This is a genomic window from Leifsonia sp. NPDC058248 (assembly GCF_042881905.1).
Taxonomy (GTDB): Bacteria; Actinomycetota; Actinomycetes; order Actinomycetales; family Microbacteriaceae; genus Leifsonia.
Genome location: NZ_JBHVXB010000007.1, coordinates 164,706 through 276,679 on the forward strand (window position 1 = coordinate 164,706; position 111,974 = coordinate 276,679).

112 protein-coding genes and 1 other RNA gene (2 of these 113 cut by a window edge) are annotated in these 111,974 nt (G+C 68.3%); 70 read left to right on the plus strand and 43 right to left on the minus strand.

Going from position 1 to position 111,974, the window contains the following annotated elements; translation table 11 throughout:
- Both ACFVV5_RS13245 and ACFVV5_RS13250 read left to right on the plus strand, forming a co-directional pair.
- A protein-coding gene (locus ACFVV5_RS13245) for a J domain-containing protein (RefSeq protein ID WP_387244615.1) crosses the window boundary here: on the plus strand, positions 1-453 show its 3' end. It extends 498 nt beyond the left edge of the window; only the last 453 of its 951 coding nucleotides appear in the window; its start codon lies off the left edge, out of view; the stop codon is at positions 451-453.
- Between the two features lie 33 nt (positions 454-486).
- Positions 487-876, plus strand: coding sequence for a VOC family protein (locus ACFVV5_RS13250; RefSeq protein WP_387244618.1), 390 nt, complete (start codon positions 487-489; stop codon positions 874-876).
- Here ACFVV5_RS13250 and ACFVV5_RS13255 read toward each other — a convergent pair.
- The 3 genes from ACFVV5_RS13255 to ACFVV5_RS13265 are packed head-to-tail and all read right to left on the minus strand — an operon-like array spanning position 873 to position 2,496.
- A complete protein-coding gene (locus ACFVV5_RS13255; protein ID WP_387244621.1) occupies positions 873-1,718 on the minus strand; it encodes a DUF72 domain-containing protein in 846 nt (281 codons plus the stop codon). The two genes, ACFVV5_RS13250 and ACFVV5_RS13255, sit on opposite strands and share 4 nt — an antisense overlap.
- Entirely contained in the window at positions 1,715-2,122 is a 408-nt protein-coding gene (locus ACFVV5_RS13260) for an RNA-binding S4 domain-containing protein (protein WP_387244624.1), read from the minus strand. Before ACFVV5_RS13260 ends, ACFVV5_RS13255 begins: the two co-directional genes overlap by 4 nt.
- Positions 2,092-2,496: a hypothetical protein gene (locus tag ACFVV5_RS13265; RefSeq protein ID WP_387244627.1), complete on the minus strand. Its 405-nt coding sequence runs from the start codon at positions 2,494-2,496 to the stop codon at positions 2,092-2,094. The genes ACFVV5_RS13260 and ACFVV5_RS13265 overlap by 31 nt, the downstream gene beginning before the upstream one ends.
- Before the next feature lie 114 nt (positions 2,497-2,610).
- Between ACFVV5_RS13265 and ACFVV5_RS13270 the strand changes: the two genes are divergently transcribed.
- On the plus strand, positions 2,611-3,123 hold the full coding sequence (locus tag ACFVV5_RS13270; protein ID WP_387244630.1) for a hypothetical protein: 513 nt from the start codon (positions 2,611-2,613) through the stop codon (positions 3,121-3,123).
- Between the two features lie 4 nt (positions 3,124-3,127).
- Here the strand turns inward: ACFVV5_RS13270 and ACFVV5_RS13275 are convergent, their stop codons facing one another.
- Positions 3,128-3,958 (minus strand): DUF1295 domain-containing protein, encoded by an 831-nt coding sequence (locus ACFVV5_RS13275; protein WP_387244633.1) that lies wholly within the window; start codon positions 3,956-3,958, stop codon positions 3,128-3,130.
- Between the two features lie 44 nt (positions 3,959-4,002).
- Here ACFVV5_RS13275 and ACFVV5_RS13280 point away from each other — a divergent pair, with 44 nt between their 5' ends.
- The 4 genes from ACFVV5_RS13280 (at position 4,003) to ACFVV5_RS13295 (ending at position 6,511) form a co-directional block, all read left to right on the plus strand.
- Positions 4,003-4,638, plus strand: coding sequence for a CDP-alcohol phosphatidyltransferase family protein (locus ACFVV5_RS13280; protein WP_387244636.1), 636 nt, complete (start codon positions 4,003-4,005; stop codon positions 4,636-4,638).
- 1 nt (position 4,639) lies between these two features.
- Positions 4,640-5,137, plus strand: coding sequence for an FHA domain-containing protein (locus tag ACFVV5_RS13285; protein WP_387244639.1), 498 nt, complete (start codon positions 4,640-4,642; stop codon positions 5,135-5,137).
- Positions 5,137-5,832, plus strand: a complete 696-nt coding sequence (locus tag ACFVV5_RS13290) for a MerR family transcriptional regulator (protein ID WP_387244642.1) — start codon at positions 5,137-5,139, stop codon at positions 5,830-5,832. The genes ACFVV5_RS13285 and ACFVV5_RS13290 overlap by 1 nt, the downstream gene beginning before the upstream one ends.
- Before the next feature lie 130 nt (positions 5,833-5,962).
- Positions 5,963-6,511, plus strand: a complete 549-nt coding sequence (locus tag ACFVV5_RS13295; protein ID WP_387244645.1) for a MerR family transcriptional regulator — start codon at positions 5,963-5,965, stop codon at positions 6,509-6,511.
- Positions 6,512-6,778: 267 nt separating this feature from the next.
- Here the strand turns inward: ACFVV5_RS13295 and ACFVV5_RS13300 are convergent, their stop codons facing one another.
- The gene (locus tag ACFVV5_RS13300; protein WP_387244648.1) at positions 6,779-7,585 is read right to left on the minus strand and encodes a ParA family protein; all 807 of its coding nucleotides are present in this window, start codon (positions 7,583-7,585) and stop codon (positions 6,779-6,781) included.
- An 80-nt stretch (positions 7,586-7,665) separates the two neighbouring features.
- Between ACFVV5_RS13300 and ACFVV5_RS13305 the strand changes: the two genes are divergently transcribed.
- The 4 genes from ACFVV5_RS13305 (at position 7,666) to ACFVV5_RS13320 (ending at position 13,894) form a co-directional block, all read left to right on the plus strand.
- A complete protein-coding gene (locus tag ACFVV5_RS13305) occupies positions 7,666-11,073 on the plus strand; it encodes a pyruvate carboxylase (RefSeq protein WP_387244651.1) in 3,408 nt (1,135 codons plus the stop codon).
- Between the two features lie 73 nt (positions 11,074-11,146).
- Positions 11,147-12,499, plus strand: coding sequence for an AAA family ATPase (locus ACFVV5_RS13310; protein WP_387244654.1), 1,353 nt, complete (start codon positions 11,147-11,149; stop codon positions 12,497-12,499).
- Between the two features lie 37 nt (positions 12,500-12,536).
- A complete protein-coding gene (gene def / locus ACFVV5_RS13315) occupies positions 12,537-13,028 on the plus strand; it encodes a peptide deformylase (protein ID WP_387244657.1) in 492 nt (163 codons plus the stop codon).
- Positions 13,029-13,048: 20 nt separating this feature from the next.
- Positions 13,049-13,894 carry an NAD-dependent epimerase/dehydratase family protein gene (locus ACFVV5_RS13320; RefSeq protein WP_387244660.1) on the plus strand — a complete coding sequence of 282 codons (846 nt, stop codon included), beginning with the start codon at positions 13,049-13,051 and terminating at the stop codon, positions 13,892-13,894.
- A 64-nt stretch (positions 13,895-13,958) separates the two neighbouring features.
- On the opposite strand, the gene ACFVV5_RS13325 is transcribed toward ACFVV5_RS13320, so the two are convergent.
- Positions 13,959-15,788, minus strand: coding sequence for an AMP-dependent synthetase/ligase (locus tag ACFVV5_RS13325; protein WP_387244663.1), 1,830 nt, complete (start codon positions 15,786-15,788; stop codon positions 13,959-13,961).
- Between the two features lie 152 nt (positions 15,789-15,940).
- On the opposite strand from ACFVV5_RS13325, the gene ACFVV5_RS13330 reads away from it, so the two are divergent.
- From ACFVV5_RS13330 to ACFVV5_RS13340, 3 genes are all read left to right on the plus strand, one after another.
- Positions 15,941-16,891, plus strand: coding sequence for an ROK family glucokinase (locus ACFVV5_RS13330; protein ID WP_387244666.1), 951 nt, complete (start codon positions 15,941-15,943; stop codon positions 16,889-16,891).
- A 9-nt stretch (positions 16,892-16,900) separates the two neighbouring features.
- Positions 16,901-17,590 (plus strand): lysophospholipid acyltransferase family protein, encoded by a 690-nt coding sequence (locus ACFVV5_RS13335; RefSeq protein WP_387244669.1) that lies wholly within the window; start codon positions 16,901-16,903, stop codon positions 17,588-17,590.
- A 135-nt stretch (positions 17,591-17,725) separates the two neighbouring features.
- Positions 17,726-19,060 (plus strand): class II 3-deoxy-7-phosphoheptulonate synthase, encoded by a 1,335-nt coding sequence (locus ACFVV5_RS13340; protein WP_387244980.1) that lies wholly within the window; start codon positions 17,726-17,728, stop codon positions 19,058-19,060.
- Between the two features lie 7 nt (positions 19,061-19,067).
- Here the strand turns inward: ACFVV5_RS13340 and pknB are convergent, their stop codons facing one another.
- Positions 19,068-20,972, minus strand: a complete 1,905-nt coding sequence (gene pknB / locus ACFVV5_RS13345; RefSeq protein WP_387244672.1) for a Stk1 family PASTA domain-containing Ser/Thr kinase — start codon at positions 20,970-20,972, stop codon at positions 19,068-19,070.
- A gap of 93 nt (positions 20,973-21,065) precedes the next feature.
- Positions 21,066-22,196: a LysM peptidoglycan-binding domain-containing protein gene (locus tag ACFVV5_RS13350; RefSeq protein ID WP_387244675.1), complete on the minus strand. Its 1,131-nt coding sequence runs from the start codon at positions 22,194-22,196 to the stop codon at positions 21,066-21,068.
- 149 nt (positions 22,197-22,345) lie between these two features.
- Between ACFVV5_RS13350 and ACFVV5_RS13355 the strand changes: the two genes are divergently transcribed.
- The gene (locus ACFVV5_RS13355; RefSeq protein WP_387244678.1) at positions 22,346-22,687 is read left to right on the plus strand and encodes an Rv2175c family DNA-binding protein; all 342 of its coding nucleotides are present in this window, start codon (positions 22,346-22,348) and stop codon (positions 22,685-22,687) included.
- Positions 22,688-22,699: 12 nt separating this feature from the next.
- Here ACFVV5_RS13355 and ACFVV5_RS13360 read toward each other — a convergent pair whose 3' ends face one another.
- Positions 22,700-23,818: a polyprenyl synthetase family protein gene (locus ACFVV5_RS13360; RefSeq protein WP_387244681.1), complete on the minus strand. Its 1,119-nt coding sequence runs from the start codon at positions 23,816-23,818 to the stop codon at positions 22,700-22,702.
- Between the two features lie 76 nt (positions 23,819-23,894).
- On the opposite strand from ACFVV5_RS13360, the gene ACFVV5_RS13365 reads away from it, so the two are divergent.
- The 21 genes from ACFVV5_RS13365 to dnaE all read left to right on the plus strand — a co-directional run bounded on the left by ACFVV5_RS13365 (position 23,895) and on the right by dnaE (position 47,982).
- A complete protein-coding gene (locus ACFVV5_RS13365; RefSeq protein ID WP_387244684.1) occupies positions 23,895-24,287 on the plus strand; it encodes a DUF3040 domain-containing protein in 393 nt (130 codons plus the stop codon).
- A gap of 243 nt (positions 24,288-24,530) precedes the next feature.
- Positions 24,531-24,962: a division/cell wall cluster transcriptional repressor MraZ gene (mraZ, locus tag ACFVV5_RS13370; RefSeq protein ID WP_387244687.1), complete on the plus strand. Its 432-nt coding sequence runs from the start codon at positions 24,531-24,533 to the stop codon at positions 24,960-24,962.
- A 103-nt stretch (positions 24,963-25,065) separates the two neighbouring features.
- Entirely contained in the window at positions 25,066-26,019 is a 954-nt protein-coding gene (gene rsmH, locus ACFVV5_RS13375; protein ID WP_387244983.1) for a 16S rRNA (cytosine(1402)-N(4))-methyltransferase RsmH, read from the plus strand.
- Positions 26,016-26,705 carry a hypothetical protein gene (locus tag ACFVV5_RS13380; RefSeq protein ID WP_387244690.1) on the plus strand — a complete coding sequence of 230 codons (690 nt, stop codon included), beginning with the start codon at positions 26,016-26,018 and terminating at the stop codon, positions 26,703-26,705. Before rsmH ends, ACFVV5_RS13380 begins: the two co-directional genes overlap by 4 nt.
- Positions 26,706-26,724: 19 nt before the next feature.
- Positions 26,725-28,479, plus strand: coding sequence for a peptidoglycan D,D-transpeptidase FtsI family protein (locus ACFVV5_RS13385; RefSeq protein WP_387244693.1), 1,755 nt, complete (start codon positions 26,725-26,727; stop codon positions 28,477-28,479).
- An 11-nt stretch (positions 28,480-28,490) separates the two neighbouring features.
- The gene (locus tag ACFVV5_RS13390; RefSeq protein ID WP_387244695.1) at positions 28,491-30,035 is read left to right on the plus strand and encodes a Mur ligase family protein; all 1,545 of its coding nucleotides are present in this window, start codon (positions 28,491-28,493) and stop codon (positions 30,033-30,035) included.
- On the plus strand, positions 30,035-31,462 hold the full coding sequence (murF, locus tag ACFVV5_RS13395) for a UDP-N-acetylmuramoyl-tripeptide--D-alanyl-D-alanine ligase (protein WP_387244698.1): 1,428 nt from the start codon (positions 30,035-30,037) through the stop codon (positions 31,460-31,462). The genes ACFVV5_RS13390 and murF overlap by 1 nt, the downstream gene beginning before the upstream one ends.
- Positions 31,459-32,571, plus strand: a complete 1,113-nt coding sequence (mraY, locus tag ACFVV5_RS13400) for a phospho-N-acetylmuramoyl-pentapeptide-transferase (RefSeq protein WP_387244700.1) — start codon at positions 31,459-31,461, stop codon at positions 32,569-32,571. Before murF ends, mraY begins: the two co-directional genes overlap by 4 nt.
- Positions 32,568-34,100 (plus strand): UDP-N-acetylmuramoyl-L-alanine--D-glutamate ligase, encoded by a 1,533-nt coding sequence (murD, locus tag ACFVV5_RS13405; RefSeq protein ID WP_387244703.1) that lies wholly within the window; start codon positions 32,568-32,570, stop codon positions 34,098-34,100. Before mraY ends, murD begins: the two co-directional genes overlap by 4 nt.
- The gene (ftsW, locus tag ACFVV5_RS13410; RefSeq protein WP_387244706.1) at positions 34,066-35,328 is read left to right on the plus strand and encodes a putative lipid II flippase FtsW; all 1,263 of its coding nucleotides are present in this window, start codon (positions 34,066-34,068) and stop codon (positions 35,326-35,328) included. The genes murD and ftsW overlap by 35 nt, the downstream gene beginning before the upstream one ends.
- On the plus strand, positions 35,325-36,392 hold the full coding sequence (locus ACFVV5_RS13415; RefSeq protein ID WP_387244709.1) for a glycosyltransferase: 1,068 nt from the start codon (positions 35,325-35,327) through the stop codon (positions 36,390-36,392). Before ftsW ends, ACFVV5_RS13415 begins: the two co-directional genes overlap by 4 nt.
- 55 nt (positions 36,393-36,447) lie before the next feature.
- Entirely contained in the window at positions 36,448-37,857 is a 1,410-nt protein-coding gene (murC, locus tag ACFVV5_RS13420) for a UDP-N-acetylmuramate--L-alanine ligase (RefSeq protein WP_387244712.1), read from the plus strand.
- 15 nt (positions 37,858-37,872) lie between these two features.
- Entirely contained in the window at positions 37,873-38,931 is a 1,059-nt protein-coding gene (locus ACFVV5_RS13425; protein WP_387244715.1) for an FtsQ-type POTRA domain-containing protein, read from the plus strand.
- Between the two features lie 132 nt (positions 38,932-39,063).
- A complete protein-coding gene (gene ftsZ, locus ACFVV5_RS13430; RefSeq protein WP_387244718.1) occupies positions 39,064-40,239 on the plus strand; it encodes a cell division protein FtsZ in 1,176 nt (391 codons plus the stop codon).
- Positions 40,205-40,906 (plus strand): YggS family pyridoxal phosphate-dependent enzyme, encoded by a 702-nt coding sequence (locus ACFVV5_RS13435; RefSeq protein WP_387244721.1) that lies wholly within the window; start codon positions 40,205-40,207, stop codon positions 40,904-40,906. Before ftsZ ends, ACFVV5_RS13435 begins: the two co-directional genes overlap by 35 nt.
- Before the next feature lie 65 nt (positions 40,907-40,971).
- The gene (locus ACFVV5_RS13440; RefSeq protein WP_387244724.1) at positions 40,972-41,484 is read left to right on the plus strand and encodes a cell division protein SepF; all 513 of its coding nucleotides are present in this window, start codon (positions 40,972-40,974) and stop codon (positions 41,482-41,484) included.
- A gap of 69 nt (positions 41,485-41,553) precedes the next feature.
- Positions 41,554-41,847 carry a YggT family protein gene (locus ACFVV5_RS13445; protein WP_387244727.1) on the plus strand — a complete coding sequence of 98 codons (294 nt, stop codon included), beginning with the start codon at positions 41,554-41,556 and terminating at the stop codon, positions 41,845-41,847.
- Positions 41,848-42,000: 153 nt separating this feature from the next.
- Positions 42,001-42,846: a DivIVA domain-containing protein gene (locus ACFVV5_RS13450; protein ID WP_387244730.1), complete on the plus strand. Its 846-nt coding sequence runs from the start codon at positions 42,001-42,003 to the stop codon at positions 42,844-42,846.
- The gene (gene lspA, locus ACFVV5_RS13455) at positions 42,836-43,486 is read left to right on the plus strand and encodes a signal peptidase II (RefSeq protein WP_387244733.1); all 651 of its coding nucleotides are present in this window, start codon (positions 42,836-42,838) and stop codon (positions 43,484-43,486) included. Before ACFVV5_RS13450 ends, lspA begins: the two co-directional genes overlap by 11 nt.
- Positions 43,487-43,488: 2 nt before the next feature.
- Positions 43,489-44,409, plus strand: a complete 921-nt coding sequence (locus ACFVV5_RS13460) for an RluA family pseudouridine synthase (RefSeq protein WP_387244736.1) — start codon at positions 43,489-43,491, stop codon at positions 44,407-44,409.
- Positions 44,410-44,511: 102 nt separating this feature from the next.
- Entirely contained in the window at positions 44,512-47,982 is a 3,471-nt protein-coding gene (gene dnaE, locus ACFVV5_RS13465; RefSeq protein WP_387244985.1) for a DNA polymerase III subunit alpha, read from the plus strand.
- Between the two features lie 38 nt (positions 47,983-48,020).
- Here the strand turns inward: dnaE and ACFVV5_RS13470 are convergent, their stop codons facing one another.
- The gene (locus ACFVV5_RS13470) at positions 48,021-48,563 is read right to left on the minus strand and encodes a flavin reductase family protein (protein WP_387244739.1); all 543 of its coding nucleotides are present in this window, start codon (positions 48,561-48,563) and stop codon (positions 48,021-48,023) included.
- Between the two features lie 63 nt (positions 48,564-48,626).
- Here ACFVV5_RS13470 and hisD point away from each other — a divergent pair, with 63 nt between their 5' ends.
- The 3 genes from hisD to ACFVV5_RS13485 all read left to right on the plus strand — a co-directional run bounded on the left by hisD (position 48,627) and on the right by ACFVV5_RS13485 (position 51,577).
- Entirely contained in the window at positions 48,627-49,934 is a 1,308-nt protein-coding gene (gene hisD, locus ACFVV5_RS13475) for a histidinol dehydrogenase (RefSeq protein ID WP_387244742.1), read from the plus strand.
- 102 nt (positions 49,935-50,036) lie between these two features.
- Positions 50,037-50,510 carry a transcriptional regulator NrdR gene (gene nrdR / locus ACFVV5_RS13480; RefSeq protein WP_387244744.1) on the plus strand — a complete coding sequence of 158 codons (474 nt, stop codon included), beginning with the start codon at positions 50,037-50,039 and terminating at the stop codon, positions 50,508-50,510.
- A gap of 41 nt (positions 50,511-50,551) precedes the next feature.
- Complete coding sequence (locus tag ACFVV5_RS13485; protein ID WP_387244747.1) at positions 50,552-51,577, plus strand: quinone-dependent dihydroorotate dehydrogenase; 1,026 nt, start codon at positions 50,552-50,554, stop codon at positions 51,575-51,577.
- A gap of 39 nt (positions 51,578-51,616) precedes the next feature.
- Here ACFVV5_RS13485 and ACFVV5_RS13490 read toward each other — a convergent pair whose 3' ends face one another.
- Together ACFVV5_RS13490 and ACFVV5_RS13495 are read right to left on the minus strand one after the other, a co-directional pair.
- On the minus strand, positions 51,617-52,564 hold the full coding sequence (locus ACFVV5_RS13490) for an RNase H family protein (RefSeq protein ID WP_387244750.1): 948 nt from the start codon (positions 52,562-52,564) through the stop codon (positions 51,617-51,619).
- 2 nt (positions 52,565-52,566) lie between these two features.
- Positions 52,567-53,163, minus strand: a complete 597-nt coding sequence (locus ACFVV5_RS13495; RefSeq protein WP_387244753.1) for a DUF3043 domain-containing protein — start codon at positions 53,161-53,163, stop codon at positions 52,567-52,569.
- Positions 53,164-53,203: 40 nt separating this feature from the next.
- On the opposite strand from ACFVV5_RS13495, the gene ACFVV5_RS13500 reads away from it, so the two are divergent.
- The 5 genes from ACFVV5_RS13500 to ACFVV5_RS13520 all read left to right on the plus strand — a co-directional run bounded on the left by ACFVV5_RS13500 (position 53,204) and on the right by ACFVV5_RS13520 (position 58,294).
- Positions 53,204-54,628, plus strand: coding sequence for a dipeptidase (locus ACFVV5_RS13500; protein ID WP_387244756.1), 1,425 nt, complete (start codon positions 53,204-53,206; stop codon positions 54,626-54,628).
- 82 nt (positions 54,629-54,710) lie between these two features.
- The gene (gene erpA / locus ACFVV5_RS13505) at positions 54,711-55,067 is read left to right on the plus strand and encodes an iron-sulfur cluster insertion protein ErpA (RefSeq protein ID WP_387244759.1); all 357 of its coding nucleotides are present in this window, start codon (positions 54,711-54,713) and stop codon (positions 55,065-55,067) included.
- Positions 55,068-55,222: 155 nt separating this feature from the next.
- A complete protein-coding gene (gene coxB, locus ACFVV5_RS13510; RefSeq protein ID WP_387244762.1) occupies positions 55,223-56,110 on the plus strand; it encodes a cytochrome c oxidase subunit II in 888 nt (295 codons plus the stop codon).
- A gap of 10 nt (positions 56,111-56,120) precedes the next feature.
- Complete coding sequence (gene ctaD, locus ACFVV5_RS13515) at positions 56,121-57,869, plus strand: cytochrome c oxidase subunit I (protein ID WP_387244766.1); 1,749 nt, start codon at positions 56,121-56,123, stop codon at positions 57,867-57,869.
- A 2-nt stretch (positions 57,870-57,871) separates the two neighbouring features.
- Positions 57,872-58,294, plus strand: coding sequence for a cytochrome c oxidase subunit 4 (locus ACFVV5_RS13520; protein WP_387244769.1), 423 nt, complete (start codon positions 57,872-57,874; stop codon positions 58,292-58,294).
- A gap of 104 nt (positions 58,295-58,398) precedes the next feature.
- Here ACFVV5_RS13520 and ACFVV5_RS13525 read toward each other — a convergent pair whose 3' ends face one another.
- The 5 genes from ACFVV5_RS13525 to ACFVV5_RS13545 form a co-directional block, all read right to left on the minus strand.
- Positions 58,399-59,277, minus strand: a complete 879-nt coding sequence (locus ACFVV5_RS13525; RefSeq protein ID WP_387244772.1) for a putative RNA methyltransferase — start codon at positions 59,275-59,277, stop codon at positions 58,399-58,401.
- A 69-nt stretch (positions 59,278-59,346) separates the two neighbouring features.
- Positions 59,347-60,966 (minus strand): cytochrome bc complex cytochrome b subunit, encoded by a 1,620-nt coding sequence (locus tag ACFVV5_RS13530; protein ID WP_387244775.1) that lies wholly within the window; start codon positions 60,964-60,966, stop codon positions 59,347-59,349.
- Positions 60,963-62,036 (minus strand): Rieske 2Fe-2S domain-containing protein, encoded by a 1,074-nt coding sequence (locus tag ACFVV5_RS13535; protein WP_387244778.1) that lies wholly within the window; start codon positions 62,034-62,036, stop codon positions 60,963-60,965. The genes ACFVV5_RS13530 and ACFVV5_RS13535 overlap by 4 nt, the downstream gene beginning before the upstream one ends.
- A gap of 37 nt (positions 62,037-62,073) precedes the next feature.
- On the minus strand, positions 62,074-62,892 hold the full coding sequence (locus tag ACFVV5_RS13540) for a c-type cytochrome (protein WP_387244781.1): 819 nt from the start codon (positions 62,890-62,892) through the stop codon (positions 62,074-62,076).
- A gap of 24 nt (positions 62,893-62,916) precedes the next feature.
- Entirely contained in the window at positions 62,917-63,555 is a 639-nt protein-coding gene (locus ACFVV5_RS13545) for a heme-copper oxidase subunit III (RefSeq protein WP_387244784.1), read from the minus strand.
- A gap of 131 nt (positions 63,556-63,686) precedes the next feature.
- Here ACFVV5_RS13545 and trpD point away from each other — a divergent pair, with 131 nt between their 5' ends.
- From trpD to ACFVV5_RS13570, 5 genes are read left to right on the plus strand one after another with little or no spacing between them, the layout of a single operon-like run.
- Positions 63,687-64,736 (plus strand): anthranilate phosphoribosyltransferase, encoded by a 1,050-nt coding sequence (trpD, locus tag ACFVV5_RS13550; RefSeq protein WP_387244787.1) that lies wholly within the window; start codon positions 63,687-63,689, stop codon positions 64,734-64,736.
- A gap of 23 nt (positions 64,737-64,759) precedes the next feature.
- On the plus strand, positions 64,760-65,761 hold the full coding sequence (gene dhaK / locus ACFVV5_RS13555) for a dihydroxyacetone kinase subunit DhaK (RefSeq protein ID WP_387244790.1): 1,002 nt from the start codon (positions 64,760-64,762) through the stop codon (positions 65,759-65,761).
- A gap of 39 nt (positions 65,762-65,800) precedes the next feature.
- Complete coding sequence (dhaL, locus tag ACFVV5_RS13560) at positions 65,801-66,445, plus strand: dihydroxyacetone kinase subunit DhaL (protein WP_387244793.1); 645 nt, start codon at positions 65,801-65,803, stop codon at positions 66,443-66,445.
- Positions 66,438-67,196, plus strand: coding sequence for a dihydroxyacetone kinase phosphoryl donor subunit DhaM (gene dhaM / locus ACFVV5_RS13565; RefSeq protein ID WP_387244796.1), 759 nt, complete (start codon positions 66,438-66,440; stop codon positions 67,194-67,196). Before dhaL ends, dhaM begins: the two co-directional genes overlap by 8 nt.
- Before the next feature lie 2 nt (positions 67,197-67,198).
- Positions 67,199-67,645 carry a YdeI/OmpD-associated family protein gene (locus ACFVV5_RS13570; RefSeq protein ID WP_387244800.1) on the plus strand — a complete coding sequence of 149 codons (447 nt, stop codon included), beginning with the start codon at positions 67,199-67,201 and terminating at the stop codon, positions 67,643-67,645.
- Here ACFVV5_RS13570 and ACFVV5_RS13575 read toward each other — a convergent pair.
- Positions 67,642-68,163 (minus strand): GNAT family N-acetyltransferase, encoded by a 522-nt coding sequence (locus ACFVV5_RS13575; RefSeq protein ID WP_387244803.1) that lies wholly within the window; start codon positions 68,161-68,163, stop codon positions 67,642-67,644. The two genes, ACFVV5_RS13570 and ACFVV5_RS13575, sit on opposite strands and share 4 nt — an antisense overlap.
- Positions 68,160-69,473, minus strand: a complete 1,314-nt coding sequence (locus tag ACFVV5_RS13580; protein ID WP_387244806.1) for an aminotransferase class I/II-fold pyridoxal phosphate-dependent enzyme — start codon at positions 69,471-69,473, stop codon at positions 68,160-68,162. Before ACFVV5_RS13580 ends, ACFVV5_RS13575 begins: the two co-directional genes overlap by 4 nt.
- A 67-nt stretch (positions 69,474-69,540) precedes the next feature.
- Here ACFVV5_RS13580 and ACFVV5_RS13585 point away from each other — a divergent pair, with 67 nt between their 5' ends.
- Positions 69,541-70,188 carry a DUF1345 domain-containing protein gene (locus tag ACFVV5_RS13585; RefSeq protein WP_387244809.1) on the plus strand — a complete coding sequence of 216 codons (648 nt, stop codon included), beginning with the start codon at positions 69,541-69,543 and terminating at the stop codon, positions 70,186-70,188.
- Positions 70,189-70,197: 9 nt separating this feature from the next.
- On the opposite strand, the gene ACFVV5_RS13590 is transcribed toward ACFVV5_RS13585, so the two are convergent.
- Positions 70,198-70,698 carry a dihydrofolate reductase gene (locus tag ACFVV5_RS13590; RefSeq protein ID WP_387244813.1) on the minus strand — a complete coding sequence of 167 codons (501 nt, stop codon included), beginning with the start codon at positions 70,696-70,698 and terminating at the stop codon, positions 70,198-70,200.
- Positions 70,695-71,504: a thymidylate synthase gene (locus ACFVV5_RS13595; RefSeq protein WP_387244815.1), complete on the minus strand. Its 810-nt coding sequence runs from the start codon at positions 71,502-71,504 to the stop codon at positions 70,695-70,697. Before ACFVV5_RS13595 ends, ACFVV5_RS13590 begins: the two co-directional genes overlap by 4 nt.
- A gap of 113 nt (positions 71,505-71,617) precedes the next feature.
- Here ACFVV5_RS13595 and ACFVV5_RS13600 point away from each other — a divergent pair, with 113 nt between their 5' ends.
- From ACFVV5_RS13600 to rnpB, 4 genes are all read left to right on the plus strand, one after another.
- Positions 71,618-74,125, plus strand: coding sequence for a cytosine permease (locus ACFVV5_RS13600; protein ID WP_387244818.1), 2,508 nt, complete (start codon positions 71,618-71,620; stop codon positions 74,123-74,125).
- Positions 74,126-74,164: 39 nt separating this feature from the next.
- A complete protein-coding gene (locus ACFVV5_RS13605; RefSeq protein ID WP_387244821.1) occupies positions 74,165-74,983 on the plus strand; it encodes a Nif3-like dinuclear metal center hexameric protein in 819 nt (272 codons plus the stop codon).
- A gap of 46 nt (positions 74,984-75,029) precedes the next feature.
- On the plus strand, positions 75,030-75,764 hold the full coding sequence (locus ACFVV5_RS13610) for a zinc ribbon domain-containing protein (protein WP_387244824.1): 735 nt from the start codon (positions 75,030-75,032) through the stop codon (positions 75,762-75,764).
- A gap of 57 nt (positions 75,765-75,821) precedes the next feature.
- Positions 75,822-76,207, plus strand: an RNA gene (gene rnpB / locus ACFVV5_RS13615) — RNase P RNA component class A.
- A 3-nt stretch (positions 76,208-76,210) separates the two neighbouring features.
- Here rnpB and ACFVV5_RS13620 read toward each other — a convergent pair.
- The 4 genes from ACFVV5_RS13620 to map are packed head-to-tail and all read right to left on the minus strand — an operon-like array spanning position 76,211 to position 81,095.
- Positions 76,211-76,903, minus strand: coding sequence for a response regulator (locus ACFVV5_RS13620; protein WP_387244827.1), 693 nt, complete (start codon positions 76,901-76,903; stop codon positions 76,211-76,213).
- Positions 76,900-79,392, minus strand: coding sequence for a DUF4118 domain-containing protein (locus ACFVV5_RS13625; protein WP_387244830.1), 2,493 nt, complete (start codon positions 79,390-79,392; stop codon positions 76,900-76,902). Before ACFVV5_RS13625 ends, ACFVV5_RS13620 begins: the two co-directional genes overlap by 4 nt.
- Positions 79,393-79,423: 31 nt before the next feature.
- Positions 79,424-80,185 (minus strand): polyphosphate--glucose phosphotransferase, encoded by a 762-nt coding sequence (gene ppgK / locus ACFVV5_RS13630; protein WP_387244833.1) that lies wholly within the window; start codon positions 80,183-80,185, stop codon positions 79,424-79,426.
- 43 nt (positions 80,186-80,228) lie between these two features.
- A complete protein-coding gene (map, locus tag ACFVV5_RS13635) occupies positions 80,229-81,095 on the minus strand; it encodes a type I methionyl aminopeptidase (protein WP_387244836.1) in 867 nt (288 codons plus the stop codon).
- Between the two features lie 12 nt (positions 81,096-81,107).
- Here map and ACFVV5_RS13640 point away from each other — a divergent pair, with 12 nt between their 5' ends.
- Positions 81,108-81,320: an SPOR domain-containing protein gene (locus tag ACFVV5_RS13640; protein WP_387244839.1), complete on the plus strand. Its 213-nt coding sequence runs from the start codon at positions 81,108-81,110 to the stop codon at positions 81,318-81,320.
- Between the two features lie 27 nt (positions 81,321-81,347).
- On the opposite strand, the gene panB is transcribed toward ACFVV5_RS13640, so the two are convergent.
- Positions 81,348-82,196: a 3-methyl-2-oxobutanoate hydroxymethyltransferase gene (gene panB / locus ACFVV5_RS13645; RefSeq protein ID WP_387244842.1), complete on the minus strand. Its 849-nt coding sequence runs from the start codon at positions 82,194-82,196 to the stop codon at positions 81,348-81,350.
- A gap of 90 nt (positions 82,197-82,286) precedes the next feature.
- Here panB and glnA (ACFVV5_RS13650) point away from each other — a divergent pair, with 90 nt between their 5' ends.
- From glnA (ACFVV5_RS13650) to ACFVV5_RS13670, 5 genes are all read left to right on the plus strand, one after another.
- A complete protein-coding gene (gene glnA / locus ACFVV5_RS13650; RefSeq protein ID WP_387244844.1) occupies positions 82,287-83,624 on the plus strand; it encodes a type I glutamate--ammonia ligase in 1,338 nt (445 codons plus the stop codon).
- A 5-nt stretch (positions 83,625-83,629) separates the two neighbouring features.
- On the plus strand, positions 83,630-86,656 hold the full coding sequence (locus ACFVV5_RS13655; RefSeq protein ID WP_387244847.1) for a bifunctional [glutamine synthetase] adenylyltransferase/[glutamine synthetase]-adenylyl-L-tyrosine phosphorylase: 3,027 nt from the start codon (positions 83,630-83,632) through the stop codon (positions 86,654-86,656).
- Between the two features lie 191 nt (positions 86,657-86,847).
- Positions 86,848-87,168: a type II toxin-antitoxin system RelE/ParE family toxin gene (locus tag ACFVV5_RS13660; RefSeq protein WP_387244987.1), complete on the plus strand. Its 321-nt coding sequence runs from the start codon at positions 86,848-86,850 to the stop codon at positions 87,166-87,168.
- Between the two features lie 34 nt (positions 87,169-87,202).
- Entirely contained in the window at positions 87,203-87,490 is a 288-nt protein-coding gene (locus ACFVV5_RS13665; RefSeq protein ID WP_387244850.1) for a HigA family addiction module antitoxin, read from the plus strand.
- A gap of 70 nt (positions 87,491-87,560) precedes the next feature.
- Positions 87,561-87,701, plus strand: a complete 141-nt coding sequence (locus ACFVV5_RS13670; RefSeq protein WP_387244853.1) for a hypothetical protein — start codon at positions 87,561-87,563, stop codon at positions 87,699-87,701.
- A 143-nt stretch (positions 87,702-87,844) separates the two neighbouring features.
- Here the strand turns inward: ACFVV5_RS13670 and glnA (ACFVV5_RS13675) are convergent, their stop codons facing one another.
- Positions 87,845-89,269, minus strand: a complete 1,425-nt coding sequence (gene glnA / locus ACFVV5_RS13675) for a type I glutamate--ammonia ligase (protein WP_387244856.1) — start codon at positions 89,267-89,269, stop codon at positions 87,845-87,847.
- A 139-nt stretch (positions 89,270-89,408) separates the two neighbouring features.
- On the opposite strand from glnA (ACFVV5_RS13675), the gene ACFVV5_RS13680 reads away from it, so the two are divergent.
- Positions 89,409-89,846: an RDD family protein gene (locus ACFVV5_RS13680; protein ID WP_387244859.1), complete on the plus strand. Its 438-nt coding sequence runs from the start codon at positions 89,409-89,411 to the stop codon at positions 89,844-89,846.
- Between the two features lie 21 nt (positions 89,847-89,867).
- On the opposite strand, the gene ACFVV5_RS13685 is transcribed toward ACFVV5_RS13680, so the two are convergent.
- The 4 genes from ACFVV5_RS13685 to ACFVV5_RS13700 all read right to left on the minus strand — a co-directional run bounded on the left by ACFVV5_RS13685 (position 89,868) and on the right by ACFVV5_RS13700 (position 93,733).
- Positions 89,868-90,566 (minus strand): DUF4191 domain-containing protein, encoded by a 699-nt coding sequence (locus ACFVV5_RS13685; RefSeq protein ID WP_387244862.1) that lies wholly within the window; start codon positions 90,564-90,566, stop codon positions 89,868-89,870.
- 49 nt (positions 90,567-90,615) lie between these two features.
- A complete protein-coding gene (lipA, locus tag ACFVV5_RS13690) occupies positions 90,616-91,605 on the minus strand; it encodes a lipoyl synthase (protein ID WP_387244865.1) in 990 nt (329 codons plus the stop codon).
- The gene (gene lipB, locus ACFVV5_RS13695; RefSeq protein ID WP_387244868.1) at positions 91,602-92,270 is read right to left on the minus strand and encodes a lipoyl(octanoyl) transferase LipB; all 669 of its coding nucleotides are present in this window, start codon (positions 92,268-92,270) and stop codon (positions 91,602-91,604) included. Before lipB ends, lipA begins: the two co-directional genes overlap by 4 nt.
- Positions 92,271-93,523: 1,253 nt before the next feature.
- Complete coding sequence (locus tag ACFVV5_RS13700) at positions 93,524-93,733, minus strand: hypothetical protein (protein ID WP_387244870.1); 210 nt, start codon at positions 93,731-93,733, stop codon at positions 93,524-93,526.
- 727 nt (positions 93,734-94,460) lie between these two features.
- On the opposite strand from ACFVV5_RS13700, the gene ACFVV5_RS13705 reads away from it, so the two are divergent.
- Positions 94,461-95,063 carry a hypothetical protein gene (locus ACFVV5_RS13705; RefSeq protein ID WP_387244873.1) on the plus strand — a complete coding sequence of 201 codons (603 nt, stop codon included), beginning with the start codon at positions 94,461-94,463 and terminating at the stop codon, positions 95,061-95,063.
- Between the two features lie 703 nt (positions 95,064-95,766).
- Complete coding sequence (locus ACFVV5_RS13710) at positions 95,767-96,474, plus strand: DUF6338 family protein (protein ID WP_387244876.1); 708 nt, start codon at positions 95,767-95,769, stop codon at positions 96,472-96,474.
- A gap of 190 nt (positions 96,475-96,664) precedes the next feature.
- Here the strand turns inward: ACFVV5_RS13710 and ACFVV5_RS13715 are convergent, their stop codons facing one another.
- Positions 96,665-96,946, minus strand: coding sequence for a hypothetical protein (locus ACFVV5_RS13715; RefSeq protein WP_387244879.1), 282 nt, complete (start codon positions 96,944-96,946; stop codon positions 96,665-96,667).
- 44 nt (positions 96,947-96,990) lie between these two features.
- Entirely contained in the window at positions 96,991-97,350 is a 360-nt protein-coding gene (locus tag ACFVV5_RS13720) for a hypothetical protein (RefSeq protein WP_387244882.1), read from the minus strand.
- Between the two features lie 60 nt (positions 97,351-97,410).
- On the opposite strand from ACFVV5_RS13720, the gene ACFVV5_RS13725 reads away from it, so the two are divergent.
- Entirely contained in the window at positions 97,411-97,887 is a 477-nt protein-coding gene (locus tag ACFVV5_RS13725) for a hypothetical protein (protein ID WP_387244885.1), read from the plus strand.
- Positions 97,888-98,078: 191 nt separating this feature from the next.
- The gene (locus tag ACFVV5_RS13730) at positions 98,079-98,309 is read left to right on the plus strand and encodes a hypothetical protein (protein ID WP_387244888.1); all 231 of its coding nucleotides are present in this window, start codon (positions 98,079-98,081) and stop codon (positions 98,307-98,309) included.
- Positions 98,310-98,348: 39 nt separating this feature from the next.
- Here the strand turns inward: ACFVV5_RS13730 and ACFVV5_RS13735 are convergent, their stop codons facing one another.
- The 6 genes from ACFVV5_RS13735 to ACFVV5_RS13760 form a co-directional block, all read right to left on the minus strand.
- Complete coding sequence (locus tag ACFVV5_RS13735; RefSeq protein WP_387244891.1) at positions 98,349-98,768, minus strand: hypothetical protein; 420 nt, start codon at positions 98,766-98,768, stop codon at positions 98,349-98,351.
- A 78-nt stretch (positions 98,769-98,846) separates the two neighbouring features.
- Positions 98,847-99,041, minus strand: coding sequence for a hypothetical protein (locus ACFVV5_RS13740; protein ID WP_387244894.1), 195 nt, complete (start codon positions 99,039-99,041; stop codon positions 98,847-98,849).
- Entirely contained in the window at positions 99,035-99,166 is a 132-nt protein-coding gene (locus ACFVV5_RS13745) for a hypothetical protein (RefSeq protein ID WP_387244897.1), read from the minus strand. Before ACFVV5_RS13745 ends, ACFVV5_RS13740 begins: the two co-directional genes overlap by 7 nt.
- Entirely contained in the window at positions 99,163-99,393 is a 231-nt protein-coding gene (locus ACFVV5_RS13750; RefSeq protein WP_387244900.1) for a hypothetical protein, read from the minus strand. The genes ACFVV5_RS13745 and ACFVV5_RS13750 overlap by 4 nt, the downstream gene beginning before the upstream one ends.
- A 2-nt stretch (positions 99,394-99,395) precedes the next feature.
- Entirely contained in the window at positions 99,396-100,034 is a 639-nt protein-coding gene (locus ACFVV5_RS13755; protein WP_387244903.1) for a hypothetical protein, read from the minus strand.
- 59 nt (positions 100,035-100,093) lie between these two features.
- Positions 100,094-100,342 carry a hypothetical protein gene (locus ACFVV5_RS13760; RefSeq protein WP_387244906.1) on the minus strand — a complete coding sequence of 83 codons (249 nt, stop codon included), beginning with the start codon at positions 100,340-100,342 and terminating at the stop codon, positions 100,094-100,096.
- A gap of 387 nt (positions 100,343-100,729) precedes the next feature.
- Between ACFVV5_RS13760 and ACFVV5_RS13765 the strand changes: the two genes are divergently transcribed.
- Positions 100,730-100,870, plus strand: a complete 141-nt coding sequence (locus ACFVV5_RS13765) for a hypothetical protein (protein WP_387244909.1) — start codon at positions 100,730-100,732, stop codon at positions 100,868-100,870.
- A 259-nt stretch (positions 100,871-101,129) separates the two neighbouring features.
- Here the strand turns inward: ACFVV5_RS13765 and ACFVV5_RS13770 are convergent, their stop codons facing one another.
- Positions 101,130-102,647, minus strand: coding sequence for a recombinase family protein (locus tag ACFVV5_RS13770; protein ID WP_387244912.1), 1,518 nt, complete (start codon positions 102,645-102,647; stop codon positions 101,130-101,132).
- A gap of 163 nt (positions 102,648-102,810) precedes the next feature.
- Between ACFVV5_RS13770 and ACFVV5_RS13775 the strand changes: the two genes are divergently transcribed.
- The gene (locus ACFVV5_RS13775; RefSeq protein WP_387244915.1) at positions 102,811-104,298 is read left to right on the plus strand and encodes a hypothetical protein; all 1,488 of its coding nucleotides are present in this window, start codon (positions 102,811-102,813) and stop codon (positions 104,296-104,298) included.
- On the opposite strand, the gene sucB is transcribed toward ACFVV5_RS13775, so the two are convergent.
- The 3 genes from sucB to ACFVV5_RS13790 form a co-directional block, all read right to left on the minus strand.
- A complete protein-coding gene (gene sucB / locus ACFVV5_RS13780) occupies positions 104,295-105,848 on the minus strand; it encodes a 2-oxoglutarate dehydrogenase, E2 component, dihydrolipoamide succinyltransferase (RefSeq protein WP_387244918.1) in 1,554 nt (517 codons plus the stop codon). The genes ACFVV5_RS13775 and sucB overlap by 4 nt on opposite strands.
- Before the next feature lie 65 nt (positions 105,849-105,913).
- Entirely contained in the window at positions 105,914-107,287 is a 1,374-nt protein-coding gene (lpdA, locus tag ACFVV5_RS13785) for a dihydrolipoyl dehydrogenase (protein ID WP_387244921.1), read from the minus strand.
- Between the two features lie 104 nt (positions 107,288-107,391).
- Positions 107,392-108,879, minus strand: a complete 1,488-nt coding sequence (locus ACFVV5_RS13790; protein ID WP_387244924.1) for a leucyl aminopeptidase — start codon at positions 108,877-108,879, stop codon at positions 107,392-107,394.
- Between the two features lie 107 nt (positions 108,880-108,986).
- On the opposite strand from ACFVV5_RS13790, the gene ACFVV5_RS13795 reads away from it, so the two are divergent.
- The 3 genes from ACFVV5_RS13795 to ACFVV5_RS13805 form a co-directional block, all read left to right on the plus strand.
- Entirely contained in the window at positions 108,987-109,919 is a 933-nt protein-coding gene (locus tag ACFVV5_RS13795) for a proteasome assembly chaperone family protein (RefSeq protein WP_387244927.1), read from the plus strand.
- Between the two features lie 61 nt (positions 109,920-109,980).
- Positions 109,981-111,321 carry a nitrate/nitrite transporter gene (locus ACFVV5_RS13800; RefSeq protein ID WP_387244930.1) on the plus strand — a complete coding sequence of 447 codons (1,341 nt, stop codon included), beginning with the start codon at positions 109,981-109,983 and terminating at the stop codon, positions 111,319-111,321.
- A gap of 217 nt (positions 111,322-111,538) precedes the next feature.
- On the plus strand, positions 111,539-111,974 hold the start of the coding sequence (locus ACFVV5_RS13805; RefSeq protein WP_387244933.1) for an RNA polymerase sigma factor. Its footprint extends 908 nt past the window's final position; the window shows 436 of its 1,344 coding nt (coding positions 1-436); it begins with the start codon at positions 111,539-111,541; its stop codon lies off the right edge, out of view.

Genomic DNA, 111,974 nt, shown 5'->3' on the forward strand with positions numbered 1-111,974 from the left:
ACCGGCCTCGGGATGGGCTTCACGATCTGGAACGACGTGTCCGTGCATCCCCGCTCGGACGCCAAGCTCGATCACGTCGTGCTCGGCCCGGCCGGACTGTTCGCGATCCGGTCCGCCGACTGGGGAGGCGAGGTCAAACTCTCCAAGGGTGACGTGGTCGGCGCGTCGATCGACCACGACGACGAGCCGTTCCACGACCTGCTGCGCGACTCGAAGACGTTCTCGCGACAGGTGGGCGTGCGGTTCACCGGGCTGATCATCGTGGTTCCGGATGACGCGCTCGCCGTCCCGTACGAGCGCATCGAGCGCGGCCGGCTGGCCGGCGCGCTGCTGGTGCGCCGTTCGCTGCTGCCGCTGGTGCTGCGGAACGGCGCGGACGCGGCAGGGCGCGAGAGCGTGGACCGCGCGTTCGAGCTGCGCAGCCGGCTGCAGGAGAGCATCCGGTTCGTCTAGACGCCACGGCGTTCGGGGGAGCACAGTGGAGTCATGTTCACACCACTCGATGTTTTCAGCGGTTTCAGCGTCAACGACATCCCCGACGCCAAGGCGTTCTACGGTGACACTCTCGGACTGCAGGTCAGCGACGGCGCGATGGGCAACCTCGACCTGGTCCTCCCGACCGGTAGTCACGTGTTCATCTACCCCAAGCCGGATCACGAGCCGGCGACCTTCACGATCCTGAATCTGGTCGTCGACGACATCGACGCCGCGGTCGACGATCTGAACGCCCGAGGAGTCGACACGCGCATCTACGACAGCCCCGACTTCCCTTCCGACGCGAAGGGCATCGCGCGCGGCAAGGCGGCCGGCCAGGGGCCTGACATCGCCTGGTTCCGCGACCCGGCCGGCAACGTGCTGTCGGTGCTGCAGAACTAGCCGGCGAGCGGGTCGCCGCTCGGGCTCCCGGATGCCGTGAGCAGCTCGCGCAGGGCCATCGCGTCGTACGGCGACCGCACCTTCACGTCGTTGTCGAAGTAGGCGTAGACGTCGAGCCCGTCGGCGAGCCGTCCGCGCAGCTCCGTCGCCCAGCGTTCGAGCGCCTCGGCGGTGTATCCGCTGGTGTAGAGCTCCTCGTCGCCGTGCAGCCGCACGTACACGAAGTCCGCGGTCCGCTCCCGGATGACCGGATAGCGTCCCGCCGTGTCGGCCACCACGATCGCCACGCCCTCCGATCGGGCGAGGTCGGCGAACGACGGGACGTCGAAGCTCGCGTGGCGGACCTCGACGGCGTGCCGTAGCGGGCGATCCTGCCCGCCGGCCGTGTCGGTCCGGTCGGAGTCCAGGGTCGTGTCCCTCGCCAGTGCCGCCGCGTCCGCCGTACTGCGCGGCAGCAGCCGCAGGAAGGCGCGGACGGACTCCTCGTCGTACTGCAGCGTCGGCGGCAGTTGCCACAGCAGGGGGCCGAGCTTCGGGCCGAGTGTGAGGACCCCGGACGCGAAGAAGTTGGCCAGGGCCTCACGACAGTCGCGCAGCCGGAGGATGTGCGTGATGTAGCGGCCCCCTTTCACGGCGAAGACGAAGTCGTCGGGGGTCTCCTCCGCCCAGCGCCGGTAGCTCGTCGGACGCTGCAGCGCGTAGAACGAGCCGTTGATCTCGATCGAGTCGAGCCGGTCGGCTGCGTAGGGAAGCTCCTTGCGGTGCGGGAGCCCCTTCGGGTAGAACGTCCCGCGCCACGGCGCATACGTCCATCCGGAGATGCCGATGCGCGCACGCGTCATCCGCGTCCCCGCAGCTGGTCCATGATGCGCCGATCGCGCTTGGTCGGGCGCCCCGCGCCCCGCTCGCGGACGATCGCAGACGGAGCCTCGGCCTTGGGCGGCGGGGGAGGGGTGAGGTCGTCGAAGCACTCGGCGGCGACCGTCGCGCCGACCCGCTTCACGATCAGCCGCTTGGCGATCAGAATGCGCTCGGTCTCGCCGACGCGCGCCCGCACTTCGTCACCGATCCGCACCGCCTGCGCGGGCTTCGCCTTCTCGCCGTTCACGCGGATGTGCCCGGCTTTGCACGCAACGGCGGCGGCCGATCGCGTCTTGTAGAGGCGGACGGCCCACGACCAGGAGTCGACCCGCACGGTCGCCGGCTCGGCCACGATCAGACCGCTTCGACCAGCTGCGACTTCCACTTCACCAGGCTGCGGACGGTCCTGCTCGCGTCACCGACGAGCTTCTCCATCACGTCGGCCGGCACGAAGTAGTTGACCGCCACCCAGCCGCGCACCGTCTCGGAGCGGTCGTCGGCGAGCATCCGGAGGATGTCGCACGGCGTCGCCTCGTTCTTGGCCACGCAGCCGCGCACGCCGGCATCGGGGTCGTTCGCCAGCTTCATGAAGAGGTCGTCGGGGGTGTTGTAGCTGCTGGCCACACTCTCGCGGATCTTGGGGTTCTCGTGTTCGGCGAGCAGACGCAGTCGCTGGAGCTTGCTCTCGGTCACCGGCGGCGACGGGTGCAGTGCGGCCGCCTCCTCCGCGGTGAGCATCGCCGGGCGGTGCTCCCTCATCGCCTGACGCTGGGCGGGGGTGTTGAACCGGATGCACGACATCCTCCAACGGTACGCGCTCCCGTCGTCCGAAAGGTGGAAGAAGACGCGCGTCGGCCGGGTTACCGTAAGGGGATGGAGTCATCTCTCGTCGCGTCCGGGCTCCGGATGCTCGATCGGGTCGCCGGCGGACGGCACGCCGACTACACGATCCCGCCGGAGGCCCGCGACGATCCCCGCACCCGGCGCGCGTTCGTCGTGATCACCTGGCTGCTGGTCGCCGAGTTCGTGCTGGGGGTCGCCGCCCTCGTGGTCGCCGTCGTCCTGCAGGCCGGCGGCGCCGACGTGCACTGGGCCGTGTGGATGCGCTGCGCCGTCGTCCTGGCCATGACCGCGACCCTCTTCTATTTCGCCTGGCGCGCCCAGAAGGGGTACTACTGGGCGTATTCGCGCCTGCGCCTGTTCTCGAAGGTGTTCCCGGTCGTCACGCTCGTGATCGCCGCGATCCCGGGCCTCTACCCGCTCTGGATGGTCACCGAGCAGATCCTGTTCAGCCTCATCCTGATCGGCGTGGCCGACTACCTCGACTCCGACCACATGCGTGCTGCGTTCCCGCGGCCGGCGAGGCGCGCGGCCGCCGCATCCTGACCTCTTACTGGGACGCCGGGAGCGCGTCGTGCCCGCCGCGACGGGGGAACCACGGCACGATCGGCGACGTGCGGCGCTGATAGCCCGCGTACTCCGGGTAGCGCGAGAGCGTGATGCTCTCGGTGAACACCGTCGACCCGATGAACAGGCCGGTGAGCAGCACCGGGCCGATCACGGTCCACTGCAGCACGGAGCCGGCGGCCACGGCGCCGAAGAAGAACACCATCCACCACTGCGCCTGCTCGAAGAAGAAGTTGGGGTGCCGCGAGAACCGGAACAGACCGCTCTGCAAAAACCGGGGCTGCGGCTGCCGACCGGCGGCCCTCTCCGCCTTCTTCCACTGCTGGAACGTCCACTGCTGCTGGTCGGCGACGGTCTCGCCGACCAGGAACGCCAGGAAGACGACGGCGCAGAGGAGGTCGAGCCCGTTCAGGGGCGTCCGGCGCTGGAACGCGGTCCAGGCCGGAAGGGTGATGAGGAGCAGCAGCACGTTCTGGTAGATCACGATGAAGAACAGGTTGAACAACGCGAACCGCCAGGCGGGCATCCGGGTGCGCAGCACCGACCACCGGTAGTCCTCTCCGCCCGGCGCGTAGCCGCCCTTGCGCGCGAAGTTGAAGGTCAGCCGGATGCCCCACAGCGTCACCAGCGCCGCCATCAGATCCAGCCGCGCGTCCTGCAGCCCCGCGGACCCGGCGAAGACCCACACGTAGACGACCGGGATGACCGACCAGATGCGGTCGACCCAGGAGTGCTCCCCGGTGATCATGGACAGCACCCAGGTGACGACGCAGACCCCCGCGAGGATCCAGAGACAGACGATGAAAGGCTCCACGTGCTCATCCTAGGCATCGGGCCGGGTCACTAGACTCGTTTCCCGTGGATGGAATCGGCGGGCGCGAGGTCAGTTCGCGGGTCCTGACGATCCCGAACATCCTCAGCTTCTTCCGGCTCGCACTCGTGCCGGTGTTCCTGGTGTTCGTCATCATCGGGGAGGACGCGCTCGCCCTGCTGGTGCTCGTCGTCTCCAGCATCACCGACTTCCTCGACGGGTATCTCGCCCGCAGGCTCGACCAGATCTCCCGGCTCGGCCAGCTGCTCGACCCGGCCGCCGACAGGCTCTACATCTTCGCGGCGCTCATCGGTCTGGCCTGGCGCGAGGTCATCCCGTGGTGGCTCGTGGCGGTGATCGTGGCGCGGGATGTGATGCTCGCCATCCTCGGCGTCATCCTCGCCAACCACGGCTTCGGCCCCCTTCCCGTGCACCATCTCGGCAAGGTCGCCACCTTCTGCCTGTTCTGCGCGCTCCCGCTCCTGATGCTCGGCGAGGCCTTCGACGCGCTGGCGCCGATCTCGCTCCCGCTCGGATGGGCGTTCGCATTGTGGGGCGCTTTCCTCTACTGGTGGGCAGGTTTCGTGTATATAGGTGAGACGGCCCGCGTAATCCGTCTTGAGGGCGACGACGGACCCGGCCGATCAGATACGCTGGATGAAGAGGAGGTTGACGGTGCCTGACATGACATTTCCCAATGGGCCGGCCGATGACGACGCCGAGAACAACCCCCTGCGTAATTCAGCCGCGGGGAACGAAGACACGACCGCTCGCTTCGGCGAGGAGTTCGTCTCGAAGATGTACCCGGTCGACGGAGAGATCTCGGCCGAAGAGCAGGAGGCCATCGCGGCTCTGCCCTCCGGTTCGGCACTCCTCATCGTCCGGCGTGGCCCCAATACAGGGGCACGTTTCCTGCTCGACGCCGATGTGACCAGCGCCGGCCGGCACCCGAACGCCGACATCTTCCTCGACGACGTCACGGTGTCGCGGCGGCATGCCGAGTTCACCCGGCGCGGAACGGCGTTCGAAGTGCGCGACCTCGGGTCGCTCAACGGCACCTACTACGACGGAGTCCGCATCGAGAGCGCGCTGCTCTCCGATTCCGCCGAGGTGCAGATCGGCAAGTTCCGCCTCACCTTCTACGCGTCCCGTTACGACCTCGCCGCTCCGGCGCAGAGCTAGTGGCCCGGCAAGCGGCGAGAGTCCGGTCGGCCTCGCCTGCCCTGCTGAGCATCGGACAAGTGCTCGCCCGGCTGACGCCGGAGTTCCCCGACCTCTCGTCGTCGAAGCTGCGCTTTCTCGAAGAGCGCGGCCTCATCTCGCCGTCGCGCACCGCATCCGGTTATCGCAAGTTCTCGTCCGGCGACCTCGAGCGTCTGCGCGTCGTCCTCGGCATGCAGCGCGACCACTATCTGCCGCTCAAAGTCATCAAGGCCTACCTCGCCGATCTCGACGCCGGGCTCAACCCTCAGGTCCCCGGCGCGACCGCCGCAGGGCCATCGATGCTGCCGAGCGGGCGCCGCTTCAAGCGCGCTGAGCTCCTGCGCGAGGCGGGGGCCAGCGCCGAGCTGCTGCACGACGCCGTTGCGGCGTCGGTGCTCACGCCGGCCGAGGTGTACGGCGAAGAGTCACTCACCGTGCTCAAAGCACTCGTCGAACTGGGCAACCACGGAATCGAGCCGCGCCACCTGCGCGGCTTCCGGGCCGCCGCCGAACGCGAGATCGGCCTGATCGAGACCGCCCTCGTGCCGATCGCACGTCGCAACGAGGTCTCGAGCCGGGCCCAGACCGTCGAACTCGCCCGCGAGATCGCCGGACAACTCGACGTCGTGCGCGGCAGCATCATCCGGTCGGCGCTGTCTCGACTCCAGCCGTGAACGGCCGTAACGCTTTCGACACGCCGGCGGCGAAACTGCGAATGTCGTTGCTCGCGACCTCCGGCATGGGTACCGTTGTTGAAGCGCCGTTGTACGAGCGCTATTCACTATCGGGGCGAGAGGCAAACGCATGAGTGAACTGAGTCGTGACAACGACACGCCCCGATACGATCTGGGCCTGCTGTTCACAGACGGCCTGCCCGAGATGGACGATGCGAGCGGTTACCGCGGGGCCATCGCGGCTCGCGCGGCCGGCATCAGCTACCGCCAGCTCGACTACTGGGCCCGCACGGGGCTCGTCGAGCCCACGGTCCGCGGCGCAGCCGGTTCCGGTTCGCAGCGACTGTACGGTTTCCGCGACATCCTGGTCCTCAAGCTCGTCAAGCGCCTGCTCGACACCGGCATCTCGCTGCAGCAGATCCGCACCGCGGTCAACCAGCTGCGTGAGGCGGGCGTCAACGACCTGGCCCAGACCACGCTGATGAGCGACGGCGCCAGCGTCTACCTCTGCACCTCCAACGACGAGGTCATCGACCTGGTCAGCCGCGGTCAGGGCGTGTTCGGCATCGCGGTCGGCAAAGTGCTCCGCGAGGTCGAGACCAGCCTCGTCGAGCTCGACACCCAGACGGTCGACCCGATGGACGAGCTCGCCGCTCGTCGCGCCGTCCGCGCTTCCTGAGCGCTCTCCGCGCTTCCTGAGCGCAATCTCACGGTCGATTCGTCGCAGTTGCTCCGTGCCCGCCGTTGGGCCTTCCCATCCGCGGTAGACGCTCCTGTTCTCAGGAGTATGGGCCCGCCGCCGGCCGCCACGTCCGTTACTCAGGACTGAGCGGCCACCCGCCGCCGAGAACTCCTGAATTCAGGATGCCGGTCGCTCGCGGATGGACCGGCGCGCTGATGCGCAGGCACGCGCAGGCGCGAGTGCTCGGGGCGGAGGGCCGAGCGGCTACTGCGCGGTGGCGTACTCGCCGATGCGGGCCGTGCGCAGGACGCGCTCCAGCAGCATGTCGAAGTTGTGCGCCATCTCCTGAGCGCTCTCACCCGGCCACATGTGGAGCGGCTTGGCGGCGCCCTGCGCCTGCTGCAGCGAGGTGCGCTCGGGCAACTGCGGGCTCAGCACGAGGGGCCCGAACATGTCGCGCAGCTCCTTGATGCGGAACTGGTGCTCCAGCGACTGCACACGCGCGCGGTTGACGATGATGCCGAGGGGCTGCAACCGGGGCGACAGACCACGGCGGATCTCCTCGATCGCTCGCAGCGCACGGTCGGCGGCGGCCACGGAGAAGAGCCCGGGCTCCGTGACGACGGCGACGCGGTCGCTCGCGGCCCAGGCCGTGCGGGTCAGCGCGTTGAGCGACGGAGCACAGTCGATGAGCACCAGCTCGTAGTCGTGCTCGACGTTGGCCAGCGCCTCCTCGAGCTTCCAGATGTCGCGGATGCTCGGGTGCGGGCCGTCGAAGTTGATCGCCGACGGGCTGCCGATCATCACGTCGATCTTGCCCGTGCGGCCCTTCGTCCAGCCGCTGGGGGCGATCGCCGCCCGGACGATCTTCTCCTTGGGCGAGGCGAGGACGTCGGCCACGTTCAGGTGACCGGCGACCTGGATGTCCATGCCCGTCGAGACGTCGGACTGAGGGTCGAGATCGACCACGAGAGTGCGGAGGCCCTTGGCGAAAGCCGCGGAAGCCAGCCCCAGCGTCACCGTGGTCTTACCGACACCACCTTTGAGGGAACTAACGCTGAGTACGTGCACAAGCAACTACGTTACCTTCACTAGTCTTAGAGAACCTAACCGTTTGCTGTGTGGCCTGGCCCCCTGCTCGAAAGGTCCCAATGTTCCGTAAGATCCTCGTTGCCAATCGCGGTGAAATCGCCATTCGTGCCTTCCGGGCCGCCTATGAGCTGGGCGCCCAGACAGTAGCCGTGTTCCCGTACGAGGATCGCAACTCGATGCACCGGCTGAAGGCGGACGAGGCGTACCAGATCGGCGAGCCCGGGCATCCGGTGCGCGCGTACCTCGACGTCAAGGAGATCATCCGGGTCGCCCGGGAGGCCGGCGCCGACGCGATCTACCCCGGCTACGGCTTCCTCTCCGAGAATCCGGAGCTCGCCGAGGCCGCCCGCGAGGCCGGCATCACCTTCATCGGGCCCCCGCCTCGTGTGCTCGAGATGGCCGGCAACAAGGTCACGGCCAAGGAGCACGCGATCGCCGCCGGCGTCCCCGTGCTCAAGTCGACGCCACCGTCGAAAGACATCGACTTCCTCATCGAGCAGGCCGACGAGGTCGGCTTCCCGATCTTCGCCAAGGCCGTCGCCGGCGGCGGCGGTCGCGGAATGCGCCGGGTGAACACCAAGGCCGAGCTGCGCGGAGCCCTCGAGGAGGCCATGCGCGAAGCCGACAGCGCGTTCGGCGACCCCACGATGTTCCTCGAGCAGGCCGTGCTGCGACCGCGGCACATCGAGGTGCAGATCCTCGCCGACGCCACCGGTGAGACGATGCACCTCTTCGAGCGCGACTGCTCGGTGCAGCGTCGGCACCAGAAGGTCATCGAGATCGCGCCGGCGCCCAACCTCGACGAAGACACCCGTCAGGCCCTCTACCGCGACGCGGTCGCGTTCGCGAAGTCGATCGGCTACGAGAACGCCGGAACGGTCGAGTTCCTGCTCGACACCGCGGGGGAGCGCGCCGGTCAGCACGTGTTCATCGAGATGAACCCGCGCATCCAGGTGGAGCACACGGTCACCGAGGAGATCACCGACGTCGACCTGGTGCAGTCGCAGATGCGCATCGCGGCGGGCGAGACGCTCGCCGAGCTCGGCCTCAGCCAGGACACCGTGCATGTCCGCGGAGCGGCGCTCCAGTGCCGCATCACCACGGAGGACCCGACGGCCGGATTCCGTCCCGACACGGGCAAGATCACCACCTACCGCTCGCCCGGCGGAGGTGGCATCCGCCTCGACGGCGGAACCATCAATCCCGGCGCGCAGATCAGCCCGCACTTCGACTCGATGCTCGCCAAGCTGACCTGTCGGGGCCGCGACTTCCCGGCGGCCGTCAGCCGCGCGCGCCGTGCCCTCGCCGAGTTCCGCATCCGCGGCGTCGCCACGAACATCCCGTTCCTGCAGGCCGTGCTCGACGACCCGGACTTCATCGCCGGCAACGTCAGCACCTCGTTCATCGAGGAGCGCCCGGGTCTCTTCAAGGGCCGCGCCTCCAAGGACCGCGGCACCAAGGTTCTCAACTGGCTCGCCGACGTCACCGTCAACCTGCCGAACGGCGAGCGTCCTCAGACGCACGCCCCGGCCGACAAGCTTCCGAAAATCGACCTGTCCGCGCCGGCGCCGTCCGGTTCGCGCCAGAGGCTCCTCGAGCTCGGCCCGGCCGGCTTCGCCGAGGCGCTGCGCAAGCAGACGGCCCTGGCGGTGACCGAGACGACATTCCGGGATGCCCACCAGTCGCTGCTCGCCACCCGCGTCCGCACCCGCGACCTGCTGGCCGTCGCCCCGTACGTCGCCCGCATGACCCCGGAGCTCCTGTCCGTCGAGGCGTGGGGCGGTGCGACCTACGACGTCGCCCTCCGATTCCTCGGCGAAGACCCGTGGGACCGCCTCGCAGCGCTGCGCGAGGCCCTGCCCAACATCAACATCCAGATGCTGCTGCGCGGCCGCAACACGGTCGGGTACACGCCGTACCCGACGAGGGTGACCGACGCGTTCGTGCGCGAGGCCGCCGCCACGGGCGTGGACATCTTCCGCATCTTCGACGCCCTCAACGACGTCTCGCAGATGCGCCCCGCCATCGAGTCGGTGCTCGCCACCGGCACCGCCGTCGCCGAAGTGGCCGTCTGCTACACGGGCGACCTGCTCGACCCGGCCGAAGACCTGTACACGCTCGACTACTACCTGAGGCTGGCCGAGCAGATCGTGGAGTCCGGCGCGCACATCCTCGCCATCAAGGACATGGCGGGCCTCCTGCGCCCGACCGCCGCCGAGAAGCTCGTCGCCGCGTTCCGCGAGCGATTCGACCTCCCGGTCCACGTGCACACCCACGACACCCCCGGTGGCCAGCTGGCCACGCTGCTCGCGGCGAGCCGGGCCGGCGCCGACGCGGTCGACGTGGCGAGCGCGCCCATGGCCGGAACGACCAGCCAGCCGTCCGCCTCCGCCCTCGTCGCCGCTCTCGCGCACACGGAGCGCGACACCGGGATCTCCCTCTCGGCTGTCAACGCGCTCGAGCCGTACTGGGAAGCGGTCCGCCAGGTCTACCGGCCCTTCGAGTCCGGGCTGCCCGGCCCCACCGGTCGCGTCTACAAGCACGAGATCCCCGGCGGCCAGCTCTCGAACCTGCGCCAGCAGGCGAAGGCCCTCGGCCTGGCGGAGGACTTCGAGCTCGTCGAGGACATGTACGCCGCCGCCAACCAGATCCTCGGCCGCATTCCCAAAGTGACCCCGTCGTCCAAGGTCGTCGGAGACCTCGCCCTGCATCTCGCGGCGGTGCACGCCGACCCGGCCGACTTCGCCGAGAACCCGCAGAACTACGACATCCCCGACTCGGTCGTCGGCTTCATGGCGGGCGAGCTCGGTGAGCTTCCGGGAGGATGGCCGGAGCCGTTCCGCAGCAAGGTGCTCGCTGGCAAGACGGTCAAGATCGGCGTCGAAGACCTCTCGCCCGACGACGCGGCGGCCCTCGACGGCTCCAGCGCCGAGCGACGCTCGACGCTGAACCGCCTGCTGTTCCCGGCGCCGACCCGCATCTTCGAGCAGATCCGCGAGCTGTTCGGCGACCTCTCCGTCGTCGATTCCATGGACTACCTCTACGGCCTCAAGCAGGGCACCGAGCATGTCATCGAGATCGGCAAGGGCGTTCGCCTCTACATCGGCCTCGAGGCGATCGGCGAGGCCGACGACAAAGGCATGCGCACGGTCATGACGACGCTCAACGGCCAGCTCCGGCCGGTGTTCGTGCGCGACCGCGGCATCGTGGTGGAGACCAAGGCGGCCGAGAAGGCCGACTCGGGCAAGCCCGGCCACGTGGCTGCGCCGTTCTCCGGAGTCGTCACGCTGCAGGTCGGGATCGGCGACCAGGTCGCCGCCGGGCAGACCGTCGCGTCGATCGAGGCGATGAAGATGGAGGCGGCCATCACCGCCCCCGTCCCGGGCACGATCGAGCGTCTGGCGATCCCGAAGACCCAGCAGGTGGACGCCGGCGACCTCCTCGTGGTGGTCGCACCCGCCGGCTGAGCCGATGGGTGGGGGTCGCAGACCGCTAAACTGTCCCAGTCGCTCTCACCAGTGACAGAAGGAGACGGTATCCGTGGCAGACAAGCCGGATAAGGGCCGAACGGGCGAACTCGCCTCTGACGAACTCGCATCGAGCGAATCCTCGTCGGGCGACGTCGCCTCGCGCGAGCCCGCGACGACGGACGACCTGGCGATCTCGCTTCCCGAGAGCCTCAGCATCGTCGTCGACCTGCCGCCGGCGCCTGCGCCAGAAGCGCCGGAAGACGAAGTGGCTGTCGCGATCGACGACGTGCCGGTGAACCCCGGTTTCGTCGCCTCGCCGACGGAGCCGACCACCATGTCCGTTGCCATCGTCGCCTCGCGACTCGCCACGGGACCGACGCCGACCCACGACGACCAGCCGCGCGAGATCCCGCCGCTGCCCGGCTCGGACCCCTTCAGCCAGTCCCGGCGGGACCGCCTGCGCGGCGAGCACTCGCAGCAGCCGGAGCCGGCGGCCATGCTCACCGCCGACCGTCTGCTCGAGGTCAACCGCAAGACGCGGCCCGGCCCCGAGGGCGGCTGGCACCGGTTCGTCTATGCGATCACCTTCCATACGGTCAACCTGGGCGATTCGGCCACGGTGCGCGCGCGCAAGGAGCTCGACCACCGCATCCAGAAGCAGTTCGAAGGCGGAACGCGCTTCGTGCCGGTGCTCACCCGCAAGGGCGGCGTCGGCAAGACCACCGTGACCACGCTGCTCGGCATGGCGCTGGCCGACGCGCGGGAAGACCGCATCGTGGCGATCGACGCCAATCCTGATCGCGGCACCCTCGCCGAGCGCGTCACCAAGCAGACCAGGGCGACGGTTCGGGATGTGGTGCAGAAGGCCCCGAGCATCAACGGCTTCACCGACTTCTCGGCTCTTGTGTCGCGCGACGAGACGAGGCTCGACATCCTAGCCTCCGACACCGACCCGCTGCTGTCCGAGGCATTCGACGAGAACGACTACAACGTCGTCGCCGACCTCACGGCCCGTTTCTACTCGATCGTGCTCACCGACTGCGGCACAGGCATCGTGCACTCGGTGATGCGGGCGACGCTGCAGCGCGCCGACTCCGTCGTGATCGTCTCCGGTGGCAGCGTCGACGAGGCGCGCCTGGCGTCGGAGACCCTCACCTGGCTCGAGGCGAACGGCTACGGCGAGCTGGTGCGCAACGCCATCGTGGCGCTCAACACGGCAACCCAGGGCACCAACCTGGTGAAGCTCGACGAGATCGAGTCGCATTTCCGGTCGCGGGTGCGCGAGGTCGTGCGCATTCCGTACGACCCGCAGCTCGCCGCCGGGTCGGTCGTCTCGTACAAAGACCTCAAGCCGCTCACCAAGCAGTCCGCGCGCACGCTCGCCGCACTGGTGGTCGAGGGCCTGCCGACCAACCGCGGCTGAGCCGCGCCTCCCGCTCGCACCTCTCAAGGAGATCCCTGTGACCGAACGCCAGATCCGCCTGTTCGGCGACCCCGTGCTCAAGACGGTCTCTGCACCGATCACCGAGGTCGACGCCGGCGTGCGCGGCCTGGTCGACGATCTGATCGACAGCGTGCTCCCGCCCGGTCGTGCCGGCGTCGCGGCCCCGCAGATCGGCGTCAACCTGCGGGCCTTCAGCTACAACGTCGACGGTGAGGTCGGCTACATCCTGAACCCGGTGCTCGTCGAGGTCTCCGGCGAGCCCGAACTCATCGACGAGGGGTGCCTGTCGGTGCCCGGCCTGTGGTTCAAGACGGCCCGTTACCCGTTCGCGCGCGTGACAGGCACCGACCTCGACGGCAATGAGATCGAGATCTCCGGAACCGGAGTGCTCGCCCAGGCGCTGCAGCACGAGACCGACCATCTCGACGGGACCCTCTACCTCGACCGTCTCGACAAGGAGAGCCGCCGCGAGGCCATGCGGCAGGTCCGCGAGAGCGACTGGTTCTGACGCCTCACTAGACTGGCAGCATGCGAATCGCTGTCACTGGAGGATCAGGAAAGCTCGGGCGCACTGTGGTGCGCGAACTCGCCGCGGCGGGCAACGAGGTCATCAATCTGGACTCGGCGGGGGAGCGTGGACCCGACTTCGTCAAGGTCGACCTCACCGATTACGGGCAGACCCTCGACGCGATCCTGGGGGTGAACGACAAGTACGACGGCTTCGATGCGATCGTGCACCTGGCGGCCATTCCGGCCCCGGGCATCCTCAGCGATGTGGCGACGTTCCACAACAACATCCGCGTGACGTACAACGTGTTCCAGGCGGCGCGCCGGGCGGGCATCCGGAACGTCGTGTACGCGTCCAGCGAGACGGTGCTAGGCCTGCCGTTCGACGTTCCGCCGCCCTACATCCCGGTCGACGAGGACTATCCGGCGCGACCCGAGAGCACCTATTCGCTCGTCAAGCACCTCGAGGAGCAGATGGCGATCGAGCTCGTGCGCTGGGACCCGCAGCTCAAGATCGTCGCGCTGCGGTTCTCGAACGTGATGGAGCCGGCGGACTACGCCGCGTTCCCGTCGTACGACGACGACGCCCGCAAGCGCAAGTGGAACCTGTGGGGCTACATCGACGCCCGCGACGGCGCCCAGGCCATCCTGCGCGCCCTCGAGTGGGAGACGACCGGCTTCGACCGTTTCATCATCGCGGCGGCCGACACCGTGATGACCCGGCCGAACGCCGAGCTGGTCGCCGAGGTGTTCCCCGGCGTGCCGCTGAAGGGCGAGCTCGGCGTGAACCACACCCTGTTGTCGATCGACAAGGCCCGCCGGGTGCTCGGGTACGCGCCCGAGCACTCCTGGCGCGACGAGGTCTAGACGCCTGACAGAGAGCGCGCCCGGAGCCGACTCGGCTCCGGGCGCGTTCTCCGTCTCGGCGCGTTCAGTGCGACAGCGAGATGCCCTGCGTCGCAGGGGAGCCGCTGTAGATGCCGTCGATCACGTCGGCGAAGTCCGCGAGGATGATGTTGCGCTTGATGCTCAGCTTGGGCGTCAGGTGGCCGCTCGCCTCGGTGAGGTCGGTGGCGAGCACCACGAACTTGCGGACCGACTCGGCACGCGAGACATGGTCGTTCGCGACGTCGATCGCACGCTGGATCTCGGCGTTGACCGTCGGGTTGACCGACGCCTCGGCGAGCGTCAGGTCTTTGTCTTCTCCGTGGTGTGCGAGCCAGGCGGGCAGCATCTCGGTGTCGAGGGTGATGAGAGCGGCGATGAAGGGCCGCTGGTCGCCGACCACGATCACCTGGCTCACCAGCGGGTTGGCCCGGATCGGGTCCTCCAGAGCGGCAGGGGCGACGTTCTTGCCACCGGCCGTGACGATGATCTCCTTCTTTCGCCCGGTGATGGTGAGGAAGCCGTCGTCGTCGAACGTGCCCAGGTCGCCGGTGCGGAACCAGCCGTCGTCGAACGCTGCGGCCGTCGCCTCCGGGTTCTTCCAGTACTCCTTGAAGACGTCGATTCCCTTGACCTGGATCTCGCCGTCGTCGGCCAGCCGGACGGACACGCCCGGGAGTGTCGGACCGACCGTGCCGATCTTGAATTTGGTCGCCAGGTTGACGGTTGCCGGCGCGGTGGTCTCGGTGAGGCCGTAACCCTCGAGGATCTTGATTCCGAGGCTGTGGAAGAAGTGACCGAGATGTGCGCCCAGCGGCGCGGAGCCCGAGACGGCGTAGCGGATGTTGCCGCCCATCGCGGCACGCAGCTTCGAGTAGACCAGGCGGTCGAAGAGCGCGAAGCGCACCCGGAGCCCGAACGGAACGTGGCCCGTCTCGAGAGCCTTGGAGTGCTCGACCGCGGTCTCCGCCGCCTTGCGGAAGATCTTGCCCTTGCCTCCGGCCTCGGCCTTCTGCTCGGCGGAGTTGTAGACCTTCTCGAACACGCGGGGCACGGCGAGGAGGAAGGTGGGCTTGAAGCTCGCCAGCGACGACAGCAGCTGCTTGGTGTCGGCCTGGTGGCCGACCTTCACGCCGGCGTGGACGCTGAGCACCGCGATGAAGCGCGCGAAGATGTGGGCGGTGGTGATGAAGAGCAGAGTGGATGCTCCGCCCGGCTGCATCACGACCTCCTTGAGCGCCTCGGCCGAGTTGCGCGAGAGCTCGACGAAGTTCGAGTGGGTGAGGACGCATCCCTTGGGCCGTCCGGTGGAGCCGGAGGTGTAGATCAGGGTGCCGATGTCGTCGCCCGTGGCGAGGTTGCGACGGCGCTCGATCTCTTCGTCGGGGACCTCGGCTCCCGCCGCGACCAGCTTGTCGAGATCGCCCAGGTGGAGCTGCCAGACCAGGCCGACGTCGGGCAGGTCGGCGTGCACCTCGTCGAAGCGCGCGAACATCTCGGGCGTCTCCAGGATGATCGCGATGGCGCCGGAATCGCTCATGTTCCACTGCACCTGGTGCGGGGAGGAGGTCTCGTAGACCGGAACGAGCACGGCTCCGGCGAACCACGTGGCGAAGTCGATGAGGGTCCACTCGTAGCGGGTCTTGCACATCAGGCCGATCTTGTCGCCGGGCTGGATGCCGCTGGCGACGAGGCCCTTTGAGAGGGCGACGACCTGGCGGAGGAACTCGGCGCAGCTCACGTCGATCCAGCGGTCCCCGTCGGGAAGCGAGAACAGCGGAGCATCCGGTGTCGCGGCCACGCGGGCGACCAGGAGGTCGGTGGCGTTGGCATTCGGATCTGCCGGGACGAGTGCTGGGGTGTCGAACTGTTTCACGGTAACTCCCTTGGTACCGAAGACGGGCGGGTAATGGCCGGAATGGCCTCGGCCAGACTGGTTAACTACACTCTAGATGGTGCGGATGGGAGTCCTCTGGCTGCAGCGCTCCGCCGTCTCCACCCCCACTACTTCGAGAAAGGCTGTTGCCTGTGCACGCGATCGGGATCGACATCGGCGGAACCAAGATCGCGGGGGCGGTGGTCGACGAGCTCGGCGTCATCGTCCGTGAAGATCGTGTCCCCACCGACGCCGCCTCGTCGAAGGAGATCGAGAACGCCGTCGTCGAGATGATCGAACGGCTCTCCGACGGGCCGGAGGAGATCGCAGGCGCTGGCGTCGCCGCCGCGGGCTTCATCGACGCCGCGCAGTCGACGGTCTACTACGCGCCGAACATCAGTTGGAGGAACGAGCCCTTCCGCGAGAAGCTCGAGCAGCGCGTCGACCTGCCGATCCTCATCGAGAACGACGCGAACGCCGCCGGCTGGGCCGAGTTCCGCTACGGCGCGGGCCGGCTCGTCAGCGACATGGTCGTCCTCACGATCGGCACGGGCGTCGGCGGCGCGATCGTCAGCAACGACCGGCTCTTCCGCGGCGGCTTCGGCGCCGGGGCCGAGATCGGTCACATGCGGGTCGTCCCCGGTGGGCTGCCGTGCGGATGCGGTGCTCACGGCTGCATCGAGCAGTACGGTTCCGGCCGGGCCCTGCAGCGGATGTCCAACGAACTGGCCGACGCCGGCGGCATCGGCCAGGCGCTCGCCGACGTGCGCGCCCGCAAGGGAACACTGAGCGGTCACGACATCAGCGACCTCATCATGACCGGCGATCCCGGAGCGCTCGCGGCCCTGCGCCAGCTGGGCGACTGGCTCGGTCAGGCGTGTGCCAGCCTCGGCGCCGTGCTCGACCCGCAGGTGTTCGTGTTCGGCGGCGGCGTCGCCCAGGCCGGCGAGCTGCTGCTGGAGCCGATCCGGCAGGCGTACCTCGAGAACCTGCCGGCGCGAGGCTTCCACCCCGAGCCCGAGTTCAAGATCGCCGAGCTCGTCAACGACGCCGGTGTGGTCGGAGCCGCCGATCTCGCCCGCCTGCACGCGACGGAGCGTTAGGCTGAGCCGGTGTTCTACTGGCTGATGAAGCACCTGATCGCAGGTCCCCTGCTCAAGGGCATCTTCCGTCCCTGGGTCATCGGGCTCGAGAACGTGCCTGCGACAGGTGCGGTCATCCTCGCGAGCAACCATCTCTCGTTCATCGACTCGATCTTCCTGCCGCTCGTCGTCGACCGGCACGTCTCGTTCCTCGCGAAGAGCGACTACTTCACCCGCCGGGGCTTCAAAGGCTGGATGACAAAGACCTTCATGCGGGCGACGGGGCAGATCCCCATCGACCGCTCGGGCGGCAAGGCCTCGGAGGACTCGCTCAACACCGGGCTCGCAGTGCTCGCCCGCGGAGAGATCCTCGGCATCTACCCCGAGGGCACGCGGAGCCCCGACGGCAAGCTGTACCGCGGGCGGACCGGCGTCGCGCGCATGATCCTCGAGGGGGAGGTGCCGGTCGTCCCCGTCGCGATGGTCGACACCGAGAAGATCATGCCGATCGGCACCCGGATCCCCAAGGTGGGCCGCATCGGTATCGTGATCGGGGCGCCCATCGACTTCTCCCGGTTCGAGGGGATGGAGGGCGATCGGTTCATCCTGCGCTCGGTGACCGACCAGATCATGTACGAGCTCCACGCTCTCGGCGAGCAGGAGTACGTGGACGTCTACGCCAGCAGCGTCAAAGAAAAGCGCGCAGCTCTTTCACGGTAGGCTCAGATATCCGGCGCGCGAACGTCCGCGCGCCACGATACCCACCGGCGCGTGCGAGCTGGCTCGGCGCGCCCAGAGTTGAGCGGAAGTCCTGTGCAAGACACCACTGATCCCGTCGTGCTGGCTGACGAGTCTGTGATTGCGGGCCTGGACTATTGGCGCACTCTCGAGATCAAGCAGCAGCCCGCCTGGCCCGACCCGGACGCGGTCGCGGCGGCGTCGGCGGAGATCGCCACGCTTCCGCCGCTGGTGTTCGCCGGTGAGGTGGACCAGCTGCGCAACCGTCTCGCGAGGGCGGCCGACGGCAAGGCGTTCCTCCTGCAGGGCGGCGACTGCGCCGAGACCTTCGCCGGAGCCACGGCCGACCAGATCCGCAACCGGGTCAAGACCGTGCTGCAGATGGCCGTGGTGCTGACCTACGGCGCGTCGATGCCCGTGATCAAGATGGGGCGCATGGCCGGGCAGTTCGCCAAGCCGCGCTCCAGCGACACCGAGACGCGCGGCGGCGTCACCCTGCCGGCCTACCGTGGCGACATCGTCAACGGTTACGACTTCACGCCGGAGTCGCGCGCGGCCGACCCGCGCCGGCTGGTGAAGGGGTACCACACGGCCGCCTCGACCCTCAACCTCATCCGCGCCTTCACGCAGGGTGGTTTCGCCGACCTGCGGCAGGTGCACAGCTGGAACCGGGGCTTCGCCGAGAACCCCGCCAACCAGCGCTACGAGGGCCTGGCCAAAGAGATCGACCGTGCCATCAAGTTCATGGAGGCGGCGGGAGCCGACTTCGACGAGCTGACCCGGGTGGAGTTCTACTCCAGCCACGAGGGCCTGCTGATGGACTACGAGCGCCCGATGACTCGGATCGACTCCCGCACCGGCACGCCGTACAACACCTCCGCACATTTTGTCTGGATCGGGGAGCGCACGCGCGACCTCGATGGTGCGCACGTCGACTTCCTGTCGAGGGTCCGCAACCCGATCGGCGTGAAGCTCGGCCCGAGCACCACGCCCGAGACCATGCTGCAGCTCATCGACAAGCTCGATCCGAACCGCGAGCCCGGGCGGCTCACGTTCATCACGCGCATGGGCGCCGGCAAGATCCGGGATGCCCTGCCGCCGCTGCTCGAGGCGATCAAGTCGGCCGACGCCAAGCCGCTCTGGGTGACCGACCCGATGCACGGCAACGGCCTCACGACGCCGACCGGCTACAAGACGCGTCGTTTCGACGACGTCGTCGACGAGGTCAAGGGCTTCTTCGAGGCGCACCGCGCAGCAGGCACGCACCCCGGCGGCATCCACGTCGAGCTCACGGGCGACGACGTGACCGAATGCCTGGGCGGTTCCGAGCAGATCGACGAGGAGACCCTGGCGACCCGCTACGAGTCGCTCTGCGATCCCCGCCTGAACCATATGCAGTCGCTGGAGCTCGCGTTCCTGGTGGCGGAGGAGCTGGGCGGCCGCCAGTCGTGAGCGCCGGCTAGAATCCGGCGAAGTTCACGGTGACGGGGGAGCCCTTCGCCACCTCTGTGCCCGCCGCCGGGCTGATCTTCGAGACGACGAACGCTGAAGGCGCGACGTCGGCGAGGGCGTTGTATTTGAGGTCGAAGCCCGCGTCCTTCAGGGTCTTCTTGGCGACATCCCACGACTTGCCCACCACGTCGGGCACGGGCACGGGCTCTGGACCCTTGGAGGTCTCGAGCAGCAGGGTGTCGTTCGGCTTCACCGGGCCGTCGGACTGCGGCTGCGCGGAGATGACGTCTCCCTTGGCGACGGTGTCGCTGTACGACTCCGGACCGTCGGCGACGAGCAGGCCGACCTTCGACAGGGTGGCCTTGGCGTCGTCGACCGACATCCCGGAGACGTTCGGGATGGGTCCGACCGACTGGATGAGATTGACCTTCATCCCCTCGAAATAGTTGCCGCCCCCCGAGAGGTCTTTTCCGTCGGCCGTGGACGCCGAGATGACGGTGTTCGCCGGGATCTTGGCGTCGAACTGTTTGCCGATGGTCCCGACGACGGCGCCGGCGCTCTTGATCGCGGACGTCGCCTGATCGACGGTCGTGCCGGCGAGGGGCGGGAGCTTGATGGGCTTCGGCCCCTGCGAGACTCTGATCGTCACCGTGCTTCCGCGATTGGCGGAGTCTCCTGCCTTCGGATCGGTGCTCGACACGAGGCCGGCGGCGATCGTCGTGCTGTACTCCTTGGCCTGAGTGGACTCGAAGCCCAGCTGCTGGAGCGTCGAGGCCGCCGCGGCCGGGGTCTTGCCGGTGAGCTCGGGGATCGGAACGGTCGATCCCGGGCCCGCGCCGAAGTACCAGCCGGTTCCGGCGGCGGCGCCGGCGAGCAGGATGACCAGGGCGAACAGCCACCAGCCCTTCGCCCGCCGCCGCTTGGCCGTGCTCGTGAGCACCGCGACGCTGTCGGGCGTGCTCGCGGCGACCTGCTGGCGGATGGCCGGGTTGATGATCTGGGTGTCTCCGGCGTCGATGCCGAACGCGGGCGGCAGCACCATCGTCGGCTGCATACTGGCGGACTCGCCCCGGATGGCTTTCTCGGCCTCGATCAGCCTGTCGAGCATCTCCCGGGCGTCGCGCGGACGCTGGTCGGGATCTTTCGCGGTGGCCCAGAGCACGAGATCGTCGAGCTCCGGAGGAACGGACGGGTTCTTGCTGCTCGGGCTCGGCACGGCGTCGTTCGCGTGCTGGTAGGCGATCTGCATCGGCTGCTCGCCCTTGAAGGGCTGCTCCCCGGTGAGCATCTCGTACATCATGATGCCGAGCGCGTAGATGTCGCTGCGGGCATCCGCCACCCCGCGGGTGACCAGCTCGGGGGAGAGGTACGCGATGGTGCCGAGCAGGGCCTGCCCGGTCGCGGTGTTGGCGCTGGCGGCCCGGGCCAATCCGAAGTCGCCGATCTTGATGCGGCCGTCGTCGGCCAGCAGCACGTTCTCCGGTTTGAGGTCGCGATGGACGATGCCGGCCTTGTGCGCGGCGGCGAGCCCGCTGAGCACGGCCTCCATGATGTCGATCGTCTGCTCGGCGGTGAGCTTGCCGTAGTCCTTGAGGAGGTCGCGCAGGGTGATGCCGGGCAGGTACTCCATGACCAGGTAGGCCATGTCGGAGTCCTGGCCCTGGTCGAAGACGTTCACCACGTTCGGATGCGCCAGGCGCGCGGCCGAGCGGGCCTCCTGCACGAAGCGGCTCTTGAACGTGCTGTCGTCGGCCAGGTGACCGTGCATCACCTTGATGGCGACGCGCCTTTCGAGGCGCAGGTCGGTGGCGAGGTAGACGGTGGCCATGCCCCCTCGGGCGATCCGCGAGCGCACCTGATAACGGCCGTCGATGAGACGGCCGATCATGGGATCGGTTTGGCTCGTGGTCACGTGTCGAGTTTAGAGAAGGCGACCAGCTGGAACCCGGCAAAACACCGTGGAGGGTTGGGCTGTGACCGCCTTGTGATCATCGCGGACCGCCGCTCAGCCGAGTTGGCCGAGCCAGCGGCGTGCCGACGTCTCCCACTTGGCGTACGCGGTGGGGTAGGCAGAGATCTGGACAGCCTGTGCCGCTGCCGTGACGCTCAGCGAATGCCAGCCCGGGATGTCGAGCAATCCCCGCGTGCGGCCGGCGTTCGGGTTGCCGGGGCCGCCGAAGAAGGCGCGGGCGGCGTAGTGCGGGTCGAGGACCTGTGCGGGGGTGCCCCAGCCGGTGCTCGGACGCTGCTGGAACAGGCCGAGGGAGTCGCGGTCGCCGTGGCGGACGTTGCGCAGCCCCGACTCCTGCGCGGCGGCGGCCAGAGCGATCACGAGCCCGTGGTCGTCGACGCCCTTCTGGCGGCCGACCTGGATGATGATCAGCGCGTTGGCGCGCATCTCGGCGGTGAGCGCGACGATGGCGCCGGGACGCGGCGCGGGGATAGGAGCGGGCGCTGCCGGCGCGGCGACAGCAGCGACCGGCGCGACCGGGTGCGCCTTGTCGAGGGCGGCTGTGGCGAGCCCGGGGATGGTGACGAGCTGCCCGGGGAAGATCAGGCTGGCGCGACCGAGGCCGTTGGCGCTCAGGACCGCAGAGGTGGGGACGCCGAATCGTGCAGCTATTCCGCTGATCGTGTCGCCGGAGGCCACACGGTACTTGGCGGACGACGGCGCGGGGGCACTGGGTGCGGGGGCGGCGACGTGCGCCTTACCGGCTCCGCCGTGCAGGGCGAGGACCTGGCCCGGGAAGATCAGGCTCTTCCAGCTGAGGCCGTTCACGGCGAGGACGCTCGCGGTGGAGAGCCCGAAGCGGCCGGCGATGCCCGACACCGTGTCGCCGTTCTGCACGCGGTAGGTCGCGGGTGCGCCGGAGACGGCCGTGCGGGCATCCGACGTGCCGGCGTCGGCGTCGAGCGCGGACGTCGTGGCGCCGGTCGCCTCGGGCGACTTCTCTTTTGCCCGCTGCGACTCACCACTGGGCTCGGTGGCGGCCTGCGCGGGGGTTATCAGATTGAGGGTGATCGCGACCGAGCTGGCGAGGGCGATGGGCATGGTGGCGAGGACGGATCTGGCCGACCTGCGGTGCCGATCCGGGACGTGCCCGGGCAGCGTGACATCGGTTTCGCGCAGCGACATTCGGCCCCACCTTCGTTCTCGTTGCGAACCTCCACGCTGACACAGAATGAATAAGGAGTCAATCAGTGTGACGTATGTGATTTGAGTTAACACAATCGTAACAAAGCGGATGGCTCCCGAGCCTCCCCCCGGCATGCGAGGCTTGTGGGGTGACTGAGCAAGCCCCGGCCCGCGAGTGGCTGACCATCCCCGACCTCGTCGACACCCTCGGAATCGGCGTCAGCCGTGTCCGGCGGCTGATCGAAGACAAGCACCTGGCCGCCAGGCGGATCGACGGCGTCCTCAAAGTGCCGGCCGATTTCATCAAAGACGGCGAACCGCTCACCGAGCTCCGCGGCACCCTGATCGTCCTGGGCGACAACGGTTTCAACGACGACGAAGCGATCGACTGGCTGATCCAGCCGGACGAGATCCTCGGAACCGCGCCGATCGACGCGCTCCGTGCCGGGCGCAAAGCCGAAGTGCGGAGGGTGGCGCAGGCGCTCGCCTAAGCTCCGCTCGCACTAATAAGTGCGCTTGGTGACGGTGACGGCGAGTTCGCGGAGCTGCGCCTTCGCCTGATCGCCGAGCGGTGCCGCGTCGATGGCCTCGATCGCCCGCTCGACGTTGGTGGTGATGAGGTCCTCGACCTTGTCGACGGCTCCGGATGCTCGGAGCGTCATCTGCAGCGTCTCGATCTGCTGCGCTGTGAGCTCCCGGTCGCCCAGGAGCTCGTCGAGGGTGGCGCGTGCGCCCGCCGGCAGCGCCTCGCGTGCGAGCGCGATGAGCACGGTCCGTTTGCCCTCGCGCAGGTCGTCGCCGCTCGGCTTCCCGGTGACGCTCGCGTCGCCGAACACACCGAGGAGGTCGTCGCGCAACTGGTACGCGATGCCGAGCGGCAGCCCGAACGACCGGAGCGACTCGAGCTGGCCGATCGTCGCTCCGGCCAGGGAGGCGCCGATCACGAGCGGGGCCTCGATGCTGTACTTGGCCGACTTGTAGACGATCACGCGTTCGGCGCGGGAGAGCTGGTCCGCGTCGGTCTGCGTGTTCCAGCCGATCTCCTCGAAAATGTCGAGGTACTGGCCGGCGGTGACTTCGACGCGCATCCGGTTGAACTCCGCTCGGGCGGCGCGACGGGCAGGAGCGCTCACGACTTCGGTGAGCCCCTCGTCGAAGAGCTCGTCGCTGAGGATGAGCATCAGGTCGCCGAGCAGGGTCGCGGCCCCGGTGCCGAAGCCCGCGGCCGATCCCTCCCAGCCGTTCTCCGCGTGGAGGCCCTCGAAACGCCGGTGCGCGGACGGCGCTCCCCGGCGGGTGTCGGAGTTGTCGATGATGTCGTCGTGCACAAGCGCCGCCGCGTGGAACACCTCGAGAGCGCTCGCGACGGAGACCACGGCGTCGAGTGCGCCGCCGGCCTGGGGACCCCGTTCGTCGGCGTCCGGGCCCGAGGAGCGCACCGCCTGCCAGCCCCAGAAGCAGAAGAGCGCCCGGAACCGCTTGCCGCCGCTGAGAAAATCCCGGGAGAACGCTTCGACAGGGGCGAGTTCATCGGCTATGGAGACGAGAATGGAGGCGCGCGCATCGAGGAATCCATCGATTCTGGTCTGGATCAGGTCGACGAACCGAATGCTTTCTGACACACGCCTAGCCTAGCCATCACGGCGGGGCTAGAATCAGCTTCACAACGCCTCGAACCCGGGAAAGAGGGGGAAACGGATGCCGCTTTCGGAACACGAGCAGCGCCTCCTCGAAGAGATGGAGCGCAGCCTCTATCAGAACGACGCAGATTTCGTTGCGACGGTCGGAGCCAGGCGCGGCAAGCCCGCCTACCGGTCCATCGTCCTCGGCATCCTGATCGCGGTCGTCGGTGTCGGCGTCCTGATCACCGGCGTCTTCGTGCAACTGCCCATCGTCGGCATCGTCGGCTTCGTCCTGATGTTCGTCGGGGTGCTTCTGGCCATTGCGCCGGGCAAGCGACCCGCCGGAGCGCCAGACGGCGTCGATGCGGGCTCCACGTCGCCGAACGGCAAGCAAGGCAAGACGACGCAGGCCGGCTTCATGAACAAGCTCAACGACCGGTGGGACAAGCGGCAGGACGGGCAGGGCTGAGCCCCTCCCCTCCCGCTCCACCCGGGCGGGACCTCAGGGTCGATCTTCGGATCGGCCCTTTTTTCATGCCCGTTTTTTGGACCAACTCGCTCCATTTTCCTCCACCTGCTCGATCGTTGAGTTTTGGCGGGTGTTTGCCCCCATTTCGGGCGGTTTTGGTGGAAGGAGCTTAAATAGTGGATGGATGTGGAGTAAAGTGGAGCTACACCGCAACCTTGGCCGGAAGAGTGGGGGGAGTCACCGATGTTCCTCGGTACCTATGCCCCCAAGCTCGACGAGAAGGGGCGCATCATCCTGCCGGCCAAATTCCGGGATGAGCTCGCGTCCGGAATCGTTCTCACCCGCGGCCAGGAGCACTGCGTCTACGTCTTCAGTCAGCGCGAGTTCGAATCGCTGCACGAGAAGATCCGCCAGGCGCCGGTGACCAGCAAGCAGGCCAGGGACTACCTGCGCGTCTTCCTCTCGGGGGCGAGCGCGGAGGTTCCGGACAAGCAGAACCGCGTGACGGTGCCGACCACCCTGCGCGCATACGCAGGACTCGATCGCGACCTCGTCGTGATCGGTGCGGGCAGCCGCGCAGAGATCTGGGACGCACAGGCCTGGGAGACCTACCTGGCGGAGCAGGAGACGACATTCGCGAACACGACGGAGGAGGTGATCCCGGGACTCTTCTAGCGCCTGGCGCCCGACTCCCAGCCATTCCACCGCCCTGACACACTTCCCCGGTGCCAGGTCGGAATGGATGGGGATCAGGATCCAGGAGCTCGACCCCGTCATCATGACCGACGACCAGATCCACACCCCAGTACTGCTCGAGCGCTGCATCGAGCTGCTCGCGCCGGCCCTCCAGCAGCCCGGCGCCGTCTTCGTCGATGCCACGCTCGGCATGGGCGGCCACTCCATCGGCGTGCTCGAGCGCTTCCCCGAGGTGACGCTGGTCGGGCTCGACCGCGATCCGGATGCGCTGGCCATCGCCGGCGAGCGTCTCGCGCGATTCAGCGATCGCGTGCATCTCGTGCACACGGTCTACGACGGCATCCGGGAGGCGCTCGACGATCTCGGGATCGGCGAGATCCAGGGGGCGCTGTTCGACCTCGGCGTGTCCTCCCTGCAGCTCGACCGGGTCGAACGCGGGTTCTCGTACTCGAAGGATGCCCCGCTCGACATGCGCATGGACGGCACCAGCGAGCTGACCGCCGCCGTGATCCTGGCCGAGTACAGCGAGGCCGACCTCCGCCGGATCTTCCGCGACTACGGGGAGGAGAAGTTGGCGGCGCGTTACGCCCAGAAGATCGTCCAGGCACGCGAGACGCGACCGTTCGTGCGGTCCGCCGAGCTGGTCGACGTGATCACGAAGGCGACACCGGTGGCTGTGCAGCGGCAGGGGCATCCGGCGAAGCGTGTCTTCCAGGCGCTGCGCATCGAGGTGAACCAGGAGCTCGCGGTGCTCGAGCGGGCGATCCCCGCCGCCATCGACGCGCTGTCGGTCGGCGGCCGCATCGTGGTGGAGGCCTACCAGTCGCTGGAGGATCGCATCGTCAAGCGCGAGCTGCAGACGCGTTCGACGTCGAGCGCTCCGGCGGGGCTCCCCGTCGAATTGCCGGAGCACAGACCCGAGCTGAAGCTCCTGATCCGCGGCGCCGAGCTCGCGGACGAGGACGAGAAGGCAGCCAACCCCCGGGCCACGTCAGTGCGCCTGCGGGCGGCCGAACGCGTGAGGAGGGGCTCGTGAGCACGAATCTGGCCGAGAGGCGGCCGTCGGTCGGCTGGATCGGCCGCACCGCGCCGCGTCCGGCCGAGGAGGAGCGCCCCAGTCATCTCGAAGTCGTCTCGACGCGCAGTCAGCGTCGTGCGCGGCCGCGAGCGGTGTACGCCATCGTCGCCATCGGCGCCCTTTTCGCGATCGTCGTCGCGCAGCTGCTGCTGAGCATCGGCATCTCGCAGGGCGCCTACCAGCTCAGCTCGCTGCAGGACAAGCAGACCGAGCTGCAGCGGTCGTACCAGGCCGCGTCCGAAGACCTCAACCGGGTGGCGTCCCCTCAGAACCTGGCGGCGAACGCCAACGCGCTCGGCATGGTGAGCAACAGCAACCCGGTCTACCTCCGGCTGTCCGACGGGGCGGTCCTCGGCGCCCCGGTGCCGGCGAACGGCGCGGCAGGCACGGTCACAGGCGGCCAGGGCAACCTCGTCCCGAACTCCCTGCTCAAAGGCGTTCCGCTGGCGACCCAGCTCCACGCGGCGCATCCGGCCACCGGTGCTGCGACTGGCGGCGCGAAAGCCGCTGCTGGAGCGGCGGGCGCCGCCGGAGCGGCCTCCGGCAAAGCTGGGAGTTCGACAGCCCCGAGCGTGCCGAAGAAGGCGGCGACGGCGCCGACCGTACCGTTGGACGGAGCGTTGCCGACACCGGTGACGCATTGACGACGGGACGAGCTCGATCGTGATCACGAGAAAGACGATGCGCAGGCGCACCACCGTCACCATGCTCGCGGTCGCCGCCACCGTCGGGATCCTCGGAGCCAAGCTCGTCGACATCCAGGTGGTGCGCGCCGACGACCTGCAGAAGCAGTCGGTGACCGCCAAAGAGGTCAAGGAGACGCTGAGCGGCGCGCGGGGGAGCATCCTGGACGCGAACGGGACGGTCCTCGCGACCACCGTCTACCGCTACACCGCCCAGCTGTCGCCCTCCGACGCGATCGGCGACGGCAGTCCGAGCGCCCGCACGAAGATGGTCGAGGCCGCCAACGCGATCGGCGCCATCACCGGCCAGGGCGGCGCTGCGATCGTCACGCTCATCGACAAGGCGCTCAAGGCCGACCCCGGCTCGAAGTACGCCTTGGTTAAGACCGGCATGGACGTCGCGACGTTCAACAAGCTCGACAAGCTCCCGTACCCGTGGCTCACCTTCACGAAGGTCCCGGCGCGCACGTACCCGAACGGCGCCGTCGCGGGGAACCTCCTCGGCTACGTGTCGAGCGGAGGCAAGGGCGGCCTGGAGGACAGCGAGAACGGCTGCCTCGCCGGCGAGAACGGCAGTGAGACCTACCAGCGCGGCGCCGACGGTGTGGCGATCCCGGGCAGCACCGTGGTGCAGAAGCCGGCGAAGGACGGCGGCACGCTCAAGCTGACTGTCGACAGCGACCTGCAGTGGTTCGCCGAGCAGACGCTTGCACAGCAGGTCGGGGCGGTCGGCGCCAAATTCGGCTTCGTGACCGTCGCCGAGGCCAAGACCGGCAAGATCAAGGCGATCGCCCAATGGCCCGCGCTCGACCCCAACAACATCGATGCCACCTCGCCGGGCTACTGGGGCCTCCTTCCGTTCAGCACCCCGTACGAGCCCGGCTCGACCTTCAAGGCGCTCACGGCCAGCATGCTGATCGACCAGGGCAAGGCGACTCCGACCTCGCAGGTGCTGGCGCCGTACCGGTTCCAGTCCGGCCACGGCGCCGACCTCCACGACTCCGGATACCACGACGACGAACGCCTCACCCTCACCGGCGTGCTCATGAACTCGTCCAACACCGGCATGTCGATCCTCGGCAGCGCGCTCAGCGACCAGACACGGTACGACTACCTCAAGAAGTTCGGCATCGGCGTCGACACGGGCATTCCGTACAACGGTCAGTCCTCGGGCATCCTGAACCCGGTCAAGGACTGGGACGACCAGACCAAGTACGCCACCATGTTCGGCCAGGGCGTCTCGGCCACCCAGGTGCAGATGGTGTCGGCGTACCAGGCGCTCGCCAACAACGGCGTCCGCGTCCCGCTCACGCTGGTCGAGGGGTGCACGCACCCCGACGGCACCGTCACCGACGTTCCCGCGCCCAAGCCGATCAAGGTCGTGTCTCCCGGCGCCGCCAAGACGACGCTCGGGATGATGGAGAGCGTCGTCACCTCCGGCGAGCTCGCGAGGCAGCTGCAGATCCCGGGCTACCGCGTCGCGGCGAAGACCGGAACGGCACAGCAGCCGGACGGCCACGGAGGGTACCTGCCGTCGTACTACGTCTCCGTAATGGGCGTCGCCCCGGTTGACAACCCCCAGTACGTCGTTTCGGTCAACCTCGGATACCCGACTACCATTACTTCGTCGGCAGCCGCCGCTCCGCTGTTCCACACGATCATGAGTCAGGTGCTGAAGACCTTCCGGGTGAAGCCTTCGACGACCAGCCCGGCAGACTACCCGCCGTACTACTGAAAGTGAGCCTCGTGACAGGACCGGCGCCCTCTTCTCTGCGCCCCGAGCATCCCGTCGCCCGACCTCTCGCACAGTTGGTGGCGGAGTTCGGGCTGGATTTCCGGGGCGATCTCGATGCCGTGGAGGTGACCGGGGTCGCACTGGCGACCACAGCCGTCGAGCCCGGCGATCTCTATGTGGGGGTTCCCGGGCGCAACGCGCACGGCGCGAGCTACGCGGCGAAGGCCGCCGACGCCGGCGCCGTCGCGATCCTGACCGACGAGGAGGGCGCGGAGCTCGCGGCCGGCTCCGGCCTGCCGGTCATCGTGACTCCGGATGCCCGCGCGGCCCTCGGCGCAGTCGCGGCCTGGATCTACCGCACCGACGAGAACTCCGCGACGCTCTTCGGCGTCACCGGCACGAACGGCAAGACCAGCGTCGTGTATCTGCTGAACGCCATCCTCGGTCAGCTGGGGGTCGTCTCCGGTCTCAGCTCCACCGCTGAGCGCCGCATCGGCGACACCGCCATCACGAGCAAGCTCACGACCCCGGAGGCGAGCGAGCTGCACGCACTGCTGGCCCGGATGCGCGAGGAGGCGGTCCGCGCCGTCGCCATCGAGGTCTCGGCGCAGGCGCTCAGCCGCCATCGCGTCGACGGGATCGAGTTCGACGTGGTCGGCTTCACGAACCTGAGCCACGACCACCTCGACGACTACGACGCGATGGACGACTACTTCGCCGCGAAGCTGGAGCTGTTCCAGCCCGACCGGGCGCGCCGTGGCGTCATCACGGTCGACTCCGACTGGGGCCGCGCCCTGGTGGAGCAGTCGCGCATCCCCGTCACCACCCTGTCGACGTCGGCCGGCGGCGACGCCGAGTGGACGATGCAGGTGCTCGACGAGAGCGTCGACCGCACGTCGTTCGTGCTGGAAGGCCCCGACGGCCGGCGCCTGGAGACCCAGGTCCCGCTGCTCGGCGCCTACAACGCGGCGAACGCCGCCCTCGCCATCGTGATGCTGGTCGAGTCCGGCTACGACCTCGACGCCATCGGCGCAGCGCTCGAGCGAGACGGCGGCATCAACGCGTTCATCCCGGGCCGCGCCGAGCGCATCTCCGGCGACGCCGGTCCCGTCGTCTTCATCGACTACGGCCACAGCCCGGATGCGTTCCTCAGCACCCTGGGAGCGCTCCGCAAGGTCACCGACGGCAAGATCGTCATGGTGTTCGGCGCCGACGGCGACCGCGACATCACCAAGCGCACCGACATGGGCGCCATCGCGGCGCGAGGGTCGGATGCCGTGGTCATCACCGACTTCCACCCGCGCTGGGAGGACCCGGCCGCAATCCGCGCCACCCTCCTCGCGGGCGCCCGTTCCGCGGTTCCCGACCTCGAACTGTACGAAGTCCCCGACCCGCGTGCGGCCTTCCGCAAGGCCCTGTCGCTCGCGAAGGAGGGCGACATCGTCCTCTACGCCGGACCCGGTCACGAGGATTACCAGGAGGTCGCGGGGGAGCGCATCCCGTACTCCGCCCGCGACGACGCCCGGCTCGCCCTGCGAGAGGCCGGGTGGCTCTGATGATCGCGATGACCCTGGCCGAGATCGCCGCGGCCACCCGGGGCAGGCTCGTGCTCGACGGCACCGACGCCACGCCCGAGACCGTCGTCGACGGACTCTCCACGACCGACTCCCGCGAGGTCGTGCCCGGCACGATCTTCTTCGCCAAGCCCGGCGACGTGACCGACGGCCACCTCTTCGTGCCGCAGGCGGTCGCGTCGGGTGCCGCTCTCCTCGTCGTCGACCACGAGCTCGCGACGGAGGAGTGGAGCCGTCCGGCGCCCCAACTCGTCGTCGACGACACCGTGGTGGCACTGGGCGACCTCGCCACCGAGGTGATCGCCCGGGTCCGAGCATCCGGAACCCTGAGGATCGTGGGGGTCACCGGCTCGAACGGCAAGACCACCACCAAGAACCTGCTGCGTGCCATCCTCGAGCGCGTCGGACCGACGATCGCGCCGCGCGCCTCATTCAACAATGAGGTCGGCGCTCCCGTCACGATGCTCGAGGTCACCCACGAGACACAGTTCCTGGTGGCCGAGATGGGAGCCAGCGGGATCGGCGAGATCGCCCGGCTGGTGCGCATGGCGCGTCCCGACATCGGTGTCGTGCTCAAGGTGGGGCTCGCGCACGCCGGCGAGTTCGGGGGGATCGAGGCCACGCTCGCCGCCAAGACCGAGATGGTGAGCGACCTCCTCGACACCGACGTGGCCGTCCTCAACCTCGACGACCCGCGGGTCGCGTCGATGGCGGACAAGACCATCGCCCGCATTCTGTGGTTCGGGCTCGACGATCGGGCGGACGTGCGAGCGACGGGGGTGGTCTCGAGTGCGAAGGGGACCGGCTTCGAGCTGCACCTCCCCGACGGCGAGTCGCGGTCCGTCCAATTCCGGGTGCTCGGCGAGCACCACGTCATGAACGCCCTCGCGGCCGCGGCCGCGGCGTACACGCTCGACGTCGGCATCGACACCATCGTCGACGGTCTGCAGTCCGTGCAGCGGGCGGAGCGCTGGCGCATGGAGGTGATGGGAGGCGCTCGCGGCGTCACCGTCATCAACGACGCGTACAACGCCAGTCCCGACTCGATGTCGGCCGCGCTCAAGACGCTCGCGCAGATCTCGGAGCCGGGCGGGCGCACCGTCGCGGTCCTCGGCGAGATGAGCGAGCTGGGCGAGTTCTCCGGCGAAGAGCACGACCGGATCGGCCTGCTGGCCGTGCGTCTCGGCATCGACCAGCTCATCGTGGTGGGTCCGGCTGCGCGCCGGATGCACATCTCCACCATCAACGAGGGGTCGTGGGACGGCGAGTCGCTCTACTTCGACACGCCGGACGCCGCGTTCGAACACCTCGAAACCGCACTGGAATCGGGGGACACTGTGCTCGTCAAATCTTCGAACTCGGCCGGCCTCCGGTTTCTGGGCGATCGACTGGGAGAATTGTTCTCGTGAGAGCTCTGCTGACGTCCGGTGCACTGTCGATGGCGTTCACGCTGTTCCTCACCCCCGTGTTCATCCGTCTGTTCAAGAAGCTGCAGTGGGGGCAGTTCATCCGCGACGACGGCCCGCAGAGCCATCACGCCAAACGCGGAACCGCCACCATGGGCGGCATCATCATCATCCTCGGCACGCTGTTCGGCTACTTCGTCGCCCTCCTGCTGACCGGTGACGAGACCTCCGTCTCCGCCTTGCTGGTGCTCTTCCTGATGGTGGGCCTCGGCCTGGTCGGCTTCGTCGACGACTTCCTGAAGACCCGTAACCAGCGCAGCCTCGGCCTCACGGGCTGGGCCAAGGTGGCCGGCCAGGTGATCGTGGCGACGGTGTGGGCGCTGCTGGCCATCATGTTCCCGAACGGCAACGGCTACACACCGGCCACGATGAGCGTCTCGCTGATCCGCGACCTGCCGATCGACTTCATGTCCATCACGAAGTACGGCGCGATCGGCGTCATCGTCGGGTACGGCCTGTACCTGATCTGGATCAACTTCATCGTCGCCGCCACCTCCAACGGCGTGAACGTCACCGACGGACTCGACGGTCTGGCGTCCGGCGCCTCGATCCTGGCGATCGGCGCCTACATCATCATCGGGTTCTGGCAGTCGATCCAGTCGTGCTCCAACCTCAAGCTGGATCCCGCGAACGTGGCCAAGTGCTACGACGTGCGCGACCCGTTCGACCTCGCGATCGTCGCGACCGCGATCGTGGGCGCCGTCGTCGGCTTCCTGTGGTGGAACACGTCGCCCGCGCAGATCTTCCTCGGCGACACCGGATCGCTCGCCCTCGGCGGCGCGATCGCCGCCCTGGCCATCCTGAGCCGCACCGAGCTGCTGCTCGTGCTCATCGGCGGCCTGTTCGTCATCGAGGCCGGCTCGGTGATCGTCCAGCGGGCGTACTTCAAGCTGACGCACGGCAAACGCATCTTCCTGATGAGTCCCATCCACCACCACTTCGAGCTCAAAGGCTGGGCCGAGGTGACGGTCGTGGTGCGCTTCTGGATCATCGGCGGGCTGCTGGTCGCGGCAGGAGTCGGAAGCTTCTACCTCGAATGGCTCGCGACATGACCGAGCTGGGCGAACGTCTCGCCGGCCTCACCAGCTGGCACTCCGGCGACTGGCGCGGGCTGCGCGTCGCGGTCTACGGTCTCGGCGTCACCGGATTCTCGGTCGCCGACACCCTCGTCGAGCTGGGCGCCGAGGTGCTGGTCGTCACGGCGAAGGCCGACCAGGAGCGGGCGATGCTGCTCGCCGTGATCGGCGCTGAGCTGCTCGAAGACCCCGATCTGAGCGCGCCGCCGGCCCGCCTGGCCGAGTTCGACCCCCAGCTCGTCGTCGTCTCGCCCGGCTTCCACCACGACCATCCGCTGCTCGACTGGGCGGACCAGCGCGGAATCCAGGTCTGGGGTGACATCGAGCTCGCCTGGCGCCTGCGCGACAAGGTCGGCAGCCCGGCGGACTGGATCGCCGTCACCGGAACGAACGGCAAGACGACGACCGTGCAGCTCACGGCGACCATGCTGCTCGCCGGCGGCTACCGTGCGGCGCCTTGCGGGAACATCGGCATCCCCGTGCTCGACGCCATCCGCGACCCGCAGGGATTCGACGTGCTGGTCGTCGAGCTCTCCAGCTACCAGCTGCACTGGATCAACCGCAATCCGGGCGGCGAGCTGTCACCGTACTCGGCCGCGTGCCTCAACATCGCCGACGACCACCTCGACTGGCACGGATCGTTCGACGCCTATCGGGCGGCCAAGGCCAAGGTGTACGACAACACGCAGGTCGCCTGCGTCTACAACCGGGCCGACGATGCCACCGAGCAGATGGTGCGCGACGCCGAGGTGATCGAAGGCGCACGGGCCATCAGCTTCGGCCTCGACATCCCGGGGCCGAGCGAGTTCGGGATCGTCGACGGCATCCTCTGCGACCGTGCCTTCCTCGAGGACCGGTTCACGACCGCGATCGAACTGACGACGATCGACGAACTGCGCGACGCGGGCCTCGCCGCCCCGCACGTCGTGGCGAACATCCTGGCCGCCGCCGCGCTCGCCCGGTCGTACGGCATCGAGCCCGGGGTCATCCGGGATGTGCTGACCGCGTTCCGTCTCGACGCCCACCGCATCGAGCTGGTGCGCATCGAGTCGGGGGTGAGCTGGGTCGACGACTCGAAGGCGACGAATCCGCACGCCGCCGACGCCTCGCTCCGCGCCTACGAGTCGGTCGTCTGGGTGGCCGGTGGTCTGCTCAAGGGCGTCGAGATCGACGAGCTGGTAAAACGGCACACGTCGCGGCTGCGCGCCGCAGTGCTGATCGGGGTCGACCGGGAGGAGCTCCGCTCCGCATTCGCACGACACGCGCCCGACCTGCCCGTGTACGAGGTCGACGCCGACGAAACTGATGAGGTCATGCCGACGGCGGTGAGACTGGCCGGCGAGGCCGCGCAGGCGGGGGACACTGTTCTCCTCGCACCGGCGGCGGCGTCGATGGACCAGTTCGCCGACTACGCAGAACGAGGGCGCCGCTTCCAGGCGGCGGTCAACGAGTTTTTTGGAGGTGAGGCGGATGAGCGCTCCGCCTCGCACCCCGGAGGAGACTAAGGCTCCGACCCGGATCGGTTCCTTGACTGCGCGCATCTCACTCGGCAAGGCCATGCAGGCCGAATCGGCCAACTATTTCCTCCTGCTCGGCATCACCCTGTTCATGGTGGTGTTCGGCCTCGTGATGGTGCTCTCGTCGTCGTCGGTCGAGTCGCACAACGACACCGACAACTTCTTCTCGCGGTTCTGGTCGCAGGGGGCGTACGCCCTGATCGGACTGCCGCTGATGTTCCTGGTCTCGCGCCTGCCCACCCGGTTCTGGAAGAAGAGCATCTGGGTGCTGCTCGCCGGCGCCTGCTTTCTTCAGCTGCTGGTGCTCGTCACGCCGCTCGGCGTGGAGATCGGCGGCAACCGCAACTGGCTGCGTGTCGGCTCGCAGTCGATCCAGCCCTCCGAGGCGATCAAGGTCGCGCTGGTGGTGTGGCTCGGGGTGGTCCTCGCCCGCAAGAAGGACCTGCTCGGGCAGTGGAAGCACGTGGTCGTGCCGGTCGTGCCGATCGCCGGCGGCGCCATCCTCCTCGTCATCCTCGGCGGCGACCTCGGAACGACGGTGATCATGGCGTCGATCGTGCTCGGCGCGCTGTTCTTCGCCGGCGTCAAGCTGCGCCACCTGGCCTTCGGGACGGTTGCCGTCGCCATCCTGGCCGTGATCGTCGCCGTGTCGAGCAAGAGCAGGCTCGGCCGCATCGCCGCGCTGTTCGGCGGGGCGAGCGCAGCCAATCCCGACGTGAACTGGCAGATCGACAACGGCTTCTACGCGCTCGCCTCCGGTGGCATCTGGGGGGTCGGCCTCGGCAACTCGCACTCCAAGTGGTCGTGGCTGCCCGCCGCGGACACCGACTTCATCTTCGCGATCATCGGCGAGGAGCTGGGACTCATCGGCGCGGTCGTCGTGCTCGTCCTCTTCGTGCTCCTCACGATCGTGTTCCTGCGCATCATGCACGCGTCGTCCGACCCGTTCGCCCGGGTGACCACGGCCGCCATCATGGTCTGGCTGATCGGCCAGGCGTTCGTGAACATCGCGGTGGTGCTGGGCGTCATACCCGTGCTCGGAGTGCCGCTCCCACTGATCTCTGCAGGTGGAACTGCGATGATCAGTTCCATGATCGCAATCGGCATCGTCCTGTCCTTCGCCCGGGAGACCGGCAAAGAGGCCAAGCGCCAGAACGTCCCCCAGGGCACCGCCCGCCGCTCGTCCTCGCGCTCCACGATCGGCGCCGGCGCGTGACGCGCTACCTGCTGGCCGGCGGGGGCACCGCCGGCCATGTGAATCCCCTGCTCGCGGTCGCCGACCGGTTGCGGCGAGACGACCCATCCGCCGAGGTCGTGGTGCTCGGCACGCAGGAAGGGCTGGAGGCGCGACTCGTGCCGGAGCGGGGCTACGAGCTCGCGACGATCCCGAAGCTGCCGTTCCCGCGGCGGCCGAACGCGGCGGCGCTGCGCTTTCCGGGCGAGTACCGCCGGGCGATCGGCACGGTCCGCCGGCTCATCGAGGAGCGCGGCATCGACGCCGTCGTCGGGTTCGGCGGCTACGCGGCCGCACCGGCCTACTCCGCCGCGCGCAAGACCGGGGTGCCGCTGATCCTCCACGAGGCGAACGCCAAGCCCGGCCTCGCGAACCGTCTGGGTGCGCGCTACACGCCGTTCGTCGGCGTCGCGTTCCAGGGCACGAAGCTGCCGCATTCCACCTTCGTCGGGATGCCGCTGCGGGTCGAGATCGAGCAGCTCGACCGCGCGGCGTCGCGGCCGGAGGCGCTCGCCTTCTTCGGGCTCACGGATGACCGCGCCACGCTGCTCGTCACCGGCGGGTCCCTGGGTGCGCGCCGGATCAACCGCACGATCGCCGACCGGGCGGCGGAGCTCACGGACGCCGGTTTCCAGGTCCTGCACATCCAGGGCGGACGCGGCGAGCTCACCGACCCCGGCATCGAGCACTACCGTCTCCTCGACTACTGCGATCGGATGGATCTGGCGTTCGCGCTCACCGATGTCGCGATCGCGCGCTCCGGGGCCGCCACGGTGTGCGAGTTCGCCGCCCTCGGCATCCCGGCCGTCTACGTGCCGTATCCCGTGGGCAACGGAGAGCAGCGGTTCAACGCGGCCGGAGTCGTCGAAGCGGGCGGGGGAATCCTGGTCGACGACGCAGCGTTCCTCCCCACGTGGGTCGACACCGACCTGCTCCCACTGCTGGGCGACCGCGATCGTCTGGCCCGCATGGGGGTTCGCGCCGCGAGCGCCGGAGTGCGCGACGGTTCGGACCGCATGGTGTCGCTCATCCGCAGCTCGCTCTAGTGCGCGTACCGTCATACTTGAAGGTGCCCTTCACTCGCAAAGGAAATCAGTACACGTGATCAAACCCGACCTCTCCATGACCCTGCCCGACGATCTGGGAGCCCTGCACTTCGTGGGCATCGGCGGCTCGGGCATGAGCGGCATCGCCCGCCTCTTCCTCGAGGCCGGCTACACCGTGACCGGGTCGGATGTGCGCGAGTCGTCGAACGTGCTCGCATTGCGCGACCTCGGCGCGACCATCGCGATCGGGCACGACGCGGCCAACGTGGGCGACGCCGACACCCTGGTCGTCACCGGTGCGCTCTGGCAGGACAACCCCGAGTACCAGCTGGCCCTGCAGAACGGGCTGCCTGTGCTCCACCGCTCGCAGGCCCTCGCCTGGCTGATCAGCAAGAAGCGGCTCGTCTCGGTCGCGGGCGCCCACGGCAAGACCACCTCCACCGGCATGATCATCACCGGGCTGCTCGGCCTCGGCGAAGACCCGAGCTTCGTCAACGGCGGCGTGATCGAGTCGCTCGGCAAGAGCTCGCAGACCGGCACCGGCGAGCTGTTCGTGGTGGAGGCCGACGAGTCCGACGGCTCGTTCCTCCTCTACGACACGGCCGTCGCCCTCGTCACCAACGTCGACCCGGACCACCTCGACCACTACGGCTCCCTGCAGGCCTTCGAGGACGCCTTCGTGACCTTCGCCCGCGAGGCGAGCGAGTTCGTGGTCGTCTCCTCGGACGACGCCGGGGCCGTGCACGTCACGAACACGCTCCGCTCCCAAGACCCGGCGAAGCGCGTCGTCACGTTCGGCGAGGCCGACGACGCCGAGGTGCGGGTGCACTCGATCGTCACCGACGGCCCGGTCTCCTTCTCGGTGCGCTACGAGGGGAACGACTACTCGGCCCGGCTGCGCATCCCGGGCCGCCACAACGCCATCAACGCGGCCGGCGCCTTCGCCGTGCTCACCGGACTCGGCTTCGAGCCCTCCGCAGCGCTCAGCGCCGTCGCCGAGTTCGGCGGCACCGAGCGCCGGTTCGAGCTGCACGGCACCGTCGGGGGCGTGAGCGTCTACGACGACTACGCGCACCACCCGACCGAGGTCGCCGCGGCGCTCGCGGCCGCGCGCACGGTCGTCGGCGAGGGCCGGATCATCGCCGTGCACCAGCCCCACCTCTACAGCCGCACCCGGCTCTTCGCTCAGGAGTTCGCCGACACGCTCGAGAACTACGCCGACGAGACGGTCGTGCTCGATGTCTACGGCGCGCGGGAGGACCCGGAGCCCGGGGTGACCGGCGCCCTCGTGGCCGACCGCTTCGAGCATCCGGAGCACGTGGCGTTCATCGCCGACTGGCAGGCCGCCGCCGACCACACCGCCGAGATCGCGCGCGACGGCGACTTCGTGATCACCCTCGGTTGCGGGGACGTCTACCGCATCGTGCCGCAGCTGCTCGAATCGCTGCGCCGCGTCCGCGGTTAGCCGGAGAACGTCGGGATGAAGCGTCCTCAGGGGTTCGACCAGCCGCCGCCGGCGGCGCCCGCGACGCAGGCCGCTCCTGCTCCCGCAGCCCGTGGGCGGGCGTCTCGCGACACCGCAGCGGCCGGCGGGAACAGGGTCGAGGCCACCACCGCCCCCATCCCGGTGCAGATCATCGAAGGCGGCACGGCCTCGGCCATGGCCTCCACCGCGGCGACCGCTCCGGGGTCGACCGCGCCGACGAAGCGGACGGACGCCCAGCCGCGCGCTGAGCACCACGGGGTGTACGACCGCCTGCCGTCCAACCGCGAGATCAGCCGCTCGCTGCGCGAAGCACGCAAGGAGCGTTTCCGCGTCGAGCGCGGCGAGGTGCGGCGGTTCACCAAGCGATCGCGCCGGCGCCGGATGATGTGGCTGGCCGGTCTCGGCACGCTCGCCGCCCTCGTTCTCGGCGTCACCCTCACGGCGTTCTCCCCGCTGATGGCGTTGCGCACCATCGACGTCACGGGGACCTCGCGCATCGACGTCGCGGCGGTGAAGAAGTCGCTCGGCGATCAGCTCGGGCGTCCCCTGCCGCTCGTCGACCAGGGAGCGATCCGCAGCGACCTGGCCGCGTTCCCGCTCATCCGGAGCTACAGCGTCGAGAGTCACCCGCCCAACGCGATCGTCGTGCGCATCGTCGAGCGGCAGCCGATCGGCGTGCTCCGTTCCGGAACCGCCTTCACCCTCGTCGACGCCGCCAAGGTGACCATCGCCTCGAGCCCGGCGCGGCCGGCCGGCTACCCGCTCATCGCGGCGTCGGGCGCCCCGGCCGAGGAGGACGCCGGCTCCGGGTTCGCGGCGGCGGCGAGCGTGCTGGCGTCGCTCCCCGACTCGCTCTTCGCCCGGGTGGACACCGTCTCGGCGACGACCACCGACGATGTGAGCTTCACTCTGCGCGGAACTGGTGCGAAGGTTGTCTGGGGGAGCGGGGACGACTCCGATCTCAAGGCGGCCGCCCTCGCGGCCCTCCTCAAGAGCGCTGGCGGAGCACGTGTCTTCAACGTCTCCTCCCCTCACAGCGTGACCACGGGATGAGCGGGATTCCCGACACGCCTTGGACGTTACAGGGGTGCGGGGGATGCGCCCCTAACGTCGAATCAGGAATTGCATACTGAGCATAACTTTAAGCCTCGACCTGAGGTTGAAGGTTCCCAGCGGAGGCCGGACGTGACATCAAACCAGAACTACCTCGCCGTGATCAAAGTCGTCGGCATCGGCGGTGGCGGCGTCAACGCCGTCAACCGGATGATCGAGCTCGGGCTTCGCGGCGTCGAGTTCATCGCGATCAACACGGATGCGCAAGCACTGCTGATGAGCGACGCCGACGTCAAGCTCGACGTCGGCCGTGAGATCACCAGAGGACTCGGCGCCGGCGCCGACCCCGAGGTCGGCCGCCGGGCGGCCGAAGACCACGCGGAAGAGATCGAAGAGGCGCTCGCCGGCGCCGACATGGTCTTCGTGACGGCCGGCGAAGGGGGTGGCACCGGCACCGGCGGCGCACCCGTCGTCGCCCGCATCGCCAAGTCGATCGGCGCACTCACCATCGGTGTCGTCACCCGGCCGTTCGGCTTCGAGGGCAAGCGCCGCTCCGAGCAGGCGGACGCCGGTGTGCAGCGCCTGAAAGAAGAGGTCGACACCCTCATCGTGGTGCCGAACGACCGTCTCCTCGAGATCAGCGACCGCGGCATCAGCATGCTCGAGGCGTTCTCGACCGCCGACCAGGTCCTCCTCGCGGGTGTCCAGGGCATCACCGACCTCATCACCACCCCGGGTCTCATCAACCTCGACTTCGCCGACGTCAAGTCGGTCATGCAGGGCGCCGGCAGCGCGCTGATGGGCATCGGCTCGTCCCGCGGCGCCGACCGCGCGATCAAGGCGGCCGAGCTCGCCGTGGCGTCGCCGCTCCTCGAGGCGAGCATCGACGGGGCGCACGGCGTCCTCCTGTCCATCCAGGGCGGCTCCAACCTCGGAATCTTCGAGATCAACGACGCGGCCCGCCTCGTGCAGGAGGCCGTGCATCCCGAGGCCAACATCATCTTCGGCGCGGTCATCGACGACACCCTCGGCGACGAGGTGCGCGTGACGGTCATCGCCGCCGGATTCGACGGCGGGGAGCCGAACGGCAAGCAGGTCACGGCGGACACCCGCCGGGCCAACTTCGTCGAGGCGGGCGATGAGGGCGCGGCGCTCGCCAGCACCGCCGCGCTCGACGCCGAGGACATCCCGTCGCCGTCGGCCGACGCCTGGTCGGCCGCCGAGAGCCCTGTCACCGAGACCGCACCCAAAGACCCGGCGTTCGACGACGAGAATGACGATCTCGACATCCCCGACTTCCTCAAGTAGTCCGCTCGCCGAGCGTCTCCAGGCCGTCCGGGCCGGCATCGCGGATGCCGCCCGGGCTGCCGGACGCTCGCCGGACGAGATGACCACCATCGTGGTGACCAAGTTCCACCCGGCGTCGCTCGTGCGCGAGCTGGCGCTGCTCGGGGTCACGGACGTGGGGGAGAACCGTCACCAGGAGGCGCAGGCCAAGGCGGCGGAGCTCGCCGACCTCGACCTGCGCTGGCACTTCGTCGGGCAGCTGCAGAGCAAGAAGGCGCGGCAGGTCCGCGCCTACGCCGACGTCATCCACTCGGTCGACCGCAGCTCGCTCGTCGAGGCTCTGCGCTCCCACGACGGCGACATCGACTGCTTCGTGCAGCTCAACCTCACCGACGATCCGGCGCGCGGCGGCGTCTCCGACCGCGACCTGGAGCCGCTCGTCGAGCGGATCCTCGACACGCCGGGGCTCCGGATGCTCGGCGTCATGGCCGTCGCCCCGATCGGCGAGGAGCCGAGGCGGGCGTTCCAGCGCGTGCGGGAGGCGAGCGAGCGCGTGCGCACGCTGGCTCCCTCCGCCGACAAGATCTCGGCCGGGATGTCGCAGGACTACGCGGAAGCCATCGCCGAAGGAGCGACACACCTTCGCATTGGCACCGCCATTACCGGGAATCGGCCACCGCACGGTTAACCTCGAAGAGAAAGTTCGTAGTGCGTGCGAAAGCGTCGGCGCACCGGTCTACACGGAGGATCCGAATGTCCAACCCGCTGAAGAAGACGATGGTCTATCTCGGCCTCGCCGACGAAGAACTCGAGTACGACGAGCAGCCGCAGGAGCAGCCCCAGGCCCGCCCGCAGCCGCAGCCGCACCAAGCCCCCGTCGCCCCGGTTCCCCACCCCACCCCGGTCGCACCCGTGACCGGACGCGCCCCGGTGACCCCGCTGCGCAAGTCGTCCACCGCACGGAATGCTTCGGTCCAGGAAATGAACGAGATTCTCACGGTCCACCCCCGCCAGTACCGCGACGCCCAGGCGATCGCCGAGTCCTTCCGCGAGGGGATCCCCGTCATCATCAACCTCTCGCAGATGAGCGAAGGGGATGCCCGGCGGCTGATCGACTTCGCCAGCGGCCTCTCGCAGGGGCTCTACGGCAAGATCGAGCGTGTGACGCCCAAGGTCTTCCTGCTGTCCCCGTCGCACGTGGTCGTCTCCGGCGAGCACGGCGGCCAGGACGCCGAGGTCGACGCGTCGTTCTTCGCGCAGGCCTGACGCCCTCGAGCACCGGATCGCGCACCGCCCCTGTCAGGGGACGGTGCGCTTTCACGCATACTTAACCTCGTGTTCGTCGTCTCCGTCATCGCCAGCATCCTCTACTACGTGCTGCTGCTCTACTTCTTCGTGCTCTGGGGCCGGTTCGTCCTCGACCTGGTGCGCACCTTCAGCCGTCACTGGCGCCCGCGCGGATTCGGCCTCGTGCTGGCTGAATCGGCGTACGTGATCACCGACCCGCCGATCAAGTTCTTCCGCCGGCTGATCCCGCCGCTGTCGATGGGACCGATCGCGATCGACTTCGGATGGAGTCTCACCATGCTGGTGGTCATCATCGGCTTGTACGTCACTGCTGCGTTTTAGCTGAGAGTCGTGCGCATCCGGATGATCACTCGCGTTGTAAGGTTGACGAGCCGACGCACGTGAGTGCAGCAGCGTGCGCATCGACGGTGCGTTTTGCTAGCGTTGGCTGAACGCACTTTTTGTTCGAATTCTCAAGATCTAAGGTGGCTTGCCATGGCGCTGACTCCGGAAGATGTAGTCAACAAGCGGTTCCAACCGACGAAGTTCCGTGAGGGCTACGACCAGGACGAGGTCGACGACTTCCTCGACGAGGTCGTCGTCGAACTGCGTCGCCTCAACCAGGAGAACGAGGAGCTCAAGCAGCGCCTCGTCGCGAGCGAGTCCCGTATCGCCGAGCTGCAGCGCAGCGGTGGGCAGGGCGCGGGCAATGCGGCCCCCGCCGGTCCCGACAACTCGGCCGAGCTCGAGCGCCTGCGCCAGGAGAACGAAGAACTCACGCAGCGGCTGGCCGCGGCCCCCGCTGCCGCTGCTGCTGCTGCCGCAGCGGCTCCGGCCGCCGCCGCGTACGCCGCGCCGGTCGACACCAGCGCCGTCGACCCGAACAGCACCAACAACCTCCTGCAGCTGGCCCGCCGCCTGCACGAGGAGCACGTGCGCGAAGGCGTCGAGAAGCGCGACGCGCTGATCGCGGAAGGCCACGCCACCGCCGCCCGCATCGTCGCAGAGGCCGAGTCGAAGCAGCGCGCCCAGATCAACTCGCTCGAGCAGGAGCGCGCCCTCCTGGAACACCGCATCGACGAGCTCCGCACGTTCGAGCGGGAGTACCGTCTGAAGCTCAAGAGCTACATCGAGGGTCAGCTCCGCGACCTCGACAGCTCCTCCGTCGCCGGAACCGGCAGCTACGCGGCCCCGGCCGCGAAGCCGGCCGACACCGGCAACGCTCCCGTGAGCGCCGGACAGGGCAGCGGCTCCATGCCGACCCCCGTCTCCGCCTCGGGCGGCGACTCCGCGTCGGGCAGCCAGGAGCAGCCTCCGACGTTCCAGGGCTTTGGAGGCTAGCCCCTCCCGGGCCAAGGTCAGCGTCCGGGCCCTGGTCATCCTGGCCATCGTCGCGCTCTGCGTGTACCTGGTCGACCAGATCGCGAAAGTCCTGGTGGTGCAGAACCTCTTCGAGGGTCAGCAGGTCCAGGTGCTCGGACAACTCCTGCAGTTCCATTTCGTCAAGAACCCCGGCGCCGCCTTCTCGATCGGCAGCGGATCCACCTGGATCTTCTCGATCGTGGGGGTCGGCGTACTCGGCTTCGTGATCTGGTACGCCCCGCGCATCCGGTCGGTGGCGTGGGCGATCCTGTTCGGGCTGCTCCTCGGCGGCCTGCTCGGCAACCTCACCGATCGGCTGTTCCGCGAACCGGGCTTCGGTGTCGGCCACGTGGTCGACTTCCTGCAGATCCCGCTTCTCCCGGCGATCTTCAACCTGGCCGACGTGGCGATCGTGTCGAGCATGGTGCTGTTCCTGATCCTGACCATCCGAGGGATCGGGCTCGACGGCAAGCGGGCTGTCGAGGCCGCTGACGCGACCGAGGCCGCGGCACAGGACGAGCCCGAGACGACGGCAGAGGCGACAGCGGAGGCGACAGCGGAGGCGAAGATCGCGCCCGAGCCTCACGAGACCCCGACGGACGAGAAGCCCACCGCCTAGGCATGGAATCCCGCAGCCTCCCCATCCCCGACGGTCTCGACGGCTCGCGCGTCGACGCCGGACTGGCCAAGCTCCTCGGGTTCTCCCGCAGCTTCGCCGCCGAGATCGCCGAAGCCGGGGGCGTCACGGTCGACGGTCGCTCCGTCGACAAGTCGGACCGCCTGCACGCGGGCGGCTGGCTCGAGGTGAGCTGGCAGCCGCGATCCGAGGTCACGATCGTGCCCATCGCGGTGCCCGACCTCACGATCGTGCACGACGACGACGATATCGTCGTCATCGACAAACCGGTCGGCGTGGCCGCGCATCCGTCGGTCGGCTGGGAAGGACCCACCGTCCTCGGCGCGCTGTCCGCCGCCGGATTCCGGATCTCCACCTCGGGGGCAGCCGAGCGCGCCGGCATCGTGCACCGCCTCGACGCCGGCACGAGCGGCCTCATGGTCGTCGCCAAATCGGAACGGGCGTACACGGCCCTCAAGCGCGCCTTCCACGACCGCACGGTCGAGAAGATCTACCACGCGGTCGTGCAGGGGCATCCCGACCCCCTGGTCGGGACGATCGACGCCCCCATCGCGCGGCATCCCCGGTCCGACTGGAAGTTCGCAGTGGTCGCGGGCGGCAAGCCGTCGGTCACGCATTACGAGACCATCGAGGCGTTCCCGTCGGCGAGCCTGCTGGAGATCCACCTCGAGACCGGCCGCACCCATCAGATCCGCGTGCACATGGCCGCCCAGCGCCACCCCTGCGTGGGCGATTCGATGTACGGCGCCGACCCGACGCTGTCGGCGAGGCTCGGCCTCGGCCGGCAGTGGCTGCACGCGGTCCAGCTCGCGTTCGAGCATCCGGCCACCGGTGATTGGGTGACCTTCACGACCGGATATCCCGACGACCTCCAACACGCTCTGGATGTGCTTCGAGCGTCGTAGGGTCGACGTAGTCTTTAACCCTCACCACGGCTTCAGACGGAGATCCATTTGTCCTCTAGCGGCGACTCGTTCGTTCACCTCCACGTCCACAGCGAGTACTCGATGCTGGACGGCGCTGCGCGTATCAAGCCGCTCGTCGAGGCGGCCGTCGAACAGGGGATGCCCGCCGTCGCGGTCACCGACCACGGCAACATGTTCGGCGCGTTCGACTTCTGGCGGACCGCCACCGACGCCGGCATCAAGCCCATCATCGGCACCGAGGCCTACCTGACCCCGCGAACCCATCGCACCGACCGCACCCGCGTGCGCTGGGGCGACGGGGGAGGCGACGACGTGTCCGGCTCCGGCGCCTACACGCACATGACGATGTTCGCGGCCACCACCGAAGGCATGCACAACCTGTTCCGCATGTCGTCGAAGGCCTCGACCGAGGGCTACTACTTCAAGCCCCGCATGGACCGCGAGCTGCTCAACACGTATTCGTCCGGCATCATCGCGACCACGGGATGCCCGTCGGGCGAAGTGCAGACCCGACTGCGGCTCGGCCAGTACGAGGAGGCCAAGAAGGCCGCCGCCGAGTTCCGCGACATCTTCGGCAAAGAGAACTTCTACGCCGAGATCATGGACCACGGTCTCGGGATCGAGCGCCGCATCATGGGCGACCTGCTCCGGCTGGCCAAGGAACTCGACCTGCCCCTGGTGGCGACCAACGACCTCCACTACACGCATGCCGCCGACGCGAAGAGCCACGCCGCTCTGCTGTGCGTGCAGTCGGGCTCCACGCTCGACGACCCGAATCGCTTTAAGTTCGACGCCGACGAGTTCTACCTCAAGTCCGCCGACGAGATGCGCCAGCTCTTCCGCGACCACCCGGAGGCGTGCGACAACACCCTGGCCATCGCAGAACGCTGCGACGTGCAGTTCAACACGCAGGCCAACTACATGCCGCGCTTCCCCGTCCCCGAGGGCGAGAACGAGCAGTCCTGGTTCGTCAAAGAGGTCGAGACGGGCCTCCACGATCGGTATCCCGCCGGCATCCCCGACGAGGTCCGCGCGCAGGCCGACTACGAGATCGGCGTCATCTCCCAGATGGGCTTCCCCGGCTACTTCCTGGTGGTCGCCGACTTCATCAACTGGTCGAAGCGCAACGGCATCCGGGTCGGACCGGGCCGTGGCTCCGGCGCCGGGTCGATGGCCGCGTACGCGATGCGCATCACCGATCTCGACCCGCTCCGGCACGGCCTGATCTTCGAGCGGTTCCTCAACCCCGACCGCGTCTCGATGCCCGACTTCGACGTCGACTTCGACGACCGCCGCCGGGGAGAGGTCATCAAGTACGTGACGGAGAAGTACGGCGAGGAACGCGTCGCGCAGATCGTCACCTACGGCACGATCAAGGCCAAGCAGGCCCTCAAAGACTCGTCGCGCGTCCTCGGATTCCCGTTCGGGATGGGCGACAAACTCACCAAGGCGATGCCGCCGCCCGTGATGGGCAAGGACATCCCGCTCACCGGAATCTTCGACAAGGACCACCCGCGCTACAAGGAGGCCGTCGACATCCGGGCGGTCGTCGAGACCGACCCCGAGGCCAGGACCGTCTTCGACACGGCGCTCGGGCTCGAGAACCTCAAACGCCAGTGGGGTGTGCACGCGGCCGGCGTCATCATGTCGTCGGATCCGCTGATCGACATCATCCCGATCATGAAGCGTGAGCAAGACGGCCAGATCGTCACGCAGTTCGACTACCCGGCGTGCGAGTCGCTCGGACTGATCAAGATGGACTTCCTGGGGTTGCGCAACCTCACGATCATCAACGACGCGCTCGACAACATCGAGGCCAACCGCGGCGAGAAGCTGGTCCTCGAAGACCTCGAGCTCGACGATCGCGGCGCCTACGACCTGCTCTCGCGCGGAGACACCCTGGGCGTGTTCCAGCTCGACGGCGGGCCGATGCGCTCGCTGCTGCGCCTGATGAAGCCCGACAACTTCGAAGACATCTCGGCGCTCATCGCCCTCTACCGTCCGGGCCCGATGGGCGCGAACTCGCACACGAACTACGCGCTGCGCAAGAACGGCCTGCAAGACATCACTCCGATCCACCCGGAGCTCGCTGAGCCTCTGGCCGAGATCCTCTCCACCAGCTACGGCCTGATCATCTACCAGGAGCAGGTGATGGCGATCGCGCAGAAGGTCGCCGGGTTCTCGCTCGGCCAAGCCGACATCCTGCGCCGCGCGATGGGCAAGAAGAAGAAGTCGGAGCTGGACAAGCAGTTCGAGGGCTTCGCCGGCGGCATGCAGGCCAACGGTTTCTCGATGGCGGCCGTCCAGAAGCTGTGGGAGATCCTCCTCCCGTTCTCCGACTACGCGTTCAACAAGGCGCACTCCGCGGCCTACGGCGTGATCTCCTACTGGACGGCCTACCTCAAGGCGCACTATCCCGCCGAGTACATGGCGGCGCTCCTCACGAGCGTCGGCGACTCGAAGGACAAGATGGCGCTGTACCTCAACGAGTGCCGCCGCATGGGGATCAAGGTGCTCCCGCCCGACGTGAACGAGTCGATCGGCTTCTTCGCCGCCGTCGGCACCGACATCCGCTTCGGCCTCGGCGCTGTCCGCAACGTCGGCAGCAATGTGGTCGACGGTATCCGGGAGGCGCGCGAGAGCAAGGGTCGCTTCGAGTCGTTCCACGACTTCCTGTCGAAAGTGCCGATCCACGCCGCCAACAAGCGCACCGTGGAGTCGATGATCAAGGCGGGAGCGTTCGACTCGCTCGGGTCCACCCGCCGGTCGCTCGTCGAGGTGCACGAAGACGCGGTCGAGTCCGCGGTGAAGATCAAGCGCAACGAGGCCAACGGCGACGTCGGTTTCGACTTCGACAGTCTGTGGGGCGCCGACGAGCAGAACGCGACACAGCACCACATCCCGGAGCGTCCCGAGTGGGGCAAACGCGACAAGCTGGCCTTCGAGCGCGAGATGCTCGGCCTCTACGTCTCCGACCACCCGCTGGCCGGCCTCGAACTGCAGCTCGCCAAGCTCGCGAGCACGTCGATCGCCGACCTGGTCGCCTCGGAGAACATCCAAGACGGCGAGACGGTGACCGTCGCCGGGCTCGTGACCAACGTGCAGCACCGCGTGGCCAAGGCGTCGGGCAACCAATACGGAATGATCACGGTCGAGGACTTCGGCGGTGAGATCACCGTGATGTTCATGGGCAAGGCCTACCAGGAGTTCTCGCATGCATTGACGGGCGACGCCATCGTCGTCGTGCGCGGCCGGGTCAGCATGCGCGACGACGGGATGAACCTCCATGCGTTCAGCCTGATGACGCCCGATCTCGGTCAGAGCGTCGGCACCGGACCGCTCCTGATCACGATGCCCGACCAGCGGGCCACGACCGACACGGTGAAGGCGCTCGGCGAGGTGCTGGCACGGCACACCGGCGACAACGAGGTGCGGCTGCGGCTGGTCAAGGGTCAGGTGGCACGCGTCTTCGAGGTGCCGAAGCCGGTCACGATCAGCGCCGACCTGTTCGGCGAGCTGAAAGGGCTGCTCGGGCCGAACTGCCTGGCGTAGGCACGCGCCGGTTCGGTCGAGTCAGGTCGAGCCGGCCGTCAGGCGGGCTCGCCTGGGGCGAAGTAGCGGCGCTCGTGGTAGAGCAGGGGCAGGTCGTCTTCGCCGAGGCCGCCCTGCTCGATCTGCACGACGACGACAGCATTGTTGTGCACGGGGAAGCGCTCGATGATGCGTCCGATCATCCAGCTCGTCACGTCTTTGATGATCGGCAGATCGTGGGGTCCGCTGTACCAGTGGTCCCCGTCGAACCGGCTCGCATTGTCGCCGGAGAGCTTCTCGGCCACCACCCGGTTGCGCACGCCGAGCGTGTGGATGACCACCCGCTCGGTCTCGGCGATCGCCGGCCAACTCGACGCCGACCGGGCGATGTTGAACGTCGCAAGGGGTGGCACCGCTGCGAGGGAGGCCAGCGAGGTGGCTGTGAACCCGACCGGCGTGCCGGCCTCGGTCAGCGCCGTGATGATCGCCACTCCCGCGGCATGACGGCGGAACGATTGACGGAATGCGGCCAGATCGGGCGTCACATCCGGTTCGATGCGATCCGACGGCCGCGGAGCCTGGGGGAGAGGTGAGCTGTTCATACGTAGGCATCAAGCACGGGCAGGCTCCTGGGTATTCCGGGTTGCGGATAGGCTGGTCGGGCCATGATGCAGACCATTGATCTCCGCGGAATCCAGCCTACCCGTGCCGCCTTCGCCCGTCTGGTGCCGCGGCCTGTCGTCGATGTGCAGGCGGCGATGGCCGTCGCCGCACGCCTGATCGACGACGTCCGTGAGCGCGGAGCGGCGGCCCTGGCGGAGCAGGCCGAGCAGTTCGACGGAGGGGCTCCGGCAACGGTGCGTGTTCCGCAAGCCGAGATCGATGCCGCCGTGGAGAACCTGCCGGCCGACGTTCGTGCCGCGCTCGACGAGGCCATCGCCCGGGTGCGGCAGGCGACCGCCGCCCAGGTGCCGCCGCCGGCCGAGACCAGGATCGGGCCGGGAGCCACGATCGTGCAGCGGTGGCAGCCGGTCGAACGCGCCGGGCTCTACGTTCCGGGCGGCAAGGCCGTCTATCCGTCCAGCGTGGTGATGAACGCCGTGCCGGCGCAGGTGGCCGGGGTCGCATCCGTCGCCCTGGCGAGTCCGCCGCAGCGCGAGTTCGGCGGAGCAGTGCACCCGACCATCCTCGGCGCAGCCGGGCTGCTCGGCATCGACGAGGTGTACGCCATGGGCGGCGCCGGCGCGATCGGCGCCCTCGCCTGGGGTGTCGACGAGCTGGGGCTCGAGCCCGTGCAGGTCATCACCGGGCCGGGCAACATCTATGTCGCCGCCGCCAAGCGGGTCGTCCGTGGGCAGGCGGGCATCGACTCCGAGGCCGGCACGACGGAGATCCTCGTGATCGCCGATGCTGCCGCCGACGCCCGCTACGTCGCAGCCGACCTCGTGAGCCAGGCCGAGCACGACGAGGCCGCCGCCTCCGTCCTCGTGACCGACAGCCCGGAGTTCGCGGAGCGGGTCGCAGCCGAGCTCGACCGGCTCGCCTCCGCCACCAAGCACTCCGAGCGGGTGCGCACCGCTCTCGCCGCGCCGCAGTCGGCCATCGTCCTCGTCGACGATCTCGCCGCGGCCGCCGCGTTCAGCAACGCCTACGGACCCGAGCACCTCGAGATCCAGACCGAGCATCCGGATGCCGTGCTCGACGACATCGAGAACGCCGGCGCCGTCTTCCTGGGCGCGCACTCCCCGGTGAGCCTCGGCGACTACCTCGCCGGGTCGAACCACGTGCTGCCCACCGGAGGCCAGGCCCGGTTCTCGTCCGGCCTCGGCGCGTACTCGTTCCTGCGGCCGCAGCAGATCATCCGCTACGACCGCGACGCCCTCGGCGAGGTCGCCGGACGCATCGTCGCGCTGTCGACGGCCGAAGACCTGCCCGCGCACGGCGATGCCGTCACGGTGCGCTTCTCCGGCTGACCGCGCTTCACCGGCTGACCGCGCTTCACCGGCTGACCGCGCTTCCCAGGCCGGTCCAGCCTCCCCCGGATGGGGCGCGCGCTCGCATACAATTGAGGCACCATGTTCTGCCCCTTCTGCCGTCACCCGGACTCCCGTGTCATCGACTCCCGCACGAGCGATGACGGACTCTCCATCCGCCGCCGCCGCCAGTGCCCGGAGTGCGGCCGCCGCTTCAGCACGACGGAGACCGCCAGCCTCAGCGTGATCAAGCGCAGCGGGGTGGCGGAGCCGTTCAGCCGCGAGAAGATCGTGCTCGGCGTGCGCAAAGCATGCCAGGGACGCCCGGTCACCGACTCCGACCTCGCTGTGCTCGCTCAGAAGGTCGAAGAGACCATCCGCTCCACGGGCGCCTCGCAGATCGAGGCCAATGACATCGGCCTGGCCATCCTGCCCCCGCTGCGCGAGCTCGACGAGGTGGCGTTCCTGCGGTTCGCCAGCGTCTACCAGGGGTTCGACTCGCTCGACGATTTCGAAGACGCCATCCAGCAGTTGCGCGTCGAGCACCACGGCGAGCCCGTCGAAGCCGAGGCTTGACGACGTCGCGCCTGTGCCGCTGCCGGTAATGTTGCAGCGGCATGTATCGCACACTCTTCACCCTCGTCCTGTCGAAGCTCGACCCTGAGCGCGCGCATCATCTCGCGTTCCTCGTGATCAAGGCGCTTCCGGCCCTCGGCATCGGCCGCCTGGTGCGCCGCTTCACCCGCCCCGACCCCGGATTGTCCGTCGAGGCGCTCGGACTCCGGTTCGACTCGCCGTTCGGCGTCGCGGCCGGGTTCGACAAAGACGGCGAAGGGGTGATCGGTCTCGGGCAGCTCGGCTTCGGGCACGTCGAGGTCGGCACCCTCACCGCAGTGGCGCAGCCGGGCAACGAGAAGCCGCGCCTGTTCCGCCTGATCCCGGATCGCGCGGTCATCAACCGCATGGGCTTCAACAACCACGGCGCTCAGGCCGCGTCCGCTCGGCTCGGCCGCACCGCAGCCCGGACGAATCGGCCCGTCCTCGGCGTGAACATCGGCAAGAGCCGCGTCGTGGCCGTCGAAGACGCCACGGCCGACTACCTCGCCAGCGCCCGGGCGCTCGCACCCGTCGCCGACTATCTCGTCGTCAATGTGAGCTCGCCGAACACGCCCGGCCTGCGCGGTCTCCAGGAACTGGACCTGCTCGCACCCCTGCTGAGTGCCGTGAAAGGGGTCGCCGGACGCGTTCCGCTGCTGGTCAAGATCGCGCCCGACCTCACCGACGATCAGGTTCAGAAGATCGCCGAGCTCGTCGTGCGCCTGGAACTCGACGGCATCATCGCGACCAACACGACCATTTCGCGCGACGGCCTGCGGACCGACCCGGCGGTCGTCGCTGCGGCCGGTGCCGGCGGTCTGTCGGGAGCACCCCTCGCTGAGCGCTCGCTCGCCGCGCTCCGGCTGATCCGCTCACACGTGCCGGCCGACCTGTGCGTGATCTCGGTCGGAGGTGTCGAGACGGCGGCCGATGTGCAGGAGCGCCTGGACGCCGGCGCCACGCTCGTGCAGGGCTACACCGCGTTCCTCTACCTCGGCCCGCTCTGGGCGCGCCAGATCAACCGGGGACTCGCGCGCTTGCGCTAGCCACCGGCCGGCCCGTGGTCGCGGAACGGTCGAACGCCGCTAATCGGCTTCGGGCGTCCCCTGGTGGAAGCGAAGGCGCCAGCGTCCGTTCGCGCGCACCCAGAGGGAGCTGCGCAGGGCGCTGCCCCGGGCATCCGTCGTGCGCGTGGTGAGCAGGATGGTCTCGGGGGTGAGCGCCTCGGTGCCGAGCACCTGCAGATCGATGCTCTGCGGCTCCTCCGCGGCGAGGGCCTGCACGATGGCGTCCCGTCCCCAGAGGCGGCCCGTACGGCCGATCTCTTCGAAGTCGGGATGCAGGATGGCGGCGACCCGCGATGCGTCGGCGCGGACGCCGGGCTCGAGGAGTTCGCGCTCGAGACGGGTGACGACCTCGGCGTCAGATTCGTCGGGGACAACGTCTTCGCCGAACAGGTCGAGCTCGACGCTCGTCGCCGACGGGGGGCTCGTCACCGACGGGGCGTTCGTCGCCGCCTGGCCGCCGACGGCCTCGAGGACCTCGCCCGTCCGCTCGTCGGCGCGCGCGGCCCCGGGCCAGCCCGGTCCGATCGGGATGGGCTCGCCCTTCTGGTAGGCCGTCGCGACGGCGCGGGCGCGCACATCTGCGGCCTCATTGAGCTCGTGCCCGGCGTGGCCCTTCACCCATTCGAAGGAGTAGCGGCGGCCCTGAGTTGCCCGGTCGAGGCGTTCCAGGAGCTCCCGGTTGAGCACCGGGGCGCCGTCGGCCTTGCGCCAGCCCTTGCGCTTCCAGCCCGGCATCCACTTCGTGACCGCGTTGATCACGTACTGGCTGTCGCAGAGGATGCGGAGGTCTTCGTCGATGTGCGCCGTGGAGTCGAGCAGATCGATCACGGCCATCAGCTCGCCCTGGTTGTTGGTGCCGTGCGGCCAGCCGCCGGCCGCCCACCGGTCGTCATCGACGTACCAGGCCCAGCCGGCGGGACCGGGATTGCCCAGAGCGGAGCCGTCTGCGGCTGCGACGATCGTCACGGTCAGCTGGGGAACTGGCCGCGTTTGACCTGCGGCTTGGGCAGGCGGATGACGCGCAGCTGCAGGGCGCGCATGGCCGCGTACCAGCGCACGCCCTTCTCCACCTTCGTCTCGCCGAACTTGGCCGCGAGGCGACGGCGCACGAGGAAACCGAGCGCGAAGCAGTCGATGACGGCGATCGCGAAGAAGGCCCACAAGGCCAGCAGGCCGTAGACCTGGAAGTAGCCCGGCAGGAACGACAGCACGATCACGAGCAGCATGACCGGGATGAGGAACTCGCCGATGTTGAAACGGGCGTCCACGTAGTCGCGAACATATTTGCGCTGCGGGCCCTTGTCGCGGGCCGTGAGGTAACGGTCGTCGCCGGCGGCCATGCCGACGCGGGCCTTCTCGCGTGCCTCGACCGTCTTGGCGCGCGCCGCTCGAGCGGCCTCTTTGCGGTCGGTGGGGACGAGCGGGCGCTTGCGGGCCGCCTCCTGCTCGCGGCGCGTCGGTGTGGGGGCGCCCTTTCCCTGCCTCAGACGCTCTGCGGTCTCTTCTGCGGTCTCCGCGACGGGCTGGGCAGCCGCCGTCGCTTCCGGGTCATCTCGTTTTGCCAACGCTCAGCCTTCGATTGTGGGGTCGCTTAAGATTACCGTCATGACGAACGCCGAGCAGACGCGATCCACCGAATCCACAGCAGCAGAGGAGCGCGTGCGCTCCGCGGTCGACGGGGGGATGCCGTCGGCGATAGCCGACCTGGGCACGCTGGTGCGCATCCCGTCGGTGTCGTGGTCGGCCTTCGACCCGGCGAACGTGGCCGCCAGCGCCGCCGCGGTGGCCGGACTGCTGGAGGCCACCGGCGCTTTCGAAAGCGTGACGGTGAAGCAGGCGCCGATCGGCGACGGCGCCGAACTGGGGCAGCCGGCGGTCCTGGCGACGCGCGCGGCCAGGAACGGCCGCCCGACGGTCCTCCTGTATGCGCACCACGACGTGCAGCCGCAGGGCGACGACGCCCAGTGGGAGACGTCGCCGTTCGAGCCGACCGTGCGCGGCGACCGCCTGTACGGGCGCGGTGCGGCCGACGACAAGGCCGGCGTGATGGCGCATGTCGCCAGCGTCCGTGCGCTCGTCGAGGCGCTCGGACCCGACTTCGACCTCGGCCTCGCCGTCTTCATCGAGGGGGAGGAGGAGTTCGGCTCCCGCTCCTTCGCGAACTTCCTCGAGCAGAACAAGGAGTCCCTCGCCGCAGACGTGATCGTGGTCGCCGACTCCGACAACGTCGACATCGACACCCCTGCGCTCACCGTGTCGCTGCGCGGCAACGTGACCTTCCGCCTCACCGTCTCCACGCTCGCGCACGCCTCGCACTCCGGCATGTTCGGCGGGGCGGCCCCGGATGCGATGCTCGCGCTGGTCAAACTGCTCGCCACCCTGCATGACGAGAACGGCTCGGTGGCCGTCGACGGGCTCACCGAGCGCGCGGACGCGGCCGAGCCGCCCGCGCTCTCCGAGGGGCAGTTCCGCGAGGAGGCCGCGCTGCTCGACGGCGTCACCCCCATCGGCACCGGCGCCATCCTGTCCCGGATGTGGTCGAAGCCGACCGTGACGGTCACCGGCATCGACGCACCGAGTGTGGCGAACGCGTCGAACACGCTGCTGCCGAGCGTCTCCGTGCGGATCAGCGCGCGCGTCGCCCCCGGACAGTCGGCGGCGGACGCGTACACGGCCCTCGAGCGTCACCTCCGGGCGAACGCCCCGTTCGGAGCGCACATCGCAATCGACGACGTCGACACCGGAGACCCCTTCCTCGTCGACACCAGCGGGTGGGCCGCGACGGAGGCCAAGCAGGCCATGACCGACGCCTGGGGCGCGGAGGCCGTCGAGACCGGGGTGGGCGGCTCGATCCCGTTCATCGCCGACCTCGTGCGGGAGTTCCCCGAGGCGCAGATCCTCGTGACCGGCGTCGAAGATCCCGACACGCGGGCGCACAGCCCGAACGAGTCCCTGCACCTCGGCGTGTTCAGGCGAGCCGTCCTCGCGGAGGCGCTGCTGCTGGCCCGTCTCGACCGGCGCTCGGAGTGATCACACGACGTTCCCGGTTTTCCGACGTAGAATCGACCCAGATTTCCACTGAAGTCCCAACCGCATCCGTGTGAGGAGTGCCATGACCGACACAACGCTGACCGCGACCAAGGCCCACGGGGTCGGACTGACCGACACCGCAGCAGGCAAAGTCAAGAGCCTGCTCGAGCAGGAGGGCCGTGACGACCTGCGTCTGCGCGTCGCCGTCCAGCCCGGCGGATGCTCGGGGCTGATCTATCAGCTGTACTTCGACGAGCGCATGCTCGACGGAGACGCCACGGTCGACTACGACGGCGTCGAGGTCATCGTCGACAAGATGAGCGTCCCCTATCTCGACGGCGCCACCATCGACTTCGAAGACACCATCCAGAAGCAGGGTTTCACGATCGACAACCCCAACGCGAGCGGCAGCTGCGCCTGCGGCGACTCGTTCCACTGAGTCCCCACAGCCGAGCGCTATAACACAAAAAACCGCAAAGGGCCGCCCATCGGGCGGCCCTTTCTGGTTCATTCCGGCGTGTGTCACGGAGTAGGGTGGTAACGGTCAAATACAGTTGAATGTGAACTGTCCATGAGTCACTCGAAAGGTCACCGGTGCGTCACAATCGCCGTCTCCGATGGGCTGCTATTCCGATCGCAGCGACACTCGCAATCGTCCTTGCGGGCTGCACGCAGGCGCAGCTGAACGGATTCCTGCCCGGTTTCCAGGAGGGCCAGCAGCCCGTCACGAACCACACCGAGCGCATCTCGGGCCTGTGGGTCACGAGCTGGATCGTGCTGCTCATCGTGGGACTCATCGTGTGGGGCCTCATCATCTGGGCGGTCATCGTCTACCGCCGCCGCAAGGGCCAGACCGGCCTCCCGGTGCAGATGCGCTACAACATGCCGATCGAGATCTTCTACACGGTCGTGCCGCTCATCCTGGTGCTCGGCTTCTTCGCCTTCACGGCGCGTGACCAGAACGCCATCGAGCAGCCGTACGCCAATCCCGACCTCAAGATCCACGTCTACGCGAAGCAGTGGGCATGGGACTTCAACTACGTGACCGACAACGTCTACGACCCGGGCATCCAGGCCCAGCCCGACGACGCGAACGCGACGCCCGGCTCGGTGCAGGAGGGCGAGATCCCCACCCTGTACCTGCCGGAGAACAAGAAGATCACGATCCAGCTCGACTCGCGCGATGTGATCCACTCCTTCTGGGTGCCGGCGATGCTCTATAAGAAAGACGTCATCCCGGGCAAGACCAACTACATGTACTTCGCGACGACCGGCCGCACCGGCACGTTCGTCGGCAAGTGCGCCGAGCTCTGCGGCGAGTACCACTCGGCGATGCTCTTCAACGTGAAGATCGTGCCGCAAGACGAGTACGACGCGCACATCCAGAGCCTGCGCGACCAGGGCTTCGAGGGCCAGCTCGGCTCCGACTTCGACCGCAACCAGAACCTGCCCGGCACGGGCGCTCCCAAGGGTAACGAGTAGGGCAGCGAGAATGACGACTACAGCACCGGCCCGAGCGGCGACCACGGTCCCCGCCCCGAAGACCCTCCCGCCGTTCGGTCCCAATGTGGAGCGCAAGGGCAACATCCTCGTGAGCTACATCACGTCGACCGACCACAAGACGATCGGGTATCTCTACCTCGTCACGTCGTTCATCTACTTCCTCATCGGCGGCGTGATGGCGCTGATCATCCGCGCCCAGCTGTTCGAGCCGGGCCTGCAGGTGGTGCAGACCAAGGAGCAGTACAACCAGCTGTTCACGATGCACGGCACGATCATGCTGCTCATGTTCGCGACGCCGCTGTTCGCCGGCTTCGTCAACGTGATCATGCCGCTGCAGATCGGCGCCCCCGATGTGGCGTTCCCGCGGCTCAACGCGCTGGCCTACTGGTTCTACTCGTTCGGCAGCCTGATCGCCGTCGCCGGATTCCTCACCCCGCAGGGCGCTGCCTCGTTCGGGTGGTTCGCGTACGCGCCCCTGTCGAGCACGACCTTCTCGCCCGGCGTTGGAGGCAACCTCTGGGTCGTGGGTCTCGGCCTGTCCGGATTCGGAACGATCCTCGGCGCCGTGAACTTCATCACGACGATCATCACGATGCGCGCACCGGGCATGACGATGTTCCGCATGCCGATCTTCACCTGGAACGCGATGGTCACGTCGATCCTCGTGCTGATGGCCTTCCCGGTGCTCGCGGCTGCACTCTTCGCCCTCGCGGCCGACCGTGTGTTCGAAGCCCACATCTACGATCCGGCCAACGGCGGTGCGTTGCTCTGGCAGCACCTGTTCTGGTTCTTCGGGCATCCCGAGGTCTACATCATCGCTCTGCCGTTCTTCGGCATCGTCTCCGAGATCTTCCCGGTGTTCAGCCGCAAGCCGATCTTCGGGTACAAGACGCTGATCTATGCGACGATCTCGATCGCCGCGCTGTCCGTGACGGTGTGGGCTCACCACATGTACGTCACCGGCTCCGTGCTGCTCCCGTGGTTCTCGCTGATGACGATGCTCATCGCGGTTCCCACCGGCGTGAAGATCTTCAACTGGATCGGCACGATGTGGCGCGGCTCGCTCACGTTCGAGTCGCCGATGCTGTGGTCGATCGGCTTCCTCATCACGTTCACCTTCGGTGGACTCACCGGCGTGATCCTGGCCTCGCCGCCGCTCGACTTCCACGTGTCCGACACGTACTTCGTCGTCGCGCACTTCCACTACGTCGTCTTCGGCACCGTCGTGTTCGCGATGTTCGCCGGCTTCTACTTCTGGTGGCCCAAGTGGACCGGCAAGATGCTGAACGACCGCCTGGGCAAGTGGCACTTCTGGCTGCTGTTCATCGGCTTCCACACGACGTTCCTCGTGCAGCACTGGCTCGGTGTGGTCGGGATGCCGCGACGGTACGCCACGTACTTGCCCAGCGACGGGTTCACGTGGATGAACCAGTTGTCGTCCATCGGCGCCGGAATCCTCGCGATCTCGATGCTGCCGTTCCTGGTCAACGTGTACCTCACGGCGCGCAACGCCCCCAAGGTCATGGTCAACGACCCCTGGGGCTACGGCCGCTCGCTCGAGTGGGCCACGAGCTGCCCGCCGCCGCGCCACAACTTCACGTCGATCCCGCGCATCCGCAGCGAGTCGCCGGCGTTCGACCTCAACCACCCCGAGGCAGGCATCCCGATCGGAGTCGGTCCGGTCAAGGACGCGCCTGACGCCCCCGTCGTCGACCTCGCAGATAACAAGGTGAAGTAGCCATGAGAGCAAATGCTGTCCTCTTCTGGATCCTGTCGATCTTCTTCCTGCTGTCGGCGATCGTCTACACGGTGTGGAGCCTTCTCGACCCCATGCACCAGAAGGTCGAGTGGGTCGGCTCCGTCGCACTGGTGCTCAGCGCGGTCCTCGCCGCGTTCATCGCCTTCTACGTGGGCCGATCGCACGCCTCGCAGGGCGGTGAGCTCCCGGAGGACCGTCTCGACGCCAACATCGACGACGGCGACCCCGAGCTCGGCCACTTCAGCCCGTGGAGCTGGTGGCCCGTGTCGCTCGCGACCGGCGCCGCTCTGGTGATGCTCGGGCTCGCTGTCGGATTCTGGATCTGCTACATCGGCGTGGCCTTCACGCTGGTCTGCCTGGTCGGCTGGACCTACGAGTACTACCGCGGATATTTCGCCCGCTAGACCTCAGAGCACACGAGAACGCCGCTTCCCCCGGGAGGCGGCGTTTCTCGTTCTGCGGCGAGCCCCCACTGCACGGTTTGTGTCGCGTCGTCCGAGGGCCGCGGCTAGCGCTTCGTGAGCCGGAGCACCTCTACTGAGATGGTCGCGGTGGCGGGGAGGGCGCCGTGGCGGGTAGCCTCGCCGACCGACTCGCGCCGGTGGTGGGCCGAGGGACCCATGCCCGCAAGGGCCCTGCTCAGGGCGTCGTCGAGGAGGATGCTCTCACGCACCGCCTGACGGTCCTGGAGGTCGAAGAGGGTCGAGGCTGCCTCGGCGATCGCTTCCGCCTTGTCGGCGGGGACGTCGAGCATCCCGCCGTCGGCACGCAGCTCGGCGAGGTGGTCGGCTGTCGGAACGACCACCACGAGGCTCCCGGCGGGAGCGAGAATCCGATGGAACTCGGGCAGGTTGCGCGGAGCGAACACGTCGAGGACGATGTCGCAGACTCCGTCGCGCACGGGCAGGGGGCGCCAGGTGTCCGCCACGAGTCCGTCGACGTCGGGCGACGCACGGACGGCGCGGGCGACCGCGACAGGGGAGAGGTCGAGCGCAAGCCCGCGGGAGCGGGGAACGGCCGCCAGCGCGGCGCGCAGGTAGTAGCCGGTGCCCGCGCCCGCGTCGAGGATGCGCGCCCCTGAGCGGCCCGCCTGAGCCGCCGAGGAGGCGACGGCTTCGGCGATGGGGGAGTACAGGCCGCTGTCGAGCACGGCCGCTCGAGCATCCAGCATCTCTGCGTTGTCGCCGACGACCTTGGTCGAGCCCGCCAGCAGGCTCACATAGCCGCGCTTGTTGGCGTCGAAGCGGTGTCCGGATGCGCAGCCGAGCGTCAGCCGTTCGACGGGTTCGAGCGGCCTGCCGCACGTGGGGCAGCGGAGCCATGTCGCCACCGAGCGCAGGAACGGGGCGACCTCGTCGGCGGCCGCGGGGGAGGGGGAGGTGGTCATGGATGCTCCGTCAACGCGAAAGCGCCGGCGCGAGAATTCGCGCCGGCGCTTTCACGGTGGAGGGCTCGGTCAGTGGTGGCCGTGGCCGGACTCGAGCTCGCCCTTGGTCGGTGGGAGGATGCGGTCTTCGAAGAACCAGCGGGTCATCCCGGCGCGGAGACGGTTGCCCATGGTGATCTTGCCCTTGCTGTTCGGGCGGATCATCAGGGGCTGGTAGGTGTCGAAGCTGACCAGGCGCCAGCGCTCGTACTCGTCGAGCTGCTCGTGCACCTCGATGAACTCGCCACCGGGCAGCTTCACGATGCGACCGGACTCGTAGCCGTGCAGAGCGATGCTGCGATCCTTCTTCTGGAGCGCGAGGCAGACCCGCTTCGTGACGAAGTAGGCCACGATCGGTCCGAGGATCAGGATCGCCTGGATGGCGTGGATCACGCCTTCCATCGTCAGCTTGAAGTGCGTGGCGATGATGTCCGAGCTCGCCGCCGCCCAGAGGGCCGCGTAGAACGTGACGCCGGCGGCGCCGATCGCGGTGCGGGTGGAGGCGTTGCGCGGGCGGTCCAGGATGTGGTGCTCGCGCTGGTCGCCGGTGATCCAGGCTTCGAAGAACGGATAGAACATCACGAGCACGATGAACACACCGAGGACCACGACGGGGACGATGATGTTGAACGACCAGGTGCGGTCGAGCCAGACGAACTCCCAGCCCGGTGGCACGAGACGCAGAGCGCCGTCGGCGAAGCCGATGTACCAGTCGGGCTGTGTGCCCGCGGAGACCGGCGAGGGGTCGTACGGTCCGTAGTTCCAGATCGGGTTGATGGTGAAGAACGTCGCCATGAGGGCGATGACACCGAACACGATGAAGAAGAAGCCGCCGGCCTTGGCCGCGTACACCGGCAGAACCGGGTAGCCGACCACGTTGCCCTGCGTGCGGCCCGCTGCGGCGTACTGCGTGTGCTTGTGGACGACCACGAACAACAGGTGCAACGCGATGAACGCGACCACGAGCGCGGGTAGCAACAGAATATGCAGCGTATAGAGTCGTCCGACGATCGCTGTGCCCGGGAACTCTCCGCCGAACAGCAGGAACGAGATCCAGGTGCCGACGAGGGGGAGACCCTTGACCAGGCCGTCGATGATGCGGAGGCCGTTGCCCGACAGCAGGTCGTCGGGGAGCGAGTATCCGGTGAAGCCCTCGGCCATCGCGAGGATGAAGAGCGTGAAGCCGATGATCCAGTTGAGCTCACGCGGCTTGCGGAACGCCCCCGTGAAGAAGATGCGCAGCATGTGCAGACCGATGGCTGCGACGAACAGCAGGGCCGCCCAGTGGTGGATCTGCCGCATGAGCAGACCGCCGCGGATCTCGAAGGAGATGTTGAGCGTGCTCGACATCGCGGCCGACATCTCGACGCCCTTCAGCGGGACGTACGAGCCGTTGTAGACGGTCTCGACCATGGAGGCCTGGAAGAAGAACGTCAGGAACGTTCCCGACAGCAGGATGACGATGAAGCTGTAGAGAGCGACCTCACCGAGCAGGAACGACCAGTGGTCGGGGAAGATCTTGCGACCGAACTCCTTGACCGCGCCCGAGATGCTCGTGCGGTCTTCGATGTAGTTCGAGGCCGCGGCCGTGAAGCCGCCCTTTTTTACCTGGGTTGATGCCGCAGCAGGTGCAGCGGTTGTGGTGCTCAATGACGCTCCCAGAAGCTCGGGCCGACAGGCTCGGTGAAGTCGCTGCGCGCGACCAGATAGCCGTCGGCGTCCACGGTGATCGGCAGCTGCGGCAGCGGACGCTTGGCCGGGCCGAAGATGACCTCGGCCTCGTGCGTGATGTCGAACTGCGACTGGTGGCACGGGCACAGCAGATGGTGGGTCTGCTGCTCGTAGAGTGCCACCGGGCAGCCGACGTGAGTGCAGATCTTGGAGTAGGCGACGATGCCGTCGTAGTTCCAGTTCTCGCGGCCCTTGGAGACGTGCAGGTCTTCGGGCTTGAGACGCATGAGGAGCACGGCGGCCTTCGCCTTCTCCTCGAGGCGGTCCTCCTTCTCGTTGAGCCCCTCGGGGATCACGTGGAAGGCCGAGCCGAGCGTGACGTCGGACGCCTTGATGGGCGTGCCGGACGGGTCGCGGGTCAGGCGGATGCCCTTGGCCCACATGGTGTTCGAGAGGAGCGCCACCGGGTCTTCGTTCATCGGAGCGAGACCACGGAAGAGCACGACGGCGGGAAGCGGGAAGGCGATCAGAGCGCCGATCAGGCTGTTGCGCACGAGCGTGCGACGGCTGAAGCCGGACTCCTCGTCGGCCTGCCGGAAGATCTCGGCTGCGCGCTGAGTGGTCTCTTCGCCGCCGCGGACCGGGTGACGGAGGTCGACCCCCTCTTTCTCGTGCATGAGGGACTTGCCCCAGTGCACGGCGCCGATGCCGATGGCGAGCAGCGCGAGGGAGATGCCGATTCCGATGAACAGGTTGTTCAGGCGGACCGATCCGGGGTCTGTGTCGTTGATCGGGAAGGCGAGGTAGGCGGCGACCGCCCAGACGCTACCGACGATCGAGAGGTAGAACAGCGTGTAGACCGTGCGCTCGGCCCGGCGTGCCTTCTTCGGGTCCAGATCGGTGACGCGGGGACGGTGCGGCGGGAACCCGGGGTTCTCGAGCTCGTCGTGGATGATCACCGCCGTTCCGGGATCGCCCGTCCGGTGGACGTCGACGGCTGACGAGCTGGCAGTGGTCAGCTCGCGACCGCTGTTATCGTCCTGTGCCATTGTTCTCCTTTATACGCTTTTCCATGTCCGCAAGCACCTAGTTCGACTTCGCCGTGATCCACACGGTCAGCGCGACGATGGCACCGAGACCGAAGATCCAGAGGAAGAGGCCCTCGGCCACCGGGCCGAGCGAGCCGAGCTCGAAACCGCCCGGGGACGGGTTGTTCTGGATGTACTTGAGGTACGTGATGATGTCGGCCTTGCCCTGAGGCGTGATGTTCAGGTCGTTGAAGACCGGCATGTTCTGCGGGCCGGTGACCATGGCCTCGTAGATGTGCGCGGCGCTGACACCGGTGAGCGGAGGAGCGTACTTGCCTTCGGTCAGGGCGCCACCGGCGCCGGCGACGTTGTGGCACATCGCGCAGTTGACGCGGAACAGCTCGGCGCCGTTGGCGGCGTCGCCCTTGCCGTCGAGGAACTTCTGCTCGGGGATCGAGGGCCCGGGGGCCAGCGACGCGACGTAGGCGGCCAGAGCCTTGACCTGGTCGTCGGTGAACTGGACCGGCTTCTCCTGCGCCTGCGGGCCCTGCATCTGCATGGGCATGCGGCCGGTTCCGACCTGGAAGTCGACCGCAGCGGCGCCGACGCCGATGAGGCTCGGTGCGTTCACGGTGCCCTGGGCGTCGAGCCCGTGGCAGGTGGCGCAGTTGGACTGGAAGAGCTTCTTGCCCTCTTCGATCGACTGCTGCGAGGCGGCGACCGCCTGCGGTTCGGCCGAGGCCGTGGTCGTGTTGAACGCCGCGTAGGCGCCGCCGGTCAGGCCGAGGCCGATCGCGATCAACGCGACTGTGGCGAGGGGGTGACGGCGCCCGCCCTTCCGGGCGGTCTTCGTCGTGGTGCGGGTATTCGCGCGCATGGTTTAGAGGTCTGCTCCTGATTCCTATTTGAGAACGTAGATGACCAGGAAGAGCCCGATCCAGACGACGTCGACGAAGTGCCAGTAGTAGGAGACGACGATCGCGCTCGTCGCTTCTTTGTGGCCGAAGGTCTTGACCGCGAACGCGCGGCCGATCACGAGGATGAAGGCGATGAGGCCGCCCGTGACGTGGAGGCCGTGGAATCCGGTGGTGAGGTAGAACGCCGAACCGTAGGCGTTCGAGCTCAGCGAGATGCCCTCGGAGACGAGCGTCGCGTACTCGAGGATCTGACCGGCGACGAAGATCGCACCCAGGGCGTAGGTGAGCGTGAACCACTCCACCATTCCCCACTTGGCCGGGCTCAAGCCCGTGGCCCGGGGCTGCAGGCGCTCGGCGGCGAAGACGCCGAACTGGCAGGTGAACGAACTCGACACCAGGATGATCGTGTTCGTCAGCGAGTAGGGGACGTTCAAGTGCGCCGTCTCGGCAGCCCAGAGGTCGGGCGACGTGGAGCGGAGGGTGAAGTAGATCGCGAAGAGACCCGCGAAGAACATGACCTCACTGCCCAGCCAGACAATGGTGCCGACGGCCACCACGTTGGGCCGGTTGATTGAGGGCGCACTCGCCGTAGGAGATATTGAGGTGCTCGTCACGGTAACCATTATGGCTGAAAAGAAGCCGTGGTTTTCTCATCCGACAGGCCGGAATCTGCCACTTTTCTGGTTAGGCTTGCCTTAGTTGACCCCGTACCGGGACTGGCCATAGCAAGCCGCCCTGTCAGTAGGATCGCCTTATGACGGAAATGCAGTCCTGGTCGTCCGTGCTCACCGCTCTACTCGCCGGTGACGATCTCAGCGTCGCCGACGCGGCGTGGGCGATGGACCAGGTCATGACGGGAGAGGCCACCGAGGCCCAGCTCGCCGCATTCCTCATCGCGCTGCGCGCGAAAGGCGAGACGGTCGACGAGATCGTCGGGTTCCGCGACGCCATCCTCGACCACGCGGTTCCGCTCCATGTCGACCCGATGGCGCTCGACATCGTGGGGACGGGAGGCGACCGCTTCGGCACCGTGAACATCTCGACCACGGCATCCATCGTCGCGGCGGCCACGGGAGTCCCCGTCATCAAGCACGGCAACCGGGCGGCGAGCTCGTCGTCGGGCTCGTCGGACGTGCTGGCCGCGCTCGGCATCGACCTCACCCTGCCGCCGGAGAAGGTGGCCGAAGTGCTGCAGACCGCCGGCATCACCTTCGCGTTCGCCTCGGCGTTCCACCCTGGTTTCGCGCATGCGGGCCCCGTGCGCGCGCAACTCGGCGTCCCGACGGTGTTCAACTATCTCGGGCCGCTCTGCAATCCGGCCCGCCCGGAGGCGTCGGCCGTCGGCGTCGCGACGCTCGACCGCGTACCGCTCTTCGTCGGAGTGTTCCAGACGCGCGGCGCCACCGCGCTGGTCTTCCGTGGCGATGACGGGCTCGACGAGCTCTCCACCACCGGCCACAGTCACGTCTGGGAGGTCTCGCGGGGCCTCGTCACGGAGCATGACATCGATCCCCGGGATCTCGGCATCCCGCGCGCGAAGATGGCGGATCTCCTCGGAAAGGACGCCGCATACAATGCGAGCGTCGTACGTGCCGTGCTCTCGGGCGAAGAAGGCCCTGTGCGCGACATCGTGTTGCTCAACGCGGCGGCCGGACTCGTGTCATACGAGCTCGCGTCCGACCCGTCGAGGGTTCAGGAAAGCATCCTGGACCGGTTCCGTTCGACAATGGCGGTCGCCGCCCAGGCAATCGACTCCGGGGCTGCGGCCGCGAAGCTCGACCAATGGGTGGCGGCAACGCACTGACAGCAGTGGAAGGAAGGGTTTCGATGAAGAAGCTCATCAACGACGTTCCCGACGTCGTGGACGAGTCCCTCGATGGATTCGCCCGGGCTCACTCCGACATCATCAGGGTGTCGCACGATCCTCGTTTCGTGTCGCGGGCGGATGGTCCCGTGCAGGGCAAGGTCGGTCTGGTCAGTGGCGGCGGAAGCGGCCACGAACCTCTGCATGCCGGATTCGTGGGCAGAGGGATGCTCGATGCTGCGGTTCCCGGTGAGGTCTTCACCTCGCCGACGCCGATGCCCATCGTGGAGGCCACCAAAGCCGCCGACGGCGGCGCCGGAGTCCTCCACATCGTGAAGAACTACACCGGCGACGTGCTCAACTTCGAGACCGCCGCCGATCTGGTGGCGGCCGAGGGCATCACGGTGACGTCCGTCGTGACGAACGACGACGTCGCCGTGCAGGACTCGCTCTACACGGCGGGCCGTCGGGGCGTCGCCGGAACCGTCCTCGTCGAGAAGATCGCGGGCGCGGCCGCCGACCGGGGTGACGACCTCGACGCGGTCACTGCGGTCGCGGCGAAGGTCAACGCGAACGTGCGGTCCATCGGGATCGCCCTCGCGGCCGGCACCGTCCCTCACGCCGGAGAGCCGGGATTCGTCCTGGCCGACGACGAGGTGGAGTTCGGGGTCGGCATCCACGGCGAGCCCGGACGTGAGCGCATCACGCTGGAGCCGGCCGATCGGCTGGTCGACCGGATGATGGCCGCCGTCCTCGAAGACCTCCCGTTCTCGTCCGGCGACTCCGTGCTGCTGTTCGTCAACGGCATGGGCGGAACCCCGCTGTCGGAGCTCTACATCGTGTTCCGGCGGGCCGCCGAGATCCTGGACGAGCGCGGCATCACGCTGAGCCGTTCGCTCGTCGGCAGCCTGGTCACCTCGCTGGAGATGCAGGGGGCATCCATCTCGGTGCTCAAGCTCGACGACGAATTGACCGCCCTCTGGGACGCGCCGGTGCACACCGCCGCACTCCGCTGGGGCGTCTGAGAATCGGATAGATCGGCAGATCGGAAGGAAGGACGGCGGATGACGCTGGACACGACGTGGGTCACGGCCTGGATGACGGCGGCAGCCGCCGTCATCGAGGAGCACAAGCACGAGCTCAACACCCTCGACCGGGAGATCGGCGACGGCGACCACGGAGAGAACATGGATCGCGGTCTGCGTGCCGTGGTGACCGCTCTCGCCGCGTTGCCGGAGGGGGCGACGCCCAATGAGGCGCTCCGTTCGATCGCGATGACGCTGATCTCGACGGTCGGGGGAGCATCCGGCCCGCTCTACGGCACCGCCTTCCTCAAAGCGGCGGAGCCGCTGGGCGACGCCGCGTCGATCGACTCGACCGCGCTCGTCGCCATGCTCGCCGCCGCTCGGGACGGGATCGTCTCACGCGGCAAGGCCGAGCCCGGGGACAAGACGATGATCGACGCCTGGACGCCGGCGGTCGCCGCCGCCGCCTCGGCGCAGGAGGACGGCGCTTCTGAGCCCGACATCCTGCGTGAGGCGGCCGACGCCGCAGAAGCGGGTGCGGTGGCCACCGAACCGCTCATCGCCCGCAAGGGGCGCGCGAGCTACCTGGGCGAGCGCTCGATCGGTCACCGTGACCCGGGCGCCCAGTCGACGGCGTTGCTGTTGCGCGCCGCGGCCGAGACCGCGGCGGCCGCCGATGAGTGACCGCGTCGGGATCGTCTTCGTCTCGCACAGCAGCCAGCTGGCCGCCGGCCTCGTCTCCCTCGCAGGGCAGATGGGGCCGTCGGTCCGGCTGGTGGCGGCGGGCGGAACCGACGACGACGGGATCGGCACGAGCTTCGCCCAGGTGAGCAACGGCATCGAGGAGGCGGATCAGGGTGCCGGGGTCGTCGTCATCAGCGACCTCGGCTCCGCCCTGCTGACGGCGGAGACCGCATTCGACATGCTGCCGGAGGATCGGCAGTCCCGAGTGGCGGTCGTCGACGTGCCGTTCGTCGAGGGCGGGGTCGCCGCGGCGGTCGCGGCGGAGAGCGGTGGCGATCTCGCCACAGTGGCCGCGGCGGCGGAGAGCGCTCGCTCGGCGTGGGACGACTCGGCGAGTGCGGTTCCCGCCGCGCCGGGGGCGGAGTCCCCGCCGGGGCCGGCAGGCGGACAGGCCGCCGCGCCGGGAGGGTCCGGCGGCCCCGCCGGGGCATCCGGTCGGTATGTGCGCGAAGTGGTGCTGCGCAACCGGGACGGCCTGCACGCGCGACCGGCCGCCGAGTTCGTGAAGCTCGCCAACACGTTCCCGGCCAAGGCCACGGTGAACGGCAAAGACGCGAAGAGCCTGCTCGGCATCATGTCGCTCGGGCTCACGGCGGGCCGGACGGCGGAGATCGCCACGGACGATCCCGACGGACACGAGGCCGTCGACGCGCTGGCAGCGTTGATCGAGGGCGGCTTCGGGGAGGCGTGAGGGTGAAGATACGCGCGATCCTGGAACAGCACGGAAAGACGGCCACCGGCGTCGAGGTCCCGGATGACGTGGTCGAGGCGCTCGGAGGCGGAAAGCGTCCTCCGGTGCGCGTCACCGTCAACGGCTACGAGTACCGCAGCAGCGTGGCGTCGATGGGCGGACGCTACCTGCTCGGGCTGAGCGCCGAGGTGCGCGCGGGCGCCGGAGTGTCCGCCGGCGACGAGCTCGAGCTCGAGCTGCAGCTGGACGACGCGCCCCGGGAGGTCGAGGTTCCGGACGATCTCGCTCAGGCGCTCGCTGCTTCGCCGGCCGCCCAGCGGGCGTTCGAAGCCCTCTCGTACAGCAACAGGCGCCGTCTCGTGCTCGCCGTGGACGCGGCGAAGACGGCGGAGACCCGTCAGCGGCGGATCGCGAAGACGGTCGCCGACCTGGACGACGCCGGGCGTTAGAGCCGCGGTGCGCCCGGCGTGAGCGGCAGCGCCATCTCGACCTCGAGCCCGCCCGGCTGGAGCGGGTAGGGAACGGTGACCCCGGTCGGCTCGAAGCCGTGACGGCGGTAGTACCGGATGGCCGGCTCGTTCTGCTCGTGCACGTGCAGGAGGAGACGGTCGGCCCGCTCACCCGCCCATTCGGCCGCCGAGGTGAGCAGAGCATCCGTGAGCCTGTGATCGCGCCCGCGGAACGCCGGCGTCACGTAGACGCCGACCAGCAGCGGGTTGCGGGCGCCCGGCGGGTGGAAGACGCCCATCGTGCCGAGCCAGCTCCCATCGCCGTCGACCGCGCCGAACAGGCGGCTCGTCTCGCTGCGATTCCCGTCGCGGGTGCGCCAGTAGTCGTCCGGATGCGCGCGCGCCTGCTCGACCGTCTCGAGGAACGCGATCGGGGTGTCGACGAGCATCTCGAGCCGAAGGGAACGGTAGGCCCGCCAGTCGTCCTCGGTGCTCGCCCGGACCTGCCAGCCGGTCATCCTTCGGAGTGGTCCCTGCCGGCGAGCAGCGTCTCTGCCTCGGCGAGCAGGATGGCCGTGCAGAGGCCGTCGAGCGCGGTGCGCAGTTCGTCGAGCGGCGGGAAGGTGGGCGCGATGCGGATGTTCGCATCGCGCGGGTCGTCACCGTGCGGGAAGGTCGCTCCCGCCGGCGTCACCGCGATGCCGGCCTCGGCGGCCAGCTGGACGGCGCGTCGGGCGCAGCCGTCGAGCACGTCGAGGCTGACGAAGTACCCGCCCTTCGGTGCTGTCCAGTGCCCGCCTCCGTGCGGCGCCAGCCGCGTCTCGAACGCTTCGGACACGGCCACGAACTTCGGGGCCAGGATCGCACGATGCTTCTCCATGTGCGCGGCCAGGCCCTGCCCGTCGCGCAGCAGCTGTACGTGGCGGAGCTGGTTGAGCTTGTCGGGACCGATGCTCTGCACCGACATGTTGCGCACCAGCCAGTCGACGTTGGCCTGCGAACCGCCGACGAAGGCCACGCCGGCGCCGGGGAAGGTCACCTTGGAGGTGGACGCGAAGACGAGCGGTCGGTCTGGATTGCCGGCCTCCGCTGCGAGGCCGAGCACGTCGATCGGCTGGGGCCGTTCGTCGGTGAGGTGGTGCACGGCGTACGCGTTGTCCCAGAACAGCCGGAAGTCGTCGGCGGCGGGCAGCGAGACGAGCGCGCGCACGACCTCCTCGCTGTAGACGGCGCCGCTCGGATTCGAGTAGACCGGGACGCACCACATGCCCTTGATGCTGTCGTCCGCCGCAAGCAGCGCCGCGACCGCCTCGACGTCGGGCCCGTCGTCGTTCAGGGGCACGGGGATGAGCCGGATGCCGTAGCGTTCGCAGATCGAGAAGTGCCGGTCGTAGCCGGGAACCGGAGCCAGGAAGCTGATCGGCCGGCCGGCCCATGGACCCTCGCCGCCGGGGACGCCGTGCAGCAGCGCCTGCACGATGGTGTCGTGCATCACGGTGAGGCTCGCATTGCCGAGCGCCAGCAGCTGGGCCGGCGGCACCACGAGCGCCTCCGCGAAGATCGCGCGCAGCTCGGGAAGGCCGACGGCGCCGCCGTAATTGCGCAGGTCGGTGCCCGCGGCGTCGCGGTACTCGCCGTCGGGCAGGTGGAGCAGGTCGTTCGAGAGGTCGAGCTGATCGGCCGACGGCTTGCCGCGCGTGAGATCGAGCCGCAGGCCGGCCGCTTTCAACTCGTCGTAGGAGGCGCTGAAGCGTGCGTGGGCGGCGCGCAGGGCATCCGTGTCGAGGTCGGCGAGCGGGACGGCAGGCGTTGCGGGAGCGGTGGTCACGCAACGATCGTAGCCGCGACCGCTGTGGCGCGGCCACGGTCGGACCGGGCTGTGCGAACATCGGGATGTGAGTTCAGAATCCACTATCGTCCGGGGACGTTCACGGCTCCGGATGCTCGTCGCCTTCGCCGTCGGTTTCGCGGTTACCCTCGTCGTCGGGTTCGTCGGCGGATGGACGTACGCCGTCGCAATCGGGTGGGCGGCGGCATGCGTGGTCTACATCCTGTGGGTGTGGATCGTGGTGTGGGGCTACGACGCGGCCGAGACGAAGTCGCACGCCACGCGGGAGGACCCTGGACGCCACACCTCGGACCTGCTGCTGATCATCGCGAGCGTCGCCAGCGTGGTCGCGATCGTCGTCATCCTGGTCGGGGCGCGGCACGCCAGCGGCATCGAGAAGCTGGGGCTGGCCGTGCTCGCCGTCGCGAGCGTCGCGCTCTCGTGGGTGCTCGTGCACACGTTGTACACATTGCGCTACGCCCAGCTCTACTACCGGGGAAAAGAGGGTGGCGTCGACTTCAACCAGAGCGAGCCGCCGAAGTACAGCGACTTCGCCTATCTGTCGTTCACTCTCGGGATGACCTACCAGGTGTCCGACACGAACATCGGCGACACCGTGATCCGCCAGACCGTGCTGCGGCACACATTGCTGTCGTACCTGTTCGGCTCGGTCATCCTCGCAGTCACCGTGAACCTGATCGCCGGGCTCACCTGAGGCCTGCGCTCACCTGAGGTAGGTCAGGATGCGGTACCGCAGCCCGGTCTTCGAGACTCTCCACTCGGGGTCGGCGACGGAGGCCGTCCAGTCGTCGCCGATGGCCGGTGCGAACGCGTCGCCGTCGACCTCGAGGTCGATCTCGGTGACCTCCAGCCGGTCCGCGTCGTGGAGCGCCAGCCGATAGAGCTCCGCGCCGCCGATGATCCAGGTCGTCTCGCTCGGGGATGCGGTCAGCGCGTGCTCGAGGGAGTGCGCTGTGATCGCGCCCGGCCGATGCCAGTCGGTCTGCCGGGTGACGACGACGTTGGTGCGCTGGGGCAGCGGGCGGAACCGCTCCGGGAGGGAGTCCCAGGTCTTCCGGCCCATGACGACCGTGTCCTGGCCGGTGAGCGTGCGGAAATGCGCAAGGTCTTCGGGGAGATGCCACGGCATGGTGCCGTCGCGTCCGATGACACCGCCTTTCGACTGCGCCCAGATGAGTGCGACGCTGCCGACGGCCGTGCTCACACGGCCACCGCGGCGCGGATCGCGGGATGGTGCTGGTAGTCCTCGACGATGAAGTCCTCGAAGGTGTAGTCGAAGATGCTCGCGGGCGTGCGGGCGAACCGCAGTGTCGGCGCCGGGAAGGGGTCGCGGCTCAGCTGCTCGGCGACCTGCTCGAGGTGGTTGTCGTAGATGTGGGTGTCGCCACTGGTCCAGACGAACTCGCCCGGCTCCAAGCCGACCTGCTGGGCGACCATCATGGTCAGCAGGGCGTAGCTCGCGATGTTGAACGGCACCCCGAGGAACATGTCGGCGCTGCGCTGATAGAGCTGGCAGGAGAGCTTGCCGTCGGCGACGTAGAACTGGAAGAAGGCATGGCACGGGGCCAGCGCCATCTGCGGGATCTCGGCGACGTTCCAGGCGGAGACGATCATGCGCCGCGAATCCGGGTCGGTGCGCAACGTCTCGATCACCTGGGCGATCTGGTCGATGTGCGTGCCGTCGGGGGCCGGCCACGACCGCCACTGCACCCCGTAGACGGGCCCGAGCTCTCCGTCGGCGTCGGCCCACTCGTCCCAGATGGTGACGCCGTTCTCGCGCAGCCAGGCGACGTTGCTGTCCCCGCGCAGGAACCAGAGGAGCTCGTAGGCGATCGACTTGAAGTGCACGCGTTTGGTGGTGATGAGGGGGAAGCCCTCGGCCAGATCGAACCGCAGCTGGCGGCCGAAGACGCTGCGCGTCCCCGTGCCGGTGCGGTCGGATTTGTGGCTGCCGTTCGCGAGCACAGCGCGCAGCAGGTCTTCGTACGGTGTGGCAATCGTCGTGGTCATCGAGACGATGCTACGTCGCCGGGCAGGCGCGGCGCGAACGACCCTCGGACTGGCGTCGAAATCGCTGGCCAGGCGCAGGTTAAGGCGACGGCTGCGTCGGTAGGCTTTCGTTCATGGACAGCGATGAGGTCGCGAACGACCCGTCCGTCGTCTCTGTCCCGGGGAAGAGGCGGGCGACGTACACGCCACCTGTGCGCCGGACGCCTCCGGCGAAGCCGGCGTCCGTCGAGCCGGAGCCGGAGCCCGAGCCCGAGCCCGCCACGGACGGAACGACGCACGACGACGATGAGCTGGCCAGCGCGCTGGAGGCTCAGGTCTCGCGCATGACCTCGGCCGTGCCGATCATCGCCGGACCGACCGTCGTGGGGGCGGACGGTCTCGCCGAGGCGGCCTCGCTGACGGATGACCAGGTGGCGGCTCTCGTGGACGTCGACCTGAGCTCGCACGACACGCTCGCCGCGATCGAGCACCTGGAGCGAGTGCTCGTTGCCCGCGCGACCATGGCGATCCCGATCCAGAGGCCGGCCGTCGTCGAGGAACCGGTTGCCGAGGAGCCGGTCGCCGAGGACCCGGCCGAGGAGCCGGTCGCCGAGGAGGAGGAGCCGCTTGTCGCGGAACAGCCCGCGGCCGAGGAGCGCGTGGACGCGAACGTGGACGCCGACGCCGCGAGGCGACGCGCCGAGGAGACCTGGACGGGCGCGATCAGTTTCGACGACCTCGACCTCCGCCGCCCCGACGACGGGCCCGAGCCCACGTTCAGCGCGTGGATCGCCCCGGCGGCCCAGCCCGGAGCGCCGACCGAGCCGGCGACCCCACTGCCCGCACCCGATGCCGCACGCATCGATCCGTCGTCCGCCCCCGACACCCCGCAGCGTATCGAGCCGCTCGGCTTCGTTCCGCCCGAGGTCGCGCCCACCGACTCCCAGCCGGTGCCGTTCGTGCCGCTCGAGCCGCTGCCGGTCGAGCATCCGGATGCCCCCAGCGTCGACTCCGTCCCCCTGCCGTTGGTGCAGGCCGACCAGCTCGCGGGGCATGCGCTCGTCGCCGGGGCTTTCGGCCCGGACGCGGTGGACGACGACCTCGTCGACGACGCCGACGACGTGCGGCCGCCCACCGGTGCGGCGCCGATGGCGAGTCCGCGGGTGTCGACCGAGGAACGCGTGCTGTTCGACGCCGAGCCCGAGCCGGCGCCGCTGTTCGAGGTGGAGGACGCCGACCTGGAGCCGACACCCGTCGACCGGCGGGTGGGGCACGCCTCCCGGCTGTTCTGGCTGTGGTTCGCGGGGACGTCGTCGCTGATCAGCGTCGGCGTGGGCGCCACGCTGCTGACGCTCGGCCTCAGCCTTCGCCAGATCCTGGTGGCGACGTTGGTGGGGGTGGCCCTGTCGTTCCTGCCGCTGGGCATCGGCACGCTCGCCGGCAAGTGGAGCGGGCAGCCGACGATGGTCGTCTCGCGCTCGACGTTCGGTGTGCGCGGCAATGTCGTGCCCGCGGCCCTGGCGCTGCTCACCCGCCTGTTCTGGGGCGTGGTGCTGCTCTGGCTCGCCGGAGCGGCCACCGGGTCGCTGTTCGTGTCGCAAGGCTGGGCGTCGGATCCGACCATCCCCACTACGTCGGCCCTGATCGTGGCGTTCGCCGCGGCCCTCGCCGTCGCCTACTACGGCTATTCGCTGGTGGCGCGGGTACAGCTGGTGCTCACGATCGCCTCGGCGGTGCTCATCGCGGTGATGATCGGCGCGACGTGGAACGCGATCGACATGTCCAAGGCGCTCGCCGTGCCCGACGGGGTGTGGTTGCGGGTCGTGACCGGCGCCGTGCTCGTCTTCAGCTATCTCGGTCTGGCCTGGGCGAACAGCAGCGCCGAGGTCGCCCGCTATCAGCGGCCGGGATCGTCCGGCGGCGGCGCCATGCTCTGGGCGACCTTCGGCGCGGCACTCCCGCCGTTCGTGCTCATCTCGTACGGCGGGATGCTCGCAGCATCGAACACCTCCCTCGCGCACGACCTCGCGATCGATCCGGTGAGCGCTTTCGCGATCCTCGGTCTGCCGTCGTGGTACCCGATCCCGCTGCTGCTCTCGGTGACACTGAGCCTGATCTCCGCCCTCGTGCTCAACATCTACTCCGGTGGCTTCACCCTCGAGGCGCTCGGTGTGCGGCTGCGCCGTCGCTGGAGCACGGTGGCCGTGGGCCTCGCGATCGCCGTGGCGGCCTTCCTGCTGACGACGACGGACATCGACCTGGAGGGCGTTGTCACCAGCGTCCCCATCACCCTGGCCGTGCCCGTCGGCGCCTGGGCCGGCCTCTTCTCGGCCGAGATGATGCTGCGCACCCGCAGGCTGCACCAGCCCTCGCTCGTGAAGCCAGGCGGCATCTACCCCGACTGGCGCTGGACCAACGTCGGGATGCTCGTCGTCGCCAGCGTCGTCGGCTTGGGGCTCATCCGCTCCGACCTGCCGTGGCTGGCCTGGGAGGGCTTCCTCTTCCGGCTGCTCGGCGTGGACGTGAACGGGGACCTCGGATCGACGAACATCGGCGTCCTCGTAGCACTCGGGATCGGCATCCTGACCCCGATCGTCGCGGGCGTCCCGGCGATACGGCGGCAGGAACGGGCGATCGGATGACCTGCTGAACCCGGTGGCGAATCCCGTAGGCTCTTTCCCGTGCCCCACACTCTCGCTTCCGTCCGCGCAGCAGTCGACGAACTCTGGCCGCTCGACGGCGCTGAGAGCTGGGACGCGCCCGGCCTGCTGTCGGGAGATCCCGCCGCCCCGGTCGAGCGCATCGTGCTCGCGGTCGACGCCGTCGCCGCCACCGTCGACGAGGCGATCGAGCGCGGGGCCGACCTGCTGCTCGTGCACCACCCGCTGCTGATGCGCGGGGTGACGAGCGTGGCGGAGGACCGCTACAAGGGCGCCCTGCTCGCCCGCCTCATCCGCTCTGGCTGCGCGCTCATCGCCGCCCACACGAACGCCGACGTCGTCGCGGACGGCACCTCCGACGTCCTCGCCGCGAAGCTGGGGCTCACCGGCGCCGGCCCGATCGCTCCGGCAGCAGACGGGGTGACGGGCATCGGCCGCGTCGGAACCCTTCCGGAACCCACCACGCTCGGCGCCCTCGCGCGGCGCGTCGCCGACCTGCTGCCTCCCACCGCCGGTGGGGTCCGTGCGGCCGGCGACTACCACCAGCCGGTCTCGCGCGTCGCGCTCTGCGGCGGAGCGGGCGACTCGCTGCTGGCGACGGATGCGGTGCGCGGCGCCGACGTGTACATCACGGCCGACCTCCGTCACCACCCCGCCTCCGAGGCCCGCGAGCAGGCCCTGGTCAGCGGAGGGCCGGCGCTCATCGACGTGTCGCACTGGGCCAGTGAGTGGCTGTGGCTCGACACCGCCGCCGAGCAGCTCAGAGCGGCGCTGCCCGGCGTGTCGGTCGAGGTCAGCGAACTGCGCACAGACCCCTGGGACTTCGCGATCCTGCAGTGACACGACTCCCGCTACGAACATCCCGAACCGAAAAGAGCCGAGAACCGTGAAAGCCAGCCCCACCGATCAGAACGAGCTGCTGCGACTGCAGACGGCCGACACGCGTCTCACCCAGCTCGACCACGCCGGCAGGAATCTTCCGCAGACCGCCGAGCGGGCCGCGCTGCAGCCCGAGGTGGACGCCCTGAGCGCCCGCTGGATCGCCCGCACCGGTGACCTGGAGGACGCCCGCGCCGAGCTGAAGCGCGTCGAGTCCGACGTCGAGATCGTCGAGGCGCGCATGGCACGCGACACGGCCCGCGCTCAGCAGACGTCGTCGATCAAAGACGTGCAGGCGCTCGAATCCGAGCTGGCGGCGCTCCGCAAACGCCGGGACGACCTCGAGGAGATCGAGCTCACCGTGATGGAGCGGGTCGAGGAGTACGAGGGCACGCTCGCGGCGGTCGAGGCCGAACGCGCCGACCTCGGCGGCCGGGTTCACGCCCTCGAGGCGGCGCGCGGCGAGGAGCTCGCGAAGCTCGACGCCCAGCGGTCGGCGCTCGCGAAGGACCGCGCGGCCATCGTCTCCACGATTCCAGCCGACCTGATCGAGCTCTACGAGAAGCAGCGCGCCCGCTACGGCCTCGGCGCCGCCCTCCTTGTGCGCGGGGTCTCGATGGGCAGCAACGTGAAGCTCACCGAGTCCGACCTCGCGGTGATCCGGCGGGCCGCGCCGGACGAGGTCGTGCTCTGCCCCGACAGTGGCGCCATCCTCATCCGCAACGAGGAGTCGGGGCTCTGAGCCGGCCATCCGGTGCCTCCGGAACCCACAGGCTCGGCCTGTAGGCTGATGGGCGAATGGGCCGGCAAGACGGTCGCGTCGGTCCGCTTCGGCGGGCCGCCGAGGAACGTCCGGGCTCCACAGAGCAGGGCGGTGGGTAACACCCACCCGGGGCAACCCGCGAGACAGTGCCACAGAGAACAGACCGCCACGCGGTACGGGTCTTCGGACCCGCGCCACGCGGTAAGGGTGAAACGGTGGTGTAAGAGACCACCAGCGGCCGGGGTGACCCGGTCGGCTCGGTAAACCTCGCCCGGAGCAAGGTCAGACAGGGAACGTTGAGGCTGCTCGCCGAGTTCCCGGGTAGACCGCTAGAGGGCGGCGGCAACGTCGTCCCGAGATAGATGGCCGTCCACGGTGCGCGAGCACCCGGACAGAACCCGGCGTAACAGCCGGCCCATTCCCCGTCAGTCGCCGTCGGGGGAGAAGCGGTAGCCCATCCCGGCTTCGGTCAGCAGGTAGCGGGGATGCGACGGCTCCGGTTCGAGCTTCTTGCGCAGCTGCGCCAGGTAGAGCCGCAAATATCCGGTGTCATTCGTGTACTGCGGACCCCACACTTCCGTGAGGAGCGACTGCCGGGTCACCAGGCGGCGCGGGTTGCGCACGAGCACGTCGAGGATCGCCCACTCGGTGGGCGTGAGGCGCACCGTCTCCGTGCCGGCCGGCGTGCTGCGGGTGACCTGATGAGCGGCGAGGTCCACTGCGATGTCGCCGAACCGCACGACCGGCTCGTCGGACGCGGCCGGCTGGCGCCGCGTGAGGGCCCGGATGCGCGCCAGCAGCTCGTCCGCCGCGAACGGCTTGGTCACGTAGTCGTCCGCTCCCGCATCGAGCGCTCCCACTTTGTCGATGGAGTCGGTGCGGCCCGAGACGACGAGGATCGGCACCTGACTCCAGCCGCGCAGACCCTCGATGACGTCGATGCCGTTCAGTTCGGGCATCCCGAGGTCGAGCATGACGAGGTCGGGATGGTGTTCCACCGCCTCGCTGAGCGCTTCGGCGCCTGTTCGGGCGATCGAGACCTCGTATCCGCGAGCGGTGAGAAGGATCCGCAGCGCGCGCAGGATCTGCAGGTCGTCGTCGGCGATGAGGATTCTCACGCTGGGCTCCCATCGGTCTCGGCAGCCGTCAGCGAGACGACCATCGTCAGGCCGCCACCGGGGGTGTCCTCGGCCTCCAGGATGCCGCCCATCCCTTCGACGAAGCCTTTGGAGAGCGCGAGACCCAGGCCGATGCCGGTGGTGTTGTCGGTGTCGCCGAGCCGCTGGAACGGGAGGAAGACCGTTTCCCGGCGCTCGCCGGGGATGCCCGGGCCGTGATCGATCACGCGCAGCTGCACCATCCCGGCGAATTCGCTGGCCGCGAGGATCGGACGCGACCCGGCCGACTCGAACCGCATCGCGTTGCTCAGCAGATTGACCAGCACCCGCTGCAGCAGCCCACCGTCGGCGGTGATCGCGGGGAGCGCGACCGGGACGTCGAGTTCGATGTCGGCCGGCCCGAGCGACAGCTCGTCGAGTGCGCCGGGCACGATGTCGTCGAGGCCGACGACGGAGAGGGAGACGGCGAGCACGCCGGCCTGGACCCGGCTCACATCGAGCAGGTTGGTGACCAGTCGAGACAGTGCGGCGAGGCCGTCCTCGGCCGTCTCGAGCAGGGCTTCGCGATCGTCCGCGCTCAGGTGGATGTCCTCCTGACGCAGGGTGGTGATGGCGGCGGTGGCGGCCGCGAGGGGACGGCGCAGATCGTGGCCGACCGCGGCGAGCAGTGCGCTGCGCACGCGGTCGGTCTCGGTGAGCGGACCGAGCTCGCTGGCCGTGGCGGCCAGTTCCTGGCGCTCGAGCGCCGCATCGAGCTGGGTGACGATGACGGCGAGCAGGCGGCGGTCAGCGGCGTCCAGGTCGCCGCCGGAGAGCTCCAGCCTCCCGCGGTCGCCGACCGGGACACGGTGCGTCTGCTCGGTCTCGGTGGGCTCGCCGTCCGTCGAGACCACCTCGTCCTCGTGGAACAGCTGCACGCCTGCGAGCCCGAAGGCCTCCCGGGTGCGGACGACGAGCGCCTGCACGGTGTCCTCACCGCGGATGACGCCGCCGGCCACGGTCGCCAGCAGCTCCGCCTCCGCCGCGGCTCGCTTGGCCGTGCGGCTGCGCCGGGCGGCCCGATCGACCACCAGGCTCACCAGCGTCGCGATGAGGAGGAACAAGACGAGGGCCAGCAGGTGCAGTGGCTCGCCGATCGAGATCTCGTGGAGAGGCTCGACGAAGAAGTAGTCGAGCGCGAGCCCGGACACCAGCGCGGTGAACAGTGCCGGCCAGATGCCCCCGACCAGGGCGACGACGACCACCAGCAGCTGGTAGCTGAGCACCTCGCTGGTGAGGGAGTCCTCGCTGTGCAGACCGACCAGCAGCCAGGTGAGCAGCGGACCGACGATGAGTGCCACTGCGAAACCGTAGACGCGGCGACGTACGGTGAGGCCGCCGCTCAGGCGGGGCATTGAGAAGCCTTCACCGGCATGCGTCTGGGAGACGACATGCACGTCGATGTCGCCGGACTCGCGGATCGCGGTGGCCGCGATTCCGGCTCCGGACAGCAGGGCGGCTTGACGGCCCCGCCTGCTGACACCGATGACGAGCTGTGTGGCGTTCGCGCGGCGCGCGAAATCGACGAGTGCCAGCGCGATGTCGTCACCGACCACCTGGTGATAGGTGCCGCCGAGCTGCTCGACGAGGGTGCGCTGAGCCGCGAGCGCGCCCGGATTCGGCTCGCGAAGGCCGTCCTGGCTGGACACGTGCACGGCCAGCAGTTCGCCGCCTACCGAGCGCTCGACGATTCGCGCTCCTCGCCGTACCAATGTCTCGCCGTGCGGTCCACCGACGAGCCCCACGACCACGCGTTCGCGAGCCTCCCAGGTTTCGTCGATGCCGTGCTCGGCCCGATACCGCTCGAGCGAGCTGTCCACCTCGTCGGCCAGCCAGAGCAGGGCCAGCTCGCGGAGAGCGGTGAGGTTCCCGAGGCGGAAGTAGTTGGAGAGGGCGGCGTCGATGCGGGTGGCCGGGTACACGACGCCGTCGGTGAGGCGATCGCGCAGAGCCTCGGGTGCGAGGTCGACCACCTCGATCTGGTCCGCGCGGCGCAGTACCGAGTCGGGGATGGTCTCGCGCTGATGCGTGCCGGTGACCTGCTCGACCACGCCGTTCAGCGACTCGATGTGCTGGATGTTCACGGTCGAGATCACGTCGATGCCGGCGTCCAGCATCGCCTCGACGTCCTCCCAGCGCTTGGCGTGCTCGGATCCGGGGACGTTCGTGTGGGCGAGCTCGTCGACGAGCGCGAGCTGCGGGGCCCGAGCGAGCACGGCATCCAGGTCGAGCTCGGTCAGCTCGACGCCGCGATGCTCGACCGTGCGGCGCGGGACGACCTCGAGCCCGTCGAGCAGAGCCTCCGTGGCGGCGCGGCCGTGAGCGACCACGACGGCGGCGACGACGTCCGTGCCGAGAGCGCGCAGCCGCGTGCCCTCCTCGAGCATCGTGTACGTCTTTCCGACGCCGGGAGCCGCGCCGAGCATGACCCGCAAGCGGCCTCGTGGCATCGTCTACCCGTCCATGTCGAGGCTCCCGACCCTAGCGGGCCGTTCGCACCGCCAGTGCTGCCGCGCCCAGGATGCCCGCGTTGTTGCGGTGCGCTGCCGGAACGATCTCGGTCTTCAGGTCGAGGAGGGGGAGGAAGTCCTTGTAGTTCTTGGACACGCCGCCGCCCACGATGAACAGGTCGGGGGTGAACAGGAACTCGAGGGTGGAGTAGTACCGTTGCAGGCGCTTCGCCCACTTGTCCCACGAGAGGTCTTCGCGCTCCTTCGCCGAGTACGAGGCCTTCGACTCGGCGTCGGCGCCGTCGATCTCGAGGTGGCCGAGTTCGGCGTTCGGGATGAGCACACCGTTGTAGATGAGGGCGGAGCCGATGCCGGTGCCGAGCGTCGTCATCAGCACCAGACCGTCGCGGTCCTTCGCCGCACCGAAACGCGACTCGGCGTAGCCGGCGGCGTCGGCGTCGTTGACGAAGTGGATGTCGCGGCCGAGCGCCTTCTCGAACAGGTCTTCCGCGCGGAGACCGATCCACTTCTTGGACACGTTCGCGGCGGACAGGGTGACCCCGTGGCTGACGATCGCGGGGAAGCAGATTCCGACGGGCGCATCCGGGTCTTCTGCCGCCAGCTGCTCGACGATCTTCAGGGTGGTGTCGACGATGTCGTCGGGCTTGCCGTCCGCAGGGGTCGGGAGCTTGACGCGATCGCTGACGAGTTCGCCGGAGTCGAGATCGACGATGCCCCCTTTGATCCCGGTTCCACCGATGTCGATTCCGATTGCGATGTTCTTCGAACTCATGTCCACGAATCTACCCCGCCTCGGCGGTGCGTCAGGGCCTGCGTCAGGGAAGAGTGAGCACCTCGGCGCCGCGCTCGGTGACGACGAGGGTGTGTTCGAACTGCGCCGTGATGCTCTTGTCGCGGGTGACGACGGTCCAGTCGTCGGCCCACATGTCCCATTCGTGCGTTCCGAGCGTGAGCATCGGCTCGATGGTGAAGACCATGCCGACCTCCATCACGTCGTCGTAGAGCGGGGCCGAGTCGTAGTGGGGGATGATCAGGCCGGAGTGGAACGCGGCGCCGACGCCGTGACCGGTGAAGTCGCGTACGACGCCGTAGCCGAACCGCTTGGCGTACGACTCGATGGCGCGGCCGATCACGTTCACCTGGCGTCCCGGAGCGACGGCTTTGATGCCGCGGCTCAGGGCCTCGCGGGTGCGTTCGACCAGCAGGGACACCTCCTCGGTCGCGGTGCCGGCGATGAAGGTCTGGTTGCTGTCGCCGTGGAAGCCGTTCGTGTACGCGGTGATGTCGATGTTCACGATGTCGCCGTCTTCGATGACGGTGTCGTCGGGGATCCCATGGCAGATCACCTCGTTGACCGAGCTGCAGATCGATTTGGGGTATCCCCGGTAGCCGAGCGTCGACGGGTACGCGTCGTTGGCGAGCAGGAACTCGTGCCCGATGATGTCGAGCTCCTCGGTGGTGACGCCCGGCTGCACGGCCTGGCCGACCCGTTCGATCGCCTGCGCGGCGATGCGACCGGATGCTCGGATCAGCTCGATCTCGGCCGGCGTGTAGACGTCGCCGCCGGTGTAGGGGGCGGGACCCGCCTTCCCCACATATTCCGGTCGGGGGATGCGCGAGGGAACGGCACGCATCGGCGAGACGAGTCCGGGAACCAGGTGACCGGCGGAATCCTTGGGCATAGGATCAAGCTTATGACCGCAGAGAACGACCACGGGATCACTCAGGACGCGGAGCACCGCTACTGGTACAACATGAAGACGGGCGAGGTCGAGCAGGGTTTCCTCTCGCCGGCGCCCGATCGTGTCGGGCCGTTCGACACCCGCGTCGAGGCTGAGCATGCGCTCGAGAAGCTGCGTGAGAACAGTGCGAAGTGGGCTGAGGAAGACGCCGCCGACGACCGCTGAGCGGGTCCGCTGAAGGGCTGTGCTCCGCTAGAAGCTGTGCTCCTCGGTGGGGAACGCGCCACCCTGCACGTCGGCTTTGAACGCCGTCGCCGCATCCGTCAGCACGCCGCGCAGGTCGGCGTACTGCTTCACGAAGCGCGGGATGCGCCCTGTGTTCAGCCCTGCCCAGTCCGTCCAGACGAGCAGCTGGCCGTCGACATCCGGGCCCGCGCCCACACCGATGGTCGGGATGCGCAGCTCGGCCGTCACCCGGCTCGCGACCTCCGCGGGCACCATCTCCATGACGACGGCGAACGCTCCGGCGTCCTCGACCGCGTGAGCGTCGGCGAGCAGTTGCTCGGCGCCGTGTCCGCGGCCCTGGATGATGTGGCCGCCCAGGCCGTGCTCGCTTTGCGGCGTGAAGCCGATGTGGGCCATGACCGGGATGCCCGCGTCGACGATCCGCCGGATCTGCTCGGCGCTGCGCACGCCGCCCTCGAGCTTGACGGCGTGCGCGCCGGTCTCCTTCATGAACCGCACGGCCGTGTGCAAGGCCTCGAGCGCGCCGGTCTCGTAGGAGCCGAACGGCATGTCGGCGACCACGAACGCGCGCTTGACGGCGCCGGCGACCGCGCGGGTGAGCGGGATGAGCTCGTCCACCGTGACCGGGAGCGTCGTGTCGTAGCCGAGCACGTTGTTGCCTGCCGAGTCGCCGACCAGCAGGAAGTCGATGCCGGCCGCGTCGAAGATCTGGGCGGTCAGCTGGTCGTAGCTGGTGAGCCCGGTGAACTTCGTGCCCTCTTCCTTGGCTGCCTGGAAGTGCCTCGTCCGAACCCGTTTGAGCGACTGCATCGTGGTCGAAGGGGAGACGGACGGCATCGGCGACTGCTCTGACATGCGCTCAGTCTAGTGAGCAGCGGGCCCCTCCAGATGGCCGCGTCGGGGCCTGTGAACCAGTAGCCTAAGAAGGCTGACGAAAGGGGCACGATGGACAAGCAGCGCGACTTCGTTCTTCGCACGATCGAGGAACGCGGTATCAAGTTCGTGAGGCTGTGGTTCACCGATGTCGTCGGCACCCTCAAGTCCGTCGCGATCGCGCCCGCCGAGGTCGAAGGAGCCTTCAGCGAGGGCCTCGGCTTCGACGGTTCGGCCATCGAGGGGCTGACCCGCGCCTACGAATCCGACCTGCTCGCGCATCCGGACCCCACCACGTTCCAGATCCTCCCGTGGCGCGGCGAGATCGACCCGACAGCGCGCATGTTCTGCGACATCACCACACCCGACGGGCAGCCGTCGGTGTCCGATCCCCGCAACGTGCTCAAGCGCACGCTCGAGAAGGCGGCCGACCGCGGGTTCACGTTCTACACGCACCCCGAGATCGAGTTCTACCTGCTCAAGTCGTCGCAGTACGGCCCGGAGGGTCCCGAGCCCGTGGACTCGGCCGGCTACTTCGACAACGTGCCCGGCGGCACGGCGCACGACTTCCGTCGCCGCTCGGTCCGGATGCTCGAAGACCTCGGCATCTCGGTCGAGTTCAGCCACCACGAGGCGGGCCCAGGCCAGAACGAGATCGACCTCCGCTACGCCGACGCGCTCACCACCGCCGACAACATCATGACGTTCCGCACCGTGATCAAAGAGGTGGCGATCGAGCAGGGCGTCTACGCCACGTTCATGCCCAAGCCCCTGTCCGGGCATCCGGGCTCCGGGATGCACACCCACATGTCGCTCTTCGAGGGGGACACGAACGCGTTCTTCGAAGCGGGCGCCGAATACCAGCTGTCGAAGATCGGCCGGCACTTCATCGCGGGCCTGCTGCGGCATGCGCCCGAGATCACGGCGGTCACGAACCAGTTCGTCAACTCGTACAAGCGCCTCTGGGGCGGCGACGAGGCCCCCAGCTTCGTCTGCTGGGGGCACAACAACCGCTCGGCCCTCGTACGCGTCCCGCTCTACAAGCCCAACAAGGGCCAGAGCTCGCGTGTCGAGTACCGTGCCATCGACTCCGCGGCCAACCCGTACCTCGCGTTCTCGCTCATGCTGGCCGCCGGCCTCAAGGGCATCGAAGAGCAGTACGAGCTCCCGCCCGAGGCCGAGAACAATGTGTGGGCGCTCAGCGACGCCGAGCGCCGCGCCCTCGGCTACAGCCAGCTGCCGGCAAGCCTCGACCACGCCATCTCGCTGATGGAGGACTCGGAGCTGGTGGCGGAGACGCTCGGCGAGCAGGTGTTCAACTACGTGCTGCTGAACAAGCGGCAGGAGTGGCACGCCTACCGCGCGCAGGTCACCCCGTACGAGCTGCGCACAAACCTCGAGATCCTCTAGGCGCCGTGGCGCGCGACCAGCTCTCCCTGACCACTCTGGCGCGAGCCGGATTCGTGGGGCTGAGCTCCGTGCGCGCACAACTCGACGCGCTCTCGGAGCTGACCGGTCTCACGGTCGAGGAGTCGCTTCCCGTGTTCCGGGTGGCTGCCGACCCCGACACTGCGCTGGCGTCGGCCATCACATTGTTGAGGCGTGCACCGGATGCGGGCGCCGCGTTCGTCGGACGCCGCGACGTGGCCGAGCGTGCGGTGCGGGTGATCGGCGCCTCGGAGGGCCTCGCCGAGTTCTTCCTCCGGCAGCCCGCGCAGATGGATGCTCTGGCCGACCCGGTCACACGGCTCCCGTCGCCCGCTGAGCTGCGCGACGACCTGCTCGAATCGGTCGGAGCGCATGACGGCTTCGCGACGCTCACCGAGGAGGAGGCGTGGACGGCTCTGCGCATCCGGTACCGTCGGCGGCTGGTGCAGATCGTGAGCTTCGATCTGGAGCAGTCCGACCCGGTCGAGGGACTCGACGACGTCGCGGCGGCCCTCGCCGATCTCGCGGCGGCGGCGCTCGAGGCGTCCCTCGCCGTCGCCCGGCAGCAGTCGAGCGGATCGGGCCCCGGGCGCTTCCCCGAAGACGAGGTGCGCGCCACCCGCTTCGCCGTGATCGGCATGGGCAAGGCGGGCGCCCGCGAGCTCAATTATGTGAGCGATGTCGACGTGATCTTCGTCGCGGAGGGCGACGAGGAGGCGGGCGTCTCCTCCGGTCGCGCCGTCGACATCGCCACCCGCCTCGCCGTGCTGATGATGCGCGGCATCGACGCTCCCGCCATCGAGCCGGGCCTCTGGGAGGTCGACCCCAACCTGCGGCCGGAAGGCAAAGACGGCGCCCTGGTGCGCACACTCGAGTCGCACCTCGCGTATTACGACCGCTGGGCGAAGGGCTGGGAGTTCCAGGCGCTGCTCAAGGCGCGACCGCTCGCCGGCGACCTCGACCTCGGTCGGCGGTATGTCGACGCCCTCTCGCCCAAGGTGTGGAACAGTGCGTCCCGCGAGAACTTCGTCGAGTCGGTGCAGCGGATGCGCGAACGCGTCACCGACCACATCCCCGACGACGAGGTCGAGTATCAGCTCAAGCTCGGCCCGGGCGGCCTGCGAGACGTGGAGTTCACGGTGCAGCTGCTGCAGCTCGTGCACGGTCAGACCGATGATCAGGTGCACCAGCGGGCCACCCTGCCCGCCCTCGCCGCCCTGGCCGCGCAAGGCTACATCGGCCGCGAGGAGTCCGCCGAGTTCTCCGACGACTACCGCACGCTCCGGCTGCTCGAGCACCGCCTGCAGCTGCGGCACCTGCGCCGCACCCACCTCATGCCGCGCGACGAAGGCGACGTGCGCGTGCTAGCACGGGCATCCGGACTCGCGCCCGGCGCCACGCAGCTCCTCGAGCGCTGGACCGCCATCAAGCACCGGGTCCGCGGACTGCACGAGCGGCTCTTCTACCGGCCGCTGCTGAGCGCCGTCGCCGCGACGCCGAGTGAGGACACGCGACTGGCGGGAGGGGCGGGCCTGACGAGCGCCCAGGCCGAGGCCCGGCTCGCCGCCATCGGCTTCCGCGACCCGAAGGGCGCCCTCGCCCACATCGGCGCGCTCACCGGGGGAGTGTCGCGCCGGGCGACCATCCAGCGCCATCTGCTGCCGGTGATGCTGCAATGGTTCGCCGACGGCGCCGACCCCGACTACGGTCTGCTCACCTTCCGCCGGCTCAGCGAAGATCTCGGCTCGACGCACTGGTACCTCCGGATGCTCCGCGACTCGACCGGCGCGGCCGAGCGACTCACCCGCGTGCTGTCCGGCTCGCGGTTCGCCGGCGAACTGCTGGGGCGCATCCCCGAGTCGGTGGCCTGGCTGGAGTCCGAGGACGAGCTGCGGCCGCGATCCGCCGCCCTGCTGCGGGAGGAGACGCGCGCGATCCTCGCCCGCCATGCCTCGCCCGAGACGGCGGCGGCGGCATTGCGGGCGGCTCGGCGCCGGGAGATCCTGCGGCTCGCGTTCTCCGCCATCCTCGGGTTCTGCAGCGTCGAGGAGCTGGCCCAGGGCCTCACGGCGATCACCGAGAACGTCATCTCCGGGGTGCTCGAGGCCGTGCGGGCATCCCGAGGCGACCGGGACCTGCTCGAGTTCGCGGTCATCGGGATGGGACGCTTCGGCGGGCGGGAGCTCGGCTTCGGCTCGGACGCCGACGTGATGTACGTCTTCCGGGCGCTCGGCGACGATCAGGGTGTCGCCCACACGGCCGCGCTCGCCATCGTCTCCGAGCTGAACAGGCTCACGGAGGACAACCGGTTGCCGCTCGACCTCGACATCGGGCTGCGGCCGGAGGGCAAGAACGGCACCCCGGTGCGGTCGCTCGATTCGTATCGCGCCTACTATGAGCGCTGGTCGCTCACCTGGGAGGCCCAGGCGCTGCTCCGCGCGCGCGGGGTGGCCGGAGATGCGGCGCTGCTCGACGACTTCGAGGCAGTCGCCGACGAGGTGCGCTTCCCGCGCGCCATCAGCGACCAGGCCGTGCGCGAGGTCAAGCGCATCAAGGCCCGGGTCGAGAACGAACGTCTCCCGCAGGGCGCGGACCCCACCCGGCACGTCAAGCTGGGCCGTGGCTCGCTGAGCGACGTCGAGTGGTTCGTGCAGCTGATCCAGCTGCAGCACGGGTCGGAGCTGACCGCGCTGCGCACGACCTCCACGCTGGAGGCTCTGGCGGTCGCCGCCGAGAACGGCCTGGTGAGCGCCGACGATGCCGCCAAGCTCCGGGATGCCTGGGTCTTCGCCTCGCGTGTCCGTTCGGCGATGACCCTCTGGACCAACAAGACGGCGGATGTGCTCCCCTCCGACCGCGTGCAGCTCGACGGAGTCGCACGGCTGCTCGAGTTTCCGCCGGGGTCGGCGAGTCAGCTGGAGCAGGACTACCTGGCGCTGACCCGGCGTGCACGGGCCGTTTTCGAGCGGTCCTTCTACGGCCAGCCGGAACGGCCGGCGCCCTCCACGGCCTGATCGGGCTCGTGACGCTCGCGACCTGGCGCGACCCCTTTCACCGCCAGGAATCGGGCGTACAATTCCGCTCAAGGGCCCGGTCGGGCGCCCACTCGGGTGACCGTCTCGGAGCGTTCAGGCCGATGCCGTGCTTTATACGGGAGCACGGCATCCTGACTTTGCGCCGCATGCCGATCGTGCCGCAATCGCGGATGAGAGAACGCGGCTGGACGCGCTCGACTCAGTCACGCGTGGCACTAGTAACGCTTGACGTCAATAACGCGCCGCGTTCCTATCTGAGGGTGCTCCAGTCATTCGCCGACGACGACACCGAGCACGTGTGGCATGATCGCCGTGCTCGGCGATTCAGTACCGATCTTATTGACTGCCGTGTCCCACCCGGCAACAGGCTTGAGAAGCTGAGTGGCAATAGACAAGGCCAATTCAGCATTCGAACCAACGATCAGTTCAGGATCTGTTTCGAATGGACCACCGGTGGCCCCGAGAACGTTCATATCGTCGACTATCGCTAAAGGAGTCGACCATCACTACAGAAGGGAGCGACAAATGACAGAACCGATTCCCCCGGGCGAGATTCTGCTCGAAGAATTCATGAAGCCGCTTGGGCTGACCAAGTATGCGCTTGCAAAGGCCATCAATGTTCCAGCGCAGCGCGTCGGGGACATTGTCAACAACAGGCGTGCGATCACAACAGACACTGCTCTGCGCTTGTCGCGGGCCTTCGGCACGTCGGCAGAGTTCTGGCTCAATCTCCAGTCGCACTATCTGCTGGAGATCGAGACCGCGGAGCACAAGGCTGAACTGGATCGCATTCACCCGCTCATCCCGGTTTGAGCAGGCGCTACGGCACGAGCAGCGGCACGCAGAGAAGGCCGAGACAGCGTTCAGGACGGCGCGAGAGACCGTGAAGGGTCAGCCTGAGGACTCGCGCATCCACGGCGTGCGGCATTACGACGCTTCGCTGCTGATCGCCGCGGGACTCGACATCAATACGGTGCAGGCGCGCCTTCGGCGCGCATTCGCCAAGACGACGCTGGACATGTGAGAGCACATGTGCCCGACAAAGACGAGTCCGCCCGGGCCGCGGCTTCGGCCGCTTTCGCGGACCGTCCTACGACTCGGGCGGACTCTTTGCGGACTGAGGCGTCCGCCGGGCCTGAGAAACCCCGGGATTCCGGGGCATTCCGACTAGACGCCGAAGTACAGCTCGTACTCGAACGGGTGCGGGCGCTGCGCGAGGGGCTTGATCTCCTTCTCGCGCTTGTAGTCGATCCAGGTCTCGATGAGCTCCGGGGTGAACACGCCGCCTGCGAGCAGGAAGTCGTGGTCGGCCTCGAGCGCGTCGAGCACCTCGGCGAGCGTGCCGGGAACCTGGGGGATGTTCTTGGCCTCCTCGGGCGGCAGCTCGTAGAGGTCCTTGTCGACCGGCTCGTGCGGCTCGATGCGGTTCTTGATGCCGTCGAGACCGGCCATCAGCTGGGCGGCGAACGCGAGGTACGGGTTGCCCGAGGCATCCGGAGCGCGGAACTCGATGCGCTTGGCCTTGGGGTTGGTGCCCGTGATCGGGATGCGGATGGACGCCGACCGGTTGCCGGCCGAGTAGACCAGGTTCACGGGCGCCTCGAAGCCGGGGACCAGACGGTGGAACGAGTTCACCGTCGGGTTGGTGAACGCCAGCACGGCCGGAGCGTGCTTGAGCAGGCCGCCGATGTACCAGCGGGCGATGTCGGACAGGCCGCCGTAGCCGGCCTCGTCGTAGAACAGCGGCTTGCCGTCGTTCCACAGCGACTGGTGCGTGTGCATGCCCGAGCCGTTGTCGCCGAACAGCGGCTTCGGCATGAAGGTCGCAACCTTGCCCCAGTCGTTCGCCGTGTTCTTGACGATGTACTTGAACTTCAGGATGTCGTCGGCGGCGTGCACCATGGTGTCGAAGCGGTAGTTGATCTCCGCCTGGCCGCCGGTGCCCACCTCGTGGTGCGCGCGCTCGAGGATGAGGCCGGCGTCGATGAGCTTGAGGGAGATGTCGTCGCGCAGGTCGGCCTGCTTGTCGACCGGGCTCACCGGGAAGTATCCGCCCTTGTACGGGGTCTTGTTGGCGAGGTTGCCGCCCTCTTCGGTGCGGCCGCTGTTCCAGGCGCCCTCCTCGGAGTCCACCGCGTAGAAGCTGGAGTGCTGGTTCACCTCGTAGCGCACGTCGTCGAAGATGTAGAACTCCGCCTCGGGGGCGAAGTACGCCGTGTCGGCGATGCCGGTGGAGGCGAGGTACTTCTCGGCCTTCTTAGCGACCTGACGCGGGTCCTTCGCGTAGATCTCGCCGTTGCGCGGGTTGTAGATGTCGAAGACCATGATGAGCGTGCGCTCGGCACGGAACGGGTCGACGTACGCCGTCGACACGTCGGGAATGAGCTGCATGTCGGACTCGTGGATCGACGCGAAGCCGCGAATGGACGAGCCGTCGAAGAGCTGGCCGACGGAGAAGAACTCTTCATCAACGGTCGACGCGGGAATGTTGAAGTGCTGCTGCACACCAGGCAGATCGGTGAAGCGGATATCAAGGAACTTGACGTCGGTGTCCTTGATGAACTTGAGCACCTCGGAAGAATCACGGAACATGCGGAGGACTCCCAATAGCTTGTGGAACGAGGTGGACCACGCGTGCGGCCCAAGTCAAAGGTATGGGGAGGGGGTTTCCCCGCGGTGACACTAATGTTTCCGGCATGTTACGTGTACCCCAGGCCGGTAAACTCGTCGAGTGCCCCAGAATCCCCAGCCCTCCCGTTCCGGCGACGTCGCACCGAGCAGATATCCGGGGGAACGTCTCGGTCTTCCGGAGGAGGGCCGCGGGTCGGTCGGTCGCGCGGGCCGGCGCATCGGCGCGCTGGTGGTCGACTGGGGGATCGCCTACCTGATCTCGTTCGCGTTCTTCCGGATCGACGGCCAGCCCAACGGCTGGGCGACCCTGGGCATCTTCGTGCTGATGCAGGTGGTGTTCATCCCGACCATCGGCGGCGGCATCGGCCACCGTGTGTTCGGGATGCGCGTGATCGCTCTGCAGGGCGGGTGGGTCGGCGTGTGGCGGCCCCTCGTGCGCTCGCTCCTGCTCGCCATCGTGGTCCCGGCGCTCGTGTGGGATTCCGATCAGCGTGGATTCCACGACAAGATCGCGGGAACGGTCCTCATCCGCGCCTGAGCGGGACGCGGAATGCCCGCGTCAGCGGGAGCGCTGCGCGCGCACCTTCATCGGGTCGACGCCCTTCGGGATCGGCATCGGGTTCTCAAGCGACTGCAGACGGTTGCTGATCGCCAGGACCTCGGCCTTGGTGAGCACCGGCTTGATCTTGGCGAGCCTGCGCGGAATCTTGTGCAAGGGAATCGAGTCGGCATCGGGCCCGACGCTGATCGTCGTGACCGGGACGTTCGGGAGCACGCGGTTCACGCTGCGACGCTGCTCTTCGAGCATCCGGACCGTTCGTGTCTTGGGCCCCTCGCTGATGAGCACGACACCGCCGCGACCCACGGCGCGGTAGACCGCGTCCTGCGTCTTGCCGTTGACCGCGATCGGCATCTCGGAGCCGCGCCAGCTGCGCTTGAGCGAGCTGCGCAGGACCGCTCCGACGGCGCCCGGCTGCCCCTCGATCTGCGAGTATGCGGCACGCTCGGCGCGACGGCCGAGGATGATGAGCGCGACCAGGACGCCGGCGAGCACGCCGGCGAGGATCCACAGCACCATCGTGAACACGTTGCCGTCGGACAGGAAGATCGAGAGCAGCACGCCCAGGATGATCGGCAGCGCGAGCCCGCCGACGATGTATGCGACAGCCCGATTGTCGTAGCGACGGGTCATCTGGAAGACCTGCCACATCTGCTTCAGACGGCCGGGCTCCTTGGTGGTCTTCTCCTTGCGTGCCATGTTCACTAGGATACCGGCTCGGACGCCCTCGACGTGACGCAGTTCGCCGTCAGGATACGGCTTGCGCGAACCCGAGCGACGCATCGGCGAGGTGCCTCAGCTCGTCCGGCACGGCGCGGCCCTTCGCCTGCATCGACTGGGCCCACAGGCGGCCGGCGCGGTACGACGATCGCACGAGCGGCCCGGCGAGCACGCCGAGGAATCCGATCCCCTCGGCCTCCTGCTTCAGTTCGACGAACTCGTCCGGATGCACCCAGCGCGCGACCGGGAGGTGGCGGGGGCTCGGCCGCAGGTACTGGGTGATGGTGATGATGTCGGTTCCGGCGTCGTGCAGGTCCTGGAGAGCCTGGCTGACCTCGCTGCGCTCCTCGCCCATCCCGAGGATGAGGTTGGACTTGGTGATGAGCCCCGCCGCGCGCCCCTGCGTGATCACGTCGAGCGAGCGGTCGTATCGGAAGGCCGGCCGGATGCGCTTGAAGATGCGCGGAACGGTCTCGACGTTGTGCGCGAACACCTCCGGACGCGCGGAGAAGACCTCGCCGAGGTACTCCGGGTTGCCCGAGAAGTCGGGGACCAGGATCTCGACACCAGTGCCCGGGCTCTGCCGGTGGATCTCGCGGATCGTCTCGGCGTAGAGCCACGACCCTTCGTCGTCCAGGTCGTCTCGGGCGACTCCCGTGACGGTGGCGTACCGGAGGTTCATCCGCGACACCGACTCGGCCACGCGTCGCGGCTCGTCGGTGTCGTAGTCGGCCGGCTTGCCCGTGTCGATCTGGCAGAAGTCGCAGCGCCTCGTGCATTGCGCGCCGCCGATGAGGAAGGTCGCCTCGCGATCCTCCCAGCACTCGTAGATGTTCGGGCAGCCGGCCTCCTGGCAGACCGTGTGGAGCTCTTCGCTCTTCACGAGGCTCTGCAGCTGGCGGTACTCCGGGCCCATCCTGGCCTTGGTCTTGATCCACTCCGGCTTGCGTTCGATCGGCGTCTCGGCGTTGCGGATCTCCAGGCGCAGCATCCGGCGCCCCTCGGGTGCGGCGCTCATGCGACGGACTCCAGTTCTCTCGCGAAGCGCGCCTGGACCAGGGGAGCCACGTCGTGCGGTGTCACCGTGCGCCCGAGCACGCGGCTGATCGAGGTGATCCCGGCATCCCGGATGCCGCAGGCGACGATCGCGTCGTAGGCCGCGAAGCCGTTGGAGCAGTTGAGGGCGAAGCCGTGCATCGTCACCCCTTCGGCGACCCGGATGCCGATCGCGGCGATCTTCTCGTCGCGCTGCACCCCGCGGATCCACACGCCGGAGCGGCCCTGCACCTGTTCGCCGTGCACGCCCAGTTCGGCGAGCACGTCGATGAGGATGCCTTCGAGCCTGCGCACGTAGCCGACGACGTCGATCGGCTCGGCGAGTCGGAGTATCGGGTATCCCACGAGCTGCCCCGGCCCGTGCCAGGTGATCTTCCCGCCGCGGTCGACATCGATGACGGGGGTGCCGTCGGTCGGCCTTTCGTCGGGCTCGGTGCGTTTGCCGGCGGTGTACACCGACGGGTGCTCGAGGAGGATGACGGTATCGGGCGCCCGGCCAGCTACGACGGCAGCGTGCAGAGCACGTTGCTGTTCGAGGGCCTCGGTATACGGCACGGAGTTGGCGCTTAGCCCCGTGACATCGAACTGAATCTGACCACGTAATGAGGTCAGTGGCGATGTAGTCATAGCGTCCAGCATATGTGGACTCAGTCCAAAAAGGCGATCAGCGCCGGCTGACGGCGGACGCCCAGACCCAGGCGCGGCGCTTCTTGCCGTCGCGCATGGTGAACTCGACGAGGACGGCGCGCTTTGTCCAGGCTGTCGCGACGGCGTCGACCTCGACGGGGACTCTGGGAAACGGACCCAGGCACGGACGCGGATCGGCTCGGCGGCCTCGGTCACTGGAGCGCCTGTCTCAGGCTCAGTGAGGGAGATCGGTTCGGGTCGGGTGAGGAACTCATTCAGCGTCGCGTCCGTTACGTCGGAGCCATGGCGGCGATTCTGTCCCATGATGATTCGAACATAGATTCGAATGTCTGCTTGCGCAACTTCCGACAAGCCGAGCTTTCAGCTTGCGGAGTCGTAGGGCTGACCTATGGTGTGAGCACTCAAAGATGAAGGAGGCTCAATATGGAAGCTGATGTCGAAGTCGGACCTGAGTTCGAGGACTCGGGCGATCCGGTATGGGTGCGGCCACCGTTGCGCGACGGCGGTGCGTTCCCCCTCGACAGGTATCTCGCGTGGGGTCGGTGGCGCGAGCGGATATATCCCGATGAGGCAGCACCTGAATTTCGCCAGCCTCTCAGAGTCGGAACGGCGGGCCTACTCCGAGCGGTTATTCGGCTGGGGCACGCATCGAACCCCGCAGGGCAGTCGCCTGAAGGGCCGGACTCCCTTCCGGACCCGCTAACTGCAATCACGGCCACATACGACGCTCTGGAGTGGGTCCACAGCCTCGACGAGCACCTGAGGATAAGTGGGCGTTATGGGGCGGCTACAGATATTGAGTCTGACCTAGGTCGGTACGTGGAGGGGGCCGTCGGCGCTCGGAACGCGTCGCACCACGGCATTCGGCCTGTGGTCGGAATTGCAGAAGTGGGCTCCCCGATCTACGAAGTAGAGGGCGACCGATGGATTCACACGGGGACTTACGGGGGAGGCCGTCCACAACTTCGCTGGGTCGAAAGACTTCCGGCTCGGGTTGAGGCGGGCGAATTGGGCAGGCCATTGCTCCGCTACCCGGATCAAATTGCTGCCTTCATGAGTCATCTCGCGGGGCGCGAGGTTACGAACACCTTCAATGGCATCTATGCGTTCTTCTCGCTTGTCGTGCCTGAACTCGACGTGCCGCCTGGGGTCTTCTTCACACCCGGAAGCAACCCCCCGCCGATAGACCCAAAGCAATTGACGGACTAGCGAGAGTCGCGACACCGCACCTTTCACGGTCGGACGGAGACGACCTCGGCGAGCGCCGCGAGTAGCTCACGCTTTACGGCCGCGAACTCGCTCAGGAGGCCCGCACGCACGGACGAAGGCACGCCGCGATTCTGGGCGTCCAGGAGCGCCGCGTAGGCCGCCTGGGCGATCGCCTCGCGGAGGTCGTCCTCGGGGCGTGCGGCAATAGCCGCGATGATCTCGTCGCGTGTCACTCGGCCACGGTATCGCGAGGGGTGCGGCCGAGCTGTCGCCCATTTTGGGGGTCGGCGGCTCGGATCGGCGGAACTCCGCGGGTAGCCGGGTGTCGCCGCGCGAGCCGTCTTACGTGGCGCGAGCGGGGGGGCCGCAAGGTGTGTTTAACTTCCTTCGGCGGTGCGACCCGGGCAGCGCCGAAGGGAGATTGCAATGATGTACGAAGACGCCGCACTCGCCGTTCAGACGCTTTTCGGTGACACGATCGGAGACGTCGAGTTCTCCGAGCCGGTCGACGTTGTCGTCGCGAGCCGGAAGTCGCTCGACGTATAGGACGACCCCGAGCTAGGACTAGTAGCTCGAGGCCGCGCCTCCGATGATACGGGGCGCTCTGCGCCCGTCAGAAACACGAAAAGGCCCTAGATCGAGCGGATGCTCGACCTAGGGCCTTTTGTGCGCGAGCGAGGCGCACGCGATTTGTCGAGGCGCCTCTAAGCTGTGCCCATGAACCCGCACTTGCTGAACCCAGCCGGTCGTCTCTGGGAGTTCCTGTCAGCGACCTGGTCGGCGCCGGACGCGCAGAACCTCGTGAGTGCCTGGGGCTCATATGTAGGCGGGACGCCTGACGAAGACGGGCCTCGCTACTTCTCTGCAATGAGCGTCGTCATGGCCTGGCCGAAAGAGATTCGGGAGCTCGTCGCAGAGCTACCGAAGGGAACGATTCCACGGTCTCAGCTCCTCCGAGGAGTGACGGAGGCCGAGGCGGTCCTGAAGCTGGCGCCGCAAGCGTACGGGATGCAGGTGGCGCAAGCGAAGGGGCAGTTCCACAAGGGGACGCTTTCCGACCTGGAAACGTGCAGCCGTGTGCTCAACGGTCACGCGGGGATCGTCACTGACGATGACGAGCTCGACGGCGAATGGCCAGCGGAGCCCGCTGCCGAGAGCGCAACAGCGGAATCCGAGAGCAAGAAGCCGCCGAAGCCGGAGGAGCCGCTGGACGCGATCCGCCGACTCGCTGAGGAGATCATCGCCGCCGTGAGCGGCGATGACGTACCCGCGGAGGCGAAGCGCATCCTCTGGGAGCACGCCTCGGCGATCTCGCGCGCTGTCGATCTCTACAAGATCGTCGGCCCAGAGGGCCTGCGGCGCGAGTACGAGGGCACAGTCGGGGCCGTCCTATTGCACCCCGAGACGCGCGCGCTGATGAAACACGACCCGGGAGTCTGGCATCGGATCACTGAGATAGGCAAGATGATCGTGCTGCTCGGCGCGACCGCCGACGTTCCCTTCGACGTGATCGAGAAGGGGCACACGATGGTCGCCGCGATAACGTCCATGATCGGCGGCTAGGGAGGCCTCCTCGCGGAAGTGCTCCATGTGACGACGAAAGGCCCCCGACTGAGCGAGGAGCTCGGCCGGGGGCCTTTCGCGTCGGTGGCCTACTTCGTCTTGTCGTTCAACTTGTAGGTCATGTTCGGCTTCGGAGTCGGCGGGAACGGTTCGCCCTTCGTCGACGTGACTTCTTGGCCGGACTTGCCGCCGCGGGGACCCACAAGGCCCCACTGGCCGCTCGTAGGTACAGTCTGACCAGGCTTGAAGCTGTCCTTGTTGCTGCCATCACTTCTTCTCTCCGGCGCACTCGGGCTTCCCCTAGCGGCACGCCGAGCGGGGACTGTCCACGTGCGGCGGTGCTGAAGGGATTAGTCTGTGCGGAGATCAACCTGCCAGAAGATCAGCCCAGACCCCGGAAGCCTTCGACTCTTTCCCTGAGCGTTGTGCCTTCGGGGTCTTGTGCTGCCGGTTTCATTCTCCCGGCGACCACCGTCTCATGAGTTCCGCGACACGCCGACGAAATTACGATCTTCCGATGATCCGGCCGCTACGGTCGTTGACACTCGTGAGTCCACGGTCGTAAGAAAACGCGTCAGACTTGGTGCCCGTACTCGCCGATGAGGGCGGGAACACTTGCTTCTCCGGCGGCAGGCCCGCTGATCTCAGCCTTAGCTGGAAAGCTACGTTTCGGCGCTCCTCTAGGCTGACGTCGAGGAGAGACATGTCGATACCGGATTCCGTCCCGCAGATCGTGCTGTTCGTGCTGTTCGTCCTGCCGGGCATCACCTTCACAACCGTTCGGGTTGCCCTCGTCGGCACGAAGGCCGCAGATTTTAGTGTGCCCGCACGAATCCTTGAAGCACTGTTCGTCAGCGTGATCTTCGACGCGGTTTATCTCTTCGTCTTCGGCGACTGGATCAGTCAACAGATTCGAGAGAAGCGGAATCCCGTCACGGACGCTCCGCAGCCCGTAGCGCTGCTGGCGATCCTCATGTTGGTCATCGTCCCGGCGCTAGTCGCCGTCCTGTTCTACCTTCGGATACGGCGTGTTCCTCTCGCGGACCCGGAAGGTCGCCCTCGTCTGAATCGCCGGGGTAAGCAGAAGCGTGGATTCCGGCGCACGTCGAACTACCGCTCGACCCCCACTGCCTGGGACTTTAGGGCGTACAGCTTGAAGGCCGGCAGCTTCGTGCGGGTGCGCATGGAGTCGGGCGTGTACATCGGAGGCTGGTTCTCGACACGGTCTTATCTGAGCACGTATCCCCACGGCCGGGACATGTATATCGAGTCACAATGGAAGATCGACAGAAATGGCGACTTCCAGGGGAAGATAGTTGGTACCAACGGGGTCTGGGTATCGCTCACTGACAAATCGGTTGTCGAGTGGGTCGACCAGGCGCCAGAAAAGGAGTCCGAAAATGTCCGATGAAGGCACTTCGAATGGCGAGACCCTGCTTGGTGGCGCGGGCGTTCCCCGGCATGTCGAGGAAGGGGCCACTATCTCTAAGGGCGCCTCGCCCCTCGCGTTTTCTCCTGAGCCGACCCGCGGACCCGCTGGAGGTTCGGGCGCATCTGACAGCGCGAACACAGGTCAGACCGAGGAATAAGCGCTCCGGATACTAGAACGGTGCCTCGCCGTCGTCCTCGGGGCTCTCCAGCTCTCGTGCTGTTCCGGCCTGCTCTCCGCGGAGGCGCGCTTCGATCTCGGCGCGCTTGACGCTCGGGAGCTCTGCCATCAGTGCGAGGTAGGCGGCGCGAGCGACGCGCCGACGGTCGCGGGGACGATCTGAGTTGAGCTCTGCGTATTCGAGGGCTGACTCGGCGACGGCCTCCGGGGACCATCCGCCGACGGGGCGACCGGGGTGCCACGCTGGAAGCGCGCCGGACCGATTGCGCGGCATGACGATGAGGACGCCTCGCTCGCTGGGAGCGCGAGCTGGGCGCCTCACTTCGCGTACCTAGCTTGCGCGGCGCGGCGCCCCCGCTGCGAGTTAGTCATGGGGCCGGCCGTTGCCGGGACGAGGCGAGCGAGGATGCTCGCGGACGCCGTCCGGGCGAGTCGAGCCTCTGCGACAGCGGGATGGACGATCGTCTGTCCCGTCGAGCCGCGGGCGACCATACCCGCGGCGATACTGACCTTGTCCAGGCGCTCCGCCGCGGAGTGGAGGGCCGCGGCCTGCTCCAGGGCGCCGAGCTCGGCTCCTGCGAGGTCCGGACGCTGCTCGATTACGCTGAGGAAGAGGTCACGCGCTCCCTCGGTCCAGTCGGCCGGGAGTTCCCAGTCTGGTTCTGCTTCGATGGTCATTTTGTCCTTCGGCGATGGCACCGGGAATGGCGCGTTAGGGTGTGCGGCGGGAGGTCGAATATGGCGACGTGGGACGACATGGAGAATCTGAGCTTTGATGAGCTGGAGCTCTTGTCTTTTGACGAGCTGGAGCGTCTATCGCTTCGGGAGATCAGACGTGTGGTGGACGTTGTTTGGCCGATAACACACAAGCTCAACGTGGACGAGCGCGCGCACTTGAAGAACGGGCTACTCGACGGCTCAATTCCGCTCGGCGTGGCGCTTTACGAGATCGATGATCCATCGGCCCCTGGAGTTGAGGCCCTCTTCGCGGCGAACAACATCTGGAACAAGCTGAAGCCGAAGAGCCGCGCGGAGGCGATCGCCTACGTCGGAATCCTTGCCGCGGTGCTCCAGGTCGGCGTGTCCCTGATTCCCGAAGAGAAGCCTGACGTGCAAGTTGTTATCCAGATCATGCCTGAGCAACTCCGGCCGACTCCTGCGCCCACCCCGGAGCCTCCTGCGCCACCGGCGCCGCCTGCGGCACGCGACATCTAGCGAAAATCAGAGCGCTGCCGGTAGCTAGGGGCCCGCGCTATGCCCGTCCGGGCTTGTCGGGAGGGGAGGGGGAGAGACACCCCCACCCGTCGGCGTCGTTGTCGTTTACGTCCTCAGGCCCGGGTGGGGCTCGGGGTCGCGAGATGAGTGCCAAACGCTCGTCATGAACGAACGGGCGTACGATGCGGCGTGTGATCGCGTGGATACGGAAGCACACGTTCGGCGCGTACATGACAATTGGTGCGGGCTGGCTGGTGTTGGGCGGCAGCTATCTCGTCACGTCGCTGATTGAAAGTGATGGGCACTGGCCGGCTGCCGTTGTATATCTTGGGTTTGGTGTCGTCTGGGTCGTGGTTGCGCTGCTTTCGCGTGTGCGAAGTCGCAGCCGCCAGAAACTTACTGACGCCTCCTCGCGGGACTAGCCTGCTCAGCACACCTCTCTGAGCTGCGCCTCATCGGTCCTACTTGGGGCGGGTCGCTCGGCGTTTGGCGGGCGCGTGTCCGCGCATGAACGCGAGAACAGGACGGGGGCCGCGCGCGGGGACCATCTCGCCGCACGCGTCCGCGCACGCGACGACATAGCGGGACGAGGGAGCGCGGCGGACAGGGGCAGGCTCGGGGGCGAGTTCGCGAGCTAGTGCCGCTTCGGCGCGCTTGCGGCCATGTGCCTTGATCCGGCGCGTCCGTTCGATCGAGGTCAGTTCGAGCCATTCCGTCTTGCCGTAGGGCCTACGCATGGCGGCGCTCGCCTCACTTGCGAACGCGACGGAGGCGAACTTCAGGAGCGGTGCGGTCAGCTCGGCTACAAGCTCCTGATATCGCTGAAACTGCTCGCGAGGCAGGTCGGCGGGACGGGTTGCTAGCTTCATCAGTTTCGTCATAGGGGGCTCCTGTGTGGTGTGGGTTTGAGGAAGCCAGGGGACGGGCGCGGGCCGCCCCCTGGCGATGCTGTGCGCGCGCTACGCGCCGAGGATCGAGCGCCAGACCGCGACGCCGACGAGGATCACGCCGGAGAGCGTGACAGCCCCGAGTGCGATCCCGATCACGACGCCGAGAGCCCGGCCGACGAGGTAGGCGCGTGCGCCGCGAACGACGCGTGACTCGTGTCGGGCGATCGCGCCGAAGCGGGCGTCGACGTCGTCCTGACTCAGCACAGGTCGTCCTCGTCGAGGAAGGGCAACGGCTCCGCCCCGCCCTCGAAGGGGCCGCCGTCAGCGCGGACGGCGTCGACGTAGAGTGTCCCGTCGAGGAGGTTCGCGGGAACGTCGCGTGGGGTCATTGCCGGATCGCCATCGCGAGCGCTTTCGCCTCTGCCCAGTCGGCGGCATTCGTCGAGCCGTTCGCGAGGAGCTGCGTGAGGGCGTCGGCGGGAGCGATCTTGTGGCGCGCCGCGTAGCGGTTGACTGTGCGCCGGGAGAACAGGTCGAGGTCCTCGACGCGGTCGGGGAGGCTGGTGCCTTCTACTGTGCTCTCTACGAGCTGCGAGATCGTCTTGTGGCTAGGCACGGTCAAGCCTCCTGGGTGAGAGCGCCGAGGTCGAATCCGTCGACACGGCCGCTGTAGTACGCCTCGGCATAGTGCTTGTCGTTGTAGGGCTTCCCGCGATACCGCGCGGTCCAGTGTCGGCCGGGCGAAGCGGCCGCTGTGTGGGCGAGGTCGCGGGCGTCGAGCGCCTCTCGGAGCGTCTTCCACGCCGCGACAGCGGTCGCGTGATGGGCTGCGGCGACAGCGGACGCGACGGCGATCCGCTCGGCTCGTGTCGCGGGATCGTGAGTGAGGTCATCGAATCGCTTTAGAGCTGCCAGGGCTCGGTTCGACTGAGCGATCGTCGCCCGCTCTGCGACTGCGTAGGCGCTCTGCGCGACCTCGTACTCGTCGATCGGGACGCCGGGCGCGCGTGTGCGCTGCGGGGGGACGCTGAGGGCGTCGAGGGCTTTCGCGGCGACCCTCTCGGCCGCGTCGAGCTCGTCGCCTTTCGCGTTCTCGTCCTGCCAGGCCTGCCGTGCTGTGGCGAGCTCGGGGAGGGCTTCGACTATTTCGTTCAGCGGCTCGTGTCGAGCTTCCTGGAACAGCGCTCGACCGCGAGCTCGCCGGTAGCGGGTGTGGTCGTCGCTCGGCTTCGGCAGCGGGTGTTCTGTCTCTGTCATGGTGTTTCCTTCCGGGGTGGCCGGATGCAGCGGGGTCGCATCCGGAGGAATGAGGGGCGTTACGCCGCGGGGAGTACCCGGTGCGCTTCGGCGATGATCGCGTCGAGCTCGGCCTCGGGTGCGCCGGTCTGGACGGCGGTCGTGAGGCGGGCGAGGAGCTCGGCTCCGATGCGGCGCAAGGTGTCGGCCTCGGCCTCGCGTGCCGATCGCCAGGACGTGCCTCGACAGGCGGACGTGCAGAAGCGGGCGTCGACCCGCGTCGCCTCGAAGAGATCGCCGCACTGGGCGCACTGCGTCAGGTGGGTCACGGTGCCTCCTTTAGAGGTTCGAACGGCTGAGGGGCCGCGAAAAGACGCCCGCCGAGTGGCGAGCATCAAAAGAGTGAGGGGGCGCGCAGTCCACCCCGGAGTGTGCGCGCCCGCTTCGCCACACAGAGGACGAAGTCACGGCGTGGACACACGCCGAAGCTGCGCGGCAGAACGGCGCACAGCGAGGGAGAGCCCTAGGGGGCTCACTAGTAGAGAGGGCCGGAGTTACCTCTTAAGTGACGCCTGATAGCGGGCGTTCTCTTCCTTCTTGCAGTCTCGGCAGTACCGATTGAGGCCGCTCGGGTCGCGGCTGTATCGAGCGAACTCGCTCAGGGGCTTCCGCTCCTTGCATCGCTCGCAGCGTCGCCCGCTCCCTTCCTGGTATCGATGGAGACGCCGCACGGCGGAGACGACGAGCTCGGGGGCGTACTCAGCCGCGACGGCGGAGACGAGCTCCTCGGCGGACGGGGCGGGGTGGGCGGCGGCGGGCATGGGGAAGGGGTCCTCTCGGTGGGTGACACCTATTGAGAGGGCCGGGGACGCTGGAGCTGCTCACGTTTCGCCGGTCGGAGGGCCGGTGACGGCCCCTGATTCGTCCCGGCGCGAATAAACCTGACGCAACTGACGGAAGTTGCGTCATTCTCTATTCCACCTACTAGAGAGAGTTCACTAGTACAGGTAATAGAGAATGACGCAACTTCCGTCAGTTGCGTCAGGAATGGGCCTCAGGAGGGCGTTTACACGCCTCGCCCGGCGAGCCCGCGGCGTCGTCGAATGTGGTACGAACTCAGACGATCGCTTCGCGGCGCTCGTCCGACGCTGGCGACTGAGCATCGGTCCAGTCGCGCCAGTGGATTGTCAAGCGCGACGGGTCGAAGCGCGGGCCGCGAGTCTCCCTCATGCCGACCTCGATGTGGTCGATCCGGGCAGCGATGAAGCGACGGCGCTCGCCGAGGTCTTCCTCTTCAGACCATGCCTCGCGAAACGTGCGACCCGTCGCGACCTGGCTTGTCCGGACCGTCGTCGGAAGGGCGCGGAGCTGCGATCGGCGGTTCTTCAGCTTTGAGAGTCGGACTGTCAGAGCGGCGATGTCCGAATCGTCCGCGAGCATCGCCGTCGTGACGTCTGACAGCGCCGTCTCGACTTCGGCGAGCTCGGCGGTGCTCCTGCTGTCGACCGCCTCCTCGATCTCGCGGAACTCGGGTGCGTCGCCGATCATCTTCAGGAAGGCGTCGGAGATATGGTCCTCCAGTCCCTGAGCGCTGATCGCCGGACCGCGGCAGTCGATCCCATTCACAGGCCCGGCGCAACGATAGCCGGGTCCGCCGTTGCGACCGGTGTTCACGTACATCTTTGTGCCGCACAGCTTGCAGTAGACGAGCCCAGAAAGAAGGCGGGCCATGTATGGCTTCCGCTTGCGCGAGGAGGCCCCGCGAGGATCGTTGACGCGAGCGCGGAGGCGCTGGACAGTATGAAGGTCGACGATCGGCTCCCAGACTTGAGCGGGGAGCCCGTCGTCCCCGAGGACGAGCTCGCCCTGGTGCTTCATTCGCCCGAGTATCGCGTCGCCGGTCAGCATGCCCATAATGCTCGTGAGCTGCCAGCGCCCGGTCGCGAGTCCATCAGGGTCACGGCCAGCCTGGACCGCCTTCCGGTAGGCGCTTCGCGGTGCCGGAACGGCGCGGGCGTGGAGGTCGAGAATGATCCGCGGGATGGTGTCATTGCCGTCGAGAAGCCGCTCGGCGATCTCGCGAATGGTTGCGGCCTCGGCAGGGTCGACGAGAAGGATTCGGCCCTCGCCGTGAGGGTTCGGTGCCGGACGATAGCCGTACGGCACATTGCCGCCAGAGAAGCGGCCGGAGTGCTTCAGCGCGTGCATGGAGGAGCGGACGCGGAGCGACGTGTTCTCAGCTTCGATCCTGGCGACCTCGGATAGGATCGCCGCGATGATCCTCCACGTCGGCTGATCTGAGCGAAGGCCGTCGGCCATAGCGACGAAGAGCGTGTCGGGACGGGCGTCCAGCGTCCCGATGAGCTGCGCGACCGCGGAGAGGCCCTGGCGGCTCCAGCGGTCGAACTTCCAGACCACGAGGACGTCGGCTTCGCCGTCGGCGATCATGCGGAGCGCCTCGACCGCGTTCGCACGGGACTTCCGTCCCGATATGCCTTCGTCCGTGAGGGTGGCAGTGACGTCCCAGCCTTCCCGCTCGGCGAGGGCTCGGAGGTCCGCCTCCTGGCGGGCGATGGACGTCGAGGTATCGGACGCATTCGACAGGCGGAGATATAGGACGGCGCGCTTCGGCATGACCTGAGCCTACTACGTGTTTAAATTCAGTTCGCCACGACGAAGTCGACCACCCGGACAGTCTATGCGGTTCGCGCCCCTCCACAATTCGGGGTCGAGGCGGGTTCTCCACGGGCTCGGCTACGGCCTGGCCGCGCGCGCGATCGCCGTGTGGACTGGAGCCATGACAGCGCCCCGCCTCGAGCTCGCCCGCCGCGCAGCGGCCCTCGCCGTGCTCCGCGGCTGGGAGGTCGTCCGCACGCTCGATTCCGGCGACGAGGAGCTGCGGCAGCTCGTCGCTCCACGCGGCGCGCGATCGTCTGCCGTCCTCCGCCTGCGGTCGCCTGTGGCGCAGGCGCAGGCGCAGGCGCAGGCGGAGGCGGAGGCGAGGGCGCAGGCGGAGATCGACGCGCTGAGCGGGGCGCCCTCCGAGCACGTGCTCTCGCTGATCGAGGTCGTGGCCGAGCATCCGCGTCGACGTGAAGTCAAACGGGGCGCACCGCCACCGACCCTCCTGCTCGAGCACGCGCCGGGCGGTCTGCTCGCCGAGCTGCTCGAGCGCCGTCCGTACGTGCGTGCCGGGGAGGCGGCGACGATTCTGATGGCCGTCGCCGCGGGAGTGGCCACCCTGAATGAGCGGGGCTGGTCGCACGGGTCACTGACGTCGCGGAGTGTGGTGTTCCGTGACGATGGCTGCCCCGCGATCGCGTCGCTCTCGAACGCGCTGCCGCTCACTGTTCAGTCGGCGCAGTCCGAGCGGCGGGGGTTCCTGCGTCTGGCGGAGCGCCTGGCCTCCTCGATGGGGAGGGACGACGGCGACCGGATGCTCGAGGCGATCCGTGAGCCGCTCCAGTCGGGCGGGTGGCAGGAGGTGGCGGATGCTCTCGCCGTGGCCGCCGAACCGGAAGCGGTTTTCGTACCGGCCGGCGATTCCTCCGAGCTGGGTGTTGCGGCCGTGCGGGCGTCGAGGAGCGCGTCCGACCCGGCGCCGGGGAGCGAGCACGCGGCGTCGGAGACGGGGGTGCTCGGAACGCTGCTCGAAGGAGATCCGGTGGCCGAGCTCGTGGTGCGAGGCAAGAAGTGGCTTCAGACACGGAGACGGCTGGTCTGGCTCGTGTGCGCACCACTCGGAATCGTGGCCGCGGTCCTCGCCGTCGTGCCCGCTCAGACGCCTCCGGACGGGTCGCCAGCAGCCGCTGACCCGAGGAGTGCGCCGACGGTCCACCACGCTCGGCCGACGGCGTCAGCGGGCGCCGTGGGGAGGACACCCGCGCCGGTCGCCTCCGTCTCGCCGTCACCCACATCGACGGTGGACCACACGACCGGGACAGACGCGATCCGTTCGCACGATCCCGTGATCGCAGCGCCGGCGCTGCTCAGCGCTCGGCACGCGTGTTTCGTCGCGAATGGCGCCCCACCGTCATGTCTCGATGCCTCGACGCAGCCGGATGCCGCCCTCCATCGCGAGGACAGGGCGGCGCTGGGCGCGCCCGGTGCCGCGGCGCGCCGTGATTTCGGCGGGGCGGCGTTCGAGCTCGTCCAGCAGTGGGGAGACGCGGCACTCGTCACCGCGACGCCCGCGAAGGGCGTGCAGGCGAAAAGCGAACCGGCCTCGATCCTGTTGGTCAGGAGCGAGGCCGGTTGGCGGCTACGTGATGTCTACGTGGACTAGACGCCCAGGTTGCCCTCGAAGTCGCCGCCCTCGAGGCGGTTCTTCACCGCGACGAGGAAGCGGGCGGCGTCGGCGCCGTCGACGATGCGGTGATCGTACGACAGGGCCAGGTACACGGTCGAGCGGATCGCGATCGAGTCGCTTCCGTCGGCGGTGATCACCACCGGCTTCTTGGACACGATGCCGGTGCCCAGGATCGCGACCTGCGGGAGGAAGACGACCGGGGTGTCGAACAGGGCGCCACGCGAACCGGTGTTGGTGAGTGTGAACGTCCCGCCCGCCAGCTCGTCGGGCTTGAGCCGGTTCTCGCGGGTGCGCGCGGCGAGGTCGGCGATCTCCGTCGCGAGGCCGGCCAGGTCGAGCTCCGACGCATTGCGGACCACAGGGGTCAGCAGTCCGCGCTCGGTGTCGACCGCGATCGACATGTTCTCGTGGTCCGGGTAGACGATCGAGTCGCCGTCGATGGTCGCGTTGATGACGGGATACGTCTTCAGCGCCTCGGCGGCGGCCAGAGCGAAGAACGGGAGGAACGACAGCTTCACGCCGGTCTTCGCGTGGAAGTCGGCCTTCACCTTGTCGCGGAGCACGGCCACCTTGGTGACATCCACCTCGATCACGGTCGTCAGCTGAGCCGACGACTGCATCGAGACGACGGCGCGCTCGGCGACGACCTTGCGCAGCCGCGACATCGGCTGGGTCGTGCCGCGCAGCGGCGAGACCTCGGGGGCAGGCGCGGCGGCTGCGGGGGCAGCGGCAGCGGACGGAGCGGCAGCGGCAGGAGCGGCAGCAGCGAGGATGTCCTCCTTGCGGATGCGGCCACCGACACCGGTGCCGGTGACACTCGCCAAGTCGATGCCCTGCTCGTTCGCCAGCTTGCGCACGATCGGGGTCACGTAGCCGGCGTTGCCGGCGTGCGCGCCACCCGATGCCGGAGCCGCGGCAGGCGCCGCAGCCGGAGCGGCGGCGACCGGAGCCGGAGCCGGAGCCGCTGCGGGTGCGGCGGGAGCAGGAGCAGCCGCGGGAGCAGGAGCAGCCGCGGGAGCCGGAGCCTCAGCGGCCGGAGCCGGAGCCTCGACTGGAGCGGCCGGCGCAGCCTCGGCGGCAGGCGCCGGAGTAGCCTCCGCTACTGGTGCCGGAGCGGCTTCAGGAGCCGGAGCGGCTTCAGGAGCCGGAGCAGCTTCAGGAGCCGGAGCAGCTTCGGCAGCCGGCGCAGGTGCCTCGGCAGCCTCAACCGGAGCGGCCTCAGCCGGCGCAGCTTCAGCGGCGGGTGCGGCCTCGGCGGCAGGTGCTGCCGGGGCCTCGCCGCCACCGGAGCCGTCGCCGATCGTCACGAGCGCGGTGCCCACCTCGACGGTCTCGTCCTCTTGCACCAGGATCGCCTCGACGACGCCCGCGATGGGCGACGGGATCTCGGTGTCGACCTTGTCGGTCGAGACTTCGAGCAGAGGCTCGTCGACCTCGACACGGTCGCCAACATTCTTCAGCCAGCGGGTGACCGTGCCTTCCGTGACACTCTCGCCGAGTGCCGGGAGGCTGACGGATTCGCTCATGAGCTTGTCTCCTTCAAACCAATTCGTTCAGTAGCTTATTGCAGTCGCGTCGAGGCTCGGCGGACTTAAAGGGTGTGCAGCGGCTTGCCCGCGAGGTAGAGGAACGCCTCGCCGAGCGACTCGTTCTGCGTGGGGTGCGCGTGGACGAACGGTGCGATGTCCTCGGGGTACGCCTCCCAGTTCACGACGAGCTGCGCCTCGCCGATGAGCTCGCCGACGCGGGCGCCGATCATGTGCACGCCGACGACGGGGCCGTCGGTCACGCGCACGACCTTGACAGAGCCGCTCGTTCCGATGATCTCGCTCTTGCCGTTTCCGGCCAGGCTGTAGTCGTAGCTCGACACCTTGTCGGCGCCGTACTGCTCGACGGCCTTCGCCTCGGTCAGGCCGACGGACGCCACCTCGGGGTCGCAGTACGTGACCTTCGGGATGTTCACATCCGGCACGACGATCGGGTTGAGACCCGCGATCTCCTCGGCGACGAAGATGCCCTGCTGGAAGCCGCGGTGCGCGAGCTGCAGGCCGGGGACGATGTCGCCGACGGCGAAGACGCCCGGGACGTTCGTGGCGAGGCGCTCGTTCGTGATGACGAAGCCGCGGTCCATGGTGATGCCGACCTCGTCGTAGCCGAGGTTCGCGGTGGCGGGGCCGCGGCCGACGGCGACGAGCAGCAGCTCGGCCTCGACGGTGTCGCCGTTCTCCAGCGAGACGACGACGCCGTTCTCGTGCTGGGTGACACCGGCGAACCGGACGCCCAGACGGTAGTCGATGCCGCGGCGACGGAACGCGCGCTCGAGGGACTTGCTGATGGTCTCGTCTTCGTTGGGGACCAGATGGGGCAGCGCCTCGATGATGGTCACCTCGGCGCCGAAGGACTTCCAGACACTGGCGAACTCGACGCCGATCACGCCGCCGCCGAGGACGGCGACCTTCTTGGGGACGAAGTCGAGCTCGAGCGCCTGCTCGCTCGTGATGACGCGGCCGCCGATCTCGAGGCCGGGGAGCGAGCGCGAGTACGAGCCGGTCGCCAGCACGATGTTCTTGCCGACGATCGTGTCTTCGCCGACCTGAACGGTGGTGGGGGAGACCAGACGGCCTTCACCCTCGATGACCGTGATGCTGCGGGCCTTCACGAGGCCCTGCAGGCCCTTGTACTTCTTCGCGACGATGCCCTGGCGGTATTCGGTGACACCGTTGATGTCGATGCCCTGGAACTCCGTGACGATGCCGTACTTCGACGACTCACGCGAATAATCGGCCACCTCGGCCGCGTGGAGCAGCGCCTTGGTGGGGATACATCCTCGGTGCAGGCAGGTGCCTCCGACCTTGTCTTTCTCGATCATGCCCACGGTGAAACCGAGCTCGGCCGCACGCAGCGCCGCTGCGTAGCCTCCGCTTCCACCGCCGAGCACCACAATGTCAAAGTTCTGCTCAGACACCTAGCTACTCCCTCGCGCATCAGGATTCATGACACGACCCTGCCCTGAGAGGTAACTCGAGGGCAGGCGTTGAATGGCAAGAATTTCTTGCCCCTACGACCTTACTACTGTCGGGAAAAGTCCTCGGCCAACCGGATGAGCGCGCGAACCGTGACCGCCGTCGGACCCTTGCCGGTGAAACCGTACGGCGAAGCCGGACCCTTCGCCGGACCGGCGATGTCGAGGTGCGCCCAGGGGATGCGGGGCGCATCCTCGGCGTCTCCTATGCGTCCGACGAACTCCTGCAGGAAGACCCCGGCGAGGAGCATCCCGCCCGCCGTGTTCCCCGGGTTGGCGTTCGCGATGTCGGCGACGTCGGAGTTGATGGTGGCGCGCAGCTCGGCAGGCAGCGGCATGGGCCAGAGCAGCTCGCCGCTCGCCGCGGCGGCGTCGAGCACACGGCCGACCAGCTCCTCGTCGCCCATGACGGCCGAGTAGCGCGTGCCGAGCGCCACCATCGCGGCGCCGGTGAGGGTGGCGACGTCGACGATCGCGTCGGGCTGTTCCTCGCTGGCGGCGACGAGACCGTCGGCCATCACCAGCCGGCCTTCGGCGTCGGTGTTCAGCACCTCCACCGTGCGGCCGCCGCGGATCCGGAGCACGTCATTGGGCCGAATGGCGTTGCCCGAGGGCATGTTCTCGGCGATGCACAGCCAGGCGGTCACCTTCACCGGCAACGCGAGCCGTGCGGCCGCGAGTGTGACCGCGAGCACCGTCGCCGCCCCGGTCATGTCGTACTTCATCCCCACCATGCCCGTCGGCGGCTTCAGCGACAGCCCGCCGGTGTCGAACGTGATGCCCTTCCCCACGAGGGCGAGGTGCTTCGCCGCGCCGTCGGGGGCGTACGACACCTTGACGAGACGCGGCGGACGCTCCGAGCCCTGACCGACGCCCAGGATGCCGCCGAATCCCTCGGCGGCGAGCTGCTCCTCGTCCCAGACCGTCACCTCGACCGGAAGCGATGCCGCACTGGACTGCGCCGCCTCGGCGAGCGTCTGCGGGTAGAGATCGAGCGGAGGCGTGTTGACCAGGTCCTTCACCAGCGCGGCCGCCTTGGCGACGGCGGTGGCGCGGGCGACGGCTGCGTCGTCGTCGGAGCCCGTGCCGAGCACCTCGATCGTCTCGACGGGTGTCTTCACCCCCGCCTTCGTCGCCTCGCGGTACGCGGTGAACGCGTACGACCCGAGGGCGGCGCCTTCGAGGACGGCGGCCAGCTGCTCATCCCCGTCGACCGGCAGCGCGATGGTGACGGCGGCGGTTCCTGCCAGCTGACGGATGCCCGTGCCGGCGGCGTACCGGAGCGCGTCGGCGTCGGCGGGGTCGGGGATGCCCACGACCGCGATCGACGCCGCTCCCTCCGCTCCGGGGAGCCGCACCAGCTCGTCCTTGCCGCCCGAGAACCCGATCGCGTCGAGCTGGGCGGCGACACCGTCGTAGCCGCCGACCGCGAAGACAGAGGCCGACCCGCCCGAGACGCGTGCACCGATGAGCACGACGTCCGAGGACCGGGAGGGGGTGGATGCGGACGAGAGCGAAAGAGAGGGAACCGTCATGCCTCGAATCTAGCCGTTCGCCGTCCGTGCATCCTGTTCGCTGTGGGCGTGAGCCTTCGGAGCCTGTTCCCGGGCATCCGCCCCGAGCCTCGGCCTAGAGTTAAAACATGCACGATCCTGGCGAACTGTACGACCTGAGCACGGCCCTCTCCGAGGTGCCGGAGGGTCTCAACCTGGTCGCCGGGCTCACCGGCTTCGCGGACGCGGGCGCGGGCGTCAGCCAGCTCGGAACCTATCTGCTCGGCACGCTCGACACCGAAGTGGTCGCCACGTTCGACGCCGACATCCTTCTGGACTACCGCGCACGTCGCCCGATCATCTACTTCGACCAGGACCACCTGACCGACTACCAGCCGGCGACCCTCAAGCTCTACCTCGCCTACGACGAGCTGCGCCAGCCTTTCCTCCTCCTCTCCGGCTTCGAGCCCGACTTCCAGTGGGAGCGGTTCACGCAGGCGGTGCTCGGCCTCATCGACGATCTCAAGGTCAAGAGCGTCACCTGGGTCCACGCCATCCCGATGCCCGTGCCGCACACCAGGCCGATCGGCGTGACCGTGAGCGGCAACCGAGCCGACCTCATCGAGTCCATGTCCATCTGGAAGCCGCACACGCAGGTTCCGGCGAATGCGCTGCATCTCCTCGAGTACCGCCTGCAGCAGCGCTCGTACCCGATCGCTGGCTTCATCCTCCTCATCCCGCACTACCTGGCCGACACCGAGTACCCGGCGGCCGCGATCACCGCGCTCGACAGCATCAGCGCCGCGACCGGCCTGATCTTCCCGACCGACCGCCTCCGCCAGGAGGATCGCGAGTTCATCGCCAACATCGACGAGCAGGTCGCGGGAAACGCAGAGCTCGGCCGGCTGGTCGGAACGCTCGAGGAGCGCCACGACAGTTATATGGAAGACAACCAGCTGCGGTCGCCCCTGACCGACAGCGACGGCGAGCTCCCTTCGGCCGACGAGATCGCCGCCGAGCTCGAGAACTTCCTCGCCTTCCGCCGTCACGGCGACGAGGAGACCGGCCCTTCCGCGTCCTGACGACGCGAGCCGCGCATCCGGCCTGAACAGACGGCCCCGGACGCGGTAATACGCTTGACACGTGAACTCGCGTCGATCCTGGTTGATTTTCGGGGTCGGCGTATTCGCCTACCTGATCGCCGTGATGCAGCGCACGACGATCGGCGTGGCCGGGGTCGCGGCCACTGAGCGCTTCCACACCAGCGCCGCCGTGCTCTCGACTCTCGCGGTGGTGCAGCTCGCGGTCTACGCCGCGATGCAGATCCCCGTCGGCGTCCTCATCGACCGGGTGGGGTCCCGCTGGCTGATGGCCGTCGGCACGGCGATGATGATCGGCGGACAGGTGACCGTGGCCATCGCGCCGACGATCGGGGTGGCCATCGTCGGGCGGATCCTGGTGGGGGCCGGAGATGCGACGGTCTTCACCTCTCTCATGCGGCTGACGAATTCGTGGTTCCGTGGCCGCATCGTCCCGCAGCTCTCGCAGTGGATCGGCAACATCGGCCAGCTCGGCCAGGTGCTCTCGGCCATCCCGTTCGCGATCCTCCTGCATCAGGCGGGCTGGACGACCGCGTTCCTCCTGGCCGCGTCGCTGTCGGTCATCGCGCTCATCGGCATCCTCGCCGTGATCACCGACCGTCCGGTCGGCTCGACCGAGGGACCGCGCCCGGCGTCCTGGGGTGACTCGATGCGCCAGCTGCGCGTCAGCCTGGCCCGGCCAGGAACGCAGCTCGGCTTCTGGTCGCACTTCGTCACGCAGTCCTCCGGCACGGTGTTCAGCCTCATGTGGGGACTGCCGTTCATGGTCTACGCGCTCGGGATCGACCCGGCAGAGGCATCCGGGCTCCTGATCGTCTCGGTCGTCGCCGGACTCATCTCCGGACCCATCCTCGGCCTCCTCACCGCACGCTTCCCGTTGCGGCGAAGCAACCTCGTGCTCGGGATCGTGGCTCTGATGGGGGTGACCTGGGGCGTCTTCCTGCTCTGGCCGGGCACCCCTCCGTTCTGGATGCTCATCCTGCTGCTCGTCGTGATCGGGATCGGCGGCCCCGGTTCGCTGATCGGGTTCGACTTCGCTCGCACGTTCAACCCGCTTCGCAGCCTCGGCTCGGCGAACGGGATCGTCAACGTCGGCGGGTTCCTCGCCAGCTTCGTGATGATGTTCCTCATCGGCGTCGCGTTGGACGCCCAGGACTCGGCGCACGTGGCCGCCGGCGGAGCATCCGACCTGTACGCGCTCGATTCGTTCCGCTGGGCGTTCGCCGTGCAGTATGTGATCGTGGGCATCGGAGTCGGCTTCCTGCTGCACGCTCGGCGGCGAACGAGACGCAGATTGTCCGAGGACGAGGGAATAGAAGTGGCCCCTCTCTGGGTTGCACTCATGGAAGCGTGGAGAGGCCGCGGGCGGAGAACGGCCCGCTGATCGCGCTGAGAGGACCACTGAGGATTGGTCGGGGGCGTGCACGATCCGTGCAATAATTGAAGTTCGGACCCGTTCATATCCAGGGGCTCGGAGCATTTGACGATGCCCGGCGAAAAGACCCAGGACTTGACATGGGTCTTAGTAATGTCCGCACGCAACCTGAGCCAGGCCTAGGCGCAAGGAACTCGGCCCTCCGCTTGGTATGAAAGGTGTTCACATGGCAACCCGTGCAGCAACGAAGACTCCCGAGGCCGAAAAGGCCGTCGACGAGGTGACCGCAGGCGCCACCCCGACCAAGCCCGCCACGAAGGCGGCGGCCAAGCCGGCAGCCAAGAAGGCCGCGGCGCCCAAGGCCGCTGCGTCCAAGGCGACGGCGACGGCGAAGAAGGCTGCGGCCAAGCCCAAGGGCCGCACCAAGAAAGACGATGACGACGAGGAGATCGGCGAAGACGACGCCGTCGAGATCGACGAAGAGGTGACCGTCGTGGTCGACGCGACCGAAGGCGATGACGCCGAGGTCAAGACCGACGACGCGGACGACGAGACCGAGAAGCCCGCTGTGGTGGAGGAGCCCCTTCCGACCGGTGCGCTGGTTCTGCGCGCGGTCGACGAAGACGACGACATCCCGGTGTACTCGAGCGCCATCACCGGCG

What these genes read in the sequence shown, in the direction of transcription:
- murF (WP_387244698.1), top strand. Translation starts at nt 30,035, where the DNA reads ATGATCGCGATGACCCTGGCCGAGATCGCCGCGGCCACCCGGGGCAGG.
- lipA (WP_387244865.1), bottom strand. Translation starts at nt 91,605, where the DNA reads ATGAGCGCCGCACCCGAGGGGCGCCGGATGCTGCGCCTGGAGATCCGC.
- ACFVV5_RS13715 (WP_387244879.1), bottom strand. Translation starts at nt 96,946, where the DNA reads ATGCCGCGCAATCGGTCCGGCGCGCTTCCAGCGTGGCACCCCGGTCGC.
- ACFVV5_RS13790 (WP_387244924.1), bottom strand. Translation starts at nt 108,879, where the DNA reads ATGACGGTTCCCTCTCTTTCGCTCTCGTCCGCATCCACCCCCTCCCGG.
- dnaE (WP_387244985.1), top strand. Translation starts at nt 44,512, where the DNA reads ATGCTGGACGGCGCTGCGCGTATCAAGCCGCTCGTCGAGGCGGCCGTC.
- ACFVV5_RS13365 (WP_387244684.1), top strand. Translation starts at nt 23,895, where the DNA reads ATGCCGCTTTCGGAACACGAGCAGCGCCTCCTCGAAGAGATGGAGCGC.
- sucB (WP_387244918.1), bottom strand. Translation starts at nt 105,848, where the DNA reads ATGAGCGAATCCGTCAGCCTCCCGGCACTCGGCGAGAGTGTCACGGAA.
- dhaM (WP_387244796.1), top strand. Translation starts at nt 66,438, where the DNA reads ATGAGTGACCGCGTCGGGATCGTCTTCGTCTCGCACAGCAGCCAGCTG.
- ACFVV5_RS13320 (WP_387244660.1), top strand. Translation starts at nt 13,049, where the DNA reads ATGCGAATCGCTGTCACTGGAGGATCAGGAAAGCTCGGGCGCACTGTG.
- dhaK (WP_387244790.1), top strand. Translation starts at nt 64,760, where the DNA reads ATGAAGAAGCTCATCAACGACGTTCCCGACGTCGTGGACGAGTCCCTC.
- murD (WP_387244703.1), top strand. Translation starts at nt 32,568, where the DNA reads ATGACCGAGCTGGGCGAACGTCTCGCCGGCCTCACCAGCTGGCACTCC.
- ACFVV5_RS13795 (WP_387244927.1), top strand. Translation starts at nt 108,987, where the DNA reads ATGCACGATCCTGGCGAACTGTACGACCTGAGCACGGCCCTCTCCGAG.
- ACFVV5_RS13725 (WP_387244885.1), top strand. Translation starts at nt 97,411, where the DNA reads ATGGCGACGTGGGACGACATGGAGAATCTGAGCTTTGATGAGCTGGAG.
- ACFVV5_RS13545 (WP_387244784.1), bottom strand. Translation starts at nt 63,555, where the DNA reads ATGGTTACCGTGACGAGCACCTCAATATCTCCTACGGCGAGTGCGCCC.
- ACFVV5_RS13535 (WP_387244778.1), bottom strand. Translation starts at nt 62,036, where the DNA reads ATGGCACAGGACGATAACAGCGGTCGCGAGCTGACCACTGCCAGCTCG.
- ACFVV5_RS13685 (WP_387244862.1), bottom strand. Translation starts at nt 90,566, where the DNA reads ATGGCACGCAAGGAGAAGACCACCAAGGAGCCCGGCCGTCTGAAGCAG.
- rsmH (WP_387244983.1), top strand. Translation starts at nt 25,066, where the DNA reads ATGACCGACGACCAGATCCACACCCCAGTACTGCTCGAGCGCTGCATC.
- ACFVV5_RS13595 (WP_387244815.1), bottom strand. Translation starts at nt 71,504, where the DNA reads ATGACCACGACGATTGCCACACCGTACGAAGACCTGCTGCGCGCTGTG.
- ACFVV5_RS13520 (WP_387244769.1), top strand. Translation starts at nt 57,872, where the DNA reads ATGAGAGCAAATGCTGTCCTCTTCTGGATCCTGTCGATCTTCTTCCTG.
- dhaL (WP_387244793.1), top strand. Translation starts at nt 65,801, where the DNA reads ATGACGCTGGACACGACGTGGGTCACGGCCTGGATGACGGCGGCAGCC.
- ACFVV5_RS13285 (WP_387244639.1), top strand. Translation starts at nt 4,640, where the DNA reads ATGACATTTCCCAATGGGCCGGCCGATGACGACGCCGAGAACAACCCC.
- ACFVV5_RS13755 (WP_387244903.1), bottom strand. Translation starts at nt 100,034, where the DNA reads ATGACAGAGACAGAACACCCGCTGCCGAAGCCGAGCGACGACCACACC.
- ACFVV5_RS13765 (WP_387244909.1), top strand. Translation starts at nt 100,730, where the DNA reads ATGGAGACGCCGCACGGCGGAGACGACGAGCTCGGGGGCGTACTCAGC.
- ACFVV5_RS13435 (WP_387244721.1), top strand. Translation starts at nt 40,205, where the DNA reads ATGACGATCTCGACATCCCCGACTTCCTCAAGTAGTCCGCTCGCCGAG.
- ACFVV5_RS13710 (WP_387244876.1), top strand. Translation starts at nt 95,767, where the DNA reads ATGTCGATACCGGATTCCGTCCCGCAGATCGTGCTGTTCGTGCTGTTC.
- ACFVV5_RS13735 (WP_387244891.1), bottom strand. Translation starts at nt 98,768, where the DNA reads ATGACGAAACTGATGAAGCTAGCAACCCGTCCCGCCGACCTGCCTCGC.
- ftsW (WP_387244706.1), top strand. Translation starts at nt 34,066, where the DNA reads ATGAGCGCTCCGCCTCGCACCCCGGAGGAGACTAAGGCTCCGACCCGG.
- ACFVV5_RS13425 (WP_387244715.1), top strand. Translation starts at nt 37,873, where the DNA reads ATGAAGCGTCCTCAGGGGTTCGACCAGCCGCCGCCGGCGGCGCCCGCG.
- ACFVV5_RS13625 (WP_387244830.1), bottom strand. Translation starts at nt 79,392, where the DNA reads ATGCCACGAGGCCGCTTGCGGGTCATGCTCGGCGCGGCTCCCGGCGTC.
- ACFVV5_RS13450 (WP_387244730.1), top strand. Translation starts at nt 42,001, where the DNA reads ATGGCGCTGACTCCGGAAGATGTAGTCAACAAGCGGTTCCAACCGACG.
- ACFVV5_RS13255 (WP_387244621.1), bottom strand. Translation starts at nt 1,718, where the DNA reads ATGACGCGTGCGCGCATCGGCATCTCCGGATGGACGTATGCGCCGTGG.
- ACFVV5_RS13265 (WP_387244627.1), bottom strand. Translation starts at nt 2,496, where the DNA reads ATGAGGGAGCACCGCCCGGCGATGCTCACCGCGGAGGAGGCGGCCGCA.
- ctaD (WP_387244766.1), top strand. Translation starts at nt 56,121, where the DNA reads ATGACGACTACAGCACCGGCCCGAGCGGCGACCACGGTCCCCGCCCCG.
- ACFVV5_RS13440 (WP_387244724.1), top strand. Translation starts at nt 40,972, where the DNA reads ATGTCCAACCCGCTGAAGAAGACGATGGTCTATCTCGGCCTCGCCGAC.
- ppgK (WP_387244833.1), bottom strand. Translation starts at nt 80,185, where the DNA reads ATGAGTTCGAAGAACATCGCAATCGGAATCGACATCGGTGGAACCGGG.
- ACFVV5_RS13540 (WP_387244781.1), bottom strand. Translation starts at nt 62,892, where the DNA reads ATGCGCGCGAATACCCGCACCACGACGAAGACCGCCCGGAAGGGCGGG.
- ACFVV5_RS13720 (WP_387244882.1), bottom strand. Translation starts at nt 97,350, where the DNA reads ATGACCATCGAAGCAGAACCAGACTGGGAACTCCCGGCCGACTGGACC.
- lipB (WP_387244868.1), bottom strand. Translation starts at nt 92,270, where the DNA reads ATGACTACATCGCCACTGACCTCATTACGTGGTCAGATTCAGTTCGAT.
- ACFVV5_RS13770 (WP_387244912.1), bottom strand. Translation starts at nt 102,647, where the DNA reads ATGCCGAAGCGCGCCGTCCTATATCTCCGCCTGTCGAATGCGTCCGAT.
- panB (WP_387244842.1), bottom strand. Translation starts at nt 82,196, where the DNA reads ATGTCAGAGCAGTCGCCGATGCCGTCCGTCTCCCCTTCGACCACGATG.
- map (WP_387244836.1), bottom strand. Translation starts at nt 81,095, where the DNA reads ATGCCCAAGGATTCCGCCGGTCACCTGGTTCCCGGACTCGTCTCGCCG.
- ACFVV5_RS13250 (WP_387244618.1), top strand. Translation starts at nt 487, where the DNA reads ATGTTCACACCACTCGATGTTTTCAGCGGTTTCAGCGTCAACGACATC.
- trpD (WP_387244787.1), top strand. Translation starts at nt 63,687, where the DNA reads ATGACGGAAATGCAGTCCTGGTCGTCCGTGCTCACCGCTCTACTCGCC.
- ACFVV5_RS13500 (WP_387244756.1), top strand. Translation starts at nt 53,204, where the DNA reads ATGACGAACGCCGAGCAGACGCGATCCACCGAATCCACAGCAGCAGAG.
- glnA (WP_387244844.1), top strand. Translation starts at nt 82,287, where the DNA reads ATGGACAAGCAGCGCGACTTCGTTCTTCGCACGATCGAGGAACGCGGT.
- ACFVV5_RS13745 (WP_387244897.1), bottom strand. Translation starts at nt 99,166, where the DNA reads ATGACCCCACGCGACGTTCCCGCGAACCTCCTCGACGGGACACTCTAC.
- ACFVV5_RS13775 (WP_387244915.1), top strand. Translation starts at nt 102,811, where the DNA reads ATGACAGCGCCCCGCCTCGAGCTCGCCCGCCGCGCAGCGGCCCTCGCC.
- ACFVV5_RS13665 (WP_387244850.1), top strand. Translation starts at nt 87,203, where the DNA reads ATGACAGAACCGATTCCCCCGGGCGAGATTCTGCTCGAAGAATTCATG.
- hisD (WP_387244742.1), top strand. Translation starts at nt 48,627, where the DNA reads ATGATGCAGACCATTGATCTCCGCGGAATCCAGCCTACCCGTGCCGCC.
- ACFVV5_RS13525 (WP_387244772.1), bottom strand. Translation starts at nt 59,277, where the DNA reads ATGACCACCTCCCCCTCCCCCGCGGCCGCCGACGAGGTCGCCCCGTTC.
- nrdR (WP_387244744.1), top strand. Translation starts at nt 50,037, where the DNA reads ATGTTCTGCCCCTTCTGCCGTCACCCGGACTCCCGTGTCATCGACTCC.
- ACFVV5_RS13295 (WP_387244645.1), top strand. Translation starts at nt 5,963, where the DNA reads ATGAGTGAACTGAGTCGTGACAACGACACGCCCCGATACGATCTGGGC.
- ACFVV5_RS13575 (WP_387244803.1), bottom strand. Translation starts at nt 68,163, where the DNA reads ATGACCGGCTGGCAGGTCCGGGCGAGCACCGAGGACGACTGGCGGGCC.
- ACFVV5_RS13660 (WP_387244987.1), top strand. Translation starts at nt 86,848, where the DNA reads ATGAGAGAACGCGGCTGGACGCGCTCGACTCAGTCACGCGTGGCACTA.
- ACFVV5_RS13460 (WP_387244736.1), top strand. Translation starts at nt 43,489, where the DNA reads ATGGAATCCCGCAGCCTCCCCATCCCCGACGGTCTCGACGGCTCGCGC.
- glnA (WP_387244856.1), bottom strand. Translation starts at nt 89,269, where the DNA reads ATGTTCCGTGATTCTTCCGAGGTGCTCAAGTTCATCAAGGACACCGAC.
- mraZ (WP_387244687.1), top strand. Translation starts at nt 24,531, where the DNA reads ATGTTCCTCGGTACCTATGCCCCCAAGCTCGACGAGAAGGGGCGCATC.
- ACFVV5_RS13305 (WP_387244651.1), top strand. Translation starts at nt 7,666, where the DNA reads ATGTTCCGTAAGATCCTCGTTGCCAATCGCGGTGAAATCGCCATTCGT.
- ACFVV5_RS13470 (WP_387244739.1), bottom strand. Translation starts at nt 48,563, where the DNA reads ATGAACAGCTCACCTCTCCCCCAGGCTCCGCGGCCGTCGGATCGCATC.
- ACFVV5_RS13600 (WP_387244818.1), top strand. Translation starts at nt 71,618, where the DNA reads ATGGACAGCGATGAGGTCGCGAACGACCCGTCCGTCGTCTCTGTCCCG.
- erpA (WP_387244759.1), top strand. Translation starts at nt 54,711, where the DNA reads ATGACCGACACAACGCTGACCGCGACCAAGGCCCACGGGGTCGGACTG.
- ACFVV5_RS13270 (WP_387244630.1), top strand. Translation starts at nt 2,611, where the DNA reads ATGGAGTCATCTCTCGTCGCGTCCGGGCTCCGGATGCTCGATCGGGTC.
- ACFVV5_RS13640 (WP_387244839.1), top strand. Translation starts at nt 81,108, where the DNA reads ATGACCGCAGAGAACGACCACGGGATCACTCAGGACGCGGAGCACCGC.
- ACFVV5_RS13485 (WP_387244747.1), top strand. Translation starts at nt 50,552, where the DNA reads ATGTATCGCACACTCTTCACCCTCGTCCTGTCGAAGCTCGACCCTGAG.
- ACFVV5_RS13350 (WP_387244675.1), bottom strand. Translation starts at nt 22,196, where the DNA reads ATGTCGCTGCGCGAAACCGATGTCACGCTGCCCGGGCACGTCCCGGAT.